The organism is Streptomyces sp. NPDC041796 (assembly GCF_055590785.1).
Map to the genome: position 1 here is coordinate 1 of NZ_JBVJAH010000012.1, position 100108 is coordinate 100108.

Annotated in this window: 93 protein-coding genes; 32 read left to right on the forward strand and 61 right to left on the reverse strand. The window is 71.6% G+C overall.

Annotated elements, in window-relative coordinates:
* Window positions 1-189 precede the first annotated feature (189 nt).
* Both ACZ6C1_RS24170 and ACZ6C1_RS24175 read right to left on the reverse strand, forming a co-directional pair.
* Window positions 190-1734, reverse strand: a complete 1545-nt coding sequence (locus ACZ6C1_RS24170; protein ID WP_469243206.1) for an MFS transporter — start codon at window positions 1732-1734, stop codon at window positions 190-192.
* Window positions 1734-2282, reverse strand: a complete 549-nt coding sequence (locus tag ACZ6C1_RS24175; protein ID WP_469243207.1) for a TetR/AcrR family transcriptional regulator — start codon at window positions 2280-2282, stop codon at window positions 1734-1736. The genes ACZ6C1_RS24170 and ACZ6C1_RS24175 overlap by 1 nt, the downstream gene beginning before the upstream one ends.
* Before the next feature lie 86 nt (window positions 2283-2368).
* On the opposite strand from ACZ6C1_RS24175, the gene ACZ6C1_RS24180 reads away from it, so the two are divergent.
* The gene (locus ACZ6C1_RS24180; protein WP_469243208.1) at window positions 2369-2875 is read left to right on the forward strand and encodes an HAD domain-containing protein; all 507 of its coding nucleotides are present in this window, start codon (window positions 2369-2371) and stop codon (window positions 2873-2875) included.
* 9 nt (window positions 2876-2884) lie between these two features.
* On the opposite strand, the gene argH is transcribed toward ACZ6C1_RS24180, so the two are convergent.
* Both argH and ACZ6C1_RS24190 read right to left on the reverse strand, forming a co-directional pair.
* The gene (gene argH / locus ACZ6C1_RS24185; RefSeq protein ID WP_469243209.1) at window positions 2885-4312 is read right to left on the reverse strand and encodes an argininosuccinate lyase; all 1428 of its coding nucleotides are present in this window, start codon (window positions 4310-4312) and stop codon (window positions 2885-2887) included.
* Between the two features lie 83 nt (window positions 4313-4395).
* Complete coding sequence (locus ACZ6C1_RS24190; protein ID WP_469243210.1) at window positions 4396-5589, reverse strand: argininosuccinate synthase; 1194 nt, start codon at window positions 5587-5589, stop codon at window positions 4396-4398.
* Window positions 5590-5842: 253 nt separating this feature from the next.
* On the opposite strand from ACZ6C1_RS24190, the gene ACZ6C1_RS24195 reads away from it, so the two are divergent.
* Window positions 5843-6436 carry a pyridoxamine 5'-phosphate oxidase family protein gene (locus ACZ6C1_RS24195; protein ID WP_469243211.1) on the forward strand — a complete coding sequence of 198 codons (594 nt, stop codon included), beginning with the start codon at window positions 5843-5845 and terminating at the stop codon, window positions 6434-6436.
* A gap of 66 nt (window positions 6437-6502) precedes the next feature.
* Window positions 6503-7201, forward strand: a complete 699-nt coding sequence (locus ACZ6C1_RS24200; RefSeq protein ID WP_469243212.1) for a L,D-transpeptidase family protein — start codon at window positions 6503-6505, stop codon at window positions 7199-7201.
* A 256-nt stretch (window positions 7202-7457) separates the two neighbouring features.
* On the opposite strand, the gene ACZ6C1_RS24205 is transcribed toward ACZ6C1_RS24200, so the two are convergent.
* From ACZ6C1_RS24205 to argC, 5 genes are all read right to left on the reverse strand, one after another.
* The gene (locus ACZ6C1_RS24205; RefSeq protein ID WP_382677140.1) at window positions 7458-8021 is read right to left on the reverse strand and encodes an arginine repressor; all 564 of its coding nucleotides are present in this window, start codon (window positions 8019-8021) and stop codon (window positions 7458-7460) included.
* Window positions 8022-8028: 7 nt separating this feature from the next.
* The gene (locus tag ACZ6C1_RS24210) at window positions 8029-9225 is read right to left on the reverse strand and encodes an acetylornithine transaminase (RefSeq protein ID WP_469243213.1); all 1197 of its coding nucleotides are present in this window, start codon (window positions 9223-9225) and stop codon (window positions 8029-8031) included.
* Complete coding sequence (gene argB / locus ACZ6C1_RS24215) at window positions 9225-10121, reverse strand: acetylglutamate kinase (RefSeq protein WP_469243214.1); 897 nt, start codon at window positions 10119-10121, stop codon at window positions 9225-9227. Before argB ends, ACZ6C1_RS24210 begins: the two co-directional genes overlap by 1 nt.
* A complete protein-coding gene (gene argJ / locus ACZ6C1_RS24220; protein WP_469243215.1) occupies window positions 10118-11269 on the reverse strand; it encodes a bifunctional glutamate N-acetyltransferase/amino-acid acetyltransferase ArgJ in 1152 nt (383 codons plus the stop codon). The genes argB and argJ overlap by 4 nt, the downstream gene beginning before the upstream one ends.
* Before the next feature lie 88 nt (window positions 11270-11357).
* The gene (gene argC, locus ACZ6C1_RS24225) at window positions 11358-12386 is read right to left on the reverse strand and encodes an N-acetyl-gamma-glutamyl-phosphate reductase (protein ID WP_469243216.1); all 1029 of its coding nucleotides are present in this window, start codon (window positions 12384-12386) and stop codon (window positions 11358-11360) included.
* Window positions 12387-12706: 320 nt separating this feature from the next.
* Between argC and ACZ6C1_RS24230 the strand changes: the two genes are divergently transcribed.
* Together ACZ6C1_RS24230 and ACZ6C1_RS24235 are read left to right on the forward strand one after the other, a co-directional pair.
* Entirely contained in the window at window positions 12707-13096 is a 390-nt protein-coding gene (locus ACZ6C1_RS24230) for a hypothetical protein (RefSeq protein WP_469243217.1), read from the forward strand.
* Window positions 13097-13279: 183 nt separating this feature from the next.
* Entirely contained in the window at window positions 13280-14371 is a 1092-nt protein-coding gene (locus tag ACZ6C1_RS24235; protein ID WP_469243218.1) for a PP2C family protein-serine/threonine phosphatase, read from the forward strand.
* A 149-nt stretch (window positions 14372-14520) separates the two neighbouring features.
* Here the strand turns inward: ACZ6C1_RS24235 and ACZ6C1_RS24240 are convergent, their stop codons facing one another.
* The 3 genes from ACZ6C1_RS24240 to ACZ6C1_RS24250 form a co-directional block, all read right to left on the reverse strand.
* A complete protein-coding gene (locus ACZ6C1_RS24240; RefSeq protein WP_469243219.1) occupies window positions 14521-16923 on the reverse strand; it encodes an ATP-binding cassette domain-containing protein in 2403 nt (800 codons plus the stop codon).
* A gap of 214 nt (window positions 16924-17137) precedes the next feature.
* Window positions 17138-17554, reverse strand: a complete 417-nt coding sequence (locus ACZ6C1_RS24245) for a VOC family protein (RefSeq protein WP_469243220.1) — start codon at window positions 17552-17554, stop codon at window positions 17138-17140.
* A gap of 10 nt (window positions 17555-17564) precedes the next feature.
* Window positions 17565-17984 (reverse strand): helix-turn-helix domain-containing protein, encoded by a 420-nt coding sequence (locus ACZ6C1_RS24250; RefSeq protein ID WP_469243221.1) that lies wholly within the window; start codon window positions 17982-17984, stop codon window positions 17565-17567.
* A gap of 123 nt (window positions 17985-18107) precedes the next feature.
* Here ACZ6C1_RS24250 and ACZ6C1_RS24255 point away from each other — a divergent pair, with 123 nt between their 5' ends.
* A complete protein-coding gene (locus ACZ6C1_RS24255) occupies window positions 18108-18641 on the forward strand; it encodes an AraC family ligand binding domain-containing protein (RefSeq protein WP_469243222.1) in 534 nt (177 codons plus the stop codon).
* On the opposite strand, the gene ACZ6C1_RS24260 is transcribed toward ACZ6C1_RS24255, so the two are convergent.
* Window positions 18631-19788, reverse strand: a complete 1158-nt coding sequence (locus tag ACZ6C1_RS24260; protein WP_469243223.1) for a methyltransferase — start codon at window positions 19786-19788, stop codon at window positions 18631-18633. The genes ACZ6C1_RS24255 and ACZ6C1_RS24260 overlap by 11 nt on opposite strands.
* Before the next feature lie 31 nt (window positions 19789-19819).
* Entirely contained in the window at window positions 19820-20257 is a 438-nt protein-coding gene (locus tag ACZ6C1_RS24265; protein ID WP_469243224.1) for a GNAT family N-acetyltransferase, read from the reverse strand.
* Window positions 20258-20431: 174 nt separating this feature from the next.
* Between ACZ6C1_RS24265 and ACZ6C1_RS24270 the strand changes: the two genes are divergently transcribed.
* Window positions 20432-20626, forward strand: a complete 195-nt coding sequence (locus tag ACZ6C1_RS24270; RefSeq protein ID WP_469243225.1) for a DUF1918 domain-containing protein — start codon at window positions 20432-20434, stop codon at window positions 20624-20626.
* A gap of 22 nt (window positions 20627-20648) precedes the next feature.
* Here ACZ6C1_RS24270 and ACZ6C1_RS24275 read toward each other — a convergent pair whose 3' ends face one another.
* A complete protein-coding gene (locus ACZ6C1_RS24275) occupies window positions 20649-21920 on the reverse strand; it encodes a glycoside hydrolase family 10-like protein (RefSeq protein ID WP_469243226.1) in 1272 nt (423 codons plus the stop codon).
* A 169-nt stretch (window positions 21921-22089) separates the two neighbouring features.
* On the opposite strand from ACZ6C1_RS24275, the gene ACZ6C1_RS24280 reads away from it, so the two are divergent.
* Both ACZ6C1_RS24280 and ACZ6C1_RS24285 read left to right on the forward strand, forming a co-directional pair.
* Window positions 22090-22953 carry a 3-hydroxybutyryl-CoA dehydrogenase gene (locus tag ACZ6C1_RS24280; RefSeq protein ID WP_469243227.1) on the forward strand — a complete coding sequence of 288 codons (864 nt, stop codon included), beginning with the start codon at window positions 22090-22092 and terminating at the stop codon, window positions 22951-22953.
* 168 nt (window positions 22954-23121) lie between these two features.
* Window positions 23122-23379, forward strand: coding sequence for a hypothetical protein (locus ACZ6C1_RS24285; protein WP_469243228.1), 258 nt, complete (start codon window positions 23122-23124; stop codon window positions 23377-23379).
* Window positions 23380-23392: 13 nt separating this feature from the next.
* Here ACZ6C1_RS24285 and ACZ6C1_RS24290 read toward each other — a convergent pair whose 3' ends face one another.
* The 10 genes from ACZ6C1_RS24290 to infC form a co-directional block, all read right to left on the reverse strand.
* Complete coding sequence (locus ACZ6C1_RS24290) at window positions 23393-23923, reverse strand: NUDIX hydrolase (protein WP_469243229.1); 531 nt, start codon at window positions 23921-23923, stop codon at window positions 23393-23395.
* A 77-nt stretch (window positions 23924-24000) separates the two neighbouring features.
* Complete coding sequence (locus ACZ6C1_RS24295; protein WP_469243230.1) at window positions 24001-25341, reverse strand: transcriptional regulator; 1341 nt, start codon at window positions 25339-25341, stop codon at window positions 24001-24003.
* Window positions 25342-25610: 269 nt separating this feature from the next.
* Window positions 25611-26669, reverse strand: coding sequence for a PP2C family protein-serine/threonine phosphatase (locus tag ACZ6C1_RS24300; RefSeq protein WP_469243231.1), 1059 nt, complete (start codon window positions 26667-26669; stop codon window positions 25611-25613).
* A 151-nt stretch (window positions 26670-26820) separates the two neighbouring features.
* Window positions 26821-29349 (reverse strand): phenylalanine--tRNA ligase subunit beta, encoded by a 2529-nt coding sequence (gene pheT, locus ACZ6C1_RS24305; RefSeq protein ID WP_469243232.1) that lies wholly within the window; start codon window positions 29347-29349, stop codon window positions 26821-26823.
* Window positions 29349-30476, reverse strand: a complete 1128-nt coding sequence (gene pheS, locus ACZ6C1_RS24310; protein ID WP_469243233.1) for a phenylalanine--tRNA ligase subunit alpha — start codon at window positions 30474-30476, stop codon at window positions 29349-29351. Before pheS ends, pheT begins: the two co-directional genes overlap by 1 nt.
* Before the next feature lie 139 nt (window positions 30477-30615).
* Entirely contained in the window at window positions 30616-31755 is a 1140-nt protein-coding gene (locus ACZ6C1_RS24315) for a sensor histidine kinase (RefSeq protein ID WP_469243234.1), read from the reverse strand.
* Window positions 31756-31809: 54 nt separating this feature from the next.
* Entirely contained in the window at window positions 31810-32664 is an 855-nt protein-coding gene (locus ACZ6C1_RS24320; RefSeq protein WP_469243235.1) for a TrmH family RNA methyltransferase, read from the reverse strand.
* A 95-nt stretch (window positions 32665-32759) separates the two neighbouring features.
* Window positions 32760-33146, reverse strand: coding sequence for a 50S ribosomal protein L20 (rplT, locus tag ACZ6C1_RS24325; RefSeq protein ID WP_073758255.1), 387 nt, complete (start codon window positions 33144-33146; stop codon window positions 32760-32762).
* A 102-nt stretch (window positions 33147-33248) separates the two neighbouring features.
* Window positions 33249-33443, reverse strand: a complete 195-nt coding sequence (rpmI, locus tag ACZ6C1_RS24330) for a 50S ribosomal protein L35 (RefSeq protein ID WP_041128339.1) — start codon at window positions 33441-33443, stop codon at window positions 33249-33251.
* 101 nt (window positions 33444-33544) lie between these two features.
* Window positions 33545-34252: a translation initiation factor IF-3 gene (infC, locus tag ACZ6C1_RS24335; protein WP_126885076.1), complete on the reverse strand. Its 708-nt coding sequence runs from the start codon at window positions 34250-34252 to the stop codon at window positions 33545-33547.
* A 289-nt stretch (window positions 34253-34541) separates the two neighbouring features.
* Here infC and ACZ6C1_RS24340 point away from each other — a divergent pair, with 289 nt between their 5' ends.
* The gene (locus ACZ6C1_RS24340; RefSeq protein ID WP_469243236.1) at window positions 34542-34916 is read left to right on the forward strand and encodes a DUF1844 domain-containing protein; all 375 of its coding nucleotides are present in this window, start codon (window positions 34542-34544) and stop codon (window positions 34914-34916) included.
* Between the two features lies 1 nt (window position 34917).
* Here the strand turns inward: ACZ6C1_RS24340 and ACZ6C1_RS24345 are convergent, their stop codons facing one another.
* The 3 genes from ACZ6C1_RS24345 to ACZ6C1_RS24355 are packed head-to-tail and all read right to left on the reverse strand — an operon-like array spanning window position 34918 to window position 37896.
* Complete coding sequence (locus tag ACZ6C1_RS24345; RefSeq protein ID WP_469243237.1) at window positions 34918-35652, reverse strand: SseB family protein; 735 nt, start codon at window positions 35650-35652, stop codon at window positions 34918-34920.
* Window positions 35653-35674: 22 nt separating this feature from the next.
* Window positions 35675-36850 carry a type VII secretion-associated serine protease mycosin gene (mycP, locus tag ACZ6C1_RS24350; RefSeq protein ID WP_469243238.1) on the reverse strand — a complete coding sequence of 392 codons (1176 nt, stop codon included), beginning with the start codon at window positions 36848-36850 and terminating at the stop codon, window positions 35675-35677.
* Entirely contained in the window at window positions 36847-37896 is a 1050-nt protein-coding gene (locus ACZ6C1_RS24355) for a hypothetical protein (RefSeq protein ID WP_469243239.1), read from the reverse strand. The genes mycP and ACZ6C1_RS24355 overlap by 4 nt, the downstream gene beginning before the upstream one ends.
* A gap of 178 nt (window positions 37897-38074) precedes the next feature.
* Between ACZ6C1_RS24355 and ACZ6C1_RS24360 the strand changes: the two genes are divergently transcribed.
* Both ACZ6C1_RS24360 and ACZ6C1_RS24365 read left to right on the forward strand, forming a co-directional pair.
* The gene (locus ACZ6C1_RS24360) at window positions 38075-38320 is read left to right on the forward strand and encodes a hypothetical protein (RefSeq protein WP_469243240.1); all 246 of its coding nucleotides are present in this window, start codon (window positions 38075-38077) and stop codon (window positions 38318-38320) included.
* A gap of 429 nt (window positions 38321-38749) precedes the next feature.
* On the forward strand, window positions 38750-39952 hold the full coding sequence (locus tag ACZ6C1_RS24365; RefSeq protein WP_469243241.1) for an amino acid deaminase/aldolase: 1203 nt from the start codon (window positions 38750-38752) through the stop codon (window positions 39950-39952).
* Window positions 39953-39956: 4 nt separating this feature from the next.
* Here ACZ6C1_RS24365 and ACZ6C1_RS24370 read toward each other — a convergent pair whose 3' ends face one another.
* Window positions 39957-40856: a DUF2510 domain-containing protein gene (locus ACZ6C1_RS24370; protein WP_469243242.1), complete on the reverse strand. Its 900-nt coding sequence runs from the start codon at window positions 40854-40856 to the stop codon at window positions 39957-39959.
* Window positions 40857-40908: 52 nt separating this feature from the next.
* Window positions 40909-41148 (reverse strand): hypothetical protein, encoded by a 240-nt coding sequence (locus ACZ6C1_RS24375; protein ID WP_469243243.1) that lies wholly within the window; start codon window positions 41146-41148, stop codon window positions 40909-40911.
* Between the two features lie 151 nt (window positions 41149-41299).
* Between ACZ6C1_RS24375 and ACZ6C1_RS24380 the strand changes: the two genes are divergently transcribed.
* On the forward strand, window positions 41300-44080 hold the full coding sequence (locus ACZ6C1_RS24380; protein ID WP_469243244.1) for a helix-turn-helix transcriptional regulator: 2781 nt from the start codon (window positions 41300-41302) through the stop codon (window positions 44078-44080).
* Between the two features lie 74 nt (window positions 44081-44154).
* Here ACZ6C1_RS24380 and ACZ6C1_RS24385 read toward each other — a convergent pair whose 3' ends face one another.
* The 3 genes from ACZ6C1_RS24385 to ACZ6C1_RS24395 are packed head-to-tail and all read right to left on the reverse strand — an operon-like array spanning window position 44155 to window position 47680.
* Window positions 44155-44937 carry a 3-oxoacyl-ACP reductase gene (locus ACZ6C1_RS24385; RefSeq protein WP_469243245.1) on the reverse strand — a complete coding sequence of 261 codons (783 nt, stop codon included), beginning with the start codon at window positions 44935-44937 and terminating at the stop codon, window positions 44155-44157.
* A gap of 5 nt (window positions 44938-44942) precedes the next feature.
* On the reverse strand, window positions 44943-46349 hold the full coding sequence (locus tag ACZ6C1_RS24390; RefSeq protein ID WP_469243495.1) for an aldehyde dehydrogenase family protein: 1407 nt from the start codon (window positions 46347-46349) through the stop codon (window positions 44943-44945).
* Window positions 46316-47680 (reverse strand): glutamine synthetase family protein, encoded by a 1365-nt coding sequence (locus ACZ6C1_RS24395; protein WP_469243246.1) that lies wholly within the window; start codon window positions 47678-47680, stop codon window positions 46316-46318. The genes ACZ6C1_RS24390 and ACZ6C1_RS24395 overlap by 34 nt, the downstream gene beginning before the upstream one ends.
* A gap of 78 nt (window positions 47681-47758) precedes the next feature.
* Between ACZ6C1_RS24395 and ACZ6C1_RS24400 the strand changes: the two genes are divergently transcribed.
* From ACZ6C1_RS24400 to ACZ6C1_RS24410, 3 genes are all read left to right on the forward strand, one after another.
* A complete protein-coding gene (locus tag ACZ6C1_RS24400; RefSeq protein WP_469243247.1) occupies window positions 47759-48505 on the forward strand; it encodes a FadR/GntR family transcriptional regulator in 747 nt (248 codons plus the stop codon).
* A 121-nt stretch (window positions 48506-48626) separates the two neighbouring features.
* Window positions 48627-50069: an ethanolamine permease gene (eat, locus tag ACZ6C1_RS24405; protein WP_469243248.1), complete on the forward strand. Its 1443-nt coding sequence runs from the start codon at window positions 48627-48629 to the stop codon at window positions 50067-50069.
* Between the two features lie 12 nt (window positions 50070-50081).
* Complete coding sequence (locus tag ACZ6C1_RS24410; RefSeq protein ID WP_469243249.1) at window positions 50082-50762, forward strand: gamma-glutamyl-gamma-aminobutyrate hydrolase family protein; 681 nt, start codon at window positions 50082-50084, stop codon at window positions 50760-50762.
* A 12-nt stretch (window positions 50763-50774) separates the two neighbouring features.
* Here ACZ6C1_RS24410 and ACZ6C1_RS24415 read toward each other — a convergent pair whose 3' ends face one another.
* On the reverse strand, window positions 50775-51674 hold the full coding sequence (locus tag ACZ6C1_RS24415; protein ID WP_469243250.1) for a LysR family transcriptional regulator: 900 nt from the start codon (window positions 51672-51674) through the stop codon (window positions 50775-50777).
* A gap of 71 nt (window positions 51675-51745) precedes the next feature.
* Here ACZ6C1_RS24415 and ACZ6C1_RS24420 point away from each other — a divergent pair, with 71 nt between their 5' ends.
* Window positions 51746-52864, forward strand: coding sequence for a TDT family transporter (locus tag ACZ6C1_RS24420; RefSeq protein WP_469243251.1), 1119 nt, complete (start codon window positions 51746-51748; stop codon window positions 52862-52864).
* Here ACZ6C1_RS24420 and ACZ6C1_RS24425 read toward each other — a convergent pair.
* On the reverse strand, window positions 52782-53507 hold the full coding sequence (locus tag ACZ6C1_RS24425; protein ID WP_469243252.1) for a helical backbone metal receptor: 726 nt from the start codon (window positions 53505-53507) through the stop codon (window positions 52782-52784). The genes ACZ6C1_RS24420 and ACZ6C1_RS24425 overlap by 83 nt on opposite strands.
* Window positions 53507-54049 (reverse strand): helix-turn-helix domain-containing protein, encoded by a 543-nt coding sequence (locus ACZ6C1_RS24430; RefSeq protein WP_469243253.1) that lies wholly within the window; start codon window positions 54047-54049, stop codon window positions 53507-53509. Before ACZ6C1_RS24430 ends, ACZ6C1_RS24425 begins: the two co-directional genes overlap by 1 nt.
* A 190-nt stretch (window positions 54050-54239) precedes the next feature.
* Between ACZ6C1_RS24430 and ACZ6C1_RS24435 the strand changes: the two genes are divergently transcribed.
* Window positions 54240-55145, forward strand: coding sequence for a 5'-3' exonuclease (locus ACZ6C1_RS24435; RefSeq protein ID WP_469243497.1), 906 nt, complete (start codon window positions 54240-54242; stop codon window positions 55143-55145).
* Between the two features lie 47 nt (window positions 55146-55192).
* Window positions 55193-56044: a siderophore-interacting protein gene (locus tag ACZ6C1_RS24440; RefSeq protein ID WP_469243254.1), complete on the forward strand. Its 852-nt coding sequence runs from the start codon at window positions 55193-55195 to the stop codon at window positions 56042-56044.
* Window positions 56045-56419: 375 nt separating this feature from the next.
* Here ACZ6C1_RS24440 and ACZ6C1_RS24445 read toward each other — a convergent pair whose 3' ends face one another.
* Entirely contained in the window at window positions 56420-57175 is a 756-nt protein-coding gene (locus tag ACZ6C1_RS24445) for a MerR family transcriptional regulator (protein ID WP_469243255.1), read from the reverse strand.
* A gap of 202 nt (window positions 57176-57377) precedes the next feature.
* Between ACZ6C1_RS24445 and ACZ6C1_RS24450 the strand changes: the two genes are divergently transcribed.
* The 3 genes from ACZ6C1_RS24450 to ACZ6C1_RS24460 are packed head-to-tail and all read left to right on the forward strand — an operon-like array spanning window position 57378 to window position 59735.
* Window positions 57378-58334: a hypothetical protein gene (locus ACZ6C1_RS24450; RefSeq protein WP_469243499.1), complete on the forward strand. Its 957-nt coding sequence runs from the start codon at window positions 57378-57380 to the stop codon at window positions 58332-58334.
* Window positions 58331-58786: an ABA4-like family protein gene (locus ACZ6C1_RS24455; protein WP_469243256.1), complete on the forward strand. Its 456-nt coding sequence runs from the start codon at window positions 58331-58333 to the stop codon at window positions 58784-58786. The genes ACZ6C1_RS24450 and ACZ6C1_RS24455 overlap by 4 nt, the downstream gene beginning before the upstream one ends.
* Window positions 58787-58790: 4 nt before the next feature.
* Complete coding sequence (locus ACZ6C1_RS24460; RefSeq protein WP_469243257.1) at window positions 58791-59735, forward strand: ADP-ribosylglycohydrolase family protein; 945 nt, start codon at window positions 58791-58793, stop codon at window positions 59733-59735.
* Between the two features lie 259 nt (window positions 59736-59994).
* On the opposite strand, the gene ACZ6C1_RS24465 is transcribed toward ACZ6C1_RS24460, so the two are convergent.
* From ACZ6C1_RS24465 to ACZ6C1_RS24515, 11 genes are all read right to left on the reverse strand, one after another.
* Window positions 59995-62817: a DEAD/DEAH box helicase gene (locus tag ACZ6C1_RS24465; RefSeq protein ID WP_469243258.1), complete on the reverse strand. Its 2823-nt coding sequence runs from the start codon at window positions 62815-62817 to the stop codon at window positions 59995-59997.
* Window positions 62818-62971: 154 nt separating this feature from the next.
* A complete protein-coding gene (gene tatC / locus ACZ6C1_RS24470; protein ID WP_469243259.1) occupies window positions 62972-63928 on the reverse strand; it encodes a twin-arginine translocase subunit TatC in 957 nt (318 codons plus the stop codon).
* 64 nt (window positions 63929-63992) lie between these two features.
* On the reverse strand, window positions 63993-64277 hold the full coding sequence (gene tatA / locus ACZ6C1_RS24475) for a Sec-independent protein translocase subunit TatA (RefSeq protein WP_469243260.1): 285 nt from the start codon (window positions 64275-64277) through the stop codon (window positions 63993-63995).
* A 211-nt stretch (window positions 64278-64488) separates the two neighbouring features.
* Window positions 64489-64686, reverse strand: a complete 198-nt coding sequence (locus ACZ6C1_RS24480) for a hypothetical protein (protein WP_469243261.1) — start codon at window positions 64684-64686, stop codon at window positions 64489-64491.
* Window positions 64687-64706: 20 nt separating this feature from the next.
* A complete protein-coding gene (locus ACZ6C1_RS24485; protein ID WP_469243262.1) occupies window positions 64707-64952 on the reverse strand; it encodes a hypothetical protein in 246 nt (81 codons plus the stop codon).
* Between the two features lie 274 nt (window positions 64953-65226).
* Window positions 65227-66183 carry a helix-turn-helix transcriptional regulator gene (locus ACZ6C1_RS24490; protein ID WP_469243263.1) on the reverse strand — a complete coding sequence of 319 codons (957 nt, stop codon included), beginning with the start codon at window positions 66181-66183 and terminating at the stop codon, window positions 65227-65229.
* Window positions 66184-66199: 16 nt separating this feature from the next.
* Window positions 66200-67156 (reverse strand): helix-turn-helix transcriptional regulator, encoded by a 957-nt coding sequence (locus ACZ6C1_RS24495; protein WP_469243264.1) that lies wholly within the window; start codon window positions 67154-67156, stop codon window positions 66200-66202.
* Window positions 67157-67363: 207 nt separating this feature from the next.
* Entirely contained in the window at window positions 67364-67735 is a 372-nt protein-coding gene (locus ACZ6C1_RS24500) for an FKBP-type peptidyl-prolyl cis-trans isomerase (protein ID WP_469243265.1), read from the reverse strand.
* Window positions 67736-67780: 45 nt separating this feature from the next.
* A complete protein-coding gene (locus ACZ6C1_RS24505) occupies window positions 67781-68761 on the reverse strand; it encodes an FKBP-type peptidyl-prolyl cis-trans isomerase (protein WP_469243266.1) in 981 nt (326 codons plus the stop codon).
* A 520-nt stretch (window positions 68762-69281) separates the two neighbouring features.
* On the reverse strand, window positions 69282-70643 hold the full coding sequence (pafA, locus tag ACZ6C1_RS24510; RefSeq protein ID WP_073758312.1) for a Pup--protein ligase: 1362 nt from the start codon (window positions 70641-70643) through the stop codon (window positions 69282-69284).
* A 9-nt stretch (window positions 70644-70652) separates the two neighbouring features.
* Entirely contained in the window at window positions 70653-71930 is a 1278-nt protein-coding gene (locus ACZ6C1_RS24515; protein ID WP_469243501.1) for an MFS transporter, read from the reverse strand.
* Window positions 71931-72203: 273 nt separating this feature from the next.
* On the opposite strand from ACZ6C1_RS24515, the gene ACZ6C1_RS24520 reads away from it, so the two are divergent.
* The gene (locus tag ACZ6C1_RS24520; protein WP_469243503.1) at window positions 72204-73223 is read left to right on the forward strand and encodes a LacI family DNA-binding transcriptional regulator; all 1020 of its coding nucleotides are present in this window, start codon (window positions 72204-72206) and stop codon (window positions 73221-73223) included.
* A gap of 229 nt (window positions 73224-73452) precedes the next feature.
* Here ACZ6C1_RS24520 and prcA read toward each other — a convergent pair whose 3' ends face one another.
* From prcA to arc, 5 genes are all read right to left on the reverse strand, one after another.
* Window positions 73453-74214, reverse strand: coding sequence for a proteasome subunit alpha (gene prcA / locus ACZ6C1_RS24525; RefSeq protein ID WP_469243267.1), 762 nt, complete (start codon window positions 74212-74214; stop codon window positions 73453-73455).
* A gap of 34 nt (window positions 74215-74248) precedes the next feature.
* Window positions 74249-75094, reverse strand: coding sequence for a proteasome subunit beta (prcB, locus tag ACZ6C1_RS24530; protein ID WP_469243268.1), 846 nt, complete (start codon window positions 75092-75094; stop codon window positions 74249-74251).
* A 150-nt stretch (window positions 75095-75244) separates the two neighbouring features.
* On the reverse strand, window positions 75245-75463 hold the full coding sequence (locus ACZ6C1_RS24535; RefSeq protein ID WP_016325855.1) for a ubiquitin-like protein Pup: 219 nt from the start codon (window positions 75461-75463) through the stop codon (window positions 75245-75247).
* A gap of 167 nt (window positions 75464-75630) precedes the next feature.
* Window positions 75631-77142: a depupylase/deamidase Dop gene (dop, locus tag ACZ6C1_RS24540; RefSeq protein WP_469243269.1), complete on the reverse strand. Its 1512-nt coding sequence runs from the start codon at window positions 77140-77142 to the stop codon at window positions 75631-75633.
* Window positions 77143-77411: 269 nt separating this feature from the next.
* Window positions 77412-79178, reverse strand: coding sequence for a proteasome ATPase (gene arc / locus ACZ6C1_RS24545; protein WP_351819187.1), 1767 nt, complete (start codon window positions 79176-79178; stop codon window positions 77412-77414).
* Window positions 79179-79410: 232 nt separating this feature from the next.
* On the opposite strand from arc, the gene ACZ6C1_RS24550 reads away from it, so the two are divergent.
* Complete coding sequence (locus ACZ6C1_RS24550) at window positions 79411-79722, forward strand: ferredoxin (RefSeq protein WP_469243270.1); 312 nt, start codon at window positions 79411-79413, stop codon at window positions 79720-79722.
* Between the two features lie 4 nt (window positions 79723-79726).
* Here ACZ6C1_RS24550 and ACZ6C1_RS24555 read toward each other — a convergent pair whose 3' ends face one another.
* The 4 genes from ACZ6C1_RS24555 to ACZ6C1_RS24570 all read right to left on the reverse strand — a co-directional run bounded on the left by ACZ6C1_RS24555 (window position 79727) and on the right by ACZ6C1_RS24570 (window position 82939).
* Complete coding sequence (locus ACZ6C1_RS24555) at window positions 79727-80302, reverse strand: hypothetical protein (RefSeq protein WP_469243271.1); 576 nt, start codon at window positions 80300-80302, stop codon at window positions 79727-79729.
* A 188-nt stretch (window positions 80303-80490) separates the two neighbouring features.
* On the reverse strand, window positions 80491-81378 hold the full coding sequence (locus tag ACZ6C1_RS24560) for a tRNA (adenine-N1)-methyltransferase (protein ID WP_469243272.1): 888 nt from the start codon (window positions 81376-81378) through the stop codon (window positions 80491-80493).
* 18 nt (window positions 81379-81396) lie between these two features.
* Window positions 81397-82644: a site-2 protease family protein gene (locus tag ACZ6C1_RS24565; protein ID WP_469243273.1), complete on the reverse strand. Its 1248-nt coding sequence runs from the start codon at window positions 82642-82644 to the stop codon at window positions 81397-81399.
* A gap of 79 nt (window positions 82645-82723) precedes the next feature.
* Window positions 82724-82939: a hypothetical protein gene (locus ACZ6C1_RS24570; protein ID WP_469243274.1), complete on the reverse strand. Its 216-nt coding sequence runs from the start codon at window positions 82937-82939 to the stop codon at window positions 82724-82726.
* On the opposite strand from ACZ6C1_RS24570, the gene ACZ6C1_RS24575 reads away from it, so the two are divergent.
* Window positions 82938-83723: a RecB family exonuclease gene (locus ACZ6C1_RS24575; RefSeq protein ID WP_469243275.1), complete on the forward strand. Its 786-nt coding sequence runs from the start codon at window positions 82938-82940 to the stop codon at window positions 83721-83723. The genes ACZ6C1_RS24570 and ACZ6C1_RS24575 overlap by 2 nt on opposite strands.
* A gap of 125 nt (window positions 83724-83848) precedes the next feature.
* On the forward strand, window positions 83849-84520 hold the full coding sequence (locus ACZ6C1_RS24580) for a response regulator (RefSeq protein WP_469243276.1): 672 nt from the start codon (window positions 83849-83851) through the stop codon (window positions 84518-84520).
* 115 nt (window positions 84521-84635) lie between these two features.
* Here the strand turns inward: ACZ6C1_RS24580 and ACZ6C1_RS24585 are convergent, their stop codons facing one another.
* The 4 genes from ACZ6C1_RS24585 to metH form a co-directional block, all read right to left on the reverse strand.
* Window positions 84636-86225: an ABC transporter substrate-binding protein gene (locus ACZ6C1_RS24585; RefSeq protein WP_469243277.1), complete on the reverse strand. Its 1590-nt coding sequence runs from the start codon at window positions 86223-86225 to the stop codon at window positions 84636-84638.
* A gap of 63 nt (window positions 86226-86288) precedes the next feature.
* The gene (locus ACZ6C1_RS24590; RefSeq protein WP_469243278.1) at window positions 86289-87887 is read right to left on the reverse strand and encodes an ABC transporter substrate-binding protein; all 1599 of its coding nucleotides are present in this window, start codon (window positions 87885-87887) and stop codon (window positions 86289-86291) included.
* A 479-nt stretch (window positions 87888-88366) separates the two neighbouring features.
* Complete coding sequence (locus tag ACZ6C1_RS24595) at window positions 88367-89068, reverse strand: HAD family hydrolase (RefSeq protein WP_469243279.1); 702 nt, start codon at window positions 89066-89068, stop codon at window positions 88367-88369.
* Between the two features lie 137 nt (window positions 89069-89205).
* Window positions 89206-92736, reverse strand: coding sequence for a methionine synthase (gene metH / locus ACZ6C1_RS24600; protein WP_469243280.1), 3531 nt, complete (start codon window positions 92734-92736; stop codon window positions 89206-89208).
* Between the two features lie 236 nt (window positions 92737-92972).
* Here metH and ACZ6C1_RS24605 point away from each other — a divergent pair, with 236 nt between their 5' ends.
* From ACZ6C1_RS24605 to ACZ6C1_RS24630, 6 genes are all read left to right on the forward strand, one after another.
* Window positions 92973-93737, forward strand: a complete 765-nt coding sequence (locus ACZ6C1_RS24605; protein ID WP_469243505.1) for an IclR family transcriptional regulator — start codon at window positions 92973-92975, stop codon at window positions 93735-93737.
* 234 nt (window positions 93738-93971) lie between these two features.
* The gene (locus tag ACZ6C1_RS24610) at window positions 93972-94763 is read left to right on the forward strand and encodes an MIP/aquaporin family protein (RefSeq protein ID WP_469243281.1); all 792 of its coding nucleotides are present in this window, start codon (window positions 93972-93974) and stop codon (window positions 94761-94763) included.
* Window positions 94764-94795: 32 nt separating this feature from the next.
* The gene (gene glpK / locus ACZ6C1_RS24615; protein WP_469243282.1) at window positions 94796-96322 is read left to right on the forward strand and encodes a glycerol kinase GlpK; all 1527 of its coding nucleotides are present in this window, start codon (window positions 94796-94798) and stop codon (window positions 96320-96322) included.
* A gap of 6 nt (window positions 96323-96328) precedes the next feature.
* Window positions 96329-97939 (forward strand): glycerol-3-phosphate dehydrogenase/oxidase, encoded by a 1611-nt coding sequence (locus tag ACZ6C1_RS24620; RefSeq protein ID WP_469243283.1) that lies wholly within the window; start codon window positions 96329-96331, stop codon window positions 97937-97939.
* Window positions 97940-98027: 88 nt separating this feature from the next.
* Complete coding sequence (locus tag ACZ6C1_RS24625) at window positions 98028-98699, forward strand: FadR/GntR family transcriptional regulator (protein WP_469243284.1); 672 nt, start codon at window positions 98028-98030, stop codon at window positions 98697-98699.
* A 181-nt stretch (window positions 98700-98880) separates the two neighbouring features.
* The gene (locus tag ACZ6C1_RS24630) at window positions 98881-99951 is read left to right on the forward strand and encodes a PAC2 family protein (protein WP_469243285.1); all 1071 of its coding nucleotides are present in this window, start codon (window positions 98881-98883) and stop codon (window positions 99949-99951) included.
* Window positions 99952-100108 lie beyond the last annotated feature (157 nt).

The window sequence follows — 100108 nt, forward strand, 5'->3', positions numbered from 1 at the left end:
CGAAGAATCCCCCCTCCCTCCCCCCCCCCCCCCCCCCCCCCCCCCCCCCCCCCCCCCCCCCCTCCTCTCCCCCCCCCCCCCCCCCCCCGCGCGTTCACCCGGAGCCGGAGCCCGGCCGGCGGTCGGCCCGGGGGGCCAGGGCCGGAGGCGGGCCCGCGCCCGGCCTCCAGGACCGGGGGCGGGGCCTGGTCACGGGTGCTCGACGCCCTCCGCCAGCTTCTGCCCCCGCAGCAGGAACCAGGCCGCGACCGCCGTCGCCAGCAGGACGCCCGCGCCGACGCCGGCCGCGATGCGCAGGCCCTCGACGAAGGCGTCCTGCGCGGCGGTGACCAGCGCGCCGGCCGTCGCGTCCGGCAGGCCGGCGGACGCCTCCACCGCTCCGCCCAGCGATTCGTGCGCCGCCGCCGAGGTGGCCGCGGGGACACCCGGCGGGGTGACGAAGTCGCCGTAGACGCCGGTCACGACGGAGCCGAGGAGCGCGATGCCGAGCGCCGCGCCGAGTTCGTACGCCGTCTCGGACACCGCCGAGGCGGAGCCCGCCTGTTCGTGGGGGACGCTCGACAGGATCACGTCGGCGGTCACCGTGAACGCGAAGCCCGCGCCGACACCGACGACCAGCAGGGACGCGCCGAGCAGCGGGTAGCCGGTGGTCCGGTCGAGCAGGGTCAGCACGCCGAGCGCGAGGCCCACGGCGGCGAGACCGCCCGCCACCACGGACCGCACCGAGAACCGCCGGGCGACGTTGCCGGCGATCAGACCGGCCGTCACCGCTCCGACCGCGGCGGGCAGTTCGGCCAGGCCCGCCTCCAGGGGGGAACGTCCCTGGACCAACTGGAGGAACTGGGACAGGAAGAACACCAGCCCGGACAGGCCCAGGATGGTCAGCAGGTCGGCCAGCACCGCCCCGGAGAAGCCCCGGTGGTGGAACAGCCGCATGTCGAGCAGTGGCGCGTCGAGGCGGAGCTGCCGGCGTACGAACCAGGCCAGCGCGGTCACACCGACGACGGCGGCGACGGCCATGTCGGGGCTCGGGCCGTGCGCGGCGATCTCCTTGACCGCGTACACGACACCGATCATGCCGATGAGTGAGAGGGCGACGCTGAGCAGGTCCCAGGGGCCGGGCGCCGGGTTCTTCGACTCGGGGATGTACTTGATGCCGACGACGACGAGGACGACCATCACCGGCAGGTTGATCAGGAAGACGGAGCCCCACCAGAAGTGCTCCAGCAGGAACCCGCCGACGACCGGTCCCACGGCCGCGCCGGCCGACGCCATGGCGCCCCAGATACCGATGGCGAAGCTGCGCTCGCGCGGGTCGTGGAACAGGTTGCGGATGAGCGCCAGTGTGGACGGCATGAGGGTCGCGCCGGCGACGCCGAGCAGCGCGCGGGCCACGATCATCATCTCGGGGGTGGTGGCGTACGCGTTGAGCACGGAGACGGCACCGAAGGCGGCGGCTCCGGTCAGGAGCAGCTTCTTGCGGCCGATGCGGTCGCCGAGGCTGCCCATGGAGACGAGCAGTCCGGCGATGACGAAGGAGTAGACGTCGCCGATCCACAGCAGTTGCGTGCCGGTCGGCTGGAGGTCCTCGCTGAGGAACGGGGTGGCGAGGCCCAGTACGGTGGCGTCGACAGCCACCAGCAGCACGGCCAGGACCAGGACGGCCAGTGCCAGCCACCGGCCCGGGCGGCGCAGAACCTCCGCTTCCTTGGTCGGCTGAAGGGTACGGGTCATCACTCCACGCTCCTGCGTGCTCCGCCGAGCAGCAGCTCGGCGATCATGTACTGGAAGTCCTTGGCGGCGACCCGCCCGTCCTGCACGGCCCACGCACAGGTGCCGATGAGGCCGTAGAGCGCCTCGGTGAGCCAGGCGGGTGTGAGGTCGATCCGGAACTCGCCCCGCTCCTGGCCGCGCCGGAAGAGCGCGGCGACACGGGCGTCGAGGCGGGCCCAGCCCTCGTTCACCTGGTCGCCCTCGAAGAGCTGATTCTCGGTGACGAGGAACGCGAGCAGCCCGGCGATCGGCTCCACGCCGGCGATGAGCCGCCGCAGCGCCTCCTCGGCGGTGCCGTCGTCGAACCGGGCGGCCTCGATGGCCGCCTCGAACTCCTGGATGCCGAGCGCCTCCAGGGCCCTGACCAGCGCGTCCCGCCCGGCGAAGTGCCGGTGGAGGGTCGCGCGGCCGATGCCGGCGGCGCGGGCGACCTCGTCCATGGTGGCGGTCGCCTTGCGGGAGAGGAGGGCGGCGGCGGTGCGCAGCACCTGCTCACGGTCGACTGTCATGAGACAACCATAACCCACGTGAGACATAGATGTCTCATTCGAAATTCGATCGACTCACACGAGGAAGGAACACGATGCTGAGGCGCATGAAGCCACTGCTGCTGATCGACGTCGACGGTCCGCTCAATCCGTACGCCGCCCAGGCCCAGCGCAGACCGGAGGGGTACACCACCCACCGGATGCGGCCGACGGGCTGGACGGAGGTGAAGCCGCTGCGCGTGTGGCTCAACCCCGCGCACGGCGAGGAGCTGCGGGCGCTGTCCCGCCTCTACGACCTGGTCTGGGCGACCACGTGGAAGGGCGAGGCCAACGAGTGGATAGGGCCGCATCTCGGGCTGCCCGAGCTGCCGTACATCGACTGGCCCCAGATGCACGGAAAGGCCCCTCGCGGGACCTTCTGGAAGACGCAGTACATCCTTCCGTACGCGGCGGGCCGGCCGTTCGCCTGGGTCGACGACGACATCACCGCGTACGACCGCGAGATGGTGGAGCGGGAACACCTCGCCGCCGCCCTCCTGGTGCACGTCGATCCGCGTGTCGGCCTGACCCGGCCGGACTTCGACGCGCTCGCGGACTGGGCGGCGGCGCTGTGATCTGCCGGACTACTGCTTGGCGGTGGCCCATGCGCGCTGGATCACCAGGTCGGCCTTGAGCTCGGCGAGCTGCGTGGCGACGGCGGAGGGGGCCGTGCCGCCCCGGCCGCTGCGGGAGGCGAGGGCGCCGGGGACGTTCAGGACGGTCCGCACCTCGGGGGTGAGGTGCTCGGAGATCTTGGCGAACTGCTCGTCGGTCAGCTCGTCCAGCTCGATGCCGTGCGCCTCGCACTCCTTGACGCACTCGCCCGCGACCTCGTGCGCCACCCGGAACGGCACACCCTGCTTGACCAGCCACTCTGCGATGTCGGTCGCGAGGGAGAAGCCGGCCGGGGCGAGCTCCTCCATCCGCTCCCGGTTGACCGTGAGCGTGGCCATCATGCCGGTGAAGGCGGGCAGCAGGACCTCCAGCTGGTCGCAGGAGTCGAAGACCGGTTCCTTGTCCTCCTGAAGGTCGCGGTTGTACGCGAGCGGCAGGGCCTTGAGGGTGGCGAGCAGGCCCGTGAGGTTGCCGATGAGGCGGCCGGACTTGCCGCGCGCGAGCTCGGCGATGTCCGGGTTCTTCTTCTGCGGCATGATCGACGAGCCGGTGGAGAAGGCGTCGTGCAGGGTCACGAAGGAGAACTCCTTCGTGTTCCAGATGATGATCTCCTCGGCGATCCGGGAGAGGTTCACCCCGATCATCGCGGTGATGAAGGCGAACTCGGCGACGAAGTCGCGCGATGCCGTGCCGTCGATGGAGTTGCCCGCGCTGCCGTTCTCGAAGCCCAGGTCCTTGGCGACCGCCTCCGGGTCGAGCCCGAGCGACGAACCGGCCAGCGCGCCGGAGCCGTACGGGGACACCGCCGTCCGCTTGTCCCACTGGCGCAGCCGCTCCGCGTCCCGGGAGAGGGACTGGACGTGTGCCAGCACGTGGTGGGCGAACAGCACCGGCTGGGCGTGCTGGAGGTGCGTACGCCCCGGCATGGCGACGTCCGGGTGCGCCTCGGCGAGGCCCACGAGGGCGTCCTGGAGGTCGGCGACGAGGCCGCCGATGATCCGGGCGTGGTCGCGCAGGTACATCCGGAACAGCGTGGCGACCTGGTCGTTGCGGGACCGGCCCGCCCGCAGCTTGCCGCCGAGGTCCGGGCCGAGCCGCTCCAGCAGGCCGCGCTCCAGCGCGGTGTGGACGTCCTCGTCGGCGATGGTGCCGGTGAAGGAGCCGTCCGCGACGTCCGCCTCCAACTGGTCGAGGCCCGCCAGCATGCGGGTCAGCTCGTCGGCGGTGAGCAGCCCGGCCTTGTGGAGCACACGGGCGTGGGCGCGAGAGCCGGCGATGTCGTACGGCGCGAGACGCCAGTCGAAGTGCACGGACGCCGACAGCTTGGCCAGCGCCTCGGCGGGGCCGTCGGCGAAACGTCCGCCCCAGAGCCGGACGTCACCGTTGTTGCTGCTCACTGCTTCAAGCTCCTCACGGCTGTGGAAGTACGCCGCCTCCCCGCCCACGGGGAACGGGGAGGCGGCTGTCGAACGAGTCGGTGTCAGGACAGGTCACGCTTGGCGGCGATCTTCGACGACAGCGCGAAGATGTCGATGAAGCCCTGTGCCTTCGACTGGTCGAAGGTGTCGCCCGAGTCGTACGTGGCCAGGTTGAAGTCGTACAGCGACTCGTCGGACTTCCGGCCGGTGACGACGGCGCGGCCGCCGTGCAGGGTCATCCGGATGTCGCCGGAGACGTGCTGGTTGGCCTCGTTGATGAAGCCGTCCAGGGCCCGCTTGAGCGGCGAGAACCACAGGCCGTCGTAGACCAGCTCGCCCCAGCGCTGCTCCACCTGCCGCTTGTAGCGCGCCAGCTCGCGCTCGACGGTGACGTTCTCCAGCTCCTGGTGGGCGGTGATCAGCGCGATGGCGCCGGGAGCCTCGTAGACCTCGCGGGACTTGATGCCCACGAGCCGGTCCTCGACCATGTCGATCCGGCCGATGCCCTGGGCGCCGGCGCGCTCGTTGAGCTGCTGGATGGCCTGGAGGACGGTGACCGGCTTGCCGTCGATGGCGACGGGCACGCCCTCCTTGAAGGTGATGATCACCTCGTCGGCCTCGCGCGGGGTGGCCGGGTTGGAGGTGTACTCGTAGATGTCCTCGATCGGCGCGTTCCAGATGTCCTCGAGGAAACCGGTCTCCACGGCCCGCCCGAAGACGTTCTGGTCGATGGAGTACGGGGACTTCTTGGTGGTCGCGATCGGCAGCTCGGCCTTCTCCGCGAAGGCGATGGCCTTGTCGCGGGTCATGGCGTAGTCACGGACCGGGGCGATGCACTTCAGGTCCGGGCCGAGGGCCTGGATGCCGGCCTCGAAGCGGACCTGGTCGTTGCCCTTGCCGGTGCAGCCGTGGGCGACGATCGAGGCGTTGTGCTTCCTGGCGGCGGCGACCAGGTGCTTGACGATCGCGGGCCGGGAGAGTGCCGAGACCAGCGGGTAACGGTCCATGTACAGGGCGTTGGCCTTGATCGCCGGGAGGCAGTACTCGTCGGCGAACTCGTCCCTGGCGTCCGCGACCTCGGCCTCGACCGCACCGCAGGCGAGCGCGCGCTTGCGGATGACGTCCAGGTCCTCGCCGCCCTGGCCGACGTCCACGGCGACGGCGATGACCTCGGCACCCGTCTCCTCGGCGATCCAACCGATGGCGACGGAGGTGTCCAGTCCGCCCGAGTAGGCGAGTACGACGCGCTCGGTCACGGGTTTCTCCTTACGGTGCATTCACTGACAGGTATAACTATGCAGACCGCCGTATGTTTTGTCAACGCGGATGCCGGGGGCTCGGGCCGGCCACGGGAGGGGGACGGTGGGCCGGGGGCGCCGGGGTGGCGGGGCGGGCGGTGGCGGCATCCCGCGGCGCGGCAACCATCGGCCGGCGCCGGGCCATTGGGTGGGGCGGGGGCGGGGGCGGGGGCGGGGGCGGGGGCGGGGGCGGAGAACGATAATCCCGCCCATGGGTCAAAAGTACGCACGCATCGAGGGCCGTATACGTGACTTCATCGAGCAGCAGCCCGTCTTCTTCACCGCCTCCGCCCCGCTGACGGGCGACGGACACGTCAACGTCTCCCCCAAGGGACGCAAGGGCACCCTCGTCATCATCGACGAACTCACGCTGGCCTACCTCGACTTCGGCGGCAGCGGCGCCGAGACCGTGGCCCATCTGCGTGAGGAGGGCAACGGCCGGATCACCCTGATGTGGTGTGCGTTCAGCGGCCCGCCCAAGGTGCTGCGGGTGCACGGGAAGGGCGAGGCGATCTTCCGGGACGATCCGCGGTGGGCGGAGTACATCGCGTACTTCAAGGACGTCGACGGCCCGGCGGCCCGCGCCGTCGTCGTCGTCCACGCGCAGAGGATCAGCGACGCCTGCGGCTTCGCCGTTCCGTTCATGGACTACCGCGAGGAGCGCACCCAGCACGCCGAACACTTCGGCCGCAAGACGGACGAGGAGTTCGCCGCGTACTGCGAGAAGAAGGAGCACGTGGGCGTCAGCCTGGACGGGCTGCCGGCCCTGCCGCTGCCGCTCCCGTCACGGACGGACGTCCTCTAGGGCAGCGACGTCTGTTCGGCCGCGTCCGGGGAGCGGCGGGCGGGCGGGGCGCATACGGTCCGGGGCATGCGCCTCGGTCTCCTCCTCGCGTCCGTACTCCTGCTGGCTCCCGCCGCGCCCGTGGGCGGTGAACCGCTGCCCGCGCGGATGGCCGACACGGGCGGCGGTACGCAGTTGATCACGGCCGAGGCGCCGCACGCCGGGTCCACCACCGGGACGGTGACGTGGTGGGACCGGCGTGGCGGGCGGTGGACGAGGGTGGGGTCGGCGGCCGCGCGGTTCGGGGCGAACGGCCTGGTGGAGGGGGCCCGGCGGCGCCAGGGCACGTCGACCACACCGACGGGCCTCCATCCCCTGCCGTACGCCTTCGGCATCGACCCCGCACCGGCGGGCACAGCCATGCCTCACCGGCGGGTGACGCGTGACTCCTGGTGGTGCCAGGACAACCGCTCCCGCGCGTACAACCGCTGGGTGGAGGGCCTGCCCTCCGACTGCCGGGCGAAGGAGGCGGAACACCTGATCACCTACGGCAGGCGGTACGCGCACGCCCTGGTGATCGGCTTCAACTACGACCGCCCGGTGCGCGGGCGCGGCGCGGGGATCTTCCTGCACGTCAAGGGGCGTGGGGCGACGACCGGTTGTGTGGCCGTACCGGCGGGCGCGATGCGTCGGATCCTGGCGTGGGCCAAGCCGGCGCGGCGGCCGCACATCGCGATCGGGACGAGCGGCGGCGGCCGGACCGCGATCGTCCGGGTCCGGTCCTGAGAGAGCGCCGCTCTCCGAAGTGAGCGGCGCTCAGCCCGTGGAGCAGTGGACCCCACCGTGGAGCAGTGCTCCACCCCGAGAGCGGCGCTCCACCCTGTGGTGCGGTGCTCCGCCTCGAGAGCGGTGATCCACACTGAGAGCGGCGCTCCACTCCGAGAGCGGCGCTCCGCACACGCATGCGGCGCTCCGCACACGCATGTGGCGCTCCGCACACGCATGTGGCGCTCCACCCCGAGAGCGGCGCTCCACCCGGTGACTACCGCTCCTTCTGCGCCAGCCGCAGCAAGTGGTCCGCCAGGGCCTGGCCGCCCGCCGGGTCGCGGGAGATGAGCAGCAGCGTGTCGTCGCCCGCGATGGTGCCGAGGATGGGGTGCAGCTCCGCCTGGTCGATGGCCGACGCGAGGAACTGGGCGGCGCCCGGCGGCGTCCGCAGCACGACCAGGTTGGCGGAGGCCTCGGCGGAGATCAGCAGTTCGCCCGAGAGGCGTCGCATCCGCTCCTCCTTGGCCGACTCGCCGAGCGGTGCCTGCGGGGTGCGGAAGCCGCCCTCGCTGGGCACCGCGTAGATCAGTTCGCCGCCCGTGTTGCGGATCTTCACCGCGCCCAGCTCGTCGAGGTCGCGGGAGAGCGTCGCCTGGGTGACGCTCAGCCCGTCGTCGGCGAGGAGCTTCGCCAGCTGGCTCTGGGAACGCACCGGCTGCCGGTTGAGGATGTCCACGATCCGGCGGTGGCGTGCGGTGCGGGTCTGCGGAACGGACGGCCCTCCCCCAGGCTCCGCCTGGGGGGACCCCCAGTGCTCGGTCTCCTGCGCGTCGGTCATCGTCGTCTCATTCTCCGGATCGTCCTTCCCCGTGCACGCTGCTGAGGACGCCGGGCAGGGCCCGGAGGAAGGCGTCCACTTCGTCGTCACCGATGATCAGCGGTGGCATGAGCCGTACGACATCGGGGGCGGGCGCGTTCACCAGGAGGCCGGCGTCCTGAGCCGCCTGCTGCACCTGGGGCGCGAGGGGCTCGGTGAGCACGATACCCAGCAGGAGACCCGCACCGCGGACGTGGGAGACCAGCGGGTGGCCGAGGGACTCGATTCCGTCCCGCAGCCTCTCCCCGAGACGCTTGACGTCATCGAGGGCCGAACCGGTGGAGAGGGTGTCGAGTACGGCGAGTCCGGCGGCGCACGCGACCGGGTTGCCGCCGAAGGTCGTGCCGTGGTGGCCGGGCTTCAGCAGCTCGGCCGCCGGGCCGAAGGCGACGGTCGCGCCGATGGGCAGGCCACCGCCCAGGCCCTTGGCGAGGGTGACGAGGTCCGGCTCGACGCCGTGGGCCTGGTGCTCGAACCAGTGACCGCACCGCCCAATGCCGGTCTGCACCTCGTCGAGGACCAGCAGGGTGCCGGTGGCTCGGGTGATCTCGCGGGCGGCCTTCAGGTAACCGGGGGGCGGGACCACCACCCCGTTCTCGCCCTGGATGGGCTCGATGACGACAAGAGCGGTGCTCTCCGTCACGGCGGAACGGAGCGCGTCGACGTCTCCGTACGGCACGTGCGTGACGTCCCCGGGCAGCGGCAGGAACGGCTCCCGCTTGCCGGGCTGGCCGGTGAGGGCGAGGGAGCCCATGGTCCGGCCGTGGAAGCCGCCGGTCGTGGCCACCATGTGCGTCCGGCCGGTCAGCCGCCCGATCTTGAAGGCCGCCTCGTTGGCCTCGGCGCCGGAGTTGCAGAAGAAGACCCGGCCGGGACGGCCGAAGAGCTGCAGCAGCCGCTCCGCGAGGGCGACCGGCGGCTCGGCGACGAAGAGGTTGGAGACGTGGCCGAGGGAGGCGACCTGCCGCGACACCGCCTCGACGACGGCGGGGTGGGCGTGGCCGAGGGCGTTGACGGCGATGCCACCGACGAAGTCGAGGTACTCGGTGCCGTCCGCGTCCCAGACCTTGGCGCCCTCACCGCGTACGAGAGGGAGCCTGGGCGTGCCGTAGTTGTCCATCAGCGCGCCTTGCCAGCGCTCGATCAGGTGCGCGTTTGCGGTCATCACTCCCCCTGTCCGTCCGGCACGACCATCGTGCCGACGCCCTCGTCGGTGAAGATCTCCAGCAGGATGGCGTGCTGCACACGTCCGTCGATCACGCGCGCGGTGGTGACACCGTTGCGTACGGCGTGCAGGCAGCCCTCCATCTTGGGGACCATTCCGCTGGAGAGTTCGGGCAGCAGTTTCTCCAGCTCGCCGGCGGTGAGCCGGCTGATGACCTCGTCGCTGTTGGGCCAGTCCTCGTAGAGGCCCTCGACGTCGGTCAGGACCATCAGGGTCTCGGCACCCAGCGCCGCAGCGAGTGCCGCAGCCGCCGTATCAGCATTGACGTTGTAGACATGTCCGTCGTCCTGGGAACGGGCGATCGACGAGACGACCGGGATGCGGCCGTTGTCGAGCAGTGCCTCGATGGCACCGGTGTCGATCTCGGTGATCTCACCGACGCGACCGATGTCGACGAGCTCGCCCTCGATGCGCGGCCGGTGCTTGGTGGCGGTGATGGTGTGCGCGTCCTCGCCGGTCATACCGACGGCGAACGGGCCGTGCTGGTTCAGCAGCCCCACGAGTTCACGCTGGACCTGTCCGGCGAGGACCATGCGGACGACGTCCATCGCGTCCTCGGTGGTGACCCTCAGGCCCGCCTTGAACTCGCTGACGATGCCGTGCCGGTCCAGTGCGGCGCTGATCTGCGGGCCGCCGCCGTGCACGACGACCGGCTTCAGGCCGGCGTGGCGGAGGAAGACGACGTCCTGGGCGAAGGCCGCCTTCAGCTCCTCGTCGACCATGGCGTTGCCGCCGAACTTGATGACGACGGTCTTGCCGTGGTGGCGGGTCAGCCAGGGCAGCGCCTCGATGAGGATCTGCGCCTTGGGCAGTGCGGTGTGCTTACGAGTGCTCATGAGCTGTACGCGCTGTTCTCGTGGACGTAGTCGGCGGTGAGGTCGTTGGTCCAGATGACGGCGGACGCGGAGCCGGCCGCCAGGTCGGCGGTGATCCTCACTTCCCGGTACCGCATGTCGACGAGGTCCCGGTCCTCACCGACGGAGCCGTTCTTGCAGACCCAGACGCCGTTGATGGCGACATTGAGCCGGTCGGGCTCGAAGGCGGCCCTGGTGGTGCCGATGGCGGACAGGACACGGCCCCAGTTGGGGTCCTCGCCGTGGATGGCGCACTTGAGGAGGTTGTTGCGGGCGATGGAGCGGCCCACCTCGACGGCGTCGTCCTCGCTCGCCGCGTTGATCACCTCGACGCGGATGTCCTTGGAGGCGCCCTCGGCGTCGCCGATGAGCTGGCGGCCGAGGTCGTCGCAGACCTGCGTCACCGCTTCGGCGAAGTCGGCGTACGCGGGAGTGGTTCCGGACGCACCGGAGGCCAGGAGCAGCACGGTGTCGTTGGTGGACATGCAGCCGTCGGAGTCGACCCGGTCGAAGGTGACACGGGTGGCGTCGCGCAGCGCCTTGTCGAGGGTCGGGGCGTCGACGTCGGCGTCGGTGGTGACCACGACGAGCATGGTCGCGAGGCCGGGGGCGAGCATGCCGGCGCCCTTGGCCATGCCGCCGACGGTCCAGCCGTCCTTGGTGACCACGGAGGTCTTGTGCACGGTGTCGGTGGTCTTGATGGCGATGGCGGCCTTCTCGCCACCGTGCTCGGAGAGCTCCTTCGCCGCCTTCTCGACGCCCGGGAGGAGCTTGTCCATGGGCAGGAGTACGCCGATCAGGCCGGTGGACGCGACGGCGACCTCACCCGCGCCGATCTCCAGGACCTCGGCGACCTTCTCGGCGGTGGCGTGGGTGTCCTGGAAGCCCTTGGGGCCGGTGCAGGCGTTGGCGCCGCCGGAGTTCAGCACGACGGCCCGCAGCTCGCCGGTCTTCAGGACCTGCTCGGACCACAGGACGGGCGCGGCCTTGACACGGTTGGAGGTGAAGACGCCCGCGGCGGCACGGCGGGGCCCGGTGTTGACCACGAGGGCCAGGTCCGGGTTGCCGTTCGCCTTGATCCCGGCCGCGATCCCCGCGGCCGTGAATCCCTTTGCTGCCGTGACGCTCACTGTGTATCTCCGTTCGCTTCTCCGCCCCCGCAGCGCAGAGGTGCGGGCATCATCGTCGTCTGCGGCCCGGCGGCTGCGCGCACGTCGCTCACGGGGCGACTCCGGTCGTGGAAAGACCCGTGTCCTCGGCAAGCCCGAGGGCGATGTTCATGCTCTGCACCGCGCCGCCGGCGGTGCCCTTGGTGAGGTTGTCGATGGCGCTGATCGCGATGATGCGGCCCGCCACCGGGTCGTACGCGACCTGCACCTGAACGGCGTTGGAACCGTAGACGGACGCCGTCGCGGGCCACTGGCCCTCGGGGAGGAGGCGGACGAACGGCTCGTCGCCGTACGCCTTGGCGTAGGCGGCCCGGACGTCCTCGGCCGTGGTGCCCGGCTTCGCCTTGGCGCTGCACGTGGCGAGGATGCCGCGCGCCATGGGGGCGAGGGTCGGGGTGAAGGAGACGGTGACCGGCTCGCCGGCGACCGCGCCGAGGTTCTGCATCATCTCCGGGGTGTGGCGGTGCCCGCCGCCGACGCCGTAGGGGCTCATGGAGCCCATCACCTCGGAGCCCAGCAGGTGCGGCTTGAGCGCCTTGCCCGCGCCGGACGTGCCGGTCGCGGCGACGATCACCGCCTCCGGCTCGGCGAGGCCGCCGGCGTACGCGGGGAACAGGGCGAGCGACACGGCGGTGGGGTAGCAGCCGGGCACCGCGATGCGCCTGGCGCCCTCCAGCGCGGCGCGGGCGCCCGGCAGCTCGGGAAGGCCGTAGGGCCAGGTGCCGGCGTGGGCGGAGCCGTAGAACTTCTCCCAGTCGGCGGCGTCCTTCAGCCGGAAGTCGGCGCCCATGTCGACGACCAGGACGTCGTGACCGAGCTGCTCGGCGACGGCGGCGGACTGGCCATGCGGCAGGGCGAGGAAGACCACGTCGTGACCGGCGAGGACCTCGGGCGTGGTGGGCTCCAGGACCCGGTCGGCGAGCGGCAGCAGGTGGGGCTGCAGCGTGCCGAACTTCTGGCCGGCGTTGGAGTGGCCGGTCAGGGCGCCGATCTCGACCCGCGGGTGGCCGAGGAGCAGACGGAGCACCTCTCCGCCCGCGTATCCGCTCGCGCCTGCCACTGCTGCTCGTACTGCCATCGGACCCTCCTCGTCGATGGCATGACTATACGCAGCCTTGCAGTGTTATGCAAAGGCCTGCCGGTGCCGCTACGGGCCCGCCGGGTAGCGGGACGGCAGCGGTACGTCATGACACGGATCCCTTGGCCCGTCCGGACACTCCCGGCACCAGGCCCGGTGCGGTCGCTCCGCACGGAGCGGCCGATCGGGAGCAAGTGCACGTCCCTCAGGGCGACTTGCCGGTGCGACGGACCGGCGTACTAGGCTCCGCGATGATCAACTGCAGCCCCGGGTCGCCGTACGGGCGCCGGGCGGTGCAGCTTCCATGGAAGGACTGTCACATGCGTCTGCGCAAGACCAAGGCCGCGGCTGTCATGCTCGCCGCAATGGGCCTCACCTTCTCGCTGGCCACCCCCGCGAGCGCCTGGAGCTACGGCGCGTACGGGGGCGGCGGGTACGGCGAGTGGCAGCAGGACCCGTCCGGAGACCTCAAGGGCGACTCGTTCCGGGCGTGCGACCAGTGGTCCGACGGTTACGCCATCTACGTCCGCATCGACATAGGCCGGGACGGTGACTTCGACTCCTCGGTCACCACCAAGGGGCACTACGCGCCCTACTGCACGCCGTGGAAGTACCTCGACCTGCCCGAGGGCACCCCCATCCGGATGTACATCTACAAGTCCGACGCCGACGGCCACCACAACCCGGTCTGGCGGGACGGCACCGCGTAAGGGGCAGCCCGCCCGCCCGGACCCGCACGGCCGGCCGCGGATCCGGGCGAGCGGGCGAGCGGCCGGGGGCGCCGACGACCGCGGCCCGACAAGGGCACTCGTCGACCGTTGAGCGGGGGGGAACGGGGAGCCGGCCTGATCGTCAGAGGGCTATGCCCTCATTGCCCGGATATTCTGGGAAGTGTGATCGAGTCTGGACGGCCGCGTCTCCGCAGGCGCCCCGGCCCGGGAAGACTGGTGCGGCTGTCGCCCGTCATCCTGACCGTCGTCATCGCCAGCCTGGCGTACAGCACTCCCCCGGAAATGGCCTTCAGCCGTCTCCTGCCCGCGGCGCCCGCCCTCGCCGCCGCGATGTGGCCGGTGCTCCCCACGATCCTGCTGGGGACGGTCTGTCTCTGCCTGATGATCGGCCTCAGCCTCGTCTTCCCCGACCTGGGGACGTGGTGGACGGTCGCGGGGATCATCGCGGTCACCGTGGCCGCCGCGTACGGAAGCCACGTCCGGCTCCAGCGGGAGCGCACGCTCTTCCAGGTACGGCTCGTCGCCGACGCGGCGCAGCAGGTGGTGCTGAGCCCGATGCCGCGCCGTTTGGGCAGCATCGAGATCGAGTCGCTGTACCTCGCGGCCGCGGCGGAGGCCCGCATCGGCGGGGATTTCTACGAGGTGGTCGACACGCCGTACGGGGTCAGGCTGCTCATCGGTGACGTGCGGGGCAAGGGCCTGCCGGCGGTGGGGGCGGCCGCGGCGATCGTCAACGCCTTCCGGGAGGCGGCCTACGGCGAACGGGACATGGTCGACGTCGCACGCAGGCTGGACGCCAGCAGCGCCCGTTACAACGCCGCCTTTCCCCCGGAGGGGCCGATGGAGCGCTTCGCCACCGCCCTGCTCGTCGAGATCCCGCACGAGGGCAGACACATCGACATCCTCAATTGCGGACACCCCCCGCCACTGCTCCTGAACCGCGGAACTCTCCGTGTCCTCGAGCCGGCCACCCCATCGCCCCTGCTCAGCCTCGCGGAGCTGATCGGCGACCAGTACACCGTCGACACCTATGACCTCGCCCCCGACGACCTGCTGCTCCTCTACACCGACGGGATCGCCGAGGCCCGCTCCCGCGACGGCGAGTTCTTCCCGCTGGCGGCCTGGATGCGTGGACAGCCGCCGACACCGCCCCGGGACCTGCTGACGGCTCTTCACCGTGACCTCCTCCGCTACAGCAGAGGACGCCTCGACGACGACATCGCCGCGCTCGCCGTCCACCTGTGCAAGACCTGAGGCCCTGGGGCACCGAGTCCCGTCACCAGGACATCCTCGCGACGCTCGGGACGGCCCGCCGTGTCCGGCGCGGACATGCCCGTGCCCGTGTCACCGGCACCGGGCGAGCCGTGTGGTGTGCACGGGCCACCCGGCGCCGAGGGCGTCGGTCAGGCTCCGACGTACGCCGCGAGGTGTTCGCCGGTGAGGGTGGAGCGGGCCGCGACGAGGTCGGCGGGGGTGCCCTCGAAGACGATACGGCCGCCGTCGTGACCGGCGCCGGGGCCGAGGTCGATGATCCAGTCCGCGTGGGCCATGACCGCCTGGTGGTGCTCGATGACGATGACCGACTTGCCGGAGTCGACCAGCCGGTCGAGGAGGCCGAGCAGCTGCTCGACGTCGGCGAGGTGGAGGCCGGTGGTCGGCTCGTCGAGGACGTAGACGCCGCCCTTGTCCCCCATGTGCGTGGCCAGCTTGAGCCGCTGCCGCTCGCCGCCGGACAGCGTGGTGAGCGGCTGGCCGAGGGTGAGGTAGCCGAGACCGACGTCCGCCATCCGCTCGAGGATCTTGTGGGCGGCCGGGGTGCGCGCCTCACCGGCTCCGAAGAACTCCTCGGCCTCGGTCACCGACATGGCGAGCACCTCGCTGATGTCGCGGCCGCCGAGGTGGTACTCCAGGACCGACGCCTGGAACCGCTTCCCCTCGCAGTCCTCACAGGGGGTGTCGACGCCGGCCATCATGCCGAGGTCGACGTAGACGACACCCGCGCCGTTGCAGGTGGGGCAGGCGCCCTCGGAGTTGGCGCTGAACAGCGCCGGCTTGACGCCGTTGACCTTGGCGAACGCCTTGCGGATCGGGTCGAGCAGTCCGGTGTACGTCGCCGGGTTGCTGCGGCGCGAGCCCCGGATGGGGGTCTGGTCCACGGACACCACGCCCTCCGGGACCGGGATGGAGCCGTGGATGAGCGAACTCTTGCCGGAGCCGGCGACACCGGTGACGACGCAGAGCACGCCGAGCGGGATGTCGACGTCGACGTCCCGCAGGTTGTTCGTCGCCGCGCCACGGATCTCCAGCGTGCCGGTGGGTTCGCGCACCGTCTTCCTGAGCGTGGCGCGGTCGTCGAGGTGGCGGCCGGTGACGGTGTCGCTCGCCCGCAGCCCCTCGACGCTGCCCTCGAAGCAGACGGTGCCGCCCGCCGTACCGGCGCCGGGGCCGAGGTCCACGACGTGGTCGGCGATGGCGATGGTCTCCGGCTTGTGCTCCACCACGAGCACCGTGTTGCCCTTGTCCCGCAGCCGCAGCAGCAGGTCGTTCATCCGCTGGATGTCGTGCGGGTGCAGACCGATGGTGGGTTCGTCGAAGACGTACGTGACATCGGTGAGTGAGGAACCGAGGTGCCGGATCATCTTGACGCGCTGCGCCTCGCCGCCCGACAGCGTGCCCGCCGGCCGGTCGAGCGAGAGGTAGCCGAGGCCGATCTCGGTGAAGGAGTCGAGGGTGTGCTGGAGCGCGGTGAGCAGCGGCGCCACCGACGGTTCCTTGAGGTCACGGATCCATTCGGCCAGGTCGCGGATCTCCATCGCGCAGGCGTCGGCGATGCTGATCTTGCCGATCTTCGAGGAGCGGGCTCCCTCGCTGAGCCGGGTGCCGTCGCACTCGGGGCAGGTGGTGAAGGTGACCGCCCGCTCCACGAACGCCCGGATGTGGGGCTGCATCGCTTCCTTGTCCTTGGACAGGAACGACTTCTGGATCTTGGGGATCAGGCCCTCGTAGGTGAGGTTGACGCCGTTGACCTTCACCTTGGTCGGCTCGCGGTAGAGGAAGTCGTGCATCTCCTTCTTGGTGAAGCGGCGGATCGGCTTGTTGGGGTCCAGGAAGCCCGACTCGGCGTAGATCCCCACCGTCCACACGTTGTCCGACTTCCAGCCGGGGATGGTGAACGCGCCCTCGGCGATCGACTTGGAGTCGTCGTAGAGCTGGGTGAGGTCGATGTCGGAGACCTTGCCGCGGCCCTCGCAGCGGTTGCACATGCCGCCGGTGCGCTCGAAGGTCGCCTTCTGGGCCTTCGTCTTGGCGCCGCGCTCGACGGTGATGGCGCCGCTGGCCCGGACCGAGGCGGTGTTGAAGGAGTACGCGCTGGGCGGGCCGATGTGCGGCTTGCCGAGCCTGCTGAAGAGGATGCGCAGCATCGCGTTGGCGTCGGTGGCGGTGCCGACGGTGGAGCGGGGGTCGCCGCCCATCCGCTGCTGGTCGACGGTGATCGCGGTGGTCAGGCCGTCGAGGACGTCGACCTCGGGCCGCGCCAGGGTCGGCATGAACCCTTGCAGGAAAGCGCTGTAGGTCTCATTGATCAGCCGCTGCGACTCCGCGGCGATCGTGTCGAACACCAGCGAGCTCTTGCCCGAGCCGGAGACTCCGGTGAAGACCGTCAGACGGCGCTTCGGGATCTCGATACTGACGTCCTTGAGGTTGTTCTCCCGTGCCCCGTGCACGCGGATCAGGTCGTGACTGTCGGCGGCGTGCGGCGCGGGCGAAGGTGTGTCAGTTCTCTTCGCCCTCTTGGCCGTGCTCATCGTGTCTCCATCCGTTGGGCGGGGCCGCGTGCGCGGTCTCCCTCGGCGTCGCGTGGCTTGATTATCCGACCGGTGCCGCAGAGTACGTACGGCTTTTCCGGTGGGCTCATCACGCGGCGTCCCCGCCGGGGTGCCGGGTCGGCGGGCGGCCGTCGCGCACCGGCTCTCCGCCGGGCACGACGGCCTCGTGGGCGTGAGCCTCGCCCCGGCGGCCCTACCGCTTGCGGGGCTGGTTGAAGCGGAGCATGTTGCCGGCCGGGTCGCGGAAGGCGCAGTCACGGACGCCGTACGGCTGGTCCATCGGCTCCTGCAACACCTCGGCGCCGGCGGCCCGGATGCGTTCGAACGTGGCGTCGACGTCGTCGGTCGAGAAGATCACTCCGCGCAGCAGGCCCTTGGCCAGCAGTTCCGCCATCGCCTGCCGGTCGGCCGGGGAGGCGTTGGGGTCGGCGAGCGGCGGTTCGAGGACGATTTCCACGTCCGGCTGCGTGGGTGACCCGACGGTCACCCAGCGCATCCCCTCGAACCCGACGTCGTTGCGCACCTCCATTCCGAGAACGTCCCGGTAGAAGGCGAGCGCCTTGTCGTGGTCGTCGACTGCGATGAAGCACTGGGAGAGCTTGATGTCCATGCAGTCGACGCTACGAGGCGGCGGCGGATTGTGCTTCTCCGATCCTGACCGGTCGGGTGTAGATCTTGGCGACGCACGCCGGGATCGCGGCGCCGGCCTCGTGGCGGCGGGCCCGGTACGCGCTGGGACTCTCGCCGACCAGCTCGGTGAAGCGCGAGCTGAACGACCCGAGCGAGGTACACCCCACCGCGAAGCAGACCTCGGTCACGCTCATGTCGCCCCGCCGCAGCAGCGCCTTGGCCCGCTCCACGCGGCGGGTCATCAGGTGGTTGTAGGGCGTCTCCCCGAAGGCGGCGCGGAAGCTGCGGGAGAAGTGCCCGGGCGACATCAGGGCGACCCTCGCCAGCGCCGGCACGTCCAGCGGCTGGGCGTAGTCACGGTCCATCACGTCCCGGGCGCGGCGCAGTCGTGCCAGGTCCTCCAGGTTCATGCCCACCAGGATCGCACGGCGGAGGTGGCCTCGCCGGACGTCCGCGGAGCACGTCTCGGGGAGCCCGGTCGGCCGGTATTATCCGCACCTTCAACCATGTGGCGCACTGCAGAAGGAGAAAGGGTGGCAGCGAACCCGGTGGCCGGCGTGCTCGCCCGGATGTCGGACGTCACGCGGGAGGTGCCGGCCGACCGGAGCGGCGCGCTGTGGCGGCTCGCGGAGGACGGCCGGCAACTGGACGCCAATGTGGTGCGCCTGGCCGCCGACAGCCGGGTCGCCCCGCATGTCGAGCCCGACCTGGACGTGCTGCTGTACGTCGTGGAGGGCGCCGGGCTGCTCGACACCGGGGACGGCGACCGGCCCCTGGCGGCGGGGTGCCTGGTGTGGCTGCCGCGCGGCGCCCGGCGCGGTGTGGCGGCGGGGCCGGAGGGTCTGACGTACCTGACGGTGCACCGCCGGCGCCCGGGTCTGTCCATCCGTACCGCCCCCGCCCCCGCCCTGCGGGCGGACGAGCCGGAGGGCGGCGAGGCGGCGTGTCTGCTCGACCGGGTGTGCCCCGAGTGCGGCCGGCTCGCCCCCGACGGCTCCGACGTGCGTTTCTGCGGTCGCTGCGGCTCCCGCCTGCGGGACGGGGGCGAGCCGCCGTCTACTTCTTGACGGCCCTCAGGACGACGAACTTCGGGCCGCCCGCGACGACCTCGGAGTTGCCGAAGATGCGGCGCAGCGTCACGTGGTAGCCGAGGTGCCGGTTGCCGACGACCCACAGTTCGCCGCCGCTGCGCAGTGCCCGGCGGGCGTCGGAGAACATCCGGCGGGCCGTCAGGTCGGTCATCGCCTGGTGGCTGTGGAAGGGCGGGTTGTTGAGCACCAGGTCGACGGAGTCGGCCGGTACGCCGGTGAGGCCGTCGCCCACCAGGAACTCCGCCTCGGTGCCGGGCGCGGTTCCGGCGCGGAAGGTCTCCTCGGCCGACGCCACGGCCTGGTAGGACTCGTCGGCGAAGAGGAGCCGCGCGTCGGGCTCGGCCAGTGCCACGGCGAGGCCCACCACCCCGTTTCCGCAACCGAGGTCGACGACCCGGGAGTCACCGAGTCCGCGCGGGAGGTGCTGGAGGAAGAACCGCGTACCGATGTCGAGGCGGTCGGCGCAGAAGATTCCCGCGTGGTTGACGACGGTCCGGCCGGCGACGGGGGCGGGGGCGTCGTCGGGGAGGGTGTAGCGGTGCGGCCAGGGGCTGCCGGTGCGCGGCAGGGAGGGGTCCGGCGTACTGAAGACGAGCCTGGCCTTCCTCACGGCCAGGGACGTGCGGGTGGGGCCGATGATGCGCTCGAAGAGGCCCAGTGTGGAGGTGTGGATCTCCTTGACCATGCCGGTGCCGACGACGACCGTCCCGGGGTGCACGGCGGGGGCGAGGCGGTGCAGCTGGTCCTCCAGGAGCGCGAGGCTCTTGGGGACGCGGACCAGGAGGACGTCGATGCGCTCCGGCGGGGTGTCCCGTGTCGTCAGCAGCTGTACGGAGGCCTCGTCGGCGCCGTTGCGGGCGAGGTTGGCGCGGGTGGCCTCGCGGGCGAGGAACGAGTCGGTGATCTGGACGACCCGGCCGGGGTGGTGCCCGGCGAGGGATGTGGCCAGGGCGCCCCACCGGTCACCGACCACGACCACGGTGCCGGTGACGGGAGGAGCGGACTCCGCCAGGTGCGCCAGCAGGTAGGCGTCGGAGGCGTCCCAGGCGCGCAGTTGGTCGCGCGGGTCCTCGGGGAAGCGGGCGAGTTCGTACGCGCCCCATGACGTGGTCAAACGGTTCATTGTGCGCCCAGGCTAGCCGGTGGGCCGGAAGCTACGGGAACCGGAGCGCCATCCAGTGCTCGGGCACGTCCAGCGGCTGGAACCCGATCTTCTCGTACACGCCGTGCGCGTCGTGCGTGGCGAGCATGATGCGCGTGATCCCGAGCGGGGCGAAGTGGTCGCGGACCGCCTCGACCAGCGCGGTGCCGAGGCCCTTCCCGCGGGCGGGGCGGTCGACGTAGACGTCGCAGAGCCACGCGAAGGTCGCGTGGTCGGTGACGGCGCGGGCGTAGGCGACCAGTTCGCCCGAACAGACTTCGTACGCGCCGAAGTTGAGCGATCCGTCGATGGCGCGGTCCTGCTTGTCGCGGCTGCGGCCGATCGCCCAGTAGGCGTCGGTGGAGAGCCAGTGGTGGATGCGGGCCCGGTCGAGGCGGGCCGCGTCGATGGAGATCTCGTACGCGTCCGGGGCTGTCGTCGTCTCGTCCATGATCGGACTCTGGCAGGACGAGGGTCGGTTGTCAGTGGTCCGTGCCACGCTCGTTGCACCGTCAACGACCGGACACCCGACCGGCTTCCTCCGGGTGACACGGACCACACCTGCGGACGTAGACTCCCCATACGGAACGACAAACAGGGCAAACCGTCGCGAGGAGGTCACTCGATGCACGCGACTGTGGGCGACACATTGCTGGTGCACGGCAGGGTCGTCGGTCAGCACGACAGGACCGCCGAGGTCATCGAGGTGCTCGGGCCGGACGGAACACCCCCGTACCGCGTCCGCTTCAACGACGACGGACACGAAGCCGTGATGTCCCCGGGCCCCGACAGCGTCGTACGTCACAAGGAGCCCGGCTAGGGGCCGGTCCCGCCCGGGCGGGCTAGCCCGGCGGACGGGCCGGTGTCGGATAGTGATCGGCCACGACTCTGGCCATCGCCCCGATGCGGTCCGTCACGACCTCCTTGGCCGAGAAGTACACATGGCCGCGCACCCTCGGGTACTCACCGGCCAGGGTGAGGTGGCGTGACAGCTCGGCCGGGTCCTGCCAGGCGGCGGGCTGGGCGGGGTCGCCGCACTTGTACAGCGCCTCCCCCACGAACAGCTCCACGCCCGTGCCGCGCGCCACGTCGTCCCACCAGGGCACCAGCTTGGCGTAGTCGGCGGCGGCGAAGCCGATGTGCCAGTAGAGCTGCGGCACCACGTAGTCGATCCAGCGTTCCTTCACCCACTTGCGGGTGTCGGCGTGCAGGTGGTCGTAGGTCTGCACGCCCGCCCGGGTGTCGGAACCGAGCGGGTCGGTGGCGATGTTGCGCCACACGCCGAACGGGCTGATCCCGAGCCGCACGTCCTTGTCGATCTCCCGGATGCGCTCGGACATCTCCCGCACCAGCTTGTCGATGTTGTCGCGCCGCCACGCCGCCTTGTCCGGGAAGCCGGCGCCGTGCGCGGCGTAGGTGTCGTCGTCGGCGAAGGCCTGGCCGGGGACGGGGTACGGGTAGAAGTAGTCGTCGAAGTGGACGGCGTCGATGTCGTAGCGGCGTACGGCGTCGAGCATGGCGTCCTGGACGAAGCGCCGCACCTCCGGCAGCCCCGGGTCGTAGTAGAGCTTCCCGCCGTACGGAAGCACCCAGTCCGGGTGGACCCGGGCGGGGTGCCCCTCCGCGAGCCTCGCCGGATCGGTGTGGTTGGCCACCCGGTAGGGGTTGAACCAGGCGTGCAGTTCCAGGCCGCGCGCGTGTGCCTCCGCCACGGCCGTGCCCAGTGGGTCCCAGCCCGGGTCCCGGCCCTGGACGCCCGTGAGGTACTGCGACCACGGCTCGTACGGCGAGGGCCACAGCGCGTCGGCGGTGGGCCGCACCTGGAAGATCACCGCGTTGAGCCGCCGCTCCACCGCCGCATCGAGGAAGGCCAGCAGTTCGGCGCGCTGCCGGTCGGCCGGGAGGCCCGGCTTGGACGGCCAGTCGCGGTTGGCGACGGTCGCCAGCCACATGCCGCGGAACTCCCGGCCGGCCCTCCTCCGCTTCCGCTTCCCGCGGGCCTTGCCGTTCTCGCGATCAGGTCGCGCCGCCGCGCCGGCGTCCGCCGCCGCCCACAGTGACGCCGCCGCCCCGAGCGCGGCCGCCGCCAGGCTTCGTCTGCCGATATGCCGCATTCATATGCCCCTTACAGGTCGGTTGCTCCTGGTGTCTCCCTGTCCACGCAGAGCATGCCCGCCCCGGACCGCCCTCCACCCGCGCGAACGGAGTAACGTCGTGGGGTCGAGGCGGGCGCCGGAATCACACGGGGGACCTGCCGCAGGGAAGATCAGCGAAAGGCACGATGTGACCGACATCGAACGCGTCGGAGTGGTGGGCTGCGGCCAGATGGGCGCGGGCATCGCGGAGGTGTGTGCCCGTAGCGGCCTGGAGGTCAAGGTCGCCGAGACCACCGGCGAGGCGCTGGAGATCGGCCGTACCCGGCTGTACAACTCGCTCTCCAAGGCCGCCCAGCGCGGAAAGATCACCGAGGAGGAGCGTGACGCGACGCTCGCCCGGCTCAGCTTCACCACCGACCTCGGCGAGTTCGCCGACCGTGACCTGGTCATCGAGGCGGTCGTCGAGAACGAGCAGGTGAAGACCGAGATCTTCCAGGTGCTGGACCAGGTGGTGACCCGCCAGGACGCGATCCTCGCCTCCAACACCTCCTCCATCCCGCTGGTGAAGCTGGCCGTGGCGACGTCCCGCCCCGACCAGGTCATCGGCATCCACTTCTTCAACCCGGCCCCGGTGCAGCAGCTCGTCGAGCTGATCCCGGCGCTGACCACCTCCGAGGGCACGATCAGCCGCTCCCAGGCCGTGGTCGAGAAGGTGCTCGGCAAGCACGCGATCCGCGCCCAGGACCGCTCCGGCTTCGTGGTGAACGCGCTGCTGATCCCGTACCTCCTCTCCGCGATCCGGATGTTCGAGTCGGGCATCGCCAGCCGCGAGGACATCGACAACGGCATGGAGATGGGCTGCGCCCACCCCATGGGCCCGCTCAAGCTGGCCGACCTGATCGGGCTGGACACGGTCCACTCGGTGGCGGACTCGATGTACGCCGAGTACAAGGAGCCGCTGTACGCCGCTCCCCCGCTGCTCCAGCGCATGGTGGACGCCGGGCGCCTGGGCCGGAAGACCGGCTCCGGCTTCTACCCGTACGGGTCGTAGGGCGCCACCCGCCCGTCGAGACCCTCCGGCTCGTCACGGAGCGCGACGAACTTTCGCACGGGGTGTGCGGAGCGTGTTCGCATATGCCCTGCGCACACGCTCCCTCCGCTCCGCCTCGGGGAGTTGACTCGGATCCGATCAGTCAACGAAGAGGAGGAGCGGAGAACCGTGACCACCGACCCCGAACACTTAACGGCCGTGGAGGAGTTCGCAGAGCTGCGCCGCTGTCTCGACGTCGGGCTCGCCCGGATCGACGGGCAGCTCGCGCTGCTCGCCCAGCGCCACGGCCAGATCGACCGTGATCTGACCGATCTGGCCGCGCGCGTCGCGGCTCTGGAGCAGGCCAAGTGGCCGCTGCCCGCCGTGTCCGCGTGCACCGCCGTGGGCGCCCTCGCGGTGGCGGTCTGGCAGGCGCTCGGCAACTGACCCGCGATCCGCGTCAGCCCAGCCGGAGATGGTGCAGCATCAGCAGCCCGGCCGCCATGTTGGCGGCCGGGACCTCTCCGCGGGCGATCATGTCGGGGATGAGTTTGAGCGGTATCCATTCACGGCGGGACGACTCGAAGTCGTCCTCGGGATGGCCCGTATAGGTCGCGTCCTCCGCCCAGTACAGATGGTGGCGGGCGTCGGTCAGGCCGTTGGACGGCTCGACGGTCAGCAGGTGCTGCAACGGCCCCGGGCGCCACCCCGTCTCCTCCTCCATCTCGCGGGCGGCCGCGGCGGCGATGTCCTCGCCGTCCTCGACCACCCCCGCGGCGAGTTCCCAGCCCCAGCTGTCGGTGATGAACCGGTGCCGCCACAGCATCAGCACCTCGTTGGCCTCATTGACGGCGGTCGCGACCGCCACCGGGCGCAGCCGGATGAGGAAGTGGTCCAGGTGCCGGCCGTCGGGGAGTGCGACATCCGCCAGGTTGACCTTGAACCACCGGTTTTCATAGATGGTTTGTTCGCTCAGGTTCGTCCACTGCACTTTTCTGCCACCTTCCGACAAGTAGATGGCAATATCGCAGCAGGCTCAGCGAGTCGGCGGAACGTCGCACGGGAAGGTCACAGCGGCACGCGCAGCGCCCCGTCGATGAGGTCGGCCGCCTCCTCCGCGTCGCTGCACCCGCTGGCGACCAGGTGCTCCCGCACCTCCCGCAGCCGGTCGCGCAGCCGCTGCGACTCCATCCCCCGCGCCCGCTCGGCCATCTCGGCCGCCGTCCGCGCGGCCCGGTCCACCTCGCCCTGCCGCAGCTCGATCTGGCTCAGCATGGCGAGCCGGTGCACCCGCCCCCGGTCGTGCGCGGGAGTCCGCACCGCGGCCGCGGCGTGCTCCCGCGCGCCTTCGAGGTCCCCCAGGCTCAACAGGGCTTCGGCGACCTGCACATTGACCAGCCCCGGCTGGACGTAACCGGTCTCGTCCGGCTCGTGCCCGGGCCGGATCCGCTCCGCCTCCGACTCCGCGCGCCGGATGCATCTGAGCGCGCCGGACCCGTCACCGAGGTGCGCGTACGCCTTGGCCTGCATCGCGTGCAGGTCCGCGGCGAGCGCCGGAGTGATCTGCTCCCCCGCCGTCCGCAGCGCCGCCTCCGCGAACGCCACCGCCTGCCGGTACTCCCCCATGAACAACGACTGGTTGACCAGCAGGGCGATCACATAGGCACCCAGCCCCCGGTCGCCGCTCGCCTTCGCCAGCCGCAGCGCCTGGTGGAAGTAGCGCTGCGCCAGCCCGTGCGCGTCCGAGTCGTACGCGCAGATCCCGGCGACAGCCACCAGGCCGCCGGTCGCACGGTGCAACTGGCGGCCCAGGGCGTCGTTGTAGCCGCCCCGCAGCAGCGGCGCGGTCTCGGTGTTGAGGAAGCCGACGATCCGGGCACGGGTGGCGATTCCGCCCGCCCGGCGGTACATCAGCTCGTAGTGGGCGCGGGCCGCGCGCAGCATGGTGATGTCCGACATGCTGACCCGGGTCTGCCCGTCGCGCGAGACGTCGGCGTCCTCCGGGGGGTTCTCCCACTCCCAGACCGGCATCACGGCGGGCGTGCCGGTGACCGCGGGGGCGCCCAGTATGTGCGGGCGTTGCTGTTCGTCGGAGCGCCACAGGGCGGTCGCCCGCTCCACGAAGCCGGACAGCGGTGAGCCGTGCGAGACGGCCGCCTCGCCGGGGACGCCCAGGCCGATGTCGTCGAGGGTGACCGGCCGGCGCAACCGGGCACCCAGCACCTCGCAGATCAGGTCCGGCACCTGGCCGCGCGGCCGCTGGCCCTTCAACCAGCGGGCCACCGCCGTGTGTTCGTACCGCAGCGCCAGGCCTCTCGCCCGGCCGGCCTGGTTGACGTGGGCGGCCAGGCCCGCGTGCGATATCCCCGCCTCGTCGAGCAGGGCGTCGAGCAGGGTGTTGGGCTGCATGGGCCCCTCCGGTGACTCGGTGTGCCCAGACTAATGGAGCCGGGTTCGCACGGGGTGTGAACGGAATGCCCGTATCCGTGCCCCGCGCGCTCTGCCGCCATGCCCCCGGCGCCGGTTGACTGGGCGGTCTCTCACAGAGACGGCCGGGCCGCCGGCTCCCCCCTCGTACAGCGGCGGCCCGCCCGAGCGCCGTCCGTCCTGCCCGATCTGCCCGACACTCCGCGGCAGGCGGACGGCGCGGGCCGCACCGTCCATGTTCGTACCGGCCGCTACCGATTGGAGGGCGCAGGGCGGGTACGGCGCAGACCGGGGTCCGCGGACTGCGCCGGTACCCGGGAACGGTCGTTGCGCACGACCATCAGGGCCACATCGTCGGAAAGCCGCCCGCCGGTGTGGCGCAGCAGCGCCGAGTGCACCCGGTGGATCAGGGCCGCCGGGGGCACCGGCGCCTCCCGCAGCGCGTCGGTGAGCACGTCCTGGAGCCGGAAGAACCGTCCCAAGGCGTCCCGCGCGTCCTCGGCGCCGTCCGTGTGCAGGAACAGCGCCTCGCCCGGCCGGAGCGTCACGCAGTGGTGCACCGGCAGCTCGTCCGGCAGCGGAAAGGCACCGAGCGGCGGGAACGGCTCCGCGGCCGCGACCGGTTCGGCCTCCGTCCCACCCAGCCGGTAGGGCCACGGGTGCCCGCAGTTGAGGGCCATGACTGCGCCGTCCTGGCGGACCTCCAGCAGCAGGACGGTGACGAACTCCTCCGCCGACGGACTGTCCGGATCCCACCCGCCCGCCGCCGGGTGCTCCTCCCGCGCCCGTTCGCGCAGATGCCGCCCGAGTGCCCGCTCCAGCCGCCGCAGTACGCCCCCGAGGTCGGGCTCGTCGTGCGCGGCCTCCCGGAAGCTCCCCAGTACGGCGGCGACCGCCCCGAGCGCGGCCAGGCCGTGACCGCGAACGTCACCGATGACGATCCGCACGCCGTGCGGGGTGGCGACCGCCTCGTACAGATCACCGCCCACGACCGCGCCCCGGGCGGCGGACAGCTGGGCGGCGGCGAGGGACAGGCCGTCCAGCCGGGGCGGCGGCGGGCGCAGCAGGACCTGCTGGGCCGCCTGGGCGACGGCGCGGACCTGTTTCAGCTCCTTGACCAGGCCGCACCGGAGGCCCAGGACCAGTCCGGAGCCGACGGTGAAGAAGACGACGCCGGTGGCGATCCTGGCGGCCGTGCCCTCCTGCCGGGCGATCGGGCAGATGAGTTTCCACAGGATCGCGACACCGCCCCAGAGAACGGGCAGGGCGAGCGGGGCAAGGCGACGAACCCAGGCTCGCGTACGCAGCATGCGGACCGCCCTTCTCCAGGCCCCTCCTCGCGGTCGGGACGATTGTGTCGATCGTCCATGGCCAGGGGGAAAGTCCACCAGACTTCCCACTCGAACGAGTGAGGGGCACGACCGGTGTTCCGGCCATGCCCCTCGTCCCGCTGCGGATCGGTCAGGCGCCGCGCAGCACCGCGCCCGTCCGCTCGGCGGCCAGCGCCACCGCGGCGTCACGGGCGGCCGAGGCCTCCTCGACGGTCAGCGTGCGGTCGGCGGCGCGGAAGCGCAGCGCGTACGCCAGGGACTTCTTGCCCTCACCGATCTGCTCGCCCTCGAAGACGTCGAACAGCCGGATGGACTCCAGCAGTTCGCCCGCGCCCTCGCGCAGCGCCTTCCCCACCTCGGCGGACGGCACCTGCCGGTCCACGACCAGGGCGACGTCCTGCGTGGCGACCGGGAACGACGAGATCCGCGGCGCGCGCACGGCACCGGCCGAGGCCCGCTCGACGGTGTCGAGGTTCAGCTCCATCGCGCACGTACGGTCGGGCAGGTGCAGCGCCTTGACGACGCGCGGGTGCAGCTCACCGGCGTACCCGACGACCTGCTCCTCACCGTCCACCACGACGGCCAGTTCCGCGCAGCGGCCCGGGTGCCACGGGCCGTACTGGCCCTGGCGCACGATCAGCTCGGCGCCGGCCTCGCGGGCGACGGTCCGGGCGGCCTCGACGGCGTCGGCCCAGTCGGACGGGCGGCCCTTGCCCCACCAGCCGGCCTGCTCGTGCGCCCCCGCGAGGACCACGGCGGCGTGCCGGGGCTGCTCGGGCAGGACGGCGTTGACGCCGGCGATCTCCTCGTCGGTCGGGCGCCGGTCGACGGGCAGCCGCACCGCGACGCCCGGCTCCCCGGCGGCCCGGAAGACCAGGCCGGTCTCGAAGAGCGCCAGGTCGTGGCTGCCGCGGCCGTCGTTGCGGCGCAGCGCGCCGAGCAGGCCCGGCAGCAGCGCCGTGCGGAGCGCGGGCTCCTCGTCGGAGAGCGGGTTGACGAGCTTGACGACCTGGCGGCAGGCGTCGTCCGCCGGGATGTCGAGCTGGTCGAGGACCTGCTCGCCGATGAACGGGTAGTTCAGGGCCTCGACGTATCCGGCACCCGCCAGGGCGCGGCCCACGCGGCGGTGGGTCCGCTGGCGCTCGGTGAGCCCGCGGCCGGCCGGGGGCTTGGGGAGCGTGGAGGGGAGGTTCTCGTACCCCTCCAGCCGGATGACCTCTTCGGCAAGGTCGTTCGGCTCGTTCAGGTCGGGCCGCCAGGACGGGACGGTGACGACCAGCTCGTCCTGCCCGTACACGTCGCAGCCGATCTCCTGGAGGCGGCGTACGACGGTCTCCCGGCCGTACGTCACGCCCGCGACGCGGTCCGGGTGGTCGGCGCGCATCGTGACCGTGCGCGGCGCGGACGGCGCGACGACCTCGGTGACGCCGGCCTCGGCGGTGCCGCCCGCGAGGAGGACCAGCAGGTCGACGGTGCGCTGCGCGGCAGCGGCGGCGGCCTGCGGGTCGACACCGCGCTCGAAGCGCTTGGACGCCTCGGAGGACAGCTTGTGGCGGCGCGCGGTGCGGGCGATGGAGATCGCGTCGAAGTGCGCGGCCTCGATGACCACCTCGGTCGTGCCGCGCACCTCGCCCGTCTCGGGGTCGGTCTCCGCGTCGGCGATCTCGGTGTTGGCGCCGCCCATGACGCCCGCGATGCCGATGGGGCCGCGGTTGTCGGTGATGAGCAGGTCGGCGGCGTCGAGGACGCGGACCGTGCCGTCGAGGGTGGTGATCTTCTCGCCCGCTTCGGCGCGGCGGACCCCGATGGGGCCGTCGAGCCGGGAGCGGTCGTAGGCGTGCAGCGGCTGGCCGAGCTCCAGCATCACGTAGTTGGTGATGTCGACGGCCAGCGAGATCGGGCGCATGCCGGCCTTCTGGAGGCGGCGCTTCAGCCAGATCGGCGAGTGGGCCTCGGGGTCGAGGCCGACCACGGTGCGCGCGGTGAAGCGGTCGCAGCCGACCGGCTCGGAGACGGTGACCGGGTAGCCGTACGAGTTGGGCGCGGGCACGTCCAGGAGCGCCGGGTCGCGCAGCGGCAGCCCGTAGGCGATGGCGACCTCGCGGGCGACGCCGCGCATCGACAGGCAGTAGCCGCGGTCGGGCGTGACGGCGATGTCGAGGACCTCGTCGTACAGCTCCAGCAGCTCGGTGGCGTCGATGCCGACCTCGTACTCCGGCGGCAGCACGATGATGCCGTGCGTGCCGTCGTCGCCCATGCCCAGCTCGTCGCCGGAGCAGATCATGCCGCGCGAGACCTTGCCGTACGTCTTGCGTTCGGCGATCCGGAAGTCGCCGGGGAGGACGGCGCCGGGGAGGGCCACGACGACCTTGTCGCCCTCGGCGAAGTTCCGGGCGCCGCAGATGATCTCCTGCGGCTCGCCGGTGCCGTTGGCCTGGCCGACGTCGACGGTGCAGAAGCGGATCGGCTTCTTGAACTCGGTGAGCTCCTCGATGGTGAGGACCCTGCCCACCACCAGCGGGCCCGTCAGGCCGGCGCCGAGCTGCTCGACGGTCTCGACCTCCAGCCCGGCCGACACCAGCTTGGCCTGTACGTCACGGCCGGTCTCCGTCGCCGGCAGGTCGACGTACTCCCGCAGCCACGAAAGCGGGACCCGCATCAGATCTCCATCCCGAACGGCCGGGTGAACCGGACGTCACCCTCGACCATGTCTCGCATGTCTTCGACGTTGTGGCGGAACATCAGCATCCGCTCGATGCCGAACCCGAAGGCGAATCCGCTGTACTTCTCGGGGTCCACGCCACAGGCGATGAGCACCTTGGGGTTGACCATGCCGCAGCCGCCCAGCTCGATCCAGCCCTCGCTGCCGCAGGTGCGGCAGGGACGGTCGGCGTTGCCGACGGACTCGCCGCGGCAGACGTAGCAGAGCATGTCCATCTCGGCGGACGGCTCGGTGAACGGGAAGAAGTTCGGGCGGAGCCGGGTCTTCATGTCCGAGCCGAAGAGCGCCTGGACCATGTGGTCCAGCGTGCCCTTGAGGTCCGCCATGGTCAGGCCCTCGTCGACGGCGAGCAGCTCGATCTGGTGGAAGACCGGGGTGTGCGTGGCGTCGAGCTCGTCGGTGCGGTAGACGCGGCCGGGGCACACGACGTACACGGGGGGCTCGCGGTCGATGAGCGTGCGGGCCTGCACCGGGGAGGTGTGGGTGCGCAGCACGATGCCGGACTCGTCGCCGGAGGTGCCCTCCGGGCCCTCGACGAAGAAGGTGTCCTGCATCTGGCGCGCCGGGTGGTCGGGGACGAAGTTCAGGGCGTCGAAGTTGAACCACTCCGCCTCGACCTCGGGGCCTTCGGCCACCTCGTAGCCCATGGAGACGAAGACGTCCGCGACGCGCTCCATGAGGGTGGTCAGCGGGTGGCGGGCGCCGGCCGGGGTGCGGTCGTGCGGCAGGGTGACGTCCACCGCCTCCTCGACCAGCACACGCGCGTCGCGCTCCGCCTCCAGCTCGGCCTGGCGGGCGGCCAGTGCCTTGTTCACGGCACCGCGGGCCTGGCCCACACGCTTGCCGGCCTCGGCCTTGGCGTGCGGCGGCAGGGCGCCGATCTCCCGGTTGGCGAGGGCGAGCGGCGAGGTGGGGCCGGTCTGCGCGACCTTGGCCTCGTGGAGCGCGTCGAGGTCACCGGCGGCGGCGAAGGCGGCGAGCGCCTCGTCCCGCATGCGCTCGATCTCTTCCGGTTTCAGTGCCTCGACCTCGACTGGGTCGTACGACTTGTTCGGTGCCGACATCTCTTCCCGTACTTCCGATGGGCTGGCTGGGGCCCCCGCTCGACGACCGAGGACGCAAAGGTGCCAAAGGACGAGTCTAACGGGGTGTGGGCAGGCGGATGAGCCGCGGATCAGCCCGTGGACACGGACCCGGCGTCTGTCACGTCAGATAGGCCGGGGCGCCCACGGGCAGCGTAAATCGGAACTGGGCCCCGCCGGCGGGTCCGCGGCCGACGCTGATCGTCCCGCCGTGGGCCTCGACGATGCCCTTGACGATGTACAGGCCGAGGCCGGTCCCGCCGCGCTTGCTCCCCCGCCAGAAGCGGGTGAAGACACGGCCCATCGACTCCTCGGGGATGCCGGGGCCTTCGTCGCTCACGGTGACCGCCGTTCCCTTCTCGTCGTCGGTGGGGCCGGTGGGGGCCACCTCGATGGTGACGGTTCCCTCACCGTGGCGCACGGCATTTTCGAGCAGGTTGCCGAGAACCTGGTCAATTTTGTCCGGGTCTGCCCACAGATCGGGCAGGGGGCGGCGTACGCGGACGAAGAACCGGTCCGGCGACTGTCCGCGGGCGGTGTGCGCCTGGATGTGGCGGCCCACGGCGGCGGCGATGTCCACCGGCTGGCGGCGCACCTCCAGGCGGCCGGAGTCTATTCGGGAGATGTCGAGGAGCTCGGCGATCAGCCGGGTGACCCGGTTGGCGTCGGCGTCGACGGTCTCCAGCATCAGCCGCTTCTGGTCGTCGGTGAACCGCTCCCACTTGGCGAGCAGGGTCGCCGTGAAGCCCTTGACGGAGGTGAGCGGCGAGCGCAGCTCGTGCGCGACGGTGGCGATCAGCTCGGCGTGGCTGCGCTCGGTACGGCGCCGGGCCTCCGTGCCGCGCAACGTGACCACGACCTTCCGTACGGGCCCGAGGGGCTCCTCGCGCACATAGCGGGCGGCGACGAGGATCTCCCGGTTGCCCGGCAGCAGCAGGTTGCGCTCGGGCTGCCCGACACGGATGGCGAGGCCGCCGTACGGGTCGGTCAGCGCCCACCAGCGACGGCCCTTGAGGTCTTCCAGCGGCAGCGCCTGCTCCAGGGGCTGTCCGAGCGCCTCGGCCCGGGCCACGGCGGTGAGGCGTACGGCGGCGGCGTTGAAGCACACCACCCTGCCGTCCTCGTCGGCGACGACGAGCCCGTCGGGGAGGTCGTCGGGGTCGATCATCCCCGGCGCCCCGGACCCGGGCGCACCGGGACCGGCGGACGCGCCCGCTAAGGCGCTCTTCCGCGCCGCGGGCCTGCTGGTGCCGACCGTCATCCCCGTCTCCCACCCCTCCGTGTCACGCAGTGGGCCCCCGAGCCCGTCACCCTACTAGCTGGAGGTGACGGAGCGGCACCCTCCGGCAGCACGCTGCGCACGCGCGGAGCCGTAGAGACATACGGCGGCGGCGGTCGCCAGGTTCAGGCTCTCGGCCTTGCCGTGGATCGGCACCCGCACCACGGCGTCCGCGAGGGCGCGGGTCTCCTCGGGCAGGCCCCAGGCCTCGTTGCCGAAGATCCAGGCGGTGGGCCCGCCCATGGTGCCCGCGTCCAGCTCGGCGTCCAGGTCGTCCTCCCCCGCCCCGTCGGCGGCGAGGACCCGCAGGCCCGCGCCCTTCAGCCCGGCGACCGCCTGGTCGACCGGGACGCCGACGGCGACCGGGAGGTGGAAGACCGAGCCGACGGAGGCACGCACGGCCTTGGGGTTGTACAGGTCGACGGAGGCGTCCGTGAGGACCACCGCGTCGGCGCCTGCCGCGTCGGCGCACCGCAGCACGGTCCCGGCGTTGCCGGGGTCGCGTACGTGGGCGAGGACGGCGACCAGCTTGGGGCGGCTGTCGAGGATCTCCGCGAACGGCGAGTCGAGGAACCGGCACACGCCGAGCAGCCCCTGCGGTGTGACGGTCTGGGACACCTCGGCGAGCACGGCGTCGGAGGCGTGGTGGACCCGGGCGCCGGTGGCGCGGGCGGCCTCGATGATGTCGGCGTACCGCTCGGCGGCCTCGACGGTGGTGAACAGCTCCACCAGGGTCGGCTCGCCGCCGCTGCGGTGGGCGACGGCCTCGCGCACGGCCTGGGGACCCTCCGCGATGAACCGGCGCTCCTTGCCCCTGAAGTTGCGCTTGGCGAGCCGCCGCGCCGCGATGACGCGCGGGGAACGGGGGGAGATCAGCTCAGGGGTGCCCATGGTGGTCGGCGGCTCTCTCGTGGTGGGTGCGGAACAGACCGGACCCGCAGGCTCGGGGCCTGCGGGTCCGGAGGGAAGAACTGCGGCCTGGAGGATCAGGCAGCGGCCTTCGGGGCGTTGACGTCGCTCGGGAGCGCCTTCTGGGCGACCTCGACGAGCGCGGCGAACGCGCCCGCGTCGTTGACCGCGAGCTCGGCCAGGATCTTGCGGTCCACCTCGATGTTGGCGGCCTTCAGACCCTGGATGAGGCGGTTGTACGTCATGCCGTTGGCGCGGGCAGCGGCGTTGATGCGCTGGATCCACAGCTGACGGAAGTCGCCCTTGCGCTTCTTGCGGTCGTTGTAGTTGTAGACCAGCGAGTGGGTGACCTGCTCCTTGGCCTTGCGGTACAGGCGCGAACGCTGACCGCGGTAGCCGCTGGCCTGCTCGAGGATCGCCCGGCGCTTCTTGTGGGCGTTGACTGCCCGCTTGACGCGTGCCACTTGTTAACTCCTTGTAGCGGGGTCGTGGTTGGACTCACACGACCCGGAAACGATATGGGTCCCGGTGTCGGGCTGCCCCCGTCGACCGGGGGCGGAGGTCAATCAGATGCCCAGCATCTTCTTGATCTTGGCGCTGTCACCCGGGGCCATCTCGGCGTTGCCGGTGAGGCGACGCGTCAGCTTGGACGACTTGTGCTCGAGCAGGTGGCGCTTGCCGGCGCGCTCGCGCAGGATCTTGCCGGAGCCGGTGACCTTGAAGCGCTTCTTGGCACCGGAGTGCGTCTTGTTCTTCGGCATAGCGCCGTTCTCTCCTCGTCAGTGGCGCTCCCAGCCGGTCCGGGGACCGGCGCGCGGGAGCGTCAGATGTGTCGGTTGAATCCTGGGCGGTCGCCCGGGAATCAGGCCTCGGCAGCCTCGTCGGCGGGCTCGTCCGCGTGGACGGCCTCGTCCGCCTGGGCGGGCTGGCCCTGGCGCTCCGCCTTGCGGGCGGCCTGTGCCTCACGGGCCTCGGCCATTGCCTCGGTCTTCTTCTTGTGCGGTCCGAGAACCATGATCATGTTCCGGCCGTCCTGCTTCGGGTTCGACTCGACGAAACCGAGGTCCTGGACGTCCTCCGCGAGCCGCTGCAGCAGCCGGTAGCCGAGCTCCGGCCGGGACTGCTCGCGACCACGGAACATGATCGTGATCTTGACCTTGTCGCCCTGCTTGAGGAACCGGACGACGTGACCCTTCTTGGTGTCATAGTCGTGCGGGTCGATCTTCGGCCGGAGCTTCATCTCCTTGATGACCGTGTGCGCCTGGTTCTTGCGCGCCTCACGGGCCTTCATGGCCGACTCGTACTTGAACTTCCCGTAGTCCATGAGCTTGCAGACCGGCGGACGGGCGTTCGCCGCGACCTCGACGAGATCGAGGTCGTACTCCTGCGCAAGCTCCAGGGCCTTGGCAAGCGGGACAATCCCGACCTGCTCGCCGCTGGGACCGACAAGTCGCACCTCGGGAACGCGAATCCGGTCGTTGATGCGGGGCTCGGCGCTGATGGATCCTCCTCGGTAGCACCACGCGACCGCCTGGCGGACGGACGCGTAACGTCTGTTTCGTAAGACCAACCGCGCCGGTGCATGAAAAATGCCCCGGACGGGACACAGGCGGGGCTCCTCGTGTTACCGGAGCACCGCCACGGCGTACCGCGGGGCGCACATCGGGCGGCACCATCGTCCGTACGGAACGATGGTCGCCACCTGACCGGTGACCCGCCGTCCCGGAGGACGGCCAGGTGGGAGATCGGAGCCTCCACTTGTGGGCCGGAGCACGAGTCGTGTCCAGCCGGTCGTCACACCAGGTTACCAGCTCCGGCCGGGTGCGGCGAACCGGGAGAGGGCGCCTATCGTGGGCGTCATGAGTGACGCCACGCCGAGCAACGCCTCCGCCGACCAGACCACCGACTTCGAGACCATGACCCGCGACATCGCGGAGGTCCCCGCGGTCGAGGTGATCGTGACGGTCGCCGTCAACCTGATGAGCGCCGCCGCCGTCAAGCTCGGGCTCACCGAGGAGGGCGACCAGTACAAGGACCTCGACGAGGCCCGCAAGCTGATCCACGCGCTGGCCGGACTGCTGGACGCGGGCGTGACGGAGATCAGCTCGTTCCACGCGGCCCCGCTGCGGGACGGCCTGAAGTCGCTCCAGCTCGCGTTCCGCGAAGCGTCCCTCGTCCCCGACGAGCCGGGCCAGGGCCCGGGCGAGAAGTACACCGGAGCGGTGTACGGCTGAGTCAGGCCCGTACGTAGAAGGGCTCGCCCGGGGGCGTGGCCGTGGCCGGCAGGAGTGCCAGGTCGAGGCCCCGCACCAGGCGGGCCCTCAGTGTTTCGTCGGCCGCCAGGGCGCGGGCGACACGCTGGGCCGCCTCGGCGGGGGGCACGTCCGGGGCGAGGACCAGGGCGAGCGTGCCGTCCGCCGTACCGGGGCCGAGGTGGGCGCGGAGCACCGCCGGCTCGGCCGCGACCACGGTGCGTACCGCCTCCGTGACGGCGGGGTCGGCGAGCGGGTCGGTGGAGGTGCGGCCCTCGGCGAGGGCGAGCAGCGCCGGGCCGGTGAGCTGGTACGGCACGGGACCGGCGAGGTCCAGCACGAGCGTGTCGGCCTTCTCGTGGGCGGCGGCCTGGAGCGCCTGGTGCAGCGGTACGGCGACGGGGCGGGCGGCCGGGTCCCAGCGCGCCAGGGACGCGAGGGACGTGAACGCGGGCAGCGCGCGCCGGTCGCCGGCGGTCAGCGTCGGCACGGCCATGTCGCTGGTCTTCTCGCGGCGCAGCCCGGTCTCCTCGTCCTCCTCGACCTCGCCGAGGACGGCGACGACCGGGACGAGGAGGCGGGCGCCCTTGAGTGCCGCGAGGACCCGCGGCTCGGCGGCCCGGTCCTCGGCCCAGGCCGCGAGTGCCTCGGAGAGCCTCGGGTCGGCGGTGCCGTCGTCGTCGGAGAAACCGGGATCAGGGATGTTCTTGAGCGCCACGCGACGAGCCTAACGGCGCCGGTCAGCGCCCGGTGGCGCGGCCCCCGCGCCACAGCACGACCGCGGCGGCCAGCAGGAGCACGCCGATGGCGCCGGTGACCGGGGCGAGCAGGCCGGCACCCTCGTCCTCCGCGGGCTCGGCCGCCGGCCCGCCACCGAAGTACCGCTTGCCGTAACCGGTGGTCGCGGCCTTGAGGTCGACGGGGCGGAGCCTGTCGCCCGCCTCGATCGCGGCGGCCGGGTCGACCGTCCCGTACCCCTTGTCGATGTCGTGGCCGCCGCCCTTGGGCCGGTCGCGGGCGGTGTCGGTGAGCAGCTTCTTGATCTGGGCGGGGGTCAGGCCGGGGTGGTCGGCCTTGACGAGGGCGACGGCGCCGGAGACGAACGCCGACGCCGCGCTGGTGCCCCAGCCTTCGTAGTACTTCCGGTCCGGGTCGGCGATCACGATGTCGACGCCGGGCGCGCTGACGGTGGCGTACCAGCGGCTGGTGGAGAACGCGGCGTGGGTGCCATACCGGTCGACGGCGGTGACCGCGATGACGCCGGGGTAGGCGGCCGGGTAGGAGATGTGGTCTCCCTTGTCGCCGCCGTTGCCGGCCGAGGCGACGACGACGGCGCCCTTGGACAGGGCGTACTGGACGGCGGCGTCCTCGCCCGCGTCGGGGTGGGCGGACTCGCTGTCGTCGCCGAGGGACAGGTTGATGACGTCGGCGCCCTGGTCGACGGCCCAGCGGATGCCCTGCGCGAGGGCGGTGCCGCGGGTGTTGCGGGCCTTGGTACGGGCCGGGTCGCCGCCTTCGAGGATGACGCGGACGGGGAGGATCTTCGCCTCGGGGGCGATGCCCAGGACGCCGTCCTCACGGCCGGAACCGTGGCCGTGGCCGGCGATGATCCCGGCCATGGACGTGCCGTGGCGGGCCCAGGCGCGGTCGCCGCGCTTGGCTCCGAAGCCGATGAGGTCCTTGCCGGGCAGGACGTTGCCCGCGAGGTCGGGGTGGGTGTCGTCGACTCCGGTGTCGAGGACGGCGACCGTGACGCCCTTCCCCTTGGTGGTGCGCCAGGCCTCTTCGGTGTGCATGGCTTCGAGGCCCCACTGCTGGGCGCGGATGCCGTCGGCGTGGGCCGGGGCGGCGGGGAGCACGGCGAACGCGGTGGCGGCGAGGACGGCGGTGAGGGCGGTGCGGCGGCGGTTCGTCATCGGGGCTCCTGCGTGGCCTTTCCGGCTGTCGCCGTCGTGCGGAGGCGGCGCTCGATCCGGTCGGCGATGCCGTCGGCCTCGTGGCCGAGCCCCGCCTGGGCGGGCGTGCTCGTCTGGCCCTCGGCCATCGCCTCGGCGGCGGGCTGCGGGTCGTCGACGGTACGGCCGTCGGCGAAGCCCGACACGGCGTAGACGAGGACGGGTACGTCGGTGAGGACGCTCACGCGCCAGCTCGCCCGCTGCGCGTCGCCGAAGCCGGCGGCGACGGTGCCGGGGGCGGCGAGGGTGCGGGGCAGCAGATCGGTGCGTTCGTCGAGGCTCTCGTCCGCGAAGCGCTCGCGCAGCGCGGTCATGCCCGGTCGGTCGGCGTCCGTGAACACCATGCCGACGGTGGTGACGCTGGTGGACGTCGCGTCGGTGTACGTGGCGCGCAGCACGCGCTCGCAACCGACCGGTTGCAGGGTCCTCACCAGCAGCGGGTCCAGGGCGCCGGCGCACGGGCCGTCGGGCGCGACGGCGACGCGCGTCCAGGTCCGGTCGGCGCGGCCCGGTCCGGCGCCCTCGCCGTCCAAGGTGCGGGGGAAGAGCGTGTCGACGGGGACGCTGTGCCACAGGGTCCGGGCCTCGGTGAACCCGTCCGACGTCTGAGCGGCCGAGTCGCCCACGAGCCAGGCCCCGGCGGCGGCCCCTCCGGTGAGCCCGAGCCCGAGCACGAGGCAGGCGACGGCCGCCGCCGCGCGTGCCGGGTGGCGGCTGCGGACGGGACGGAGGCGGGTGGTGGTCTCGACGGGCGTCTCGGGGGGCATCCAGTGAGGCACGGCGGTGTGCGGGGCGGCGGTGTGCGGGGCGGCGGTGTGCGGGGCGGCGGCCCCGGGCCGGGGGGTCAGGTCGACGGCACCCACGGGCCGCCGCCGGGTGGGCGCGGGTGGTGCGGGGGGCATGGCGGGCGCGGGCGGTGTGGCTGCGGGCGTCGCCCACGGGGACGGCGGTGCCGGCGGGGCGGTCGCCGCCTCGCGGACCGGTCGCAGCCGGGCCGTGCTCTCCACGGGCGCCTCCCCGGCGCGGCCACCGCGGGCGTCAGGTACACCGCGGGCCGGGGCCTGCGCGGTGCCGGGCCCTTGAGCCGTGGCGGGGGCGGCGCCCCGGGAAGCCGGGGCGGAAGCGGGGGCGGGAGCGGACGTGGGAGCCGGGGCGGGCGTAGCGCCGGGAGCCGCAGCCGGGGCCGTGTCCGGTGCGACCGGGGCGGGGACGACTGGGGCGGTGGTGGGTGCCGGGGGCGTGGCGGCGGTGCTGGGCGCCGGGGCTGGTGCCGAGGCCGGGCGGGCGCCGGAAGCCGGGGCGGACGTGGGAGCCGTGGCGGGGGCGGCGCCGGGGGCCGGAGCCGTGACCGGGGCGGTGCTGGGCGCCGAGGCGGTGCTGGGCGCTGGGGCGGTGCTGGGCGCTGGGGCGTGTGCGGTGCCGGGCCTTTGAGCCGTGTCCGGGGCGGTGCCCCGAGGAGCCGCGCCGGAAGCGGGAGCCGCAGCCGGAACCGTGTCCGGTGCGACCTGGGCGGTGCTGGGCGCCGGGGCCGGGTGGACGCCGGAAGCCGGGGCGGACGCGGGAGCCGCGGCGGGGGCGGGGCTGGGCGCCGGGGGCGTGGCCGGTGCCGAAGACGGGCGGGCGCCGGGGGTCGGGGGTATCGACGGGCGTGGCGGGGTGCGGGAGGACGGGTGTCGTGCCTCGGTGCTCATCCGCCCCCCTGGTGTCGTCCGGATCGCCTTGCGGGGCAGGCCCGTTCGTCAGCGCGTGGGTAACTCTACGGGCTGTGGCCACCCGGACGGGAACGAGGCCGCAGGTCGGGGCGGATCTGACCGGAACATCCCCCTACCCCCGGGTAGGTGGTTCTGGCAGGCTCTGGCCATGACTCCTCGTGCCGCTGACCGAGCCCGGTACGACCGGGCCACCGCCCATCTCGACGCGCCCGTCGCCGTCGTCGATCTGGAGGCCTTCGACGCGAACGCCGACGATCTCGTGCGCCGGGCCGGGGGCAAGCCGGTACGGGTGGCGAGCAAGTCCGTGCGCTGCCGGGCGCTGCTGGAGCGGGTGCTGGCCCGGGACGGGTTCGCGGGCATCATGTCGTTCACGCTCGACGAGTCGCTGTGGCTGGCGCGCGCCGGGTTCGACGACGTACTGCTGGCGTATCCGTCGGTCGACCGCGCCGGTTTCTCGGAGCTGGCGCGGGACGCCAAGCTCGCGGGCGCGGTGACGGTGATGGTGGACGACCCGTCCCAGCTGGAGCTGATCGACCGGTCGCGTGACGGCGGTACCGAGGAGGTGCGCGTCTGCCTGGAGCTGGACACGTCGCTGCGTCTGCTGGGCGGACGGGTACGGATCGGGGCGCGCCGTTCGCCGCTGCGTACGCCGGCCGAGGTGGCGGAGCTGGCGCGGTCGGTCGAGCGCCGTCCGGGGTTCCGGGTCGTGGGGCTGATGGCGTACGAGGGCCATGTCGCCGGGGTGGGCGACGCGATCGCGGGGCGGCCGGTGCGGTCGCGTGCCGTGCGGCTGATGCAGGCGGCGGCCCGGAGGGAGCTGGCGGCGCGCCGGGCGGCCGTGGTGGCGGCGGTACGGGCGGTGGTGCCGGACCTGGAGTTCGTCAACGGGGGCGGGACGGGGAGCGTCCAGCACACCGCCGCCGAGGACGCGGTGACCGAGATCGCGGCCGGGTCGGGGCTGTACGTGCCGCGGTTGTTCGACAACTACACGTCGTTCGCGGGCCGTCCGGCGGCGCTGTTCGCGCAGCCCGTGGTGCGCCGGCCGGGCCTCGGTGTGGTGACCGTGCTGGGCGGCGGCTACCCCGCGTCGGGCGCCGCGGGAGCGGACCGCCTGCCGGTCCCGTACCTGCCGGAGGGGCTGCGCTACGACCCGCAGGAGGGCGCGGGCGAGGTGCAGACCCCGCTGCTGGGCTCCCCCGCCGACGATCTGCTGATCGGCGACAAGGTGTGGTTCCGGCACGCGAAGGCGGGCGAGTTGTGCGAGCGGTTCGACACCCTGCACCTGATCGCGGGGGACCGGGTCACGGCTGCCGTACCGACGTACCGGGGCGAGGGCCGGACGTTCCTGTAGGACGTCAGGGCCCGATGGTGCTGCCGACGCCGCCTCCGGTGGAGCTGCCGATCGGCCGGATGCCCCGCGTGATCTCGTCCATGGTGGTCAGCGGCGGGGCGCCCGGGCCCGCGGAGAAGGCGAACCGGACGATGACGGGCGACTCGCTGCCGAGGGACGAGGGGAAGACCAGGGACTGGACGTAGCCGCCGGGGCCCTGGTTGGTGGTGACCCGCCAGCGGACCAGGTGGCCGGTGCGTCCGGCGACGACGGCGGGCCGCTCGGCGAGCACCTTGTGGGAGCGGATGCCGCCGTGGGGCCGGGCACCGAGGGAGTCCTCGCCGAACGCGCGCTCGGCGGCCTTGGCGATGTCCTCCTTGGCGATGGCCGCCGGGTCGGCGGTGCCGGTGGCCGTGGCGGTGCGCGAGGAGACCGAGCCGCGCCTGCAGGAGCGGCTGCCGAGGGCGGGGCACGGGTCGGCGGCGACCGTCGACACGGTCGGCACGTCGTCCGAGTCGAACTCCGGCTCCTCCCAGCCGTCGAGGATGGGCAGGGTGATGCCGTTGAGCTGGTCGACGACGACGGTGGGGTCCCCGGTGGGCGGGGCCGTGGTGGGCGCGGGAGCGGGTGCGGAACCGGTCGGCGGCGGCGCGGGGCTGTTCCGGGCGTCCACGGGCGGCTCCTCGTCGGATCCGAGGACGACCGCCGCCGTGGCGACCACCGCCACCACCGCCGCGACGGCCGCGGCGGTGACGGCGATGAGGCGGCCGTTCCGTCGCGCAGGGCGCGCGGTGGCCATGACGGTGGTGGGGGCGCCGGTGCCGGCGGCACGGGTGTGTCCGGTCCAGGCGGTGCCGTCCCACCAGTGTTCGACGGCGGGGTTGCCTGGATCCGGGTACCAGCCGGCCGGGGTCGTCATGCTCATGCGGTCACCTTAGGGGTCGTGCCCGGAGCCCCGTGTGGGTGGTCCGGTCGCGTCAGGGGGCGCACACCACGTGGAGGGTGCCGCTGCCCCCGAGTCCGTCCGGCTGCCGCACGTCGCCCTCCCACCCGGCGGGGCAGATGATCGTCGTCCTCCCGGTCGTGGAGTACCCGGAAGTGACGACCGTGGCGGAGTTCGCGGCGTCTCCGGAGGGAGCGTGGAACAGGACCATGGCGAGGAGGACGGAGGCGGCGGTGTCAAGGACGTACGTGGCCTGTCGGACAGCAGCGCTCATCAGGGGTTTCCTTTCGGTCTGACCGGTGGTGCGGTGCATACCGACACCGTGGCCCGCGCGGACGGTCCGGGACATCAGTGCTGCCACTGAACCGCGGTACGCAATCGCGGAGTTGCCCTTGTTCCTGTCGCGTGCGCGAGATACTCCCGGCATGCGAAGCGACTTCGTCGGGCGGGCGGCCGAGCTGACGTTCCTCGGCCGGCGGATCGAGGCGGCGACGCGCGGCACCGGATCGGTGGTGCTGATCGCGGGCCCGGCGGGCATCGGCAAGAGCACCCTGGCGGCCGAGGCGCTGCGCCGCCACGCCGACCGTGTGAACGTCCTCGTCGTACGCGGCCATTGCCCCAGGGACGCGGTGGCGCCCCCGCTGTGGCCCTGGCGGCGCGCGCTGCGCCGTGCCGGGGTCACCTCCTCGATGCACGAGGAGGGGGCCGCTGCGGCGCCGGACGGCCAGGGGCGTGCGACGGGGCAGCCGCCGTGGAGTGGGACGGAGCCCGCCGCCGCCGCGGCGGCGCGGTTCCTGGAACTGGCCCGGGCGAGTGAGGCGCTGGTCGCGGCTGCCGCCGGGCAGGCTCTGGTGGTCGTCCTGGAGGATCTGCACTGGGCGGACACCGCCACGCTCGACCTGCTGCGGCACGTGACCGGCGAGGTCGCCGACTGCGGACTGCTGGTACTGGGCACCTTCCGGGAGCCGGCCCCGGAGGAGACCGCCGCGGCACTGGCGGACGTGTGCCGCTACGGGGGCGACGTGCTGCGGCCGGCACCGTTCACGCGTGCGGAGGTCGCGCAGTGCCTCGGCGAGCCGGACGCGGCGGAGTCGTACCGGCGTACGGGTGGGTTGCCGCTGCTCGTGTCGGCACTGCGCAGGCACGCGGGCGACCTCGGCACCATCGTCAGCGGACTGTTGGCCGGACTGACCGCCGAGCAGCGGGCCGTGGTGCGTGCCGCGGCCGTGCTCGGTGAACGGCTCGACGCCGGCCGGCTGACCGCCGTCCTGCCCGAATCGGGGGAAACGGTCGTCGCTCAGGCGCTGGCGGCGGCCTGGCACGCCGGTGTCCTCACGGCGGCACCGGCCACCGGTGCCGGGCGCACGTACCGCTTCTCCCACGATCTCGTGCGCGACGAGGTGCTCGGCCGCATCCCCCCTGCCACCGCCCGCGCCCTGCACCGAGCCGCCGCGCGGGCACTGGAGCAGCTCCAGGACCCCGTCGAGGCGGCCCGCATCGCGGCGCATTGGCGGAACGCCGGAAAGGAGCCGGAGCATCGTGCCGCCGCCGCGCACTGGTCCCGTATCGCCGCGGACCGGGCTCGTCGGCGGCACGCCTACGCCGACGCCGCCCGGCACTTGGCGGACGCCGCCGCCGTACTGGGGGCGGGGGACCCGCAGCGTGCGCCGGCGCTGATCGAGCTGGCCCGTGCCGAGTACCTCGCCGGGCGCTACGACGCCGGGCTGCGTCACTGCGCCGAGGCGGCGGACGCGGCGGCGGACGACCAGTCGGCGTTGGTCGCGCAGGCCGCTCTGGTGTTGCAGGGGGTCACCTTCCCGAAGGCCTCACAGGCTGTCGCCGCGCTGTGCGGGAGGGCGCTGGCCGTCGACGGCCTGCCGGGCGCGACACGCGCCCGGCTGCTGGCCCAGCTCGCCACCGTGTCGGCCGATCTCGGCCGGCACGACGCCGCGGCCGGGCACGCGCGTGCGGCTCTCGACCTGGCCGGGGCGACCGCTGATCCGAGGGCCGAACTGGACGCGGCGCGGGCACTGCAGATGACACTGGCCCATCCGGACGACACGGCCGAACGCCTCCGCCTGGGCGAGCTGGCCGTGAACCGGGCCGAGCAGCTCGGCGATCCGCTCGCCGCGGTGCTGGGCCACGAGTGGCGCGTCCAGGCCGGGTATCTTCTGGGCCGGCTGGACCTGGTGGACGACGCGATCCGCGGCATCGAGGCGGTCGCGGCCCGTTCCGCGTTGCCCCTGACCCGCTGGCACCTGCTGCGTGTCAGCGCCGCCCGGGCCGTACTGGAGGGACGGTTCGCCGCCGCCCGCGCCTGCAACGAGGACGCCGCCGAACTCGCGCTGGCCGGCGGGGACCACACCGCGATGGCCATGGACCTCGTGCTGCGCCAGCAGCTGGCGCTGGTACGCGGCGACGCCTCGGACCTGCCGGAGTCGATGTGGCGTGACCTCGACCGGGCGGCGGGACGGCCGCTGATCCTGTCCGTGCGGGCGCGGGCGATGTTCCTCAGCGGGCGGCTGGACGAGGCGCGGGAGGCCTACGCCCGGCTGCGCCCGCTGCTGCCGGTGCCGATGGCCGACCCGACGTGGCCCGCGGTACTGCTGCACCTGACCGAGGTGATCGAGCTGGTCGGCGATGCCGAGACCGCGCGGTCGGCGTTCGAACGGCTCGCCCTGTTCCGGGCGTATCCGGGAGCGCTCGGCACGCCCACGGCGTACTTCACGGGCACCGTCAGCCGCGACCTCGGCCGCCTCGCGCGGACCGCGGGCCGCCCGGCGGAGGCCGAGGGGCTGCTCCGCGAGGCTCTGGTGCGCAACCGGGCACTCGGTGCGGAGCCGTACGTGGCGCTGACCTGCCTGGATCTGGCCGCCCTCCGGCGCGACCGGGGAGCCCTGGTGGAGGCGGCCGAGCTCGCCGGTGAGGCGTTGGCCATCGCCGACCGGCTCGGCCAGCCGGGTCCGGCCGCCACGGCCGTACGGCTCATCGGTGAGATCACCGCCCTGAGGGAGGGCGACGACCCGCTCACCCCACGTGAGCGGGAGGTCGCCGCGTTCCTCGCGCGGGCCCGCACCAACCGTCAGATCGCCGGCGACCTGTTCATCTCCGAACGGACGGTGGAGAGCCATGTCCGCAGCATCCTCACCAAGCTGGACTGTGCCAACCGGACGGAGCTGATGGCCCGGTGGGCCGGGCAGGGGTAGCTCGGGGTGCGCCCGTCGGCCGGCGCGCTCCGTCTCGGCGCGGAAACGGCCGGCCGTCGGGGTGGCCGTGGGGCCTACAGCGGGGTGACGTACGCGCCGGAGATGCCGCCGTCGACGAGGAAGTCGGTGGCGTTGACGAACGACGAGTCGTCGCTGGCGAGGAACGCGACGGCCGCCGCGATCTCTTCGGCCTCGGCGAAGCGGCCGGCCGGGATGTGGACGAGGCGGCGGGCGGCGCGCTCGGGGTCCTTGGCGAACAGCTCCTGGAGGAGCGGGGTGTTCACCGGGCCGGGGCACAGGGCGTTGACGCGGATGCCCTCGCGGGCGAACTGCACGCCCAGTTCGCGGGACATGGCGAGGACGCCGCCCTTGGAGGCGGTGTACGAGATCTGGCTGGTGGCCGCGCCCATGATGGCCACGAAGGAGGCCGTGTTGATGATCGAGCCCTTGCCCTGGCGCTGCATGTAGGGGATGGCGGCCTTGCAGCACAGGTAGACGGAGGTGAGGTTGACCTCCTGGACCCGCTTCCAGGCGTCCAGGCCGGTGGTGAGGATGGAGTCGTCGTCGGGGGGCGAGATGCCGGCGTTGTTGAAGGCGATGTCGACGCTGCCGTAGGTGTCGTACGCGGTCTTGAACAGCGCTTCGACCTGTTCGGCGTCGGTGACGTCGACGCGCACGAACGTGCCGCCGACCTCGTCGGCCGCGGCCTTGCCGGCGGTCTCGTCGATGTCGCCGCAGACGACGTTGGCACCCTCGGAGGCGAGGCGGCGCGCGGTGGCGAGGCCGATGCCGCTGCCGGCGCCGGTGATGACGGCGGTACGGCCGGTGAGGCGGCGGCACACAGTGTTGTCGGTCATGTCGGTCAGGCCTCCGTGCTGATGAAGACGTTCTTGGTTTCGGTGAAGGCGGTGAGGGCGTCGGGGCCGAGCTCGCGGCCGAGGCCGGACTGTTTGTAGCCGCCGAACGGGGTCCAGTAGCGGACGCTTGAGTGGGAGTTGACGGAGAGGTTCCCGGCCCGCACGGCACCGGAGACGCGCAGGGCGCGGCCCACGTCGCGGGTCCAGATGGAGCCGGACAGGCCGTACTCGGTGGCGTTGGCGAGCCGGACGGCGTCGTCCTCGTCGTCGAAGGGCAGGACGACGGCCACGGGGCCGAAGACCTCCTCGACGGCGGCGGGCGCGTCGGGCGCGAGGCCGGTGAGGACGGTGGGCGGGAACCAGAAGCCGGGGCCTTCGGGGGCCTTGCCGCGGATGCCCTCCAGGCCGTCGGGGACGTACGAGCGGACCCGGTCGAGCTGGGCGCGGGAGATGAGGGGGCCCATCTGGGTCCTCTCGTCGGACGGGTCGCCGACGACGATCTCCTCGATGGCGGGGGCCAGCAGCTCCAGGAAGCGGTCGTACACACCGCGCTGGACGAGGACGCGGGTGCGGGCGCAGCAGTCCTGGCCGGAGTTGTCCAGGAACGACATGGGGGTGGCGGCGGCCGCGGCCTCGATGTCGGAGTCGGCGAAGACGATGTTGGGGCTCTTGCCGCCGAGTTCGAGCGTCACGCGCTTCACACGGTCGGCGCACTTGGCCATGATGCCCTTGCCGACGCGGGTCGAGCCGGTGAAGACGATCTTGGCCACGCCGGGGTGCTCGACGAGCGCGTCGCCCGCCACCGCGCCCGCTCCGGGGAGTACCTGGAACAGGTGCTCGGGGAGACCCGCCTCCAGGGCCAGTTCGGCGAGGCGGAGGGCGGTGAGGGGGGTGGTCTCGGCGGGCTTGAGGACGACCGCGTTGCCGGCCGCGAGGGCGGGGGCGGTGCCCCAGGCCGCGATGGGCATGGGGAAGTTCCAGGGCGCGATCACGCCGATGACGCCGAGTGGTTCGAGGATGGTGACGTCGAGCCCGCCGGGGACGGGGATCTGACGGCCGTTGAGGCGCTCCACTCCCCCGGCCGCGTAGTCGAGCAGGTCGCGGACGTTGCCGGCTTCCCAGCGGGCGTTGCCGATGGTGTGGCCCGCCTCGCGGACCTCGAGCCGGGCCAGCTCCTCGACGTGCTCGTCGACGACGGCGGCGAAGCGGCGCAGCAGGCGTGCGCGGTCGGCGGGGGCCGCCGCCGCCCACCCCCGCTGGGCGGCGGCGGCGCGGGTGACGGCCGCGTCGACGTCGGCGGCGGTGGCTGCCGGGACGGTGGCGACGACCTCTTCGGTGGCGGGGTTGAGTACGAGGTGCTCGGTGCTCACATGGGTCCTTACAGGCGTTCGAAGGAGCGGCGCAGCTCCCAGTCGGTCACCGCGGCGTCGAAGGCTTCGAGCTCGACCCGCGCCATGTTGCGGTAGTGCGCGACGACCTCGTCCCCGAAGGCGGCCTTCGCGATGGGGCTGTTCTCCCAGAGTTCGGCGGCCTCGCGGAGGGTGGTGGGCACGTGGGCGTATTCGGCGGTGTAGGCGTTTCCGGCGCACGGCTCGGGGAGTTCCAGCTGCTGTTCGATGCCGTACAGGCCGGCTGCGACCAGACCCGCTACGGCGAGGTGCGGGTTGACGTCGCCGCCGGGGAGGCGGTTCTCGAAGCGCATCGAGCGGCCGTGTCCGACCACCCGGAGGGAGCAGGTGCGGTTGTCGTATCCCCAGGCGACGGCGGTCGGCGCGAAGGAGCCGGGCTGGAACCGCTTGTAGGAGTTGATGTTGGGCGCGTAGAGGAGGGAGAAGTCGCGGAGCGCGGCGAGCTGTCCGGCGAGGAAGTGCCGCATGACCTGGGACATGCCTCCGGGGCCGTCACCCGCCATGACGTTGCGGCCGTCGGCGTCCTGGAGCGACAGGTGGATGTGGCAGGAGTTGCCCTCGCGCTCGTTGTACTTCGCCATGAAGGTGAGCGAGACGCCCTCCTGGGCGGCGATCTCCTTGGCGCCGGTCTTGTAGATGGCGTGCTGGTCGCAGGTGACCAGGGCCTCGTCGTACTTGAAGGCGATCTCGTGCTGGCCGGGGTTGCACTCGCCCTTGGCCGACTCGACGGTCAGCCCGGCGGCGGCCATCTCGTTGCGGATGCGGCGCAGCAGGGGCTCGATGCGGCCGGTGCCGAGGACGGAGTAGTCGATGTTGTACTGGTTCGCCGGGGTGAGGCCGCGGTAGCCGGCGTCCCAGGCCTGTTCGTAGGTGTCCTTGAAGACGATGAATTCGAGCTCGGTGCCGACGTGTGCGGTGTAGCCGTGCTCGGCGAGCCGCTCGAGCTGGCGGCGCAGGATCTGGCGGGGTGCGGCGACGACGGGGGAGCCGTCGGTCCAGGCGAGGTCGGCGACGAGCATCGCGGTGCCGTCGTTCCAGGGGACGCGGCGCAGGGTCGACAGGTCGGGGCGCATGGCGAAGTCGCCGTAGCCCTTGGACCAGGAGGACATGTCGTAGCCGTCGACGGTGTTGAGCTCCACGTCCACGGCGAGGAGGTAGTTGCAGCCCTCGGTGCCGTGTTCCAGCACGTCGGACAGGAAGAAGGGTGCGGCGAACCGCTTGCCCTGGAGCCGCCCTTGCATATCGGGGAAGGCCAGGACCACTGTGTCGATCTCACCGCTCGCGACGAGGGCACGCAGTTCCTCGACGTCGAGCGGGGGTTTGCGGTCTGCCACGGGATTGCTCCTCCTTCGGTCAGCCGGGAGCCATAAGGTATTGGGTGAGACCATTGCTTGGGAAGGGGAAACCGCGAGGTGGCGAAGAAGAGCCCGGGCCGTGAGCCCGAGGACCGGCTGGCGCCCGTGCTGCGACCGGTGCGGGCGGGCAACGGCTTCGAGGAGGCGCTGGAGCAGATCCTCCAGGTGGTCCGGCTCGGCCTGGTGCCCGGAGGTGAGCGGCTGCCCGCGGAGCGGGAGCTGGCGGACCGGATGGGCATCAGCCGGGTCACGCTGCGCGAGGTGCTCAAGGTGCTCCAGGAGCAGGGCCTGGTGGAGAGCCGGCGCGGCCGCTACGGCGGAACGTTCGTGCTGCACCGGGACCGGGTGCCCGGCGACTCGGGCGAGGCGGAGCTGCGGCGCCGTATCGCCTCGGTCGACGTCGAGGACACGCTGCGTTTCCGGGAGGTGCTGGAGGTGGGCGCGGCAGGGCTGTGCGCGGCGCACGGGCTGGCGGAGGAGGACGCCGAGCGGCTGCGTACGGCGCTGCGGGCGACGCACGACGCACCGCTGGACGACTACCGGCGCCAGGACACGCTGCTGCACCTGACGCTGGCGGAGCTGTCCGGCTCGCCGACGCTGACGGCGCAGTACGCGGCGGTGCGGGCGTCGGTGAACGATCTGCTGGACTGCATCCCGCTGCTCGTACGCAACCTGGAGCACTCGCAGCACCAGCACACCGCGCTGGTGGAGGCGGTGCTGGAGGGCGACGCGGACGCGGCGCGCGAGGTGATGCGGGAGCACTGCGCGGGGACGGCGGCGCTGCTGCGCGGCTTCCTCACGTGATCCACCGCGCCCCGGGCGTAACCCGAAAGTAACGCACGGGTCTTGCGCTCACGCGTGACCACCGCAAAGGTATGGGACCACTCCATTGGGGCCCGACCACCGACGCGGGAGCGCTGTTGCCATGACGCTGGAAGAAACCAAGGACACATCCGTCCCCGCCGACGACTACCTCAAGCGCCGGGCCCTGAGGCAGGGCAGCGCCGGCTGGCTGCTGCTCACCGGCCTCGGCGTCGGCTACGTCGTCTCCGGCGACTTCTCCGGCTGGAACATCGGCCTGGCCGAGGGCGGGTTCGGCGGGCTGGCGATCGCGACCCTCCTGATGGGGGTGATGTACGCCTGTCTCGTGTACGCCCTCGCCGAACTGTCCGCCATCCTGCCCGCGGCGGGCGGAGGGTACGGCTTCGCGCGGCGGGCGCTCGGGACCTGGGGCGGCTTCCTCACCGGCACGGCCATCCTCATCGAGTACATCCTGGCCCCGGCCGCCATCTCCATCTTCATCGGCGACTACGTCGAATCCCTCGGCCTGTTCGGCCTGGAATCCGGCTGGCCCGTCTACCTCGCCTGCTTCGTCGTCTTCATCGGCATCCACCTGTGGGGCGTCGGCGAGGCGCTGCGCTTCAGCCTGATCGTGACGGCCATCGCGGTGGCGGCGCTGCTCATCTTCGCCTTCGGCGCCTTCGCCGAGTTCCAGGCGGACGGGCTCGACGACATCCCGGCCGATCCCTCGGCGTTCGGGTCGAACTCCTGGCTGCCGTACGGGCTGCTCGGCATCTGGGCCGCCTTCCCCTTCGGCATGTGGTTCTTCCTGGGCGTGGAGGGCGTGCCACTGGCCGCCGAGGAGGCCAAGGACCCGGTGCGGTCGATGCCGCGGGCGCTGTCGCTGTCGATGCTCATCCTGGTGCTGCTCGCCGTGCTGACGTTCTTCGCGTCGACGGGCGTGCGGGGGTCGGCCGCGATCCAGGACGCCGGCAATCCGCTGGTCGTGGCACTCCAGGGGGACGGCGATCCGACCGCGCTGAGCCGGTTCGTCAACTACGCGGGACTGGCGGGCCTCGTCGCCTCCTTCTTCTCGCTCATCTACGCGGGCTCGCGCCAGCTCTTCGCCCTCTCCCGGGCCGGGTACCTCCCCCGGTTCCTGTCGCTGACCAGCCGCCGCAAGTCCCCGTACCTGGGTCTGCTGATCCCCGGCGCGATCGGTTTCGCGCTGGCGGCCGGTACCGGGAACGGGGCGCGGATGCTGAACATCGCGGTCTTCGGAGCCACCATCAGTTACGCCCTGATGGCGCTGTCCCACATCGTGCTGCGGCGCCGCGAGCCCGATCTGCCGCGCCCTTACCGCACGCCCGGTGGGGTGGTGACGTCCTCGGTCGCCTTCGTCCTGGCGCTGTCCGCGCTGGTGGCGACGTTCCTGGTGGACAAGGACGCGGCGTTCATCGCCCTGGGCGTCTACGTGGTCGCCCTGGCGTACTTCGCCTTCTACAGTCGGCACCGACTCGTGGCCAACGCGCCCGAGGAGGAGTTCGCGGCGCTGGCCGCGGCCGAGGCCGAGCTCGAACGCAACTGAGAGGAACCCGTTGTGCCCGCCAAGCCGCTGATCGGCCTCACCACCTACCTGGACCCCGCGAAGTGGGGCGTGTGGGAGATGCGGGCGGCGCTGCTGCCCGAGACGTACCCCCGACTGGTCCAGGCGGCGGGCGGCATCGCCGCGATGCTCCCGCCGGACGCGCCCTCCCTCGCCCCGGAGACGGTCGCCCGTCTCGACGGCCTCGTCGTCGCGGGCGGCGCGGACGTCGACCCCGCCCGGTACGGAGCCGACCGCGACCCGCGTACGGGACCGGCCGCGGCGGAGCGGGACGCGTGGGAGCTGGCCCTGATCGAGGCGGCCCTGGCGTCCGGCACGCCGGTGCTCGGCGTCTGCCGCGGTATGCAACTGCTGAACGTCGCCCTGGGCGGCACGCTGCTGCAGCACCTGGACGGGCACACCGGCGGGGTCGGCGTGTTCGGCACCCACACCGTGAAGCCGGTGCCGGGCACCCGGTACGCGTCGCTGATCGGCGAGGAGACGGCCGTCCCGACCTACCACCACCAGGCCGTGGACCGGCTCGGCGACGGCCTGACGCCCTCGGCCCACGCGGAGGACGGCACCGTCGAGGCGATCGAGCTGCGGGGTCCGCACTGGGCGCTGGGCGTGCAGTGGCACCCGGAGATGGGCAACGACCTGCGGGTGGTGGAGGGGCTGGTCGCGGCGGCGGCGTGACGGGCGGAGCGCTCAGCCCCGCGCCAGGGACAGCAGGTCGCGTGCCGGGCCGGTGGGGAGGGGGCCCGTCGGCCAGACGGCGCGGAGGGCGCGGCGGAGGTGGACGCCCTCCACGGGGACCTCGACCAGGCGGCGCGACGACAGTTCCTCGGTGACCGCCAGCTCGCTGAGCACCGCCGGTCCCGCTCCGCTGATGGCCGCCGCCTTCACCGCCGTCGTGGACGCCAGCTCCATCAGCGGATCGGCGAGCCCCCCGTGCTCCGCGAGCGCCGCGTCCAGTACCTGGCGGGTGCCCGAACCGTACTCGCGGAGCACCAGCGGGGTGGCCGCCAGTTCCGCGGGCGTCAGCGGGGCGCGGCGGCGGGCCCACCGGTGGGACGGGGCCGTGACCAGCACGAGCCGGTCGTGGGCGACGACCGCCGCGTCCAGCCCTTCCGGGACGGCGAGGCCTTCCACGTACCCCAGGTCCGCCTCCCCCGCCAGCAGGCTGGCCGCGACGACGGTGGAGTTGCCGGCCTGGAGGGAGACGGCCGTGTCCGGGCGCTCGGCCCGCAGGGCGATGAGCCAGCCGGGCAGCAGGTACTCGGCGATGGTCATCGAGGCCGCCACCCGCAGCCGCGAGTCCCGCCGGTCGCGCAGCGCCTGGGCGCCCGCGTCGAACGCCTCCGCCGCCTCGACGACGCGCCGCGCCCAGTCGGTGACCAGCGCGCCCGCGTCGGTGAGCCGGGATCCTCGCGGGGAGCGGTCCACCAGGGCGACCCCCAGTTGCCGTTCCATGGAGCGGATGCGGCTGCTGGCGGCCGGCTGGGTGATGCCGACCTCTCGCGCGGCCCGGCCCAGGCTGCCGTGCCGGGCGACGGCGAGAAGCAGCTCCAGGGCCCCCAGGTCGGGCACACGATGCGACAGGCTCATAAATTCAGTTTATGGGGTCATAGGGGCATGATCTCTGGTGGGGCACATGGGCCCAGGTCAGGGTGGGCTTCATGGCAACCCTCGCACCGCCCCGTCTCCCGCTCCCCCGCGTCACCCGCACCGCGGCCGTCCGGCACCTCGGCCCCAACTGGTACGCGACGGTGATGGGCACCGCGATCGTCGCCAACGCGGGCGCCACGCTGCCCGTCCGGGTTCCGGGGCTGCGGACGGCGTGTGCCGCCGTCTGGGCGCTGTCCCTGTTGATGCTGGTCACCCTGCTCGCGGCGCGCGCGGTGCACTGGGCGCACCACAGGGACCAGGCCCGGGCCCACCTCCTGGACCCGGCCATTGCCCCGTTCTACGGGTGCCTCTCCATGGCGCTGCTCTCGGTGGGCGGCGGTGCCGTCGTGGTGGGCCGGGACTGGATCGGTCCGGGCGCGGCGGTGGTTCTGGACGCCGGCCTGTTCGTGGCGGGCACCGTGATCGGTCTGACGGTCGCGGTGACGATCCCGTACCTGATGGTGGTGCACCACAAGGTCGAATCCGCCTCACCGGTGTGGCTGCTGCCCGTCGTGGCGCCCATGGTGTCCGCGGCGCTCGGGCCCCTCCTCGTGCCGCACCTTCCGCCGGGCCAGTGGCAGCGGACGCTGCTGATGTGCTGCTACGGGATGTTCGGGCTGAGCCTGCTGGCGACGCTGGTGATGCTGCCGCTGGTCTTCGGCCGGCTGATGACCGGCGGCCCGCTGCCGCTCGCCCTGACGCCGACGCTGTTCCTGGTGCTCGGGCCGCTGGGCCAGTCCACGACGGCCGCCACCAAGTTCGCGGACGCGGCGCCGGGCGTCCCGTACGCGGGCGAGATCGCCGTGCTGTACGGAGTGCCCGTGATGGGCTTCGCCCTGATGTGGCTGGCGCTCGCCGGGGCGATGGTGGTGCGGGCGCGGCGCCGCGGCATGGGGTTCGCGATGACGTGGTGGGCCTTCACGTTCCCGGTCGGGACGTGTGTGACGGGTGCGCAGGGGCTGGCGCAGCACACCGGGCTGGCGGCGCTGCGGTGGCTGGCGGTCGGGCTGTACGTGCTCCTGCTGGCGGCGTGGCTGACGGCCGCCGTCAGGACGGCCCGTGGACTGGCCGGCGGAGTGCTGCTCGCAGCTCCGCCGGTGCCTGGGCCAGCGACGGTCCGTACCAGGTGAGGTGCCGCCCGTCGACCAGGGCGGCGGGCAGGGCGCCGAACGCCTCGGGCCCGTCGTCCGCGGTGAAGCGGTACGGCTCGTCCGGCAGGACGACGAGGTCGGCGCCCGAGGCGCGCAGCTCGTCGAGCGGGACGCGCGGGTAGCGGTCGGGGTGGTCCGCGTACACGTTCCCGACGCCGAGGCGGGCCAGCAGGTCGCCCGCGAAGGTGTCGCGGCCCAGCACCATCCATGGGCGGCGCCAGATGGGCACCACGGCCTCGCGGTACGGATCGGGCGTGACCGCCGCCCAGGCCGCCTCGGCCTCGTCCAGCCAGCGCGGCCGGGTCCGCACGCCACAGGCCCGCAGGACGCGGTCCAGTTCGGTGAACGCCCGGTCCAGCGCCCGGATCTCGGTGACCAGGACGTCCAGTCCGGCGGCGCGCAGGGCGGCGAGGTCGGAGGCCCGGTTCTCCTCCTCGTTGGCGACGACCAGGTCGGGGCGGAGGGCGACGATCGCGGCGACGTCCGGGTTCTTGGTGCCGCCGATACGGGTGACGTCGAGCCCGGCGGGGTGAGTGCACCAGTTCGTGGCACCGGCCAGCAGGCCGGGGGCCGTGACGGCGACCGCCTCGGTGAGGGAGGGGACGAGCGACACGACCCGCATCAGGTCGTCGTCTCGATGTGCGCGGCGACCGAGACGACGAGGATGCGGGTGTGGGCGTCGCCGGCCCGCCAGCGGTGGCGGACGCCGCCGGAGAGGTAGAGCGTGTCACCGCGCTCCAGCCGGTACGCCTGGCCCTCGGCCTCCACCTGGGCGGTGCCGTCGGCGACGTACAGCATCGCGTCGTTGCGCAGCACCAGCTCCCGTCCGGCGTCGTGCTCGCCGGTGAACTCCTCGGCGTGCATCTGGTGCTCACCGCGCACCAGGGCGCGGGCGCCGGGCCGGCCGGGATCGTCGGCGGCGCGTACGACGTCGACGGTGCGCGCCGGGTCGGCGGCGTCCAGCAGCGCCACGGTCGTGGTCTCCAGGGCGTCGGCGATCTGCTGGAGCGAGCGCTCGCTGGGCCGGGCGCGCTCGTTCTCGATCTGGCTCAGGAAGGGCACGGACAGCCCGCTGCGCTCGGCGACCGCGGCGAGGGTGAGCGCCATGGCTCTTCGCCTCCTGCGGACGGCCACGCCCACCCGGAGCGTTTCCTTCTCGTCCATCTCTCGGCTCCCTCCCTCTGCGACCACCTTACGCAGCGGCGGTACCACCGAGTAGCGCAACCGGAGGGAAAGGCGCGAAGGTGCGGTGCCCGTCCGTCGACGGCCTCCGTGCCCGGTGACCTCGTCGTGACGCGGCGGCGGCCGCCTGTCAGTGGGGTGCGGCATGATCGGGGATGTGACGCGACGCCTGATGCTCCTCGACACCGCTTCCCTCTACTTCCGTGCCTATTTCGGGGTTCCGGACTCCGTGAAGGCGCCGGACGGCACGCCGGTCAACGCCGTGCGGGGGCTGCTGGACTTCATCGCCCGCCTGGTCCAGGACCGGCGGCCGGACGATCTGGTGGCCTGCATGGACGCGGACTGGCGGCCGGCGTGGCGGGTGGAGCTGATCCCGTCGTACAAGGCGCACCGGGTCGCGGAGGAGACGGAGGTGGGACCGGACGAGGAGGAGGTCCCGGACACACTGTCGCCCCAGGTCCCGGTGATCGAGGCCGTGCTGGACGCGCTGGGCATCGCCCGGGTGGGCGTCGCCGGGTACGAGGCGGACGACGTCATCGGCACCCTGACGGGACGGGCGACCGGCCCGGTGGACATCGTGACCGGCGACCGGGACCTGTACCAGCTGGTGGACGACGCCCGGGGCGTTCGGGTGCTGTATCCGCTCAAGGGCGTCGGCACGCTCCAGGTGACGGACGAGGCGTGGCTGCGGGCGAAGTACGGGGTGGACGGGCCGGGGTACGCGGACCTGGCGCTGCTGCGCGGTGACCCGAGCGACGGGCTGCCGGGGGTCCCCGGCATCGGCGAGAAGACGGCCGCCAAGCTGCTGGACGCGTACGGCGACCTGGCCGGGATCATGGCGGCGGTGGACGATCCGGCGTCGAAGCTGACGCCCGCGCAGCGCAGGCGGCTGGACGAGGCCCGGGGCTATGTGGCGGTCGCGCCGAAGGTGGTCCGGGTCGCCGGGGACGTACCGCTGCCGGAGTTCGACCCGGCGCTGCCCGCCGAGCCGCGCAACCCGGCGGGGCTGGAGAGCCTGGCGGCGCGGTGGGGACTGGGCGGATCACTCGACCGGCTTCTCACCACTCTCCGCACCTGAGGTGTTAACTTAGGCTTGCCTAAGCAACCAACACCCGGGAGACCACCGTGGCGGAACAGCCGACCCGCAAGGCACCCCAGGCGCGGGAAGCACGTGTCATGCACATCGAGCGGCTCACGCCGCACATGGTTCGCGTCGTCCTCGGCGGCGACGGGTTGGACGGGTTGGCCGCGGACGAGTTCACGGACCACTACATCAAGCTGATCTTCCCGGCGCCGGGGGTGACGTATCCGGAGCCGTTCGACATGACGCGGATCCGGGAGGAGTTCCCGCGCGAGCAGTGGCCCACGACGCGCACGTACACGGTACGGGCCTGGGACCCGGCCCACCGGGAGCTGACCGTGGACTTCGTCGTCCACGGCGACGAAGGGCTGGCCGGCCCGTGGGCGGCACGGGCCCGGGTGGGCGAGACAGTGCGCTTCCTGGGACCGGGCGGTGGCTATGCGCCGGACCCGGCGGCCGACTGGCACCTGCTGGTGGGCGACGAGAGCGCGCTGCCCGCGATCGCCGCGTCTCTGGAGCGGCTGCCGGAGGACGCCGTCGGGCATGCCTTCATCGAGGTCGAGTCCGCCGACGAGGAGCAGAAGATCGCGGCCCCGCCCGGCGTGGAACTCCGCTGGCTCCACCGCGGCGGCCGACCGGTCGGCGAGGCGCTCCTGTCCGCGGTCCAGGGCCTGGACTTCCCGGCGGGCGACGTGCACGCCTTCGTCCACGGTGAGGCGGGCTTCGTCAAGGAGCTGCGCCGCCACCTCCGCCTGGAGCGCCAGGTCCCCCGCGAGCGCCTCTCCATCTCGGGCTACTGGCGGCTGGGCAAGACGGACGAAGCCTGGCGCGCGATCAAGCGTGACTGGAACGAGCAGGTGGAACGGGAGCAGGAAAACCCGCCGACCGCCGCCTGACACCCCCTGCCCGAGCGGGCCGCGTCACGGGAATCCCCGGACGCGGCCCGCTCGCGTTCGCCCCGGAGAACGCCGCCCCGAGCACGGCCGATCGCGGCGGCGGGGAAACCTGATGCCGCCGGACACGTACCGCGCGGCCGGCCGGGCGGTCACGGTCCTGCACGGTCCCTGACGGCGCTCGCCGCGCACGACGCGCACCGGAACCGCCGGGGACGCGGGCGGCGCCGCGCCGCCGGAGGGGCCACCGGGGCACGAGCACCGACACCGGAGCGGCCGCCGGGGGCACAGGAACCCCGCGCGGGCACGGCCGACGCGCACGCGCCGCCGAAGCGGACGCCCGGGCACCGGCGGCCGGCGCACCGCCGTCCCGGGCTGTCATACGGCGCCCCGGTCGCCCTCCTGCCTGACGCCCTCCCCATTGCCGTTCACATCGCCGTCCGCGCCACCATCACCGTCCCCGTCCCCGTCCCCGCCCGCGCCCGCGCCACCGTCCCCGTCCCCGTCCCCGTCCCCGTACGCATGGGCCGACGCGTCCACGTGCGCGAGCCGTCGCAGCGCCACCAGGACCGCGTCACCCAGCACGGTGCCAACCACCGCGCTCTCCACCAGGTCCTCCCGCTTCGCGTTGCGCGCCACATACGCCAAGTCGGCGGCGGCGACCTTCTCGGCGGCGTCCGCGTAGTCGTCCAGCAGCTCCGCGAACGCCCCGTGACCCACGCGCCGGAGCGCCGCGAGCGCACCGGCGAGCGCTTCGCCCTGCGGACTGTTCACGTTGGCCCGCCAGCCGCGACTCGCGACGAACTCCGCCACCGTGGCGCGTGCCGCGTCGAGATCGTCGTCGGGTTCGGCGACATGGCGCGGCGCGAGGCGGTCGGCAGCCTTGCCCAGCACTTTGTGCACCGGACGGTCGGCGTCGTCGACCGCGTCGAGGACGTCCCGGATGGCCGCCACCGAGAGCCCGCCCACCTCCAGCAGGGCACGGATGAGCCGCAGCCTGCGCTCGTGCGACGTGTCGTAGCTGGCCTGGTTCGGGCTGCTCAAGCGCCCCGCCGGGAGGAGTCCCTCCCGTACGTAGTACTTGACCGTCGGCACCGAAACGCCGGTCCTGCGGCTCAACTCGCCGATGCGCACGCCGCGCTCACCTTCTTCGTCCTCGACTTCGCCCTTGCCAACTCGACCCTCATCATAGATAGTCCCACTATCAGATAGCGGAGAGTGCCACTATCCATTCACCGGGGGTGCAGGGTCCATGTCCGTTCCCGTGTCCGTTCCCATGTCCGTCACCGGCCGACTTGCCGGCCTCCACCGGCCGTTGACGGTCTTCTCCGGAGCGATGGTGGTCCTCGCCGTCGTGTCCGCGATCGGCCTGGCCGTCGACGACCGCGTCCTCGTGGGCTCGGCGATCTGGGCGAAGCCCTTCAAGTTCGCCGTCTCGTTCGTCGCCTACTGCCTGTCGCTCGCCTGGATGCTCTCGCTGCTCCCCCGCTTCCGCCGGGTGGGCTGGTGGGCCGGGACGGTCGTCGCGGCCGCGAGCGCGGTGGAGATGGCGCTGATCACCGGCCAGGTCGTCCGGGGCAAGCGCAGCCACTTCAACCGCGAAACCGCCTTCGACGCGGCGCTGTTCGACGCCATGGGAGTCACCGTCGTCACCCTCTGGGCCGCGACGGTCGTCATCGCCGTACTGCTCTTCCGCGCCCGGCTCGCGGACCGGGCGTCCGCGTGGGCCATCAGGCTGGGCGCGCTGCTGGCACTGGTCGGCGCGGGGCTCGGGTTCCTGATGACGCAACCCACGCCCGCCCAGCAGCGCGGCGTCTCCACGACCGTCGGCGCGCACAGCGTCGGCGTCCCGGACGGCGGCCCGGGCATGCCGCTCACCGGCTGGTCGACGACCGGCGGTGACCTGCGCATCCCGCACTTCGTGGGCATGCACGCCCTGCAACTGCTCCCGCTCCTGGCCCTCGCCCTCCTCGCCCTGGCACCCCGCTTCACCCGGCTGCACGACGGCCGGGTCAGGGCGCGCCTGGTGCTGGTGGCTTCGGCGGCGTACGCGGCGCTGCTGGCCCTGCTCACCTGGCAGGCACTGCGCGGCCAACCGCTGGTGCACCCCGACGGCGCCACCCTCACCGGGGCGGCACTGATCCTCACGCTGACCAGCGCGGCGACGGGGGCAGTCCTACGGCGCCCGCGCCCCGCCCCCAGCAACCCCTCGCCGGATCTCCCCCCGCCCGGCAACCCCACATCCGCCCTCACCCCCGTACCCCCTTCGACCGAGCCGGAGCACGCCGCATGAGTGTCTTTCTCTTCGAGCTGTCCTTCTACCTGGCCGCACCGGTCTGGCTGTTGATGATCCTGGCGCCCAACTGGTCACCCACGTCACGGATCGCCGCCTCGCCGCTCACCGCCGTCCCGATCCTGCTGGTCTACCTGGGTCTCGCCGTGTCGGTGATCCCCGAACTGTGGGCCGCCGTCCGCGAGCCCGACCTGGAGACGTTCCGCGCCCTGACGGCCCTTGCCGACGGCGCCGGGGCCATCTGGGCGCAGGTCATCGCATGGGACCTGCTGATCGGCCAGTGGATGTTCCTCGAGGCGCGCCGCCTCGGCCTGCGTCCGGTGGTGACCGGCCCGCTGCTGGTCCTGACGGTCCTGCTCTCCCCCATCGGGCTGCTGCTCTTCCTGGCCGTGCGCGCGGTCAGGCAGCGCGGCCGCGCCCCTGAGCGTGCCGACCGTCCCGTTCTACGCTGACCCCATGTCAACCACCCACCGCACCGGCCGCGTCGTCGGAACCGTCCTGGGTTCCGCCGTCGGTGACGCGCTCGGCGCGCCCTTCGAGTTCGGCCCGCCAGGTGTCCACTCCGCCCGCTTCCCGGACGGTGTCGGCGAGATGAGCGGGGGCGGTGGCTGGGATCCGGGCGAGGCGACGGACGACACGCAGATGGCCGTCCTCGTCGGGGAGTCGCTGCTGGAACGCGGCGGGCTCGACCTTCCGGACGTCTTCGGCCGGTTCCAGAGGTGGGCGGCCGGCGGGCCGAAGGACATCGGCTTGCAGACCGAGGACGTGCTGACGAACGGCCGTCCGTGGGACCTCGCGGCCGCGCTCCACTTCCAGGTCACCGGGCACGCGGCGGGCAACGGTTCGCTCATGAGGGCGGCCACGTCCGCCGTGTACTTCGCGGGCGCCGGGCGCGACGGGACCATGGAGGCGGCGCGGCGGCTTTCGGCACTCACGCACGGCGACCGGGCGGCGTGGGAGGGCACGGCGGTCCTGCACGAGCTGCTGCGGGTCGCCCTGGACGGTGCCGACCCGTCGGCGGCGGTACCGGACGCCCTCGCCGCCGTCCACCCGGACCACCGGGAGCGGTGGGCGACCGTGCTGGCCCCGGACTGGCACCCGGACCTGGCGACGGAGTTCAACGGGGCGGTGTGGCCGTGCCTCGGCTCGGCGCTCTGGGCACTGCGCACGACCGGCTCCTTCGAGGACGCCCTGGCCACCGCCATCGACCTGGGCGGTGACACCGACACGGTCGCGGCCGTCACGGGGATGCTGGCCGGCGCGGTGTACGGGGCCGAGTCCATCCCGGCCCGCTGGACGGCCCCGCTGCACGTGCCGCTGCCGGGCCACGGTGACCGGGTGCTGCGCACACCGGAGCTGACCGCCCTGGCCGAGGCGCTCGCGGGCGGCCCTACGCGGTGACACCGAGCCGCTCGCGGGCGGCCCTACGCGGTGACGCCGAGGCTCTCGCAGGCGGCTCCCCCACCATGACGCCGAGCCGCTCACGGGCGCCCCTCACAACACCGAGGGCCCGGCGGGGGAAACCCTGCCGGGCCCTGCGTACAGCGCAGGCCGGATCGACCCGGCCCCGGGGCGAAACCGCCTGCGCTGTAAAATCACCCCGCCCCAGGCCCAGCCCGAACCAAGGCCGACGCCCGGGCCCATCCGGCCGGGGTTCGGGTCACCCCACCGAGCTGTAGGCGACCACTCCTCGCAACAGGGCGTCGACCGCCTTGCGGGCGTTCTTGGCGACCGTGCTGTTCTCCCTCGGCGCGGCCGCCGCGATCTGACCGAGGACGTCGATGACCTGCTTGCACCAGCGGACGAAGTCGCCGGCGGGCATCTCGGCCTCGCGCAGCACCTCGTCGAGGCCCTTGTCGGAGGCCCACTGGTACGCGGCCCAGGCGAAGCCCAGGTCCGGTTCGCGCTGGCCGACTCCCTCGGCCTGGTTGATCCGGAACTCCTCCTCCAGGGCGTCCAGCCGTCCCCAGATCCGCACCATCTCGCCCAGCGCCGCCTTGGCCTTGCCCGACGGAAGCTTCGGCGCGACGGCGTCGTCCGACTGCCGGGCCTCGTAGACCAGGGCCGAGACGCACGCGGCCAGTTCGGCCGGGTTGAGGCCCTCCCAGACACCGTCGCGCAGGCATTCGCTGGCGAGCAGGTCCAGCTCGCCGTAGAGCCGGGCGAGCCGTTTGCCGTGCTCGGTGACCTCGTCACCGCGGAGGTAGTCCATCTCGGTCAGGAGCGCCACGATCCGGTCGAAGGTGCGGGCGATCGTGTTCGTACGCCCCTCGATCCGCCGCTCCAACTGCCGTGTGTCCCGCTGGAGCCGGTGGTACCGCTCGGCCCACCGCGCGTGGTCCTCCCGCTCGTCGCACCCATGGCACGGGTGCGCGCGCAACGCGGCGCGCAGGCGGGCGATCTCGCGGTCGTCGGCGGCCTCCGAACGCTGCTTGCGGCGCCGCTCCGGGGCTATGTGCCCGGCCTTGGTGCGCAGCGCGGACGCGAGGTCGCGCCGCGACTGCGGGGAGCGCGGGTTGAACGACTTGGGGATGCGCATCCGCTCCAACGGCTCGACCGGCACCGGGAAGTCCATCGACGCGAGTCGCTTGACCTGCCGTTCGGCGGTGAGCACGAGCGGACGGGGCCCGTCGACGTGCTCGAAGCCCCGGTGTCCGTTGGAGCGCCCGGCCGGCAGGCCCGGGTCCAGCACCAGCGCCAGCCCGGCGAACTTGCCGGTCGGCACATGGATCACGTCACCCGGCTTCAGCCGCTCCAGGGACGTGGCCGCGGCCGCCCGGCGCTGCGCGGCGCCCTGCTTGGCCAGCTCGGTCTCACGGTCCTTCAGTTCGCGGCGCAGCCGCGCGTACTCCTCGAAGTCACCGAGGTGGCACGTCATGCCCTCCCGGTAGCCCTCCAGGCCCTCCTCGTTCCGCTGGACCTGGCGCGAGATGCCGACCACCGACCGGTCCGCCTGGAACTGTGCGAAGGACGTCTCCAGCAGCTCGCGCGAGCGGTGCCGGCCGAACTGGTCGACCAGGTTGACCGCCATGTTGTACGAGGGCTTGAAGCTGGAGCGCAGCGGATACGTACGTGTTCCGGCGAGGCCCGCGAGGTGGCCGGGGTCCATGCCGCGCTGCCAGAGCACCACCGCGTGGCCCTCGACGTCGATGCCTCGCCGCCCGGCTCGCCCGGTCAGCTGGGTGTACTCGCCCGGGGTGATGTCGGCGTGCTGCTCGCCGTTCCACTTGACCAGCTTCTCCAACACCACCGAGCGGGCGGGCATGTTGATGCCCAGCGCGAGCGTCTCGGTGGCGAACACGGCCTTGACCAGGCCCTGGACGAACAGCTCCTCGACGACCTCCTTGAAGGTCGGCAGCATGCCCGCGTGGTGCGCGGCGATGCCCCGCTCCAGGCCTTCCAGCCACTCGTAGTACCCGAGGACGTTGAGGTCCTCGGTGGGGATCGAGGCGGTGCGCTCCTCGACGATCTCCCGGACGCGGGCGCGTCCCTCCTCGTCGTTGAGGCGGAGTCCCGCGTACAGGCACTGCTGTACGGCGGCCTCGCACCCGGCCCGGCTGAAGATGAACGTGATGGCGGGCAGCAGCCCCTCGGCGTCGAGCCGCTCGATGACCTCGGGCCGTCCGGGCGTCCAGATCCGCGACCGCTGCCTCCGCTCGCGCTCGCGGTCGGCCTCCCGGCCGCGGCGCCGGTCACGGCCGTTGAACGACGGCCGCGAGTTCTCCATGCGCGCCAGGCGGACCAGGTCGGGGTTGACCTCGCGCCGGCTGGATCCCCGGCCGCCGTGGTCGGTCTCCTCCTCGAAGAGGTCGTAGATCCGGCGTCCCGCCAGGACGTGCTGCCACAGCGGAACGGGCCGGCTCTCGGAGACGATCACCTCGGTGTCGCCACGGACCGTGTCGAGCCAGTCACCGAACTCCTCGGCGTTGGACACGGTCGCGGAGAGCGACACCAGCGTGACGGACTCCGGGAGGTGGATGATCACTTCCTCCCAGACGGCGCCACGGAACCGGTCGGAGAGGTAGTGCACCTCGTCCATCACCACATAGCCCAGGCCCCGGAGCGACTGCGAGCCCGCGTACAGCATGTTGCGGAGCACCTCGGTGGTCATGACGACCACCGGTGCCTCGGAATTGACGCTGTTGTCACCGGTGAGCAGGCCGACCTTGCCGGGTCCGTACCGCTTGACCAGGTCGGCGTACTTCTGGTTCGACAGCGCCTTGATCGGCGTGGTGTAGAAGCACTTGCGGCCCTGCTCCAGGGCGAGGTGCACGGCGAACTCACCGACGATGGTCTTGCCCGAGCCGGTGGGTGCCGCGACGAGTACCCCCTTGCCGGCCTCGAGGGCGCGGCAGGCCTCGATCTGGAACGGGTCCAGCTCGAAGTCGTACAGGGCGCGGAAGGGAGCGAGCGCGGTTGCCTGCTCGGCGGCGCGGAGCCGGGCGGCCGCGTACGCCTCCGCGGGTGTGAGTTCTTCTGTCATCTTGCTATCGAGCCTACCCGCCGGCACTGACAGTCAGCCGATCTTTAATCAGCACGACAGCCCGTGACCGGGGGCGTACGCGCCGGAACGAACGAAGGCCCTCCGGACGTGGGGAGGGCCTTCGTTCCGCATGGGCGTGCGCCGGGCGCACGCGTCAGGTGATGTCGTCGTACCCGCTGCCGTTCAGCCGCTGCGAGCGGCCGCCGTCCGCTTGTTCGGGCAGCGCGGGGGCGGACGGGACGGGCTCGACGGCGCCGATGGTCTCGGGCGTGAGGTCGAGCTCGGAGGCTTCGTCGTCGGCGAGGCCCCGGTCGGGGTTCGTGAGCTGTCGCCGGCGGTCGTTGAGCAGCGAGACGCCGACCGCGATGAAGTAGAGCACGGCCAGCGGACCGGCCAGCAGGATCATCGACAGCGGGTCTCCGCCAGGCGTCGCGATCGCGGCGAACGCCGTCAGGCCGATGATCATCCCTCGCCACCAGCGCAGCATGCGCCGCCCGGTGAGGACACCCGTGAAGTTCAGCAGGATCAGCAGCAGGGGCAGTTCGAAGGCCAGACCGAAGACGATCACCATGCGGGTGATCAGGTCCAGGTACTCGTCGAGCTGAATCAGGTTCTTCGCGCCGTCCGGCGTGAAGCTCAGCATGATCTCGGCCGTCTGCGGCAGGATCGTGTACGCGACCCACCCACCGAGGACGAAGAGCGGGACGCCGATGGCCGCGAAGCCGAGCGCGTAGCGCTTCTCCTGCTTGTGCAGTCCGGGGGCCACGAACGCCCAGAGCTGGTAGAGCCAGACAGGGGTGGCCACCAGGACGCCGGACATCAGCGCCACCTTCAGCGCGATCGTGAACGGCGACAGCAGGCCGTTCGTCGTCATGTCCGCGCACGGCCGGCCGTCCCTCGTGACGACCCGGCCTCCCGTACAACCGACCGACTCCAGGATCGGCTTCATCAGGAATTCGAAGATGTCCTTCTGGAAGAAGGCCGCGACGATCACCGCTACCGCTACCGCGACGACCGACTTCAGCAGCCGGTTACGCAGTTCACGCAAATGATCGACAAGGGGCATCCGCCCCTCGTCGTCCTTCTCCCGCTTGCGGGCAGACTTGAGCAACCCACTTCCCTTGTCTCGTGCGATTGCGGCAGCCGTCGGCGTAATAACGCTCAGCGCGTGTGCGTCAGCTCTTGGTGGTGTTCTGCTCGGCGACCGGGCGGGCGCTGCTCACGTCGCCGGGCGCGGCCTGGATGGTGCGCGGGGCGGGCTGCTGCTGGGCGGTCGTGTCGGTGGTGGACGCCGGGGCGGACTCGGCGTCGTCCTTCTTCATGGCCTTGGCCTCGCTCTTGAGAATGCGAGCCGACTTGCCGAGCGAACGTGCCATCTCAGGAAGCTTCTTGGCACCGAAGAGCAGCAGGATGACGACGATGATCAGAACGATCTCGAGGGGCTTCAGATTGCCGATCATGTGACTTCCTTCTCACTGAGGCGGCTGGGGGAGCGGGATTTGCCTGGGCGACCGGACGGCTGTCCGGTCCCATGCTGCAAGGATCGTAACTCGCACGGGTAAACGTCGGGCAATCCCTGTGCATACTCCGCGTTCCCGGCAGGAGCCTCAACACCTGCGCCGGGACCAGCAGCGTACCTCTCGCGCCCGGGCCCGAGGAGACCCGCCGTCGTCACCGCAAACTGTCGCCGGTGCGGGCCAGATCGGTGGCCGCGCGCTCCAGATCCTCGGCGGCGCGGTTTATCCGCTGTGTGGTGTGGGTCACTTGGCGGCCGAGGCGCTGTGCCTCGATGAACACCCGGATGCCGAGGATGCCGAGGACGGCGATACCGAGGAACCCCAGGGCGATGGCGAGCATGGGCCAGAACATGCGCAGAGCCTAGACGACGCTCAGACGGTGGAGTGGAGGCGCAGCGTCCGCACGCCGCCGACCGTGAGGAGTTCGACGATGCGCTCACCGGCGGGCTTGCGTACGGCGGAGCCGCATTCGGGGCAGGTGAAGGAGTAGAAGGTGGTCCGGCGGCTGGCACCGATGGCGAGGCGCAGGGACCCGGCCGAGAGCTCGAAGCGGGCCTGGCACTCGGGGCAGGCGGCCTTGAAGAGGACCGCCGACGGCGACGAGACGGTTCCGGGCATCACGGACAATTCCCTCAATTCCTCAGTGATTGCCTATGCGGCTCAACTGGCTCGATTCCGCCTACGCGTTCCCGCCAGGCCTTCCAACCGCGCGTTCCACCCGCGTGCCCCGCCGACGTGTTCCGCCGGTGTGTTCCACCCGCGTGCCCCGCCGACGTGTTCCGCCGGTGTGTTCCGTCGGCAGGTTCCGCCGATGCGTTCCCGTCGGCGTGTTCCGGCAGCCCCGCGTTCCGGCCACGCGTCCGCCCCGCTCGTCGCGTGTCACTCGCCCCGCCTACTCCTGGCCGTCGTACGCGGCCAGCGCCTCGCACGCCGCCTGCCGGGCGCTCGCCGCCACCTCCGGCGGGGAGACGATCCGCCCCTCCCGCCCGAGGCGCAGGGCGAGCCGCCTGAGCGACGCCGGGTCCGGCGTACGCAGGGTGATGCGCAAGCCGCCGTCGGGCAGTTCCTCCGCGCTGTCGTGGGGGTAGTACTCCGCCACCCACCGGCCGCCCGGCCCCACCTCGACGACGACCTCCGGATCGTCGGCCGAAGGCTGCACCAGCCCCTCGGACAGGTCGCGCAGCTCGATCTCGGGCGGCGCGGACACCTCGTCCAGCAGCCGGATCTCGGCCACCCGGTCCAGGCGGAAGGTCCGGCGCGCCTCGGACAGGCGGCACCAGGCCTCCATGTAGGTGTGGCCGACGGCGAACAGCCGGATCGGGTCGACCTCCCGCTCGGTCAGTTCGTCCCGCGCGGGCGAGTAGTAGCGCAGCCACAACCGGCGGCGCTCCGAGATCGCCCGGTCGACCTCGGCGAACACCCCGCCCTCGGACTCGAAGGTGACCGACAGCCGGGAACTGGCGCCCGCCGCCTCCCCCGCCGCGGCCTCCAGCTTCGCGGTGGCGCGCAGCAGCGCCTCCCGGTCGCCCTCCCGCAGCCCGGGCAGGGTGGCGACGGCCCGCGCCGCGACCAGCAGCGCGGTCGCCTCGTCTGCGGCGAGCCGCAACGGCTCGGCGACGTCGTCCGGGTTGTGCCACCAGATCTGCTCGCCGTCCGTGTCGATGTCGAGCAGGTCACCGCCGCGGAAACTGGTTCCGCACATGGGCAGTACGTCGAGGTCGGAGATCAGCTCGTCCTCGGTGATGCCGAACGCCCGGGCGACGTCCCCGACATGGGCGCCGGGGCGCTCGCGCAGGTAGGTCACCAGGGAGAGCATCCGCCTGGTCTGGTCGATCGCGTTCGCGGCCATCGTTCGTCCGGCCCCCTCAGCCCTTGGCCACGGCACGCAGCCGGTCCACCACATCGGCCCGCAGATCGGCGGGTTCCAGTACGACGACGTCCGGACCGAACTCCACGAGCCAGGCGTCCAGGCCGTGCCCGTACGGAATCTCCAACTCGTCCCAGCCGTCCCCCAGTTCCCGCACCGACAGGGCACGGGCGCGCAGCGGGTAGCCGCAGTCGGTGCGCAACCGGATCCGGGCGGACCGGGTCGCGGTCTCCCCCGCCCAGCTCTCGACGGTCTCGCGGACGGTCGACACGTCCGGTACGGGGGCGGTGAAGGCCCCGGCCCGGGAGCGGACCTTGCCGGTGATCCGGGAGAGCCGGAAGACCCGCTCGGCGCCGCGCTCGCGGTCCCATCCGGCCAGGTACCAGTGGCCGCGCCAGCACTCCAGGGTCCAGGGCTCGACGTGACGGGTCTCGGGGCGGGCGGCGTTGGCCTTGCGGTACTCGAAGACGACGGGGCGCCGGTCGCGGCAGGCGAGCATCAGCGGTTCGAAGGCGGCCTCGTGGACGGGGATGCGCGGTTCGAGGGCGCTGTGCGGGGTGTCGTACGTGTCCTCCGCCTCGGGCATGCCGGCGGCACGGAGCTTCTGGAGGGCTCCGCTGGCGGCACCGGCGAGGCGGGCCTGCTGCCAGACCTTGGCGGCGAGTCCGAGGGCGGCGGCCTCCTCGGCGTCGAGCTGGATCGGCGGCAGCCGGTTGGAGTCGCGGCGGGCGAGGTAACCGGTCTCGCCGTCGAGGTTCTCCACGGTCTCGATGACCAGGCCCAGCTCGCGCAGATCGTCCTTGTCCCGCTCGAACATGCGGTTGAAGGAGTCGTCGGAGCCGGCTTCCAGGTAGGCCTCGATCGAGCCGCGCAGTTCCCGCTTGCTGAGCGGGCGCCGGGTTCCCAGCAGGCACAGCGCCAGATTCATCAGCCGCTCGGCCTTGGCAATGGCCATCGACGCCCTGCACCTCTTCTTATGGAGTCACTTTTCCCGCTCAACGTACCGCCCCGGGGTGTCGCGGCAAAAGTCGCGCCGGGACTCGGGGCGGGAGTCACGGCAAGGCCGAGGGCCCGTGCCTGGAGGCACGGGCCCTCGGGGTGACCGGTTCCGGCCGAGAAGCGGTGACGATCACCGCCGGTCGGACGACGATCAGGTGGCGGATCAGACGCCGACCAGGTCGCAGACGAAGATCAGGGTCTCGCCCGGCGCGATGGCGTTGCCGGCACCGCGGTCGCCGTACGCGAGGTGCGCGGGGATGATCAGCTGGCGGCGGCCGCCGACCTTCATGCCCTGCACGCCCTTGTCCCAGCCCTGGATGACCTGGCCGACACCGAGCTGGAACTGCAGCGGGGTGCCGCGGTTCCACGACGAGTCGAACTCCTCACCGGTGGAGAAGGCCACGCCCACGTAGTGGACCTTGACCATGTCACCGGCCTTGGCCTCCGGGCCGTCGCCCTCCCAGATGTCCTTGATCTCCAGGTCCTTCGGCGGCTCGCCACCCGGGAAGTCGATCTCGGGCTTGTCGATGTTCACGAGAACAGTGCTCCTCAAACGATGTACTGATCAACCGGGACAGTCTTACATCACGGCGAGGATGTCGAGTGAGAAGACCAGCGTCGAGTTCGCGGGGATGTCCCCGGACGCCTGGGCGCCGTAGCCCAGCTCCGGCGGCACGACGAGCATCACACGGCTGCCGACCTTCTTGCCCGCGAGGCCCTGCTGCCAGCCCTTGATCAGGCTCTGCAGCGGGAACTCGGCGAGCTGCCCGCCCTTGTAGCTGGAGTCGAACTCCTTGCCGCCGTCCCACAGGACGCCCTTGTACTGGAGCAGCAGCTTGTCCGTGGGCTTCACGGCCTGGCCGTCGCCCTCCAGGATGTACTTCGCGACCAGGCCCTTGGGCGCGGGCTTCTTGGGGACGTCGATGGACGGCGCCGCGCCGTCGGTGTTGGTGCCGACCTTGGGGAGGTCGATGTTGTCCTGGGCGACCTCGCGGCCCTTGGCCGAGCTCTTGCCGTTGAACGTGCCACGGATGTCGACGACGAACACCAGCGTGTCGGTGCCCTTGATGCCGCCCTGCGGGTTGCCCTGCGAGCCGTAGCCGAGGGCCGGCGGGATGGCCAGCTCGACCCTGCTGCCGACCTTCTTGCCCGGCAGTGCCCGGTCCCAGCCGGGGATGAGCTGGCCGACGCCGATGGCGCTGGTCAGCGGCGCCTTGCGGTCGTAGGAGTTGTCGAAGACCTTGGCGGTGTCCCAGATCTGCCCGAGGTAGTCGAACTGGAGGAAGTCGCCCTTCGCCACCGTCTGGCCCTTGCCGGCGATGAGCGTCTTCACCGCCAGGTCGGACGACGGCTTGCCCGGCCCCTTGGCGACGGTCGGCTTCTGGCCGAACTCCGTCCCCGCGGTGACGGCGGGCAGCGGACCCTCCACGATCTTCGCGGAGGGCTCCGGGGGCGTGGACGGGCTCTCGTCGGTCTTGGCCTTGTCGGACTTGTCGTCGCCGCAGCCCGCGAGGGTGAGCAGGCCGGCGGGGACGGCGAGAAGGAGGGAGCGACGGCGCACGGAATGCCTCGTATCTTGGTCGGGATCTCGGGATCTGTAGGTCTTCGCAATCGAGTTCGCGAGGGTGTCGCGTCACTCTACGGCGTGACTCTACGACGTACGCGAGCCGCCGCACGAGCAACGCACGGCGCCTCACGGCGATGATCCCGCCTCACGCGTCCCAGGCCTCCGGCGCTCGACGCCCCGGTGTCCGCCCCGGTGCCGGCCGCCGCGAGCAGTCGCTTCGGGACCGGCCGCCGCGCCGGGCGGCACGTAGCGGGGCCACGGCCCCGGGACAGCCTCCGAGCCTCGGTACCGAGGCCTGACGCCCTTCCATCCCGGCCGGCCGCCCCCGCCTCCCGTACCCCGGCCGTTCCTGGTACCCCGGCCGCCCCCGGCCGCTCCCGTACCCGACCGTTTCCGGCTGGGCCCTCCGGCCTCCGGAGCCTCCGGCCGGGTGCCGGCCCGGGTCCGGACAGCGGTCCGGCCCCGGTGGGGCCCGGGCGGGTCCCACCGGGGCCGGGCCCCGCCGCCCTGCCGGCTACATGCCGGCGATGAGCTTCTCCACCCGGTCGTCGACCGACCGGAAGGGGTCCTTGCACAGCACCGTGCGCTGCGCCTGGTCGTTCAGCTTGAGGTGCACCCAGTCGACGGTGAAGTCCCGTCGCTGTTCCTGTGCCCGGCGGATGAAGTCGCCGCGCAGCCGCGCCCTGGTGGTCTGCGGGGGCACCGACTTGCCCTCGAAGATCTTCAGGTCGTTGCAGATGCGGGCGGCCTGTCCCTTCTTCTCCAGCAGGTAGTAGAGCCCGCGCCGACGGTGGATGTCGTGGTAGGCGAGGTCTATCTGGGCGACCCTCGGGTGCGACATGGTCATGTTGTGCTTGGCCCGGTACCGCTCCAGCAGCTTGTACTTCATGACCCAGTCGATCTCGGTACCGATCCGGTCGAGGTCCTCCTCCTCGATGGCGTCCAGCGTGCGGCCCCACAGCTCCAGGACCTGCGCGACGGTGCCCGTGCGGATACCGCGGCGGTCGACGAAGTCGGCGGCCTTCTCGTAGTACTCGCGCTGGACCTCCAGGGCGGAGGCCTCACGTCCGCTGGCGAGCCGGACCTTGCGCTGTCCGGTGATGTCGTGGCTGACCTCGCGGATCGCCCGGATCGGGTTCTCCAGGGTGAGGTCGCGCATCACCGTGCCCGCCTCGATCATGCGCAGCACGAGGTCGGTGGCGCCGACCTTCAGCAGCATGGTCGTCTCGGACATGTTCGAGTCACCGACGATGACGTGCAGGCGGCGGTACCGCTCGGCGTCGGCGTGCGGCTCGTCGCGGGTGTTGATGATGGGCCGGGAGCGGGTCGTCGCGGAGCTGACGCCCTCCCAGATGTGCTCGGCACGCTGGCTGACGCAGTAGACGGCGCCGCGCGGGGTCTGCAGCACCTTCCCGGCGCCGCACAGCAGCTGCCTGGTGACCAGGAACGGAATGAGGATGTCCGCGAGCCGCGAGAACTCTCCGTGGCGGGCGACGAGATAGTTCTCGTGGCAGCCGTAGGAGTTTCCCGCCGAGTCGGTGTTGTTCTTGAAGAGATAGACGTCGCCCGCGATTCCCTCCTCGTGCAGGCGGCGTTCGGCGTCGACGAGCAGGCCCTCGAGAATGCGCTCGCCGGCCTTGTCGTGCGTGACCAGTTCGGTCACGTTGTCGCATTCGGGAGTTGCGTATTCCGGATGCGATCCCACGTCGAGGTAGAGGCGGGCGCCGTTCCGCAGGAAGACATTGCTGCTGCGGCCCCATGACACGACACGGCGGAAGAGGTAGCGCGCCACTTCGTCAGGAGACAGTCGGCGCTGTCCCCTGAACGTGCACGTGACGCCGTACTCGTTCTCCAGCCCGAAAATGCGGCGGTCCATGACTGAACATTACGCCTGACGGCGTGTGCTGAAACCGGGTTCGACAGCACCGTTTCGATCATTTTCCGATGCCGCCACGACATCTCCGGCGTGTTGGGCCCGGCGAAGGGGAACTGCCAGTACGCGCCGGGTGGCCACCAGGACCAGCAGGGCGACGAATCCGCCGAGGCCCGCCACGGCGAAACTCGCGGCCGTGCCGGAGAGCTCGACGACCGGACCCGCCGCGGCCGTTCCGGCGGCGGCGCCCACGCCGAAGGTGGTGACGAGCCAGGAGAACGCCTCGGTGACCGTGCCGCGCGGGGCGTGCCGGTCGACGACGATGAACGCGCACGCGATGGTGGGCGCCAGGAACACGCCCGCGAGGGCCGCCAGGGCCGTCATGGGCACCACGCCGGGGGTGAGCAGCAGCGGCACGTAGCCGAGCGCCAGCAGGCCGACGAGAACCTGCAGACGGCGCTCCGGGGCGCCCGCCCACTGCCGGGCTCCGTAGAGCGTGCCGCCGACCAGGGCGCCGAGGCCCAGGGCGGCCATCAGCCAGCCGTACACGGACTCGCTGCCGTGGTCCTCGGCGTAGGCGTAGGCGGCGACGGTGATGGAGCCCATGGCGAGGCCGACGAAGAAGAACGAGCCGAGCAGGGCCAGCAGGCCTGGTGAGCGCAGTGCGCCGAGCCAGTGCGCCTCGCGGGGGGCGGAGCGCCAGGTGCGGGAGGGTTCGGACAGGACGACGGACAGGGCGCCGAGCACACCGATCGCGTTGATGGCGAGCAGGGCGGCGGCCGGCGACCAGAGCGAGACGAGCAGCGTTACCAGCAAGGGGCCGACCGTGAACATGACTTCCTGGGCGACCGCGTCCAGGGCGTACGCCCGGTGGACGCGGTCCTCGCGGCCGAGGACGCTCGGCCACAGGGCGCGCAGGCCGCCCTCCAGGGGCGGGGTGAACAGTCCCGCCACGGCGACGGCGGCGTACGTGAGCAGCAGCGGGTCGAGGCCCGTGAGGACCAGCAGCGCCATGCCGAGGGCGGAGACCAGGGCCGCCGGGAGCTGCACGCGGGGCTGGCCGTACAGGTCGACGGCGCGGCCCAGGAGAGGCTGGCCGACGGCGTTGCCGATGCCGTACACGGCGGCCAGCCCGCCGGCGAGGCTGTAGCTGCCGCCCTCGGCGCGGGTGAACAGCATCAGGGCGATCGGCCCGGTGGCGTTGGGGAGGCGCCCTATGAGGGTGCCTATGAGCAGCCTGGCGGCGTGAGGTGCCTTCAGGAGGTCGGCGTATCCGCCCGACGCGGCCATGTGCTGCCCCTCTCCCCCGGTGCTCACCCCGAGGTTTTACGTATAACGTCCTTCGTCATACGTACCATGTCGGCATCCCGCGGGTCCACTCCTCGCGGTCCGATCGTCGAAGCGGAGGCGTGCGTGCACCACCCGGACCCAGCGGTCCCCGACCCGTCGCCCCGGGCGGCGTCCGGCCGTACGGCGGCCGCGCCCGCGGCCCCGGAGCCGTCCGGGGCGGAGCCCGCCCGGCCCGCCGCGGTACCGGGCGCCGAAGCGTCCGGGGGCAACCCCGTGCCCGTGGCCGGCGGTGCGCGGCCCACCAGCCGGGACGTCGCGCGAGCCGCGGGGGTCTCGCAGGCCACCGTGTCGCTCGTGCTGGGCGACAAGTGGCGGGGGCGGGTCTCGGAGCGCACCGCGCGGCTCGTGCGGGAGACGGCCGACGAGCTCGGTTACCGGCCCAATCTCGCGGCGCGCAACCTCCGCATGGGCAGTACCAGGACCGCGCTGCTGGTGGTGCCGGCCCTCACCAACGAGTTCTTCGCCCGGGTCTACACCGGCGCCGCCGCGGTGGCCGCCCGCCACGGCTTCGGCGTGGTCCTGTACCCCTCTCCCGAGGGCGTCGGCCCGGCCAGGGACCCGTTCCCCTCCGCGCGGGCGGCACTCGACGGGGTGATCGCCTCCTCCATGGCCGCCGACGCGCTGCGGGCGATCCGCGGCACGGACCTGCCGCTGGTCATGCTCGACAGCGACCCGGCCGACCCGGGAGCCGCGGCCCATGTGAACCTCGACATCGGCGACGGGATGCGGCAGGTGACGGACCATCTGCTGGCGCTGGGTCACCGGCGGTTCCTGCACCTGTCGTCCGCCGTGCCGTCCTGGACCTTCGACGTACGCGGCAGGGCCCTGGCGGCCTGCCTGGACGGCCTCCCGGACGTCTCCGTACGGACCGTCCCGGTACCGCTGGAGGTGAACGGCGCCCGGGAGGCCGCCGAGCGGGCGCTGTCCGCGCCGGGGCCCCGCCCGACGGCACTGGTCTGCGACGACGACATCGTGGCGGCGGGCGCGTGCAAGGCGGTACGGAGACTGGGGCTGCGGGTCCCGGAGGACGTGTCGGTCACCGGGTTCGACGACCTCGCCCTGGCCACCGCGGTGGAGCCCGAGCTGACTACCGTGCGGCTCCCCGCGGAGCGGATCGGTGAGCGCGGGATGACGGCCCTGCTGGACGTCCTCGCGGGCCGCCCGCCGGAGCGCGGCGACCTCCCGGTCACCCTGATGCGCCGCGGCTCGTCGGGCCCGCCCCCGGCCTCCTGAACACGCCGGTCCGGGCGCCGCGGTGCCGCGTGCCCGCTCCTGGGGCGCTGCGGCGAGCGCGTCGGCACCGGCGCCCCACACCCGTGCCCCACACCCGCGCCGCGGACCACGCCCGGCTCGGACGGGAATCCGGGTACGGGATCCGGGACGGGATCCGGAGCGCACCCGGAGCCGACACGCCGGTGCCCCGGACCGCGGGGGCGGTCCGGGGCACCGGTGGGGCCTGGTGTCAGTCCTCCGACTCCTCCGGCTCCTCGTCCGAGGGGGCGTCGGTCGGGGTGGAGGCCGAGGCGTCCGCCTCCAGGAGGCGGGCCAGCTGGCGGCCGACGATCCGCTTGAACTTGCGCTGCTGCGGACGCGTGCGGTCCAGGATCGCCACTTCGAGCCGCTCCGCGGGGATCTCCCGCTCGCTGCCGTTGGTGTCCCGGGACAGCGCCTGCACGGCGAGCTTCAGCGCCTCGGCGAGCGACATCCCGTCGCGGTGCCGCTGGTCGAGGAAGCTGCTGATCTGCTCGGCGTTTCCGCCGACCGCGACCGAGCCGTGCTCGTCCACGATCGACCCGTCGTGCGGCAGCCGGTAGATCTGGTCGCCCTCCGGCGAGGTCCCCACCTCGGCGACGACCAGCTCCACCTCGTACGGCTTCTCCCCCGCGCTGGAGAAGATGGTGCCGAGCGTCTGGGCGTAGACGTTGGCGAGCCCCCGCGCCGTCACGTCGTCGCGGTCGTACGTGTAGCCGCGCAGGTCCGCGTAGCGCACGCCGCCGATCCGCAGGTTCTCGTACTCGTTGTACTTACCGGCCGCGGCGAAACCGATCCGGTCGTAGATCTCGCTGAACTTGTGCAGTGCACGGGACGGGTTCTCACCGACGAAGACGATGCCGTCGGCGTACTGCAGCACTACCAGGCTGCGTCCACGGGCGATGCCCTTGCGGGCGTATTCCGCCCGGTCCTGCATGGCCTGTGCGGGCGAGACATAGAACGGCGTCGTCACCGGCTATCCGTCCCTTTCTTCAGATGGGCAAACATCAGAGCAGCGCGGCGCGCGGGCCGTCGGGCTGTTCGAGGCGGCGATCCAGGATCGCGCGGGCGGTCTCGGAGGACTCGGCCTCGGTGAGCCGCCGGAAGCCCTCGTCGGTGATCACGGTGACGATCGGGTAGATCCGCCGGGCCACGTCCGGGCCGCCGGTCGCCGAGTCGTCGTCCGCCGCGTCGTAGAGCGCCTGCACGACCAGGGTGATGGCCTGCTGCTCGGTGAGGTCGTCGCGGTAGAGCTTCTTCATCGCGCCCCGGGCGAAGATCGAACCGGAGCCGGTGGCCGCGAAGCCGTGCTCCTCGGAGCGGCCGCCGGTCACGTCGTAACTGAAGATCCGGCCCTTCTCGCGGTCGACGTCCCAGCCGGCGAAGAGCGGCACGACGGCCAGGCCCTGCATGGCCATGCCCAGATTGCTGCGGATCATGGTGGAGAGGCGGTTCGCCTTGCCCTCCAGGGAGAGCTGGGCGCCCTCGACCTTCTCGAAGTGCTCCAGCTCGAGCTGGAACAGCTTGACCATCTCCACCGCGAGACCGGCTGTGCCGGCGATGCCCACGGCCGAGTACTCGTCGGCGGGGAACACCTTCTCGATGTCCCGCTGGGCGATCATGTTGCCCATCGTGGCGCGCCGGTCACCGGCGAGCACCACGCCACCGGGGAAAGTGGTGGCGACGATGGTGGTGCCGTGCGGTGCCTCGATGGCGCCCTGCAGGGGCGGCAGGGTCCGCTTGCCGGGCAGCAGCTCGGGTGAGTGATCGGCCAGGAAGTCCATGAACGAGGAGGAGCCGGGCGTCAGGAAGGCTGCCGGCAGACGCCCGATGCTACGAGGGTTGGCTTCCACGCGTTTCCTTCCGAAATGAGGCGGCGGCCCGCCGCTGCGGCGGTCGGGCCGATCATGCGTGCTGTGCACGGACCTTACCCGTGCCGTCGCCGGTCATCCTTCCCGGTGCCGACGGCTTTCACCGACGGCACCGGGAAGGGACAACGAGCTCTACTGTCCGCCCTTTTGCACGAAGGACCGTACGAAGTCCTCGGCGTTCTCCTCGAGGACGTCGTCGATCTCGTCGAGCACGGAGTCGACGTCGTCGGACAGCTTCTCCTGGCGCTCCTTGAGGTCCTCGGATGCCTGCGCGTCCTGCGCCTGCTCCTCGACCTCCTCGGTGGAACGTGTGGCCTTCTGCTGCCCGCCGCCGGTGTCCTTGGTCGCCATATCCCTCACCCCGCTCGGTTTGCCCGCTTGGTTCGGTCTCTCAAGATCAGACCCTACAAGGACGGTCTGACATCGGCCCTGCACTTTCTCCAACGTCCAGGGAGTATCCCCATGATTCCCGGAGATCTCCGGGCCAAGCTCTTTTCGTACGAGTACTCGGCCGGTGGTCAGTGGCCGGACAGCACGCGGACCAGGTCCTCGGCCGTGCGGCAGCGGTCCAGGAGCTCCTTCACATGGTTACGTGTACCACGCAACGGTTCCAGGGTGGGCACCCGCTGCAGGGAGTCCCGGCCGGGCAGGTCGAAGATCACCGAGTCCCAGGAGGCCGCGGCCACGTCATCGGCGTACTGCTCCAGGCACCGGCCCCGGAAATAGGCCCTGGTGTCCTCCGGAGGCTTCGCCTGGGCTCGTGTGACGGCGTCCTCGTCCAGCAGCCTCTTCATCCGCCCGCGGGCCGCCAGACGGTTGTACAGGCCCTTGTCGGGCCGTACGTCGGCGTACTGGAGGTCCACCAGGTGGAGCCGTGCGGCGTCCCAGTCCAGCCCGTCACGGCGCCGGTAGCCCTCCATCAGCTCCCGCTTGGCCACCCAGTCGAGCTCGCCCGCCAGGCTCATCGGGTCGTTCTCGAGCCGGTTGAGGGTGTCCTCCCACCTGGACAGCACGTCCTTGGTCTGCTCGTCGGCGTCGGCGCCGAACCGCTCCTCCACGTACTTGCGGGCCAGCTCGAAGTACTCCATCTGCAGTTGTACGGCGGTGAGTGTCCGACCGCTGCGGAGCGTGATCAAGTACTGGAGGGAGGGGTCGTGGGAGACCTGGTGCAAGGTGCGCACCGGCTGGTCGACGGCGAGGTCGACGGTGATGAAGCCGTCCTCGATCATCGACAGCACCAGGGCCGTGGTGCCCAGCTTGAGGTAGGTCGAGATCTCGGAGAGGTTGGCGTCACCGATGATCACATGGAGCCGGCGGTACTTCTCGGCGTCGGCGTGGGGCTCGTCCCGGGTGTTGATGATCGGCCGCTTGAGGGTGGTCTCCAGGCCGACCTCGACCTCGAAATAGTCGGCGCGCTGGCTGAGCTGGAAGCCGTGCTCGTGGCCGTCCTGGCCGATGCCGACGCGTCCGGCGCCGGTGACGACCTGCCGGGAGACGAAGAAGGGCGTCAGGTGGCGCACGATGTCCGAGAAGGGGGTCTCCCGCTTCATCAGGTAGTTCTCGTGCGTGCCGTAGGAGGCGCCTTTGTTGTCGGTGTTGTTCTTGTAGAGGTGGATCGGCTGGGCGCCCGGCAGCTGGGCCGCCCGCTCCGCGGCCTCCGCCATGATCCGCTCGCCCGCCTTGTCCCACAGGACGGCGTCGCGCGGGTTGGTGACCTCGGGCGCGCTGTACTCGGGGTGCGCGTGGTCGACGTAGAGCCGCGCGCCATTGGTGAGGATCACATTGGCCAGGCCGATGTCCTCGTCCGTGAGCTGGCTGGAATCGGCGGCCTCGCGGGCGAGGTCGAAGCCGCGGGCGTCCCGCAGCGGATTCTCCTCCTCGAAGTCCCAGCGGGCGCGCCGCGCCCGGTGCATCGCCGCCGCGTAGGCGTTGACGATCTGGGACGAGGTGAGCATGGCATTGGCGTTCGGGTGGCCGGGGACGGAGATCCCGTACTCCGTCTCGATGCCCATTACTCGCCGTACAGTCATGCGGCCCTCCTTGCCCGGCGGCGCCCCCGTCCGGGAACGGCGCTCAAGTACCGCTGCTTCTCCGATGCGTGTGCGGTGCCCGTCCCCGCACTGCGCGACTCGGCGGTACGGAAGAGCCTAGAACGCCTCTGCGCTGGTGGGGAGATCAATTGAGTCATTGCTGCGGTGTGGTCGGAATGATGGCCAGGGACCGGTGAAAGCAACCGGCCGCGGATGCCCTCCCCCGCCGTGGGCGGGGGACTCCCGGGCACCCGCAGCCGGAATGCGATCTACAGGTACTGACCGGTATTCGCCACCGTGTCGATGGAGCGACCGGTGTCGGCGCCCTGCTTTCCGGTGACGAGGGTGCGGATGAAGACGATCCGCTCGCCCTTCTTTCCGGAGATACGGGCCCAGTCGTCCGGGTTGGTGGTGTTCGGCAGGTCCTCGTTCTCCTTGAACTCGTCCACGCAAGCCTGGAGGAGGTGGGAGACCCGAAGGCCCTTCTGGTTGTGGTCGAGGAAGGCCTTGATGGCCATCTTCTTCGCCCGGTCGACGATGTTCTGGATCATCGCGCCGGAGTTGAAGTCCTTGAAGTACAGGACTTCCTTGTCACCATTGGCGTAGGTGACCTCGAGGAACCGGTTCTCCTCGGATTCCGCGTACATCTGCTCCACGACCGACTGGATCATTGCCTGGGCCGCGGCTTCCTTGGACCCATTGTGCTCGGCCAGGTCGTCCGCGTGCAGCGGCAGCGAAGGTGTCAGGTACTTGGCGAAGATGTCCTTGGCCGCCTCGGCGTCCGGACGCTCGATCTTGATCTTCACATCGAGCCGGCCCGGCCGGAGGATGGCGGGGTCGATCATGTCCTCGCGGTTGGAGGCGCCGATGACGATGACGTTCTCGAGGCCCTCCACACCGTCGATCTCGGCGAGCAGCTGGGGGACGATGGTGTTCTCCACGTCCGAGCTGACACCGGAGCCGCGGGTGCGGAAGAGGGACTCCATCTCGTCGAAGAAGACGATCACCGGGGTGCCCTCGCTGGCCTTCTCACGAGCACGCTGGAAGACCAGGCGGATGTGCCGCTCGGTCTCGCCGACGTACTTGTTCAGGAGCTCGGGGCCCTTGATGTTGAGGAAGTAGCTCTTCCCCGCGGGCTGCCCGGTCACCTCGGCGACCTTCTTGGCAAGGGAGTTGGCGACGGCCTTCGCGATCAGCGTCTTGCCGCAGCCGGGCGGGCCGTACAGAAGGATGCCCTTCGGCGGCCGGAGCTCGTGCTCCTGGAAGAGGTCGGGGTAGAGGTACGGAAGCTCGACCGCGTCGCGGATCAGCTCGATCTGGTTCCCCAGACCGCCGATCTTGGTGTAGTCGACGTCCGGGACCTCCTCGAGGACGAGTTCCTCGACCTCGCTCTTCGGGATCACCTCGTAGACGTAACCGGACCTCGGCTCGAGCAGCAGGGCGTCGCCGGGCCGGATGGTGATGTCCAGCAGCGGCTCGGCGAGCCTCACCACCCGTTCCTCGTCGGTGTGCCCGATCACCAGGGCCCGCTCGCCGTCCTCGAGGATCTCCTTGAGGGTGACGATGTCCCCGGCGCGCTCGAACTCCATGGCCTCGACCACGTTGAGCGCTTCGTTGAGCATCACTTCCTGGCCGCGCCGGAGCTCGTCGAGCTCGACGCTGGGGCTGACGTTCACCCGGAGCTTGCGGCCCCCGGTGAAGATGTCGCAGGTGCCGTCCTCGTTCGCCTGCAGGAAGACACCGAAGCCGGCCGGGGGCTGCGCGAGCCGGTCGACCTCCTCCTTGAGGGCCACGATCTGGTCGCGGGCCTCACGGAGCGTATTGGCGAGTCGCTCGTTCTGTGCGGACACGCCGGCCAGGTTGGTCTGCAGCTCGACGATCCGCTCTTCGAGAATCCTCGTGTGACGCGGAGAGTCGGCGAGCTTACGTCGCAGGACGGCGATTTCCTGCTCGAGATAGGCAACCTGGCCGGCAGGGTCTTCAGACCCCCGCCCCGGCCGGATGCCGCGGTTGATGTCGTCGTCGTGGGCTGCCACGGTCCTCACCTCCTCCAAGGGGAGCTGGACGCTTCCTGACCCTACCTGGGTGGGTGGTGATTGAAACCCCTAGATCACAAAGACTCTCGGGGTGTGTCCGATCTTCACCCTTGCGCTCTCCCTCGCATCAGGGGGATACCCACCCATCAACACTTGAAAGCGGCCGGTTGTATCGTCGGAGTGGTCAACACCCGTCAGGGTTGGCCCGACTTACCACACCAGAGGCAGGAATATGACCGTGCAGCACGAGGCTCCGACCACGGGCGCCGGCGAGGCCCTGGAGGTCTGGATCGACCAGGACCTCTGCACCGGCGACGGGATCTGCGCGCAGTACGCCCCCGAGGTCTTCGAGCTGGACATCGACGGCCTGGCGTACGTGAAGAGCGCCGACGACGAACTGCTGCAGGACCCCGGCGCCACGACGCCCGTCCCGCTGCCCCTGCTGCAGGACGTCGTGGACTCCGCCAAGGAGTGCCCCGGCGACTGCATCCACGTGCGGCGCGTCGCGGACCGCGTCGAGGTCTACGGCCCTGACGCCGAGTGACCGTTCACGCACTCCCGGCTTCGGCCGTGGCGGAGCGGACGAACTTGTCGCCCTCCCACCGCCACTTGACCGTCTCGCGCTGATCGGGACAGCAGCTCGGTACGTCCGGTGAGGAGTAGCCGAGCAGGGTGGCGGTGACCACCCCGTCACGTACGGCGATCCGGCCGACGCTGCGGCGCTCGGCCGGCTCCACCAGGGTGGCCACCACACGGGATCCGGTGCCGGTGCCGCGGGCCAGGACGTACACGCCGCTGGGCGGTGTTCCCGAGCCCGCGCGGCAGTGCGCCGCCACGACCGTCTCCGGCCGGCCGTCGCCGTCGATGTCCCCCGTCGCCCGCTTCGCCACCACGCTGGCCGCGCCCGCGCATTCGAGTGGGTACGTCACCGCCGCCGGGTCGGGAGCGGGCGCCGGCGCGGGGGCGGCCGCTGGCCGGATACCGCCGGCCTGGGAGGCGGTGGCGGCTTCGGGCTGGAGCACTCCGGCGCCTGCGACCACCGCCGCCATCGCCGCGGCGGTGGCGAGCCAGTGCACCGGGCGGGCGTGGGTGTGCGCGAGGTCCGGAAGGGCGGAGGTCTGCACGCGGAGTGCCTCCTGTGGGCTGTGCGGTGGGGTGGCCAGCATCGTGCCATACGTCACAGGGGGGTGGAACCACGGGGTCGGATGTTCCACGGAGCGCCGAACGTGAGGGCGCCGCCGTCGAGTTCCCCACCGGTGGCGGGAACTCGACGGCGGCGCCGTCGCGTTGTCGGGGCGTCAGCCCAGGGGCGTCAGCCCTTGTTGGGGCCTTCGTAGTCCTCGCCGTACGCGCCCTTGGCGGGACGGCGGCGGCGCATCGGGGGCTCCACGCCGTCGGCGAGGCGACGGGCGGTGAGCAGGAAGCCGGTGTGGCCGATCATGCGGTGGTCCGGGCGGACGGCCAGGCCCTCGACGTGCCAGTTGCGGATCATCGACTCCCAGGCGGCCGGCTCGGCGAAGCAGCCGATCTCGCGGATGGACTCGACGGTCCGGGCGAGCTGGGTGGTGGTCGCGACGTAGCAGCAGAGGATGCCGCCCGGGACCAGGGCCTTGGAGACCGCTTCCAGGCACTCCCAGGGCGCGAGCATGTCCAGGATCACCCGGTCGACGTCGGTGTCGGACAGGTTGTCCTGGAGGTCGCCGACCGTGAGCTGCCAGGCGGGGTGCGGGCCGCCGAAGTAGCGCTCCACATTGCCCCTGGCGATCTCGGCGAAGTCCTCGCGTCGCTCGTAGGAGTGCAGCATGCCGTCGTCACCGATGGCACGGAGCAGGAAGCTGCTGAGCGAGCCGGAGCCCACCCCCGCCTCGACGACGCGCGCGCCGGGGAAGATGTCGGCGAAGGCCAGGATCTGCCCCGCGTCCTTGGGGTAGACCACGGCGGCGCCGCGGGGCATGGACAGGACGTAGTCGGGGAGCAGGGGGCGCAGCGCGAGGTAGGCGACGTTTCCCGTGGTACGGACAACACTGCCCTCGGGAGCACCGATCAGCTCGTCGTGCGGGAAGGAACCCTTGTGGGTGTGGAAATTCTTCCCGGCCTCGAGCGTGAACGTGTAGTGGCGTCCCTTGGGGTCGGTGAGCTGGACCTGGTCCCCGACCTCGAAGGGCCCGCGACGGCGGGCGGCACCGGTCGGTTCGGACATGTGACCAGTGTATGGGCTTCAGGAACCCGGCCGTGCCATCGCCTGGACGAAGGCCCGCTCGACGTCCGCCGTGGACAGGACGCCGTAGATCTCGCCGGACTCCTCGACCACCAGGTACTCGGTGGCCGGATTCGTGCGCAGCTTGTCCAGGAGCGCCTCGCCGGCGAGGTCCGCGGGGACCCTCATGCCCTCGGTGAGGTCCTGGGCGAGGCCGCTCACCGCGACCCAGGGGCGGCGGTGCTGGGGGACGCCGACGATGGCCGTTTCGCGGACCAGGGCCGTGGGCTCGCCCTGGCCGTCGACGACGACGAGGGCGCGGGCGCCGGCCTCGTTGGCGCGGCGGAGTGCCTCGGAGAGGGGGGTGTCGGACTCGACCGGGACGGCACGCCGGGTGAGGGTGCGGGCGCGCAGTTCGGGGAGGTGTTCACGCAGCCGCGCCATACGGAGGCTGTTGCCGGCGCCGGTCCAGATGATGGCGGCGAGGATGGCGGCGAGGAGTGCGTCGGTGACGGTCTCCAGGCCGCTGATGTCCTCGGTCGCGTTGCCCAGGGCGCCGGTGTGGGTGAGGAGCGGGAGGCCGATGAGGACGGTGACGGCGAGGGCGCGGCCGACCCAGGCGGCGGCGACCGTGCCGCTCATGGGCTTGCCGGTGATCTTCCACACGACGGCGCGGAGCATGCGGCCGCCGTCGAGGGGGAGGCCGGGCAGCAGGTTGAACGCGGCGACGATGAGGTTGGAGATCATCAGGCCGGCGAGGAGGACACCGGGCACGGTGCCGGGTTCGGCGGCGTACATCGCGGCGTAGAAGACCCCTGCGAGGACCAGCGAGAGCAGCGGGCCGACGACGGCGAGGACGAACTCGCGGCCGGGGGTGTCGCACTCCTTCTCGATCTCGGAGACGCCGCCGAAGAACTGGAGCTGGATGCGGCGCACCGGCAGTTTGAAGCGGAGCGCGGCGACCGTGTGGGCCAGTTCGTGCACGAGCACGGAGGCGTAGAAGGCGACCGCGAAGAAGAGGGAGACCAGGTAGCGGGCGCTGCCGAGCTCGGGCAGGACCCGCTCGATCTGGCCGCCGAAGACCCAGGTGATGAGGGCGGCGACCAGGAACCAGCTGGGAGCGACGTACACGGGCACGCCGAAGATGCGGCCCATCAGGATGCCGCCGCCCGCCTGTGGCCGCTGCGGCTTTCCGCTGTCGGGAGCGGTGGCTCCGGCCGGGTCGGACCGCGGGCGGGGGTGCTCGCCGCTCTCGTCGTCCTTGTTCACAGGTTCCCTTCGGTGTGAAGCGTCACACGACGATCATGCATGGTGGGAGGCTCTGGCGTCGATGGTATGCCGCTCGTTGTCAGTGGCGGGCCGTAGGGTTCTGAACCATGACCACGAGCCCGTCCAGCTCTCCCAGCCCGTCCGCCCCTCCGAGTCCGTCAGGTGACGCCGGTGCGTCCGGCGACACCGGGCCGTCGACCGGCGCCGGGGCGTCCGGCGACGTCGGCCGGTCCGGTGGGAGTCCGGTGCCGAGGCCGCCCGCGTCGCTCTCGCCTTCGCGGGCGAGCGACTTCATGCAGTGCCCTCTGCTGTACCGCTTCCGGGTGATCGACAAGCTGCCGGAGAAGCCGAGCGCGGCGGCGACGCGCGGCACGCTGGTGCACGCCGTGCTGGAGCGGCTCTTCGACGATCCGGCGGTGGAGCGGACGGCGCCGCGGGCCAAGGCGATGGTGCCGGGGCAGTGGACGCGGTTGCTGGAGTCCAGGCCGGAGCTCGGGGAGCTGTTCGAGGGGGACGCGGACGGGGAACTGCTGGCGCGCTGGCTCGCGGAGGCGGAGCAGCTCGTCGAGCGGTGGTTCACGCTGGAGGACCCGACGCGGCTGGAGCCGGCGGAGCGCGAGCTGTTCGTGGAGACCGAGCTGGAATCGGGGCTTCGGCTGCGGGGAGTGATCGACCGGGTCGACGTGGCGCCGACCGGTGAGGTGCGGATCGTCGACTACAAGACGGGCAAGGCCCCGCGTCCGGAGTACAGCGAGGGCGCGCTGTTCCAGATGAAGTTCTACGCCCTGGTGGTCTGGCGGCTGAAGGGTGTGGTGCCGCGCCGGCTGCAGTTGGTGTACCTCGGCAGCGGTGACGTGCTGACGTACGACCCGGTGGAGGCGGACCTGCTGCGGGTGGAGCGCAAGCTGCAGGCGCTGTGGGAGGCGATCGCGCTCGCCACCGAGACGGGTGACTGGCGGCCGCGTCCGACGAAGCTGTGCGGGTGGTGCGACCACCAGTCGGTCTGCCCCGAGTTCGGCGGCACTCCCCCGGTCTACCCGCTGCCGATCGTCCCGGCACCGCGGGTGGACGAGCCGTAGGACCGCGGGTCGGGCGGAGCGAATGGTTCCGCGTCGGCACGGGGTGCGGGGCCGGGACCGGCGGAGTCGGGGCGGGGCGGTCAGGGCAGAATGGGCTCGGTCAGCTGAGCCTTGAAGGAGTACCTGTGGCTATCCGCGTCCTACTGGTCGACGACCAGCCGCTGCTGCGCACCGGCTTCCGGATGATTCTGGAGGCGGAGCAGGACCTCGCGGTCGTCGGTGAGGCCGGGGACGGCCTCCAGGCTCTCGACCAGGTCCGGGCGCTGCAGCCCGATGTGGTGCTGATGGACATCCGGATGCCCCGCATGGACGGTGTGGAGGCGACCCGGCAGATCACCGGGCCGGGACGGGACGGACCGGCGAAGGTGCTGGTGCTGACGACGTTCGACCTGGACGAGTACGTGGTGGAGGCGCTGCGCGCCGGGGCCAGCGGCTTCCTGCTGAAGGACGCGCCGGCCAATGAGCTGGTGCAGGCGATCCGGGTGGTCGCGGGGGGCGAGGCGATGCTCGCGCCGAGCATCACGCGGCGGCTGCTCGACAAGTACGCGGACCACCTGCCCTCGGGCGAGGAACCCGTTCCTGACGCGCTGAACACGCTGACCGACCGTGAGGTCGAGGTGCTGAAGCTCGTGGCGCGCGGATTGTCGAACGCCGAGATCGCCGCCGACCTGTTCGTCAGCGAGACGACGGTCAAGACCCATGTGGGTCATGTGCTCACCAAGCTGGGCCTGCGTGACCGGGTCCAGGCGGCGGTGTACGCCTATGAGAGCGGCCTGGTGCGCCCCGGCGCCCAGTGACCGCACCCCCGAGCGGGACCGGGGCGGATGCGGGACGCCTGGAAGCCCGTGATCCATGCACGAAAGCGGGGTGCCCGACGCCGGTCGGGCACCCCGCTTGTCGTTTCGGCCGGTGTCAGCCCTTCTTGATCTCCCAGAAGCGGAAGACGGTGGACGCGTCCAGCGTCCACTCCAGGCCCGTGACGCCGGTGCGGGCGACCGCGTACTGCTTGCCCTGCCACAGCGGCAGGATCGGCACGTCCTTGGCGACCAGGTCCTGGAGCTTGCCGAAGTCCTCCTCGGCGGCGGTCCGGTCGGCGGTCGCGGCGGTGCGCGGGACGAGCGTGCCGGTGATCTTGTTGTTCTCGTAGTTGTTGTTGAGGACGTTGCCCTCACCGAAGAACGGCTGCGTGAAGTTGTCCGGGTCCGGGTAGTCGGGGACCCAGCCCTTCACGTACACGCCGTACTTGCCGGCCTTGATGTCCTTCTCGTACTGCTCGAACTCGACGGACTTGACGGTGGCGTCGAACAGGTTGCTGTCGTTGAGCTGCTTGGCGATCGCCTTGAGCTCCTCGTCGGTGGACGGGCCGTAACGGCTGGGCGTCGACCAGAGGGTGAGCTTCACCTTGCCGTCGATGCCGGCGGAGCGGAGCGCCTGCTCGGCCTTCTTGGGCTGCGGGGCGTCGCCGTACTCGTTGACGTAGGCGGTGTTGTGGCCGACGATCCCCGCCGGGATGATCGAGTAGAGCGGGGTGGCGGTCGACCGGTGGATGTTGTTGACGAGGGCGTCACGGTCGACGAGGTACGCGATGGCCTTGCGGACGCCGAGCTTGCCGACGACCGGGTCGTCGACGTTGAACACCAGGTGCTGCACCTCGGCGCTGGAGCCCTCGACGACCTCTATCTCGCGCTCCGAGGACGTGTTGGAGGCCTGGATCGCGGCGATGTCGGCCGCGGCGAGGCCACGGTAGGCGACGTCGACCTCGCCCTTCTGCAGGGCGGAGCCCAGGGCCTTGCGGTCACCGTGGAAGAACTTCAGCGTCACGCCGCTGTTCTTCACCTTGCTCGTGCCGCGGTAGTCGGGGTTGGGCGAGAAGACGGCCTCGCCGTCCTGGAAGGAGTCGAGCTTGTACGGGCCGGAGCCGACGGCCTTGCCGTCCTCGCGCAGTTCCCCGTCCTTGTACTCGCGGTGGTCGACGATGGAGCCGGCACCCGAAGCGATCTTGCTCGGGAAGGTGGCGTCGGGGACCTTCAGCGTGAACACGACGGTCTTGTCGTCCGGCGTGTCGATCTTGTCGATCGTGCTGAGCAGCGGCGCGGGGCCGGCCGGGTCATTGATCTTCAGCGCGCGCTCGAAGGAGAACTTGACGTCCTCGGAGGTGAGGGCGTTTCCGTTGCTGAACTTCAGCCCGTCGCGCAGCGTACAGCGGTAGACCTTGCTGCCACCCTGGTCGAAGCCGCACTTGTCGGCCGCCTCCGGCTGGGGCACCGAGGCGCCCTTGGGGAAGCTGAGCAGGGACTGGAAGACGTTGTTGAACAGCAGCCACGAGCCCGGGTCGTAACCGGCGGCGGGGTCCGTCGCCAGAACCTCGTCGGACATGCCGACGATCACCGAGCCGCCGGAGCCACCGGCGCCGCTGCTCTTCTCCTCGCCGCAGCCGCTCAGCAGGGCGGCCGCAAGTCCCGCAGCCAGCGGGGCCGTCAGCCACTTGTTGTGTGCCTTCACAGGAACCTTGCCTCTGGATCTCATCGCCGGCCGAGCCCGTGTGCGCGGCCGGGTACAGCACGGTCAGGCGATACCTCGGGCGAGCTCCCAGAGCTGCAGATCCGAGGAGGTGTTCAGCGCCCACTCGACACCGGTCAGGTCGTCGCGGGCGGCGACGTACTGCTTGCCCTGCCACAACGGCAGTACAGGCACGTCGGTTGCGACGATGTCCTGGATCTGCGCGAAGGCGGACGAGGCGGCGTTGCGGTCTGCCGCGCGGCGCGATTCGGGGAGGAGCCGGCTGCGCGTGGCGCTGTTGACGTAGGGGGTGTTGAGGAAGTTGTCCGCGTCGAGGAACGGCGCGACGTAGTTGTCGGGGTCCGGGAAGTCGGGGAACCAGCCGAGGCCGTACACGGCGTACTCGCCGCGCTTCTGGGCGGGGCGGAACTCTGACCACTCGGTGCCTTCGATGCTGACGTCGAAGAGCTTGGTGGCGTTGAGCTGGTCGCGGAGCGCCTTGAACTCGTGGGCGGTGCCGGCGCCGTAGTGGTCGCTGGTGTAGTGCAGCTTCAGCTTCACCGGGGTGGTGATACCGGCGTCGCGGAGGATGCCGGCGGCCTTCTCGCTGCTGGGCTCGCCGTACTTGTTGAGGAACGAGTTGGTGTGCGCGGTGATGCTGGAGGGGATCAGCGAGTACAGGGGGGTCGCGGTCGACCCGTAGACCTTGCCGGCGATCTGGGTGCGGTCGACGACGGCGGCCATGGCCTGCCGGACGGCCTTGTCCTTGACGGACGGGGCGTTGGTGTTGAAGCCCAGGTAGCGGATCTCCAGGCCGGGAACCTCGGTGATCTTGATGCCCGGCTTGGGGTTCTCGTTCAGGTCCTTGATCTGCTCGGGCGACATCGTCCGGGTCATCATGTCGATGTCCCCGGATTCGAGGGCCTTGCCCATGGCGTCGGCGTCGTCGAAGGAGCGCAGCTCGACGCGGTCGTTGCGGAGCTTGATGTCGCCCTTGTAGTGGGCGTTCTTGGTGAAGACGACCCTGGTGACGCGGTCGCCGCTGACTTCGGCCTTCATGGTGTACGGGCCGGAGCCGTCGACCTGGAAACCGTCGCGGAGCTTCTTGGCGTCGTACTTCTCGCTGCTGAGGATGCCGGCGACGGGGGTGGAGAGCTTGTACGGGAAGGTGGCGTCCGGGCTCTTCAGGTGGAAGACGACCTCGTCGTCCCCCTTGGTCTCGATCGTGTCGATGTTCGACAGGAGGCCGGCCGCGCCGTTGTCCGCGTTGATGGTGAGGGCGCGCTCGATGGAGAACTTCACGTCCTTGGGGGTGACCGGCGTGCCGTCCGCGAAGGTCAGGCCGTCGCGGAGGGTGCAGCGGTAGCTCTCGCTCGCCCGGTCGGTGAAGCCGCACCGGGACGCGGCCTCGGGCACCGGGGCGCCACCGCCGCGCGGTACGTGCATCAGGGTCTGGACGGTCTGGCGCAGTACGTTCCAGACGCCGGTGTCGTACGCGAAGGCCGGGTCGAAGGGTGCGGCGGCGTCCTCGGTGGCGGCGAACCGGTCGGTGGTACCGACGACGATGGCGTCACCGCCGGAGCCGCCGCCCGAGCCGCCGCACGCGACGAGCACGGGGGCGAGCAGGCCGAGTACGGCCGGCAGCACCAAGGTCCTACGGTTCATTCTGGACGTTCTCCTCATCCGGCACTGGGTACAGCGATGTACGGACACTCCGCCGCGTCCGCCCGGTCGGGGCGGAGCGATCGGGCCGGGATACAGAGCGATCGATCCTGTGTTCCCGTGGGCCTGGTGGGTCCGACGGGACACGCGGAAACTGCGGCGAAGTTCTCGGCAAGAGATTAGTAGGCAACGCCACACCCGCAGGAACAGGACCGAGTTGAGGCCTCGTCAGACGGTGATGAGGAATGCGCGACAGTCGATCACTATGCGTAGGAATGATTCGTACGCGACTCCATGAAACGGACACATCGACAGGGCGGAAGTATGGCGTTCCGGGCATGCAGACCTTTCCGGCCATGCAATTTGCGCCACGCTGAGTGACCAAGGTCACTCGCGAAATCCTTGGCCGGGGTAACGGAAAATGCATGATCCGGTGCCCTGGGTTGGCGTCGCTATTTCCCCGGGGCACGCTCGGTGCGCGATCAGTTCATTCGCGTGATCAATGTGCGGAGAAAACGCAGGTCGACTTCTTCCAGGGACCGCACGACGACCCGTCCGTCGGCGGGTGCGATGGGCGCGACGGAGGGCACCGCCACCACCCGGCAGCCGGCCGCCTCGGCGGCGGCGACACCGGTCGCGGTGTCCTCGATCACGGCGCATCTGCCCGGCTCGGCGCCCACCCCGCGCGCGGCCAGGAGGTAGGGGTCGGGGTGCGGCTTCGTACGGGACACCTCGTCGCCCGCCACGGTGAGCGTGAAGCGGTCGCGGCCCAGCGAGTGCAGGACGCGGTCGATGATGCGGCGGTGCGAGGCGGAGACCAGTGCGGTGGGGACGTTGTGCGCGGCGAGCTCGGCGAGCAGCCGCTCGGCGCCCGGCATGAGGGGGACACCGCGGCCGATGCGCTGCTCGAAGCGCTCGTTGAGCAGCACCGTCAGCTCGGCGAGGGTGATGTCGGCGCCGGTGGCCTCGATGAGATAACCCGCGCTGCGGGTCATCGGCCCGCCGACGACCACGTCGCGCCAGGACTCGTCGAGGGCGTGGCCCAGCTCACCGAAGACCTCGACCTCCGCGTCCCACCAGAACCCCTCGGTGTCGACGAGCGTGCCGTCCATGTCGAGGAAGACCGCCTGCAGGGCGGAACCCTCGGCCATGCGGGTCAAGGACGCGGGGACCGTACTGGTCATCCGGCACACCTCCATGGAGGGACGAGAAGGCCGATCGCTCTCCCCGGTGGGAACTCCCCGGGATGTTCCACTGGGAATTCCCGCTGGGGAAAGCGACCGGCCTGCACTGGACCGACCAGTGTACGTCGCGTCGGGATTTATCGCGCGTTGAAGTACTTCGCCTCGGGGTGGTGGATGACGATGGCGTCGGTGGACTGCTCCGGGTGGAGCTGGAACTCCTCGGAGAGGTGGACGCCGATCCGCTCCGGCTGGAGCAGGTCGGCGATCTTGGCGCGGTCCTCCAGGTCGGGGCAGGCGCCGTAGCCGAGCGAGAACCGCGCGCCTCGGTACTTCAGCGCGAACATGTCCTCCACGTCGGCGGGGTCCTCGCCGCCGAAGCCGAGCTCCGCCCGCACGCGCGCGTGCCAGTACTCGGCGAGCGCCTCGGCCAACTGGACCGACAAACCGTGCAGTTCGAGGTAGTCACGGTAGGAGTCGGAGGCGAACAGCTCGGCGGTGGCCTCGCCGATCCTCGATCCCACCGTGACGACCTGGAGGCCGACCACATCGGTCTCGCCCGACTCCTCGGGGCGGAAGAAGTCGGCCAGGCACAGGCGCCGGCCACGGCGCTGGCGCGGGAAGGTGAAGCGGGTGCGCTCGTTGCCGCTCTCGTCGAGGAGGATCAGGTCGTCGCCCTTGGACACGCACGGGAAGTAGCCGTAGACGACCGCGGCTTCCAGCATGTTCTGGGTGTGGAGCTGCTCCAGCCAGCCGCGCAGCCGGGGCCGGCCCTCGGTCTCGACGAGCTCCTCGTAGGTCGGTCCGTCGCCGGCGCGGGCCTGCTTCAGGCCCCACTGGCCCTTGAACAGGGCGCCTTCGTCCAGCCAGGACGCGTACTCCTTGAGCTGGATGCCCTTGACGACCCGGGTGCCCCAGAACGGCGGCTCCGGTACGGGGTTGTCGGTGGCCACGTCGGAGCGGACGCCGCTCTCGGGGGCCGGCTCGTCGACCACGGCACCGGCGGTGGAGCGCACACGCCGCTGCTTGAGCTCGGGCAGGGTGGCACCGGGGACGCCGCGCTTGACCGCGATGAGCGCGTCCATCAGGCGCAGGCCCTCGAACGCGTCGCGGGCGTACCGCACTTCGCCCTGGTAGATCTCGTGCAGGTCCTGCTCGACGTAGGCGCGGGTCAGGGCCGCGCCGCCCAGGATGACCGGGTAGTCGGCGGCCAGGCCCCGCTGGTTGAGCTCCTCCAGGTTCTCCTTCATGATCACGGTCGACTTGACCAGGAGACCGGACATGCCGATGACATCGGCCTTGTGCTCGTCCGCGGCTTCGAGGATGGCCGAAACCGGCTGCTTGATGCCGAGGTTGACGACGTTGTAGCCGTTGTTGGAGAGGATGATGTCGACGAGGTTCTTGCCGATGTCGTGGACGTCGCCACGGACCGTGGCCAGGACGATGGTGCCCTTGCCCTCGTCGTCCGTCTTCTCCATGTGCGGTTCGAGGTGGGCCACCGCGGTCTTCATCACCTCGGCGGACTGGAGCACGAACGGCAGCTGCATCTGGCCGGAGCCGAACAGCTCGCCGACGACCTTCATCCCGTCCAGCAGGGTGTCGTTGACGATGTCCAGGGCGGGGCGGGTGGTGAGGGCTTCGTCGAGGTCGGCCTCCAGGCCGTTCTTCTCGCCGTCGATGATCCGGCGCTTGAGCCGCTCCTCCAGCGGCAGCGCCGCCAGCTCCTCGGCCTTGCCCGCCTTCATCGACTTGGTGTTGACGCCCTCGAACAGCTCCATCAGCTTCTGGAGCGGGTCGTATCCCTCGGACCGCCGGTCGTAGATCAGGTCGAGGGCCGTGGTGACCTGCTCCTCGTCGAAGCGGGCGATCGGAAGGATCTTGCTGGCGTGCACGATCGCGGAATCCAGGCCGGCCTTGACGCACTCGTCGAGGAACACGGAGTTCAGCAGGATCCGGGCGGCCGGGTTCAGACCGAAGGAGATGTTCGACAGGCCCAGCGTGGTCTGGACTTCGGGGTGGCGCCGCTTGAGCTCGCGGATCGCCTCGATGGTGGCGATGCCGTCCTTGCGGGACTCCTCCTGGCCGGTGCAGATGGTGAAGGTGAGCGTGTCGATCAGGATGTCCGACTCGTGGATGCCCCAGTTGCCGGTGAGGTCGGTGATCAGCCGCTCGGCGATCTCCACCTTCTTCTCGGGCGTGCGGGCCTGGCCCTCCTCGTCGATGGTGAGGGCGATCAGGGCCGCGCCGTGCTCCTGGGCGAGGGCGGTGACCTTCGCGAACCGGGACTCGGGCCCGTCGCCGTCCTCGTAGTTGACCGAGTTGATCACCGCGCGGCCGCCGAGCTTCTCCAGCCCGGCGCGGATGACCTCGACCTCGGTGGAGTCCAGGACGATGGGCAGGGTGGAGGCGGTGGCGAACCGGCCGGCCAGCTCCTCCATGTCGGCGACGCCGTCACGGCCGACGTAGTCCACGCACAGGTCCAGCATGTGGGCGCCCTCGCGGATCTGGTCGCGGGCCATCTCCACGCAGTCGTCCCAGCGGCCCTCCAGCATGGCCTCACGGAACTTCTTCGAGCCGTTGGCGTTCGTCCGCTCGCCGATCGCCATGTAGGCGGTGTCCTGGCGGAACGGCACGGTCTGGTAGAGCGACGCGGCACCCGGCTCCGGACGGGGCTCGCGCGGGGCCGGGGCGAGGCCCCGGACGCGCTCGACGACCTGGCGCAGGTGCTCCGGCGTCGTACCGCAGCAGCCGCCGACCAGGGAGAGCCCGTACTCGCGTACGAAGGTCTCCTGCGCGTCGGCCAGCTCGGGCGCCGTCAGCGGGTAGTGGGCGCCGTCCTTGCCCAGGACCGGGAGGCCGGCGTTGGGCATGCAGGACAGCGGGACACGGGAGTGGCGGGCCAGGTAGCGCAGGTGCTCGCTCATCTCGGCGGGGCCGGTGGCGCAGTTCAGCCCGATCATGTCGATGCCCAGCGGTTCCAGGGCGGTGAGCGCGGCGCCGATCTCGGAGCCGAGGAGCATGGTGCCGGTGGTCTCGACGGTGACGGAGACGATCAGCGGCAGGTCGGCGCCGGTGGCGTCCAGGGCCCGGCGCGCGCCGAGGACGGCGGCCTTGGTCTGGAGCAGGTCCTGGGTGGTCTCCACCAGCAGCGCGTCGGCGCCGCCGGTGATCATGCCCTCGGCGTTCTGCTGGTAGGCGTCGCGCAGCTTGACGTACGGGGCGTGGCCCAGGGTCGGCAGCTTGGTGCCGGGGCCCATGGAGCCGAGGACCCAGCGCTGCTGTCCGGTGGAGGCGGTGTACTCGTCGGCCACCTCGCGGGCGATGCGGGCGCCGGCCTCGGACAGCTCGTACACCCGCTCGGAGATGTCGTACTCCCCCAGCGCCGAGAGGTTCGCGCCGAAGGTGTTGGTCTCGACGCAGTCGACGCCGACGGCGAAGTACTCCTCGTGGACCGCGCGGACGATGTCGGGCCGGGTGATGTTGAGGACCTCGTTGCACCCTTCGAGGTTCTGGAAGTCCTCGAGGGTGGGGTCCTGCGCCTGGAGCATGGTGCCCATGGCTCCGTCGGCCACGACCACACGGGTGGCGAGGGCCTGGCGGAGGGCTGCGGCTCGGGTCCGGCTGTCAGTGCTGCTGGTGCTGTCAGCGGAGGGGGTCGGCGACGAGGCCATGGATGTGCTCCCTGGAGTGCGACGGCTGTCGGCTTTGCGCCTTCGGTGGAAGGCGCACCGGGCCAGAGTAACCGCGTACCCATCGGGGCGGACATCTTGTTTCAGGTGGTGGGACGGCATGCTGGGGCGGCGTCGTCCGTCCGCGCGGGCTGCCGGGGGGCTTCCTCGATGTGGCTCAAGGTCGACAACGACCGATAGTGTTCAGCATTGTCGAACTGAGGGAGAAGGGCCGGGCGATGCCGAAGAACATCCAGTCGCTGGAACGGGCGGCGGCGATGCTGCGACTGCTCGCCGGGGGCGAGCGCCGTCTCGGGCTGTCGGACATCGCGTCGTCGCTCGATCTGGCCAAGGGCACCGCGCACGGGATCCTGCGCACCCTCCAGGCGGAGGGCTTCGTGGAGCAGGACGCGGCCTCGGGCCGCTACCAGCTGGGCGCGGAGCTGCTGCGCCTCGGCAACAGCTACCTGGACGTCCACGAGCTCCGGGCACGCGCCCTGGTGTGGACCGACGACCTGGCGCGCTCCAGCGGCGAGAGCGTCCACCTGGGGGTCCTGCACCAGCACGGCGTGCTGGTCGTCCACCACGTCTTCCGGCCGGACGACAGCCGTCAAGTGCTGGAGGTCGGTGCCATGCAGCCGCTGCACTCCACGGCCCTGGGCAAGGTGCTGTCCGCGTACGACCCGGTGGCGCACACCGAGGTCCTGGAGGTGGAGCGCGAGGCGTTCACCCCGCGCACCGTCACGGACCTGGAGGACTTCGAGGCCGTGCTGGACATGACCCGTGCGCGCGGCTGGGCGGCGGACGTGGAGGAGACCTGGGACGGCGTGGCGTCGGTGGCCGCACCCATCCACGACCGGCGCCGGATGCCGGTGGGGGCGGTGGCCATCACGGGCGCCGTGGAGCGGGTCTGCAACGACGGGGAGCTGCGGCAGGAGCTCGTCGCGGCGGTTCGGGACTGCGCCCGCGCGGTCTCCCGGGACTTGGGCGCCGGGCGCTTCTGAGGCCCCGGGCGCATCATCGGTAACGAACGCATTTCAGCCAACAGAACTCTTGACGCCACGTTTACCAGGGGGCAAAACTGCCGTTCATCGGTCGGCATTGTCGAACACCTACCGGCAATACGCGCTAGAGTGTGACAACGCCAGGAGGCCGGTTAACGCCCTCACCTGAGGGCGCGGACCACCGGAGGGACCCGGGGTTCGCCTTCCCCTGGACGAAGGACAAAGGAGTCGCGGGTGTCCAGCTCCGACATCTTCATCGGCGAGATCATTGGTACCGCCGTACTCATCCTGCTCGGCGGTGGCGTGGTCGCCGCCGTCGTACTCAAGCGCTCGAAGGCGCAGAACGCCGGCTGGCTGGCCATCACCTTCGGGTGGGGCTTCGCGGTTCTGACCGCCGTCTACATGACGGGCACGCTGTCCGGCGCCCACCTCAACCCCGCCGTCACGGTCGGCATCGCGATAAAGGACGGGGACTGGAACAACGTCCCGGTCTACTTCGCGGGCCAGCTCCTCGGAGCGATGATCGGCGCGGCACTGGTGTGGATCGCCTACTACGGACAGTTCCACGCGCACCTGACCGATCCCGAGATCGTCGGCAACCCGGCGGAGAAGGCCATCGAGGGCCCGCACGACGAGGCCAAGAGCCACGCCGGCCCGGTCCTCGGCGTCTTCTCCACCGGCCCCGAGATCCGCAACGCCTGGCAGAACCTCGCCACCGAGATCATCGGCACCCTGGTGCTGGTGCTCGCGGTCCTCACGCAGGGCCTCAACGACAGCGGCAAGGGTCTCGGCACCCTCGGCGCCCTGATCACCGCGCTGGTCGTGGTGGGTATCGGTCTGTCGCTCGGTGGCCCGACCGGCTACGCCATCAACCCGGCCCGTGACCTCGGACCGCGCATCGTGCACGCCCTGCTCCCGCTGCCGAACAAGGGCGGCTCCGACTGGGGTTACGCCTGGATCCCCGTCGTCGGCCCGCTGATCGGCGGAGCCCTCGCCGCGGGTATCTACAACATCGCGTTCGCCTGAGCCGTCCTTCTCACAGACTTACGGGAGCAACCGTGACCGACGCACACACCACCGGCCCGTTCATCGCGGCCATCGACCAGGGCACCACCTCCAGCCGCTGCATCGTCTTCGACCGCGACGGGCGCATCGTCTCCGTCGACCAGAAGGAGCACGAGCAGATCTTCCCCAAGCCCGGCTGGGTGGAGCACGACGCCGCCGAGATCTGGACCAACGTCCAGGAAGTCGTCGCCGGCGCGATCGAGAAGGCCGGGATCACCTCGGCCGACGTCAAGGCCATCGGCATCACCAACCAGCGCGAGACCACGCTGCTCTGGGACAAGAACACCGGTGAGCCCGTCCACAACGCCATCGTCTGGCAGGACACCCGCACCGACGCGCTCTGCAAGGAGCTCGGCCGCAACGTCGGCCAGGACCGCTTCCGCCGCGAGACGGGCCTGCCGCTCGCGTCGTACTTCGCCGGTCCGAAGATCCGCTGGATGCTCGACAACGTCGACGGCCTGCGCGAGCGCGCCGAGCGCGGCGACATCCTCTTCGGCACCATGGACTCCTGGGTCATCTGGAACCTCACGGGCGGCGTCGAGGGCGGTCACCACGTCACCGACGTCACCAACGCCTCCCGCACCATGCTGATGAACCTGCACACCATGGAGTGGGACCAGAAGATCCTCGAATCCATGGAGGTCCCGGCGGCGGTGCTGCCGGAGATCCGCTCCTCCGCCGAGGTGTACGGCCACGTCAAGGGCGGCGTCCTGGACGGTGTCCCGGTCGCCTCCGCGCTCGGCGACCAGCAGGCGGCCCTGTTCGGCCAGACCTGCTTCTCCGAGGGCGAGGCCAAGTCGACGTACGGCACCGGCACCTTCCTGCTGCTGAACACCGGCGAGAAGATCATCAACTCGTACTCGGGTCTGATCACCACCGTCGGATACAAGATCGGCGACCAGGCTCCGGTGTACGCCCTGGAGGGCTCCATCGCCGTCACCGGCTCGCTGGTGCAGTGGATGCGCGACCAGATGGGCCTGATCAACTCCGCCGCCGAGATCGAGACCCTCGCGTCGTCGGTCGAGGACAACGGCGGCGCGTACTTCGTACCGGCCTTCTCCGGCCTGTTCGCCCCGTACTGGCGCTCCGACGCCCGCGGTGTGATCGCCGGCCTCACCCGGTACGTCACCAAGGCGCACATCGCGCGCGCCGTGCTCGAGGCCACCGCCTGGCAGACCCGCGAGATCACCGACGCCATGACGAAGGACTCCGGCGTCGAACTGGCCGCGCTCAAGGTCGACGGCGGCATGACCTCCAACAACCTGCTGATGCAGACCCTCTCGGACTTCCTGGACGCCCCCGTGGTGCGCCCCATGGTCGCCGAGACGACCTGCCTCGGCGCCGCCTACGCCGCCGGCCTGGCCGTCGGCTTCTGGCCCGACACCGACGCGCTGCGCGCCAACTGGCGCAGGGCCGCCGAGTGGACCCCCCGCATGGACGCTGATCAGCGTGACAGCGAGTACAAGAACTGGCTCAAGGCCGTCGAGCGGACCATGGGCTGGATCGAGGACGAGGAGTAAATCGACATGACCACCCTGCAGAGCGTCCCCTCCCTCGGGACGCACCCGGCTGCCGGTTCCCTGCCGAGCCGTGCCGAGACGCGGGAGCAGCTCTCCAAGGCCACCTACGACCTCCTGGTGATCGGCGGCGGCATCCTGGGCATCTCCACGGCCTGGCACGCCGCGCAGTCCGGGCTGCGGGTGGCCCTGGTGGACGCCGGCGACTTCGCCGGCGCCACCTCCTCCGCCTCCTCCAAGCTTCTCCACGGCGGTCTGCGCTACCTGCAGACCGGCGCGGTGAAGCTGGTCGCGGAGAACCACTTCGAGCGCCGTGCGGTCTCCCGCCAGGTCGCCCCGCACCTGGCCAACCCGCTCACCTTCTACCTGCCGGTCTACAAGGGCGGACCGCACGGCGCCGCCAAGCTCGGCGCGGGCGTCTTCGCCTACTCGGCGCTCTCCGCCTTCGGTGACGGCGTCGGCCACCTCCTGAGCCCCGCCAAGGCCGCCCAGGACGTGCCGGAGCTGCGCACCGACAACCTCAAGGCCGTGGCCGTGTACGGCGACGACCAGATGAACGACGCGCGCATGGCCCTGATGACGGTCCGCGCCGCCGTCGACGCGGGCGCCACCGTCCTCAACCACGCCGAGGTCACCGGCCTGCGCTTCACCAAGGGCCGGGTCACCGGCGCCGACCTCCGGGACCGCACCAGCGGTGACGAGTTCGGTGTGGACGCCCGCCTCGTCCTCAACGCCACCGGCCCGTGGGTCGACCACCTGCGCCGGATGGAGGACCCGAACGCGGCCCCCTCCATCCGCCTGTCCAAGGGAGCGCACCTCGTACTGAAGCGCACCTCCCCCTGGAAGGCCGCGCTCGCCACCCCGATCGACAAGTACCGCATCACCTTCGCCCTCCCCTGGGAGGACATGCTGCTGCTCGGCACGACCGACGAGGAGTACGAGGGCGACCCGGGCGAGGTCGCGGTCAACGAGAAGGACACCACCCAGATCCTGGACGAGGCCGCGTTCTCCATCCGCGACCAGCAGCTCTCCCGGGACCTGATCACCTACTCCTTCGCGGGTCTGCGGGTGCTGCCGGGCGGGCCCGGCGACACCTCCAAGGCCAAGCGCGAGACGGTCGTGACCGAGGGCCGCGGCGGCATGCTGTCGGTCGCCGGCGGCAAGTGGACGACCTTCCGCCACATCGGCCGCACGGTGATGAACAAGCTGGCGTCCCTGCCCGGCCACCCGCTGGGCGAGGACATGGAGCCGATCTCCCGGCTCCCGAAGAAGCTTCCGCTGCCGGGCATAGCCAACCCCAACGCGGTCGCCCACCGGCTGCTGGTCGACGGCGGTACGCCCGGTCCGCGCATGGCCGCCGACACCGCCCGCCACCTGGCCACGCACTACGGCTCGCTCTCCTTCGAGATCGCGCGCCTGGCCAACGACAACCCCGAGCTCGCCGAGCGCATCCACCCGGACGCGCCGGAGATCTGGGCCCAGGTCGCCTACGCCCGGGACCACGAGTGGGCCGAGACGGCGGACGACGTGCTGCGCCGCCGTACGACCCTGACGATCCGGGGTCTGGCGACGGACGAGGTCCGCGCCAAGGTCGAGGACATGCTCGGCAAGAAGGCCTGACGGCCCGAAGCCGGTTCACCGAGGGCGGCCCTTCCGGGCCGCCCTCGCTGTACGCTCAGACATCGGATGTCTGGAGGGGGACACTGCCATGGCCGTGACCGACGAGGCGATCGAGAGAATCAAGGGGATGATCGTCTCGGGTGCCCTGCGCCCCGGCGACCGGCTCCCCAAGGAGAGCGAACTCGCCGCCGAACTGGGCCTGTCACGCAATTCCCTGCGCGAGGCCGTGCGGGCCCTGTCGCTGATCCGCATCCTCGACGTACGCCAGGGCGACGGCACGTACGTCACCAGCCTCGACCCCCAACTGCTGCTGCAGGCACTCGGCTTCGTCGTGGACTTCCACCGGGACGACACCGCGCTGGAGTTCCTCGCCGTACGCCGGATCCTGGAGCCCGCCGCGACCGCCCTGGCCGCGAGCCGCATCACCGACACCGAACTGGACGAACTGGCCGGCCGGCTGGACGCGCTGGGCGACGCGCCGGCCGCGGAGGAACTGGCCGCCGCCGACCTGGAGTTCCACCGGGCCGTGGCCCGCTCCTCCGGGAACGCGGTCCTCGGCGCACTGCTGGACGGCCTGTCCGGGCCGACGACCCGGGCCCGGATCCGGAACGGCACGGCCCGCCGGGACGCGGTCCACCGCACCCTCCACGAGCACCGCGCGATCCTGGCGGCACTCCGCGAACGCGACGCGGAGGCGGCCCGCTCCTGGGCGACGGTTCATGTGGCGGGAGAGGAACAGTGGCTCCGGTCGGCCCCCTGACACGGGGGGCGCCGCGCAGGGCTCGGATGAATCGGCTGACTTCGCCCCGTGTTTCCGCCGGTCGTCGTGGGTAGTGGCTCCCGGTCGAGTACAGCACGCGGACCTGTACGGGGGCTGCGGGCGGGGCCCCGAAAAGCCGTAAGGTTGGTCCGTACGCACGGAACTTCGGAAGGAGGCCTGGGTGATCGAGCTCGAGGGGGTTCCCGAGCTGATCGACCCGGTCATGGTGGCCGCGTTCGAGGGCTGGAACGACGCCGGCGACGCCGCCTCCACCGCGGTCGCGCACCTGGAACGGGAGTGGAAGGGCGAGGTGTTCGCGGCGCTCGACGCCGAGGACTACTACGACTTCCAGGTCAACCGGCCCACGGTGTACCTGGACGGCGGGGTACGGAAGATCACCTGGCCGACCACCCGGCTCTCGGTGGTCCGGGTGGGCGGTGACAAGCCGCGCGACCTGGTGCTGGTCCGCGGTATCGAGCCGTCGATGCGCTGGCGCTCGTTCTGCAACGAGCTGCTCGGCTTCGCCCATGAACTGGGCGTGGAGATGGTGGTGATCCTGGGCGCGCTGCTCGGCGACACCCCGCACACCCGGCCGGTGCCGGTCAGCGGCGTCACGTCCGACCCGGACCTGGCACGCACCATGGACCTGGAGGAGACGCGGTACGAGGGCCCGACGGGCATCGTCGGCATCCTGCAGGAGGCCTGCACGCACGCGGGCGTTCCCGCGGTGAGCCTGTGGGCGGCGGTGCCGCACTACGTGTCGCAGCCGCCGAACCCGAAGGCGACGCTGGCTCTGCTCAACCGGCTGGAGGACCTCATCGACCTGCGCATCCCGCTGGGTGAGCTGGCGGAGGACGCGCGGGCCTGGCAGGTCGGCGTGGACCAGTTGGCCTCGGAGGACAGCGAGGTGGCGGAGTACGTGCAGACGCTGGAGGAGGCACGGGACACGGCCGAGCTTCCGGAGGCGTCGGGCGAGGCCATCGCCCGCGAGTTCGAGCGGTACCTGCGGCGGCGGGACGGCGGTCCGGGCCACGCGACCGAGGTCGGCGACAGCTCGTACCTGCGCGACACGTCGAGCGGGCGGACGCGCCCGCCGAAGCCGCCGAAGGCGGAGGACACGGGCACCGACGGCGGGGACGGCGACGCGCCGGATGCGCCCGGCTCCCCCGAGTCGCCGGACTCCCCCGGCCCCTCGGATTCCCCCGGCTCCCCGGATTCCCCCGGCTCCTCCCCGGATTCCTCCGAGGACTGACGGACCTACGACGGCGGGGGGGGGGGGGGGGGGGGGGGGGGGGGGGGGGCGGGGGTGGGGGGGGGGGGGGGGGGGGGGGGGGGAGGAGGGGGGGGTGGGGGGGGAGGGGGAGGGGGGCGGAAAACACAAGGAACTACCACCCATCCTGTCTTGGTGG

Coding starts and splice junctions, on each gene's coding strand:
- ACZ6C1_RS24300 (WP_469243231.1), bottom strand. CDS start 26,669: ATGCTGCGTACGCGAGCCTGGGTTCGTCGCCTTGCCCCGCTCGCCCTG.
- ACZ6C1_RS24295 (WP_469243230.1), bottom strand. CDS start 25,341: ATGCAGCCCAACACCCTGCTCGACGCCCTGCTCGACGAGGCGGGGATA.
- ACZ6C1_RS24275 (WP_469243226.1), bottom strand. CDS start 21,920: ATGCGGCATATCGGCAGACGAAGCCTGGCGGCGGCCGCGCTCGGGGCG.
- ACZ6C1_RS24385 (WP_469243245.1), bottom strand. CDS start 44,937: ATGACCGACAACACTGTGTGCCGCCGCCTCACCGGCCGTACCGCCGTC.
- ACZ6C1_RS24435 (WP_469243497.1), top strand. CDS start 54,240: ATGCTCCTCGACACCGCTTCCCTCTACTTCCGTGCCTATTTCGGGGTT.
- ACZ6C1_RS24170 (WP_469243206.1), bottom strand. CDS start 1,734: ATGACCCGTACCCTTCAGCCGACCAAGGAAGCGGAGGTTCTGCGCCGC.
- pafA (WP_073758312.1), bottom strand. CDS start 70,643: ATGGACCGCCGCATTTTCGGGCTGGAGAACGAGTACGGCGTCACGTGC.
- ACZ6C1_RS24465 (WP_469243258.1), bottom strand. CDS start 62,817: ATGACAGAAGAACTCACACCCGCGGAGGCGTACGCGGCCGCCCGGCTC.
- ACZ6C1_RS24460 (WP_469243257.1), top strand. CDS start 58,791: ATGTCAACCACCCACCGCACCGGCCGCGTCGTCGGAACCGTCCTGGGT.
- ACZ6C1_RS24175 (WP_469243207.1), bottom strand. CDS start 2,282: ATGACAGTCGACCGTGAGCAGGTGCTGCGCACCGCCGCCGCCCTCCTC.
- metH (WP_469243280.1), bottom strand. CDS start 92,736: ATGGCCTCGTCGCCGACCCCCTCCGCTGACAGCACCAGCAGCACTGAC.
- ACZ6C1_RS24535 (WP_016325855.1), bottom strand. CDS start 75,463: ATGGCGACCAAGGACACCGGCGGCGGGCAGCAGAAGGCCACACGTTCC.
- ACZ6C1_RS24620 (WP_469243283.1), top strand. CDS start 96,329: ATGACCACCCTGCAGAGCGTCCCCTCCCTCGGGACGCACCCGGCTGCC.
- ACZ6C1_RS24605 (WP_469243505.1), top strand. CDS start 92,973: ATGCCGAAGAACATCCAGTCGCTGGAACGGGCGGCGGCGATGCTGCGA.
- tatA (WP_469243260.1), bottom strand. CDS start 64,277: ATGATCGGCAATCTGAAGCCCCTCGAGATCGTTCTGATCATCGTCGTC.
- eat (WP_469243248.1), top strand. CDS start 48,627: ATGACGCTGGAAGAAACCAAGGACACATCCGTCCCCGCCGACGACTAC.
- ACZ6C1_RS24450 (WP_469243499.1), top strand. CDS start 57,378: ATGGTGGTCCTCGCCGTCGTGTCCGCGATCGGCCTGGCCGTCGACGAC.
- ACZ6C1_RS24210 (WP_469243213.1), bottom strand. CDS start 9,225: ATGACCGCAAACGCGCACCTGATCGAGCGCTGGCAAGGCGCGCTGATG.
- ACZ6C1_RS24205 (WP_382677140.1), bottom strand. CDS start 8,021: ATGACCGACGCGCAGGAGACCGAGCACTGGGGGTCCCCCCAGGCGGAG.
- argC (WP_469243216.1), bottom strand. CDS start 12,386: ATGGCAGTACGAGCAGCAGTGGCAGGCGCGAGCGGATACGCGGGCGGA.
- ACZ6C1_RS24200 (WP_469243212.1), top strand. CDS start 6,503: ATGCGCCTCGGTCTCCTCCTCGCGTCCGTACTCCTGCTGGCTCCCGCC.
- ACZ6C1_RS24495 (WP_469243264.1), bottom strand. CDS start 67,156: ATGGCCATTGCCAAGGCCGAGCGGCTGATGAATCTGGCGCTGTGCCTG.
- ACZ6C1_RS24590 (WP_469243278.1), bottom strand. CDS start 87,887: ATGAACCGTAGGACCTTGGTGCTGCCGGCCGTACTCGGCCTGCTCGCC.
- ACZ6C1_RS24245 (WP_469243220.1), bottom strand. CDS start 17,554: ATGGACATCAAGCTCTCCCAGTGCTTCATCGCAGTCGACGACCACGAC.
- ACZ6C1_RS24575 (WP_469243275.1), top strand. CDS start 82,938: ATGCAGTGCCCTCTGCTGTACCGCTTCCGGGTGATCGACAAGCTGCCG.
- ACZ6C1_RS24560 (WP_469243272.1), bottom strand. CDS start 81,378: ATGTCCGAACCGACCGGTGCCGCCCGCCGTCGCGGGCCCTTCGAGGTC.
- ACZ6C1_RS24265 (WP_469243224.1), bottom strand. CDS start 20,257: ATGGACGAGACGACGACAGCCCCGGACGCGTACGAGATCTCCATCGAC.
- ACZ6C1_RS24380 (WP_469243244.1), top strand. CDS start 41,300: ATGCGAAGCGACTTCGTCGGGCGGGCGGCCGAGCTGACGTTCCTCGGC.
- ACZ6C1_RS24250 (WP_469243221.1), bottom strand. CDS start 17,984: ATGAACCTGGAGGACCTGGCACGACTGCGCCGCGCCCGGGACGTGATG.
- ACZ6C1_RS24180 (WP_469243208.1), top strand. CDS start 2,369: ATGAAGCCACTGCTGCTGATCGACGTCGACGGTCCGCTCAATCCGTAC.
- ACZ6C1_RS24260 (WP_469243223.1), bottom strand. CDS start 19,788: ATGAACCGTTTGACCACGTCATGGGGCGCGTACGAACTCGCCCGCTTC.
- ACZ6C1_RS24455 (WP_469243256.1), top strand. CDS start 58,331: ATGAGTGTCTTTCTCTTCGAGCTGTCCTTCTACCTGGCCGCACCGGTC.
- ACZ6C1_RS24195 (WP_469243211.1), top strand. CDS start 5,843: ATGGGTCAAAAGTACGCACGCATCGAGGGCCGTATACGTGACTTCATC.
- ACZ6C1_RS24340 (WP_469243236.1), top strand. CDS start 34,542: ATGAGTGACGCCACGCCGAGCAACGCCTCCGCCGACCAGACCACCGAC.
- ACZ6C1_RS24625 (WP_469243284.1), top strand. CDS start 98,028: ATGGCCGTGACCGACGAGGCGATCGAGAGAATCAAGGGGATGATCGTC.
- ACZ6C1_RS24240 (WP_469243219.1), bottom strand. CDS start 16,923: ATGAGCACGGCCAAGAGGGCGAAGAGAACTGACACACCTTCGCCCGCG.
- pheT (WP_469243232.1), bottom strand. CDS start 29,349: ATGCGGGTCCCGCTTTCGTGGCTGCGGGAGTACGTCGACCTGCCGGCG.
- ACZ6C1_RS24480 (WP_469243261.1), bottom strand. CDS start 64,686: ATGTTCTGGCCCATGCTCGCCATCGCCCTGGGGTTCCTCGGTATCGCC.
- ACZ6C1_RS24230 (WP_469243217.1), top strand. CDS start 12,707: ATGCGTCTGCGCAAGACCAAGGCCGCGGCTGTCATGCTCGCCGCAATG.
- ACZ6C1_RS24550 (WP_469243270.1), top strand. CDS start 79,411: ATGACCGTGCAGCACGAGGCTCCGACCACGGGCGCCGGCGAGGCCCTG.
- dop (WP_469243269.1), bottom strand. CDS start 77,142: ATGACTGTACGGCGAGTAATGGGCATCGAGACGGAGTACGGGATCTCC.
- pheS (WP_469243233.1), bottom strand. CDS start 30,476: ATGTCGGCACCGAACAAGTCGTACGACCCAGTCGAGGTCGAGGCACTG.
- mycP (WP_469243238.1), bottom strand. CDS start 36,850: ATGACGAACCGCCGCCGCACCGCCCTCACCGCCGTCCTCGCCGCCACC.
- ACZ6C1_RS24425 (WP_469243252.1), bottom strand. CDS start 53,507: ATGCGGGTCGTGTCGCTCGTCCCCTCCCTCACCGAGGCGGTCGCCGTC.
- rpmI (WP_041128339.1), bottom strand. CDS start 33,443: ATGCCGAAGAACAAGACGCACTCCGGTGCCAAGAAGCGCTTCAAGGTC.
- ACZ6C1_RS24570 (WP_469243274.1), bottom strand. CDS start 82,939: ATGAAGTCGCTCGCCCGCGAAGGCGAGAGCGACGCGGGCGGCCTCGGC.
- ACZ6C1_RS24365 (WP_469243241.1), top strand. CDS start 38,750: ATGACTCCTCGTGCCGCTGACCGAGCCCGGTACGACCGGGCCACCGCC.
- ACZ6C1_RS24485 (WP_469243262.1), bottom strand. CDS start 64,952: ATGCCCGGAACCGTCTCGTCGCCGTCGGCGGTCCTCTTCAAGGCCGCC.
- ACZ6C1_RS24320 (WP_469243235.1), bottom strand. CDS start 32,664: ATGGGCACCCCTGAGCTGATCTCCCCCCGTTCCCCGCGCGTCATCGCG.
- ACZ6C1_RS24375 (WP_469243243.1), bottom strand. CDS start 41,148: ATGAGCGCTGCTGTCCGACAGGCCACGTACGTCCTTGACACCGCCGCC.
- ACZ6C1_RS24430 (WP_469243253.1), bottom strand. CDS start 54,049: ATGGACGAGAAGGAAACGCTCCGGGTGGGCGTGGCCGTCCGCAGGAGG.
- ACZ6C1_RS24595 (WP_469243279.1), bottom strand. CDS start 89,068: ATGACCAGTACGGTCCCCGCGTCCTTGACCCGCATGGCCGAGGGTTCC.
- ACZ6C1_RS24420 (WP_469243251.1), top strand. CDS start 51,746: ATGGCAACCCTCGCACCGCCCCGTCTCCCGCTCCCCCGCGTCACCCGC.
- ACZ6C1_RS24415 (WP_469243250.1), bottom strand. CDS start 51,674: ATGAGCCTGTCGCATCGTGTGCCCGACCTGGGGGCCCTGGAGCTGCTT.
- ACZ6C1_RS24490 (WP_469243263.1), bottom strand. CDS start 66,183: ATGGCCGCGAACGCGATCGACCAGACCAGGCGGATGCTCTCCCTGGTG.
- ACZ6C1_RS24315 (WP_469243234.1), bottom strand. CDS start 31,755: ATGACGGTCGGCACCAGCAGGCCCGCGGCGCGGAAGAGCGCCTTAGCG.
- ACZ6C1_RS24515 (WP_469243501.1), bottom strand. CDS start 71,930: ATGGCCGCGTCGGGCGGATACGCCGACCTCCTGAAGGCACCTCACGCC.
- argB (WP_469243214.1), bottom strand. CDS start 10,121: ATGAGCACTCGTAAGCACACCGCACTGCCCAAGGCGCAGATCCTCATC.
- ACZ6C1_RS24270 (WP_469243225.1), top strand. CDS start 20,432: ATGCACGCGACTGTGGGCGACACATTGCTGGTGCACGGCAGGGTCGTC.
- ACZ6C1_RS24370 (WP_469243242.1), bottom strand. CDS start 40,856: ATGAGCATGACGACCCCGGCCGGCTGGTACCCGGATCCAGGCAACCCC.